A 115,343-nucleotide genomic window follows, 5' to 3' on the forward strand; every position below is an offset into this window, starting at 1 on the left:
TTAGGCGGGATCATCATTTTAGGTGAGAAGAAAACGAAGCGTCAGTTAGTTGGGATTATTATTGGAATTATACTGATCATCATAGCAGGAGTCATGTTAGGGCTCGCCAAAAGCTAACTAGGAGGGTATTAACAATGTATAAAGATTTAGAAGGAAAAGTAGTTGTCATAACAGGTTCATCTACAGGTTTAGGAAAAGCAATGGCGATTCGTTTTGCGACAGAAAAAGCCAAGGTAGTTGTGAACTATCGTTCGAAAGAAGAGGAAGCTAACAGCGTTTTAGAAGAAATTAAAAAAGTTGGCGGAGAGGCAATTGCTGTCAAAGGTGATGTAACAGTTGAGTCTGACGTTATCAATTTAGTTCAATCTGCTATTAAAGAGTTTGGAAAGCTAGACGTTATGATTAACAACGCAGGGTTAGAAAATCCGGTTTCATCTCATGAAATGTCTTTAAGCGATTGGAATAAAGTCATTGATACGAACTTAACGGGAGCTTTTTTAGGCAGCCGTGAAGCGATTAAATATTTTGTAGAAAATGATATTAAGGGAACAGTTATTAACATGTCGAGTGTTCACGAGAAAATTCCTTGGCCGTTATTTGTTCATTACGCAGCAAGCAAAGGCGGAATGAAGCTCATGACCGAAACACTTGCATTAGAATACGCTCCAAAAGGTATTCGTGTAAATAACATTGGGCCGGGAGCGATTAATACACCGATTAACGCTGAGAAATTTGCTGATCCTGAGCAGCGTGCAGATGTAGAAAGCATGATTCCAATGGGATACATCGGAGAGCCCGAAGAAATTGCAGCGGTTGCTGCATGGTTAGCTTCTTCAGAGGCAAGTTATGTAACAGGGATTACGCTCTTTGCTGACGGCGGTATGACACAGTACCCATCATTCCAAGCAGGACGCGGATAAGAAAAAACGCACTCTATCATAGAGTGCGTTTTTTAGTTTTCCTGAGCTTTTTTTTGGTTCTTAGGAGCTGACTGGTGTTGAATTCGTAAAAAAAGCAAAATCAAAACGATGCAGCCAGTGATGCTGTACATCCCGAGAATAAGCGGCTGCTGTGTATCTGTTCCAGAAGTAATGCCGTGATACAGTGCAAGCAAATAGCCTGGAAAAGCAAGAAAATGAATGGCTTTCCATGTTTTTCTCCCCAGCTGTTTTATAAAATCGGATGTGAGGATCAGTACGAATAAAATGTAGAGTGAAATAGTACCAAGACCTGTGCTAATTGGTTTGTAATCGGAAGTGAACGGAATTAAAATGTCAGAAAGTGAAAAATGAATAGATTGATCAAATGATAAAACAAGTCCGTGAATCATACCAAATAATAACCCGAACCACCCTGATGATTGATGAACCAGCAAAAGCTGTTTTTTTCGTTTTGGTTTAAAAAATGAAAAGCTGTGAGAAATGCCAGCAGCAACCGATACAAACATTAATAAATAAGAAGTTAAGCCGGCTGCCCGAATGGTATTCCAAACGGGAAAGTGGGCACTAAATTGCGCGAGGAGAGTAGCCATAATGGTATACCTGACCTTTCACATTTTTTTCGATTAACACCTTGCCTTCTTTTGTAACCGCAATGACCTCTAAAGAAGGGTGATGCGTTTTAGCTAACCTTAATCCGGCGTCCCATCCGAGAATAAGTATGCATTTTGCATAGACTTCAGAAACGGTCAAGTCTTCTGAAACGACCGTTGCTTGCAGAAGCTCTGATGAACTAGGCTTGCTGATTCTGCCGTCAATAATATGATGGTGAGTGTGTCCGTTTACTTTCCACAATCGCTTGCCCACACTGCTTGTGGCAATGCCACTGTTGCTCTTTACTTTAATACTCCTAAGATTTTTTGATAAATCAAATGGATGAGAGAGCGCAATAGACCAGTGCTTACTAGCAGGCCCCCATGTTACAATATCACCGCCTCCATCGATTGCCCCAAGTGAAGTTCCTTTTTTCTTTAATTGATTCGCCATTTGCTGAATGCTCCAACCTTTTGCGATTCCGCCTAAATCCAGACCGACATTAGAAGCAACCTGAATACTTCTCATTCCTTTGTGAATCATAATAGGGTTAATAGTATCAAAAGCTGCTACTTCTTGAGGAAGCTGATTGCTAGGCAGTTGTTCAAAACTTTGGTCATATCCTAGAGTTTGAATAGAATGATACAGAAATGGGTTGAAAATTCCGTTTGTCTCATTGTAATAGTAAGAGGCTGTTTTTACAGCTTCATACAACATTTTTGACGGTAAAAATAATCTTCCGTTCAGCGAATTAAGCTGTGAAAGTTCGCTTGTTGGAAGAAAGCGGCTTAGGGTTTCTTCTACAAGATAACACCAGCTTTCCACTTTTTGGCTGACATGTGTTTCAAGCTGGTATACATTAAATTCGGTATTCATTGCTTTAAATGAGTAGCTCATTACATCACATCCTTAAGAAGGTCTTGATTGCATAGAAGAATCATCGCTATTGCCCCAATTATCCTGACTATTTCCGGAATCATCATTAGACCACTGATCTTGCTGGCTACTTGAGTCATCGTCTGACCATTGATCACTTTGTTCACTAGAACTGTCATTTGACCATTGATCTTGTCCGTTAGTTCCATTGTCCGTATTGGAGTCAGATCCTGAATCTGGAAATAGGTCCGTCTCATCTTCCGTTTGAGTTTGAGATGAATTATCGGCTGATGTATCGTTATTTAGTGCTGTAGTTGTTGAATTTGTTTGATCATATTTTTGAGAAAGTCCTATAAAAGTGGTAAATGCAGCAACGCTCGATAAACCAACCATCCATTTTGTTCATTTATTAGCTGCCATTGATATGCTCCTTTTATCTTTCATATTTTGCAACTGAACACTGAAGAAAAACTGCAGTGGAAGGTAACATACATCGTTCAATTGTTATAGTTCAATATAGACAGAGAAAATGAAAAAATAGTGAAATAGATGTAGGTCGGATTATTTTTGTGGGGGAATTAAGTGAATTATTAGATTAAAAAAGGGTTGTTCTAAAAAGAACAACCCTTTTTTAATCACCGATAAATCTTACTAATTGATACGTAATAAACCGTTAACTGTACAAGAGAAAGAAGCAAAAGAACGGCAATGGGATAGAAGCTAAAAGAATTAGGTAACAGCGGATAAAAAGCTATTAATATAGCACCTATAGGAATAGAAAATAGGAGGAAAACAAAGGCTTTTTTACAAGCTTCTGCTGTTATCATCTTTTCACGTTCATCTTCTTCTGCAAATTCAAAAGGAAATAATAAAGGCGAAACGTTCTTTGTCTTTTTACGCGCGCGGTAGTAAAAAAATGAGACGATTAAAAGAACAATTAAAGAAGCAAAAGAGCCTATAGACATAGTAATTTCCCAAGGGGGTTCAGGGTGGGTCATAACTTCACTAAATTGAATATTTAGGCTTAAAAAATCGTATAAAAACCAACCTACGCATAACAGAGACACTACATTCAATAAATAAGATTTAATAACATTACTCAATATCTTTCTCCTCCTTTTGAAGTCTAAAAACATCTTCCATTTTTAATTGAAAGACATCACAAATTGTTAAACCAAGTAGTAGGGAAGGAACGTAATTTCCCTTTTCAATAGCTGCAATGGTTTGGCGAGTGGCTCCAACTTTTTCAGCTAAATCTCCTTGCGTATATCCATGTTTAGCTCTAAGCTCTTTTACGTGATTAATAAGAGTCAATATGATCACCCGCTGCCTTTTTAATAAATTTGTTAAGTTGATTTAACATTATGTAAAGTTAATTTAACATCAATTGGATGATTTTTCAATAATCAATGGATAAAAAATACAAAAAAGATCCTAGAAGAATTCTTCAGGATCTTTTTTGTTAATAAATTTCTTTAATGCCAGACAAACGAATGGAAAAAATATTTTGTTTTTCATCTCGTAGGGAGAGGGTTTGGTCGGTTAGGTTTAAATTTTGGATTTTTCCTTTGAAGGTTTGAAGCAGGCCATTTTCGTAATAATTCACGGTTACATGTTTGTTTTTCTTTAACGCTTTTAAAATCATTTATTCATCTCCTTTCATGTGTGCATCTGTTATGAAAAGAAAGCTGTGGCTTAAACATAAGAATTTGGAGAATGCTCAAGGCAGAATTATTATTATACAGCAAGATGAGAATAGTTTGTAGATAAATTGTGAAAAAATGCACAAGTTTGCAGTACGGGTGTTGCAACAGAATACAGTATATGAGGGGATAAGAGGTTTTATGATAAAAAAGGTGATTTTAGTTTATTTATTTATGGGTATTAGGTAAACTAGTAGATGAATTTAAAGAATCTATCTATAGTTGTGAAGGCTAGGATTTCATTTAATTTTCATTTTCTATGAGTATAATGATAAAGGTTTTCTATATGTTCTTTGTGAATCTACTCATAAACTAATCGAGAAAGGAAAATCAAAATGAAGCGAATCGTTTCTAAGCCGCTGCACTATTTCATATTAGCCGCTGTTTTAATGTGGATAAAGTCGTACGTGGCTTATAAAACTGAATTTAACTTAGGCGTAAGCGGCGTAATGCAGCAAATGCTGCTGTTCATAAACCCTGTGAGTTCAGTGCTGATTTTTTTAGGAATCGGCTTATTTTTTAAAGGAAAGAAAGCAGGAGCTTGGATTCTTGCAGGCAGTTTCATTATGACGCTGCTGTTATACAGCAACATTCTCTATTATCGTTTTTTTAACGATTTTGTAACGCTTCCTACACTATTGCAAACAAGTAATGCAGGAAGTATGGGCGGAAGCATTATGGATTTATTAAAAGCGCATGATGTTTTTTATTTTGTTGATTTTATTATTTATTTTTTCTTCTTTTTTAGTAAAAAAATTGACTGGCATAATGAAAAAGTATCGGTTAAGAATGCTGTAACCATTCTTTCTTTAGGATTCATGGTCTTTTCTGTCAACTTAACATTAGCAGAAATTGATCGCCCGCAGCTTCTATCTCGAACTTTTGACCGCAATTATTTAGTAAAGTATTTAGGGGCATATAATTATACGATGTATGACGGTGTTCAAACTGCTCAAAACTCTAAACAGCGAGCTTTTGCAAGCAGCAATGATTTAACAAACGTCGTTAATTTTAAAAACAGTCACTATGCGGAGCCTAATTCCGTTTATTTTGGAAAAGCTAAAGGGAAAAATATTATTAAAATTCATTTGGAATCATTTCAGTCTTTTTTAATTGATTACAAATTAAATGGCCAGGAAGTGACACCTTTCTTAAATTCATTGGCCCATGGAAATGACTTTACGTATTTTGATAACTTCTTTCATCAAACAGGACAAGGAAAAACATCAGATGCTGAGCTGATGATGGACAACTCTCTATACGGCCTTCCTCAAGGTTCTGCCTTTGTACTGAAAGGAAGCAATACGTATCAGGCAGCACCAGCTATTTTAGATCAAAAAGCTGGCTATACGAGCGCTGTGCTTCACGGAGACTATAAGACGTTTTGGAACCGTAACGAAATTTACAAGCAGTTCGGTGTGGATAAGTTCTTTGATGCAAGTTATTACAATATGACGGGTGAAAATAAAATTAATTATGGCTTAAAAGACAAACCGTTCTTTAAAGAATCTGTTCCAATGCTGCAGTCTTTACCACAGCCGTTCTATGCGCATTTAATTACGTTAACAAATCATTTTCCATTTTTACTTGGAAACAATGAGGCAAGCATCCAGCCGGCTAACACGGGCGATGCAACAGTTGACCGCTATTTCCAAACGGCTCGTTATTTAGACGAATCATTGCAATCTTTCTTCCAAGAACTGAAAGCTTCTGGGCTTTATGATAATTCTGTGATTATGATTTATGGAGATCACTACGGTATTTCTGAAAATCATAATGCAGCAATGGAAAAAGTAATGGGAAAAGAAATTACGCCTTATGAAAATGCTCAGCTGCAGCGTGTACCTCTATTCATTCACGTTCCTGGAGTAAAAGGCGGAGTTAATCATACGTACGGTGGAGAAATTGACGTTGTGCCAACTCTTCTTCATTTAGTAGGGATTGACAGCAAAGAATTTATCCAATTTGGTACAGATTTATTTTCTGAAAATCATGATGATGTAGTGGCATTCCGTAATGGCAACTACGTATCTCCGAAGTATACATTAGTGGATGGAACGTATTATGATTCTAAGACGGGCCAAGCGCTTAAAGAAAATAATCAAATGAAAGCTTATAAACAGAAGGTAGCGAAAGAACTGGAGCTATCTGATCAAGTGCTTTATGGAGACTTACTTCGTTTCCACAAGCTGAAGGATTTCCAAACAGTCGACCCTTCTAAATATATGTACGGGAAAGAAGAAACAGAAACATCAGCTAAATAAAGCTAAAATCAAAAGAACATGATGACTTCTGCAAAGCAGAATGAGCATCATGTTCTTTTTTACTGTAAACTATTCATTAATAAATTTCTTTAATTCCCGATAAGCGAATAGAGAAAGTATTTTGCTGTTCATCTTTTAATGAAAGCGTTTGGTCTGTTAAATCTAGGCGCTGTACTTTTCCTTTAAACGTTTGAAGCAAACCGTTTTTATAATAGTTAATTGTAACGGCCCCGTTTTTTCTTAATGCTTTTAAAATCATTTTCAAAACTCCTTCCATATTTAAAATGTGTATGATTAACGAGCTGTAACATTCATTTTCATTTGCATATTTTTATTATACACAAAAATAGAAAGCGTTTTCACTTAAAGTTTGAACACTTTGTGAAAACTTTAACAGAGAATGTGACAAATACATACAGAAACTGATTTATTTGTCGTATTCATCATAAAACACATTTATGAAAGGAGTGTTAAGAACGTGTTAAAACTTTATGGATGGAAGAATATTATAAAATATCGTTTGAAATGTCGTAGTGAATCCATTCATCGTTCGTTACATTTCCGCCCATTTTTCTGTACAGCGTTTGGGCTCTTGTATTATCATAAGCCGTTTCCCAAGACATAGCTGCATACTGATGTTCTTTCGTATACTGGTGACTAATCGAAAATAACTTTTCCCCAATTTTTTGTCCTCTTGCTTTTTCTATAACGTACAAGTCATTTAAAATCGCTACAGGCTTCACACGCGTGGTGCTAAATGTAAAATAAAGCGTTGAAAAACCTACTGCCTCGTCATTTTGAGTCGCGATAAACTGAACGCCAGCATCCGGATGGTGAAACAAGTGATTAATCAAATTTCTCAGCTGCTTTTTGGTAGGCTGAGGGCGCTTGTAAAAATCAACAATGTATTCGTTCATTAATGAAATAAGTGCTTCCATGTCATCAGCATTAGCTTGACGAATTGTAATAGTAGTCATTAAATCTTCTCCTTTTTAATCAGATGACCTACACTTATAGTAAAAGAAATGTATCTCCTCTAAAAGAGCCAGATTTGAAAAATAAAATAGGGACAGATGAAAGGAGCTAGCGTGAAGTTCACACCTTTATTAAACCGCAAGGATGATATACCTTTGTATCACCAGCTATATGAATATATAAAAAAAGAAATTGTATCCAGCAGGGTAGAAGTGAATGACAAACTGCCTTCTATCCGGTCTCTTGCTGATTACTTAAACGTAAGTCGAAATACTGTAGATATGGCCTATCAGCAGCTTTTAGCTGAAGGGTATGTAGAAAGCAGGCCCAAAAGTGGACTGTACGTAACGAATACACGGTTTGATTTACTGCAAACAGATAAAAAGCCGACTGTATTTTCACACCCTCACTCAGAAACAAAGTCGTGTACCTATGATTTTCGGTATGGAAAAGTTGATAGCCGTTTGTTTCCCTTGAATGAGTGGAAAAAACGATACAATGAAAGTCTTCAAACTTATAGAGAAGCGCTGTTCACGTACCAAGAAAGTCAAGGAGAAGAATCACTGCGTGAAGAAATTGCGACTTACCTTTATCAGTCAAGAGGAGTGGTTTGTTCAAAACATCAAATTATTATTGGAGCAGGTACGCAGCAATCACTCAGTTTATTAGCGCAGATGTTAAAGAAAAGCATCAGAGATATTGCCTTTGAAAATCCTTGCTATGACGGGGCTAGCTTTGTATTTAAACAGCATGGACTCTCATTAAAGTCCGTGTCGCTTAACAGCAAAGGCATAAACATTCAAGAGCTTTATGATAGCCAAGCACGAGCTGTTTATGTCACACCGTCTCATCAGTTTCCATACGGAATGATCATGCCTGTTTCAAGAAGAATAGAGCTTCTTGAATGGGCGAATGACTGCAATGGGTTTATTATCGAGGACGATTATGACGGAGAGTTTCGTTATAAAGGAAGTCCCATTCCTTCATTGCAAAGCTTGGATTCGAATGGTCGCGTCATTTATACAGGTACATTTTCAAAATCTTTTATGCCTTCTTTAAGGATCAGTTACCTTGTGTTACCTGAAGTTCTTCTAAAAACATATCATGAACGTTTCTCTTTATACGAGCAAGCTGTTCCAACTCTCCATCAACAGACGCTCGGACTGATAATGAAAAATGGAGAGTGGAATAAGCATTTAAGAAGAGTGAGAACTGCTTATCAACTGAAACACAGTACTCTTTTAGCAACTTTACAGAAAGAGTTTAACGAAAACATTACGATATCAGGTGAATTGGCAGGTTTGCATATACTTGTACGCGTGCACAACGATATGAACGAACAGCAATTAATTAACGCAGCTCGAAAGCAAGATGTCTCCGTCTACGGTACCTCTCGTTATTGGCTTACGGAAGTACCTAAACAAAAGCCTCATATTTTGTTAGGCTTCGGAAGTTTGAGGAGAGAAGAAATAGAAGAAGGAATAAGGCGGTTAAAAAAAGCTTGGTTATAAATCCATGCTTGTTTTTTCGGTTTCTTGACAAAAGTTGCCTAGTCCTTTAGACTTTTTTGCATATATTTTAAATTATCTGAAAGGAGGATAGGGTAATCGAAGCTAACTGCTAGTGGACAACCCTAGATTAAACAATGAATCCTATCCAACAAATTTTACATACATTCCCTGTGATTGTACTAGATGGTGCAATGGCAACTGAACTTGAAAGATATGGCTGTGATTTAAATGACAGCTTATGGTCTGCAAAAGTGTTAATGGAGCAGCCGGAACTGATTAAGAGAGTGCACCAAGACTACTTTGCAGCCGGAGCTGACTGTGCAATTACAGCAAGTTATCAAAGCACATTTGAAGGTTTTGCTGAACGTGGTTTGAGTGAAGCAGAGGCTCGCGAGTTAATTCAAGCATCTGTAAAAATTGCGGCTGAAGCAAGAGATGAATTTTGGCAGCAAGAAGAGAATCGTCTTAATCGTCCCAAACCAATTGTCGCCGCTTCGGTAGGGCCTTACGGAGCATTTTTAGCAAACGGATCGGAATATACTGGACAGTATGACGTAACAGAAGAAGAGTTAATGGAATTTCATCGTCCTCGTATGAAAGCATTAGTTGAAGCAGGAGCGGACGTATTAGCTTGTGAAACTATTCCTAATGTAATGGAAGCAAGAGCCATTGCGAGGCTGCTACAAGAGTTTGAAGGAGCGTACGCATGGATTACGTTCAGCGCAAAAGATGACCTGCACATTAGCAGCGGAACATTAATCTCGGAGTGTGCACGCTATCTGGATTCTTATGAGCAAGTAGCGGCTCTTGGAGTTAACTGTACGCCGCCTCAATATATTTCTTCACTTATTAAAGAAATTAAATCTCAAACGGATAAGCCAGTCATTGTGTATCCAAATTCAGGGGAGCATTATGATGCTGAATCTAAAACATGGAACGGGACATCTGCTGGCGAAACGTATGGCTGCAGCGCTCACAGCTGGTATGAAGCAGGTGCTCAGTTAATCGGAGGGTGCTGTCGTACAACTCCAGATGATATCAAAGGCATTACAAAATGGGCTAGAAAATAACGGATTGAAAGAAAGAGAATGTGAGAAAAGTTGTTTCGCTAACGTTAAACACGAACGATCTATCAAAAATAGATCGTTTGTGTTTTTTTATGGTCATGGTGAACGTAGGCTTCGTGTGGGCAGGTCCTTCTAGCTGTTGCACGGAAATCAACAGAGGTGTCACAAGCAGTTCAGCTCATTTATCCCCATGTTCCGTCTTTAGATTAGATTCATTTTATTATGTCCCACTCTTTTTTTCTTGTAAAATAAAAGAATACAAGTTAAAAAATCTTTATTTGAACGAAAGAAGGGATGATGAAAGTGAAAGATATTAAAAATATTTATTGTGTAGGCCGAAACTACGCGCTGCATGCAAAAGAATTACATAATGATATTCCAACATCACCTTTTTTATTTTCCAAACCTACTCACGCTCTCGTTGAAGCAGATGGACAATCACTCACTCTTCCTAGCGACCAAGGAGAGGTGCACTTTGAAACTGAACTGATTCTTCATATTGGACAATCTTACAAAGAGGGCATAACAGTGGATGAACTCGTTGACGAGATGACGATTGGATTAGACTTGACCCTTCGAGACGTGCAGAGTGAATTAAAACAAAAAAAGCACCCTTGGCTGCTTGCAAAAGGATTCAAACGTTCAGCGGTCGTGGGAAACTTTATTCCATTTGAAGGAGTAGAAGCATCTAAGAAGAAAGACTTTTCGTTAGTGAAAAACAATGAACGCGTGCAGCTGGGGAATATTAAAGATTTGATTTTTGACTTACAAACGATTATTGATTTTACAGGAAAACATTTTGGTCTTGATAAAGGAGATCTTATTTTTACAGGGACACCTGAGGGAGTAGGTCCGCTTACTCATCATGATGAGCTTTCACTTAAATGGGGACAGCAAGAGCTTGGTTCTTGCATCATTTCCTTTCGTTAACAAAAAGAAGCTGAAACAAAAGTAGTTCAGTTGAAGAAAGATCCGAACGATGAATCGAGATTCTTGATAGAGAATCCAACTCGTTCGGATTTTTTATTGTGATGGTGAACGTAGATTATATATTTGCTTCTAGCTGTTGATTAGAGGGCAAGGCGAAGACTCCGGCGGGGAAAGTGGAGTGGCTGAGACCCCGCAGAAGGGTAAGTGAAGTTTTGAACGGAAATCAACAGCGGCGTACCAAGGAGTCCAAATCATTTATCTCAGTTCGTATTTAGATTGGCTTGATTTCGTTATGCCTCAATCTCTTTTTTTACGAAGTCTTAATTTTTTAGCCTTCAGAATGAATTTAATATCCAATGGGAAAGCTGTTTCTATCTCCTATAGAAAACGAGGTCCTCAGCATGGTGCTCTTAATTCTTACAACGGTGATTTCTATTTTGAGTGTACTAGTCATGCCAAAACGTATCAGCTGGATAGAAATGTACACAACCTCTTTGTTTGTTATGTTTTTAGGATCGGTAGCAGATATATATCTTGATGTTAAATATGATCTTTATGGCTTCTTTACAAAAGGAGTAGATTTTGAATATCTTTTAGTCTTTATTTTTATTTATCCTGCGACGAATAGTGTATTTTTAAATTTTTATCCCGGGAGTAAGAGTTTGGCTAAAAAAGCTTTATATATTACAGTGTGGGTAATTCTTACAACACTGTTTGAATACATTTCTGCCCAAACAGAAGTGTTTTATTATAACGAATGGAAGACGCTATACTCGTTTTTTTGTTATCCTTTTCTTTATATAGCAATGGTTTTAAATTTAAAAATGATACGCAGGCTTCAGATTATCGATAAACAAAAATAGAAATAAAAAAAAGTAATGATAAATCATAAAAAAATGATATTTTATTAATGGCTATATATGTAATATAGTAAAAATAGAAAATAAACGAAGCAGCATATAAGCAGGGTTAAAAAACATTAAAACGGGAATCTTGACATTAACTTCATGTTTTTAACCAAGTATTGTGAATGAATATACTTATTAATAAATAATATGTTGTAGAAGGAATTTAGCAAAGGAGGCAAGAAGATGTTTAAGCGTAGTGAAAAAATCCAAATTTATGGCGTAACGTTTCACGGAGTCATGAGTGCGAAGCAAAAAGCCGCCCTGCAGGAAATTGCTAATGTAACAGACGAAAAAGACTGGGAGGGGCTAAAAGGCGTGTATTGCTTAGGCAGTGTAAAGGTGCAAGGAAAAGATGTGCTAGGCGTGTACTATGGCCAGTTTAATGATAATCTTCCAAAAGAGAAGCGCAAACTTCAGTTTGAAATTGACTATATTAAATATACAGTAACGGAATGTCCTATTGTCTTTATCGATACAACAAAAAATAAAAAGCCTCATCAATTTGCTTTTATCATTCTGCATGAATTAGGCCATCATGTGGATCGTATGACAAATGGAACGCTTTTAAAGGAAGGAAATAGAACGCAGGAAATGTTTGCTAATACGTATGCTTTAGAGAAATATTCAAAAATAGAAAAGTTCCAAACAAAGAAGTTGAAAAACATTCCATTTTTAGAGGAATCTCTTACTCAATGGAATAAAACTCCTCATCCTGGAGCTTATTCTCTTAGAGTTCAAATTGAATAATTCAAGGGAATAGTTCCTCTCTCTCCGTTTTTCATTTTCCTATCTTTTTCCTCTTCCTTTCTTTTATCCTTCCAATGAACAAAAAGGATTTAATTACCCATAAAGTTTTAAAAGTTTTTATAGTACGAATTATTTACACTATACCCTCCTGTAAATTATGATTATTTTAAGAAAAAACAGAAAATTTTAAAGTTTTAAGGTACAACTTAATAGTGAACAAGCGATGTTGTAATCGTATAGACGAACTGGCATACATATGCGGGTCATACATACAAACGAATCGCTTCCACTGTTATGAAAGCGGATTCAAAAATAGGAGGGGTAATAATGTTAGCTATTCTTGGGTTTTTGATGGTTTGTACATTTATGTTTTTGATTATGACAAAACGATTAACGCCGCTTATTGCTTTAATGGTTATTCCAGTATTGTTTGCAATCATAGGGGGATTCACAAGTGATATTGGAGAAATGGCTTTAAATGGTGTAAAAGAATTAGCACCTACAGGCGTTATGTTAATGTTTGCTATTTTATATTTTGGGATTATGATTGATGCTGGTTTGTTTGATCCAGTTGTAGGAAGAATTTTAAAAATCGTAAAAGGTGATCCACTAAAAATCACAATTGGTACAGCTATTTTAGTTCTTATTATCTCATTAGACGGAGACGGAACAACAACATATATGATTACGCTCTCAGCGATGCTTCCGCTTTATAAAAAGCTAAACATGAAGCCGATGATTTTAGCCTGTATCGCTATTATGGGCAGTGGAGTTATGAACTTAACACCTTGGGGAGGACCTACTGCTCGTGTGATGAGCGCACTGAAGTTAGATGCTTCACAGGTGTTTACACCAATGATTCCAGCCATGATTGGTGGAGCTGTTTGGTTATTATTCACAGCTTACTATTTCGGAAAAAAAGAGCGCCAGCGCTTAGGTGTTATTGATATTCAGGACGTCACAAATGCTCAAGTAGCTTTTGCGGAAGCAGCCGCTGCTGAAGGAATCGAGTACAAGCGTCCGAAGCTTTTATGGGTAAACTTTGCTTTAACAGCTCTATTATTAGTAGGACTTATCACAGCAGTTATGCCACTTCAAATTCTATTTATGATTGGATTTGCAATCGCTATCATGATTAACTATCCAAATTTAGAAGTTCAAAAAGAGCGTATCACAGCACATGCTGGTAATGTACTTGCTGTTGTATCTCTTGTATTCGCAGCAGGCGTATTCACAGGCATTTTATCAGGTACAAAAATGGTAGATGCAATGGGTAATAGTTTAGTAGGATTAATTCCAGATGCTTTAGGGCCTTACATGTCTGTGATTACAGCCATCACAAGTATGCCATTTACGTTCTTTATGTCAAATGATGCTTACTACTATGGGATTTTACCAATTATTGCTCAAGCAGCTTCAGCATACGGTATTGATGCTGCAGAAATTGGCCGCGCTTCATTGATTGGTCAACCTGTTCACTTACTAAGTCCTTTAGTTGCTTCTACGTATCTATTGGTCGGTATGGCAAAAGTCGAACTTGGTGAATTCCAGCGCTTTACTTTAAAGTGGACGATTGGAACAGCGATGGTGATGCTTTTAGTAGCTATTATTACAGGAGTTATTACGCTGTAAAGATCATGAACCTAAAAACTTATCAATTCCGATTTTGGGATTGATAAGTTTTTTTGTCTAAAAAGCTTTTGGAATAAGGAGCGGATATACAAAAAATTTTGATAAAATAGAAGAAGAATAGAACTATAAGGTAAAGGCTAAAGGTGCGATGAAATGAAAAAAAGGTTTCAAGTATCGCTGCAAACAAAAATCGTAGGTTTATCCGCAGCATTAATCATAACTGTTATTGTTCTTTTAGCGAGTATTTTCTCTTACATGCAGTTTGTAGAATCTAAAAGGCAAGCTGAGCAGCTGGCTCTTCAAGCAGCCAAATCAATATCATTTATGCCGGAAGTCAAAGCTGCTTTTCAAAAAAAACAGCCGAGTCGCTATATTCAGCCGCTTGCCGAGCAAGTGAGGGAACAAATCGGAGCAGCAAGTATTGTGGTTCAAAACCGTGAGCAAATCATCTATTCTCATTCTAATCAAAAATGGATAGGAAAGAAAAACAAAGAGGCGGTTAACGATAGAGCACTATTATTCGGCGGATATTATACGCTTGACGGAGAGGGAACCACAGGTCCTGCAATTATGGGGAAAGCGCCTATTGTCATCAGTCACGGAAAGTATACGGAGGTCGTGGGAGTGGTGACGGTTGAGTTTTTAAAGTCTCATGTTCATGCTCAGCTCATTACGCGTATTCAGCAAATTATCCTATTTTCACTAGCGGTTTTATTGCTTGGTATGATCGGGGGTATTTTTTTAGCTAAAAGTATTAAAAAAGATACTCTCGGTCTTGAGCCCCATGAAATCGCTTCTTTATACCGTGAACGAAATGCGATTTTACTGTCGATAAAAGAAGGAATTATTGCTATTGATCATCAAGGCTTTATTACGATGATGAATACATCAGCTAAAAATATGCTCGGACTACAGATGGAATATTTACATCATCATATCATTGAAGTATTTCCTTATACGAATATGATTGAAGTGCTAGATACAGGAATAGCCCGAAGCGACCAAGAGATTTTTTTGAATGAAAAAACGTTTATCTTAAACTTAACACCCATTATTGAACATCAGCGAATTGTAGGAGTGGTCGCTAGTTTTCGTGATAAGACAGAATTAAAAAGCTTAATCAATACGATTTCAGAAGTACGAAAGTATTCAGAGGATTTACGAGCTCAAACGCATGAGTTTACGAATAAGCTGTATGTTTTGTCGGGTTTGCTGCAGTTAGGGCAGTACAAAGATGCATTTGAGTTTATTCAAAAAGAATCAGCCGTACACCAAACACAAAATCGTATTCTATTTGATCAGATATTAGATTCTAAAGTTCAAGCAATATTGCTTGGGAAGATTGGAAAAGCATCTGAAAAGAAAATTCACTTTTCGGTTGATTCGGAGAGTACACTCGATACGCTCCCAAAACATATTGAAATTTCTCATCTCATTATCATTATTGGGAACTTAATTGATAATGCATTTGAAGCGGTGAGTCAGCAGTCTGAAAAAGAAGTGTCGTTTTTTATTACCGATATTGGTCATGATTTAATTATTGAAGTGATGGATAACGGACCTGGTATATCAGAAGAAGTACTAAATCAAATTTTCACAAAAGGTTTTTCAACCAAAGGTACAGACAGAGGATACGGACTGGCAAATATAAAGAAAATGGTAGATGAACTTGGAGGATCTATTGAAGTGTATAATCAGCCAGAAGGAGGAGCCATTTTTTCAGTTTACCTTCCAAAAAACTGAATCATGAGAAGTAAGGGGAGAGTCGAAATGTTACGAGTGGCAATTGCAGAAGACGATTTTCGAATTGCTCAAGTTCAAGAGCGATTTTTATTAGAAGTAGATGGTGTAGAAGTTGTAGGTAAAGCGTTGAATGCAAAAGAGACGCTTGAAATGCTAAAGGAGAAGAAAGTTGATTTACTTCTTTTAGACATCTATATGCCAGATGAAATGGGAACAGATTTACTGCCGAAAATCAGAGCGCAGTTTCCACAAGTTGACGTTATCGTGGTAACGGCTGCAACAGAAAAAAACATTGTAGAAATCTGCTTGAGAAACGGCGTCGTTAATTATTTGATTAAGCCGGTTATGATGGAATCCTTCATTAATGCTATTAAACAGTATCAAGAGAAAAAGGAACTGTTTAGTACGCATGAAGAAGTTGATCAATCATTTATTGATGCGTACTTTGGACATGTCAGAACAAAGCCAAAAGCGGATAAATCTCTTCCTTCAGGTATTGATGGTATCACATTACAAAAGTCAAAAGACATTTTAAAAAGCATCAAAGGAATTACGATCGAAGAGATGGGACAACACATGGGAGTATCTAGAACGACAGCTAGACGATATTTAGAGTATCTAGTATCAACTGGTGAATGTCACGTTGAATATGATTATGGGATTATTGGACGGCCGGAACGTAAGTACTATTTAGCGTAGCATTAGCCTTGAAGGATGGTATATATGATCAAAAAGCTCATGATAGTGTTTATAAGTGTATTGCTTGTTAGCTGTTCTTCTCCCTCTAAAAAAGACCGTATTGATATGGGGGAAATTGAAATTGTGGCAGCCGGTGCAAAAGGCGGAGGAGCAGATGCAACAGTAAGAGCCATTCAACAAGTGCTAACGGAAAAGAAAATTGTGAAGGTACCCGTTTCTGTTAGTAATAAAATAGGTGGGCAAGGTGAAGAAGGATGGAAATATATTAAACAGAGAAAAGAAGGGAATATTGTTTCCGGAAATTCCAGCTTGCTGATTACAAATAATTTGCTAGGGCAAAGTCAATTAACCTATAAAGACTTTACTCCGCTCGCTATTTTAACATCTGAATGGGAGGTCATCGTAGTTCCTGCTAACTCTCCTATATATAATTTAAAACAGCTCATACGCACGTTAAATCAAAGTGAATCCAGCATGAAAGTAGGAATATCACCTCGCTTAGGAAACGACGATCATTTATCGTTCATGCAGCTGAATAAAAAAGCAGGCGTAGACTCTTCCAAGCTTGAGTTCTTCGTTTACAACAGCAGTCATAAAGTGATCGATGCGCTCGTTCATCATCAGCTAGATGTAGCACCTATGTCATTATCAGAAGTAAAAAAGCAGTATGAACAAGGGCAGGTAAGAATACTCGCCGTTTCTTCTCCCAGCAGGCTAGAAGAGTTAAAAGAGATCCCAACGTGGAAAGAAGCGGGAATTGACGTAACATTTAGCCATTGGAGAGGCCTAATGGGACCGCCTAATATGACCAAAGAGCAGGTAGCATATTGGAATAAGACAGTGTATGAAATGGTTCATACAAAAGAATGGGAACAGCTGCTTAAAGATAACGATTTAACCTCTTTTTATAAAAACAGCAGCGGTGCTAAAGTCTTTCTTGAACAGCAAAGCAAGCTGTATTCTGACTTAATGGGCGGAACAAATGACGAGTAGACATGATAAAGAAAAGGTTGAGACATGACGAAATGAATCTAATCTAAAGATGAACAAATGGGATATATGAGCTGAACTGCTTTAGACACCGCAGTTGATTTCCGTGCAAGACTTCGCTTTCCGCGGGCGGGCGATGAGCCTCCTCGTCGCTTACGCTCCTGCGGGGTCTCACCTGTCCCGCTTTTCCCGCAGGAGTCTTCGTCTTGCCCTACAATCAACTGCTAGAAGGAACGAAACAGATGAAACCTATGTTTACTACAACAAAAAATGAACCACTAATCAAACATTTTGATTAATGGTTCATTTTTTCATTTCGGCTAAACTACGTTTGTTTCAACCTCTTTCTATCAGTGTACATCTTTTAAATCCAAGTTTTGAATGAACTCAATAAAAGCTTTTACGATGTTAATTTTTAATGAATCCTCATGATAAAACATCCATGTACTGCGCGTTAAAGGCTGCTGGTCTTTTGTTTTTAACGTGTATCTGTAAATCTCTGCTGCGTCATCAAGCAGCATACTCGGCAAAATCGCATAACCGAGTCCGTTTACAACCATCTTTTTGCATGTTTCTGCTTTATCCACTTCAATACTGACAAGGGGAGGCTGAGAGTAATTTTCAGCCCACCAGTTATCAACAGATGTTTTTAAAAAACGATCTTGGTGATAGTCAATTCGAGGTATATTGGGAAGGTTGTTTATGTCAACAGGCTGTGCAGACGCAATGCAAATCGTTTCTTTAAAAAGCAGCTCTTTCTGATCTTGCCAGTTATAATCACCTTTTACAAACGCAATATGAACATCGTGCTTATAAAGTAAGTGGGCCATGTCGCTGCTCCATCCGGTCGTGACTTTGAATTCAACGTCAGGAAATCGCTCTTTGAATAAGCGTAATAGTCCAGGGAGCTTGTAGTCAGTGAAAAAATTAGACACTCCTAGACGTAAAGTACCGGTTAATTGATCATCCATGTTTAACACATTTTCTTTTATTTTTTGAAGCGTGAGCAGCATTTCTTCTGCGCACTTCACTAAATATTCCCCCTGCGGTGTAAATTGAACGCCGCGGCGTCCTCTGTTCACGATCTGAACATGAAATTCCTTCTCCATCTGCTGCAGTCTATGCGTAAGCGCAGGCTGAGAGATAAACAGCTCCTTGGCTGCTTTTGTAATGTTTTTTTCTCGATACAACACTTGTAGAATAAGCCAATCTCGATCGTCCATACTACCCCTCCAGGAATAAAAAAAATGAATGGTTTATAATAAAATTTCGATATTTTAATTATCTCTAAAATTATACTATAGTTAAGAAGAAGAATGTTCGGTGTAAGAAAGAAAAGCCTTGTAGAAGGAAGGAAGTAGATATGAACGCAAGAATTATTTTTTTACAATCTATATTTTTTATTTTATTAACAAGCGTCGGAGGATTTCTTTTATCGTTAACAGGTTTATCCATTGGCTGGATGATTGGGACCCTCATTTTAGCTGCTATTCTAGCTTTCCGAAAGCCGCGTTTTTTATCTCAAACAAGCAAAAAAGGTATTCCAAAATATTGGCTGTACGCAGGACAGTGTATTTTAGGGATTGAATTAGGTCAAAAGATTAACTTGTCTGTATTAACTACGTTTCAATCTCACTGGTCCACCATTACGATCATGCTTTTGCTGTCCGTTGTTTTTTCTCTTTTATCCGGTTATTTGCTATGGAAGTTCAGTTCCATAGACTTATTAACAAGCTTTTTCGGCACGACTCCTGGAGGAATGAGCGCAATGCCAGGCATGGCTGAAGAGGTAGGGGCCAATACGGCAGTTGTAAGCATCATTCAAACAATGCGCGTGTTTTTAGTTGTGCTTGCTGTTCCTTTATTTGTGGTCTATTGGGGAAGTAATACAGGTCGGCATGCAGTGGCAGCTACTCCAAGTATTTTTGGGTGGGAATCACTGCTATGGACAGGCGTTTTAATTGTTACAGCAGTAGTAGGCTATTATATAGGAAAAAAACTAAAATTTCCTGCTCCTTGGTTAGTAGGGGGAATGCTTACTGTTGCGGTTGTTCAAACAGCTGCTTCATCGTACGCGGGCTATAATCTGCAAGCATACTGGCCTCATTCTGTGATGATTTTATCGCAAATTTTTATCGCGTCAAGCATTGGTTCCCGCTTTCATAAAGAAATGTTTATCGGCGTAAAAAAAATTATAGTTGTTGCGCTTATTAATACAATCGGCTTAATTGCTGCTATGTTTGTTTGTGCATTATTCGTCTCCAAAATAACTGGAATCGGGCTTATTACGTCTATTTTAGCGTTTGCTCCTGGAGGCATTGCAGAAATGGCGACTACATCAATTGTATTGCAAGCCGATTCGACGTTGGTAGTAGCCGTCCAAGTGCTTCGAATTTTAACCATTTGGCTGCTTCTTCCTCCGCTGTTTCGCATGTTTCATCAATGGGGAGAAAGAAAAAGAATACATTCACACGTTTCATAATAAATATGTGAATGCACTAGGCAAAGTAATAGAGAGTTTTAAAGAGGAAAATGGGGGGAGAATAGATGAGTAATAAAGAAATGGTGGTCAGTCAGTTCGGGGGGAATGCTGGAAAGTACGTCAAAAGTAAAGGTCATGCGAAAGGCAAAGATTTAGCTGTTTTAGCGGAAATTGCTGAAGAAAATAGAGGAGGAAAGCTACTTGATGTAGCAACAGGAGGAGGACACGTGGCAAATAAGCTAGCACCTGTCTTTCAAGAAGTAACGGCTTTTGACTTAACTCCTCAAATGCTGCAAAGTGCTGAAGGCTTTATTAAAGAAAATGGTCATGAAAATGTATCGTTTGTTCAAGGAGATGCTGAAGAAATGCCATTTCAAGATGACCAGTTTGATACGGTAACGTGCAGAATTGCACCGCACCATTTTCCTAATATTAAACAGTTCATCAAAGAGGTATACCGAGTGTTAAAGTCAGGCGGACAGTTCTTGCTCATTGATAATGTAGCACCGGAAGTGAATGCTTATGACGAGTTTTATAATCGAGTTGAAAAGACAAGAGATCCAAGCCATTATCGTGCTTATAAAAAAACAGAGTGGCTTTCTATGCTGGAAATGCAAGGGTTCCGTACAGAAGTGCTGACAACTTTTCCAAAGCGTTTTTTATTTGATGACTGGTGCGGGATGATGAATGTTCCGGAAGAGACAAAGCGTGAGCTTACCCAATATATGCTGAATATACCAAGCGGATTTAAGCAGTTTTTTGACATCAAAACGAATCAACAAAGAATTGAATCGTTTCAAGGGGAAGCAATCTTTGTAGCGTGTTACAAAAATAAATAAAAAGAAGCCAACTCACCGGAGTTGGCTTCTTTTTTTACTTATGCTCGTTGGTTTGAACGATTTCCAAAATATTGCGTAATACGATCTAAAATAATCGCTAAAATAACGATTGAAATTCCAGCTTCAAAGCCCGTGCCGACTTCAAGTCGAGAAACTGCACGGTATACTTCCGCACCAAGTCCCGGAGCACCTACAAGAGAGGCAATAACAACCATTGAAAGAGATAGCATGATGCTTTGGTTAATTCCTGCCATAATGGTTTTTGTAGCTAATGGAAGCTGTACTTTAAATAATTTTTGTTTTGTTGTTGAACCGTAGGCATTTGCTGCTTCTACTAAGTCAGCGGGTACCTCGCGAATACCTAGGTTCGTTAAGCGAATCGTCGGAGGCATTGCAAAGATAACAGACGAGATAACACCTGGCACCACACCGATCCCAAAAAAGAAAAGTGCTGGAATCAAATAAACAAATGCGGGCATTGTTTGCATAAAGTCTAAGATTGGCGTAATAATTCGAGCCGTCTTTTCGCTTTGAGATGCCCAAATGCCAAGCGGAATTCCTACTATAATCGAAATCAGTACGCTTGTTAAAACGAGGGCTAGTGTGTCCATGGTTTCTTGCCAGTAGCCAAGATTAAGAATAAATAACAGGCCAATCATCGATAAAATAGTAAATGACCATTTTTCACTTGAAAACCAAGCAATGATTCCGACAATTAAGATTAAAATTAATGCTGGTGGAAAAGTTAACACTAGTACAATAAAACTTACAATACCATCGACAATAGCTGAAATAACATCAAAAAAACCTTTGATATTATCATTTAAAAACGTGACAAAATGGTCAATCCAATTGCCAACGGGAATTTTAGGAATACTATTCATTTACGTTCACCTCATTACTATCAGTACCGGCGAGTGCTTCAATCACTCGTTCTTTTTTAATGATGCCGCGCAGACGATGGTTTTCATCTACAACCGGTAGCGGAAAGCGGCTGATAACCATTTTGTCGTACAAGTTTTCTAGTAGCGTATCTGTTGTAACAGTTGGAATATCCGTATCTAATACGTCTGCTGTCAGTTTATCTTGTTTAATGGCACGGCTAATATCATCTGCAGTTACAACTCCTAAAAGAGTTTTTTTCTTGTCTACGACGTAGATGCTTGAATAACCAGCTTCTTGCATGATTTTAAGAGCCACGCGCGGACCTCGGTCTACGGTAATAGATTCGGCACGGTTCATCACGCTTTCAGCTGTGTATACTTTAGCTACATTAACGTCTTCCACAAAGCGCTCAACATAATCATTGGCAGGGTTTGTCATAATTTCTTCAGGTGTTCCTACCTGAACAACACTGCCGTCTTTCATTAAAACGATGCGATCTCCGATTCGAAGAGCTTCATCAAGATCATGGGTAATAAAAATGATTGTTCGCTCCATTTTTTCTTGAAGCTCCAGTAAGAAATCTTGCATGTCTTTACGAATAAGCGGATCTAGTGCACTGAATGCTTCATCCATTAATAAAATATCAGGATCATTGGCAAGTGCTCGGGCCAGTCCGACGCGCTGCTGCATACCGCCGCTCAGTTCACCAGGGTATTGATTTTCGTACCCTTTCAAACCTACTAATTCAAGCGCTTCTTTTGCTTTCTTTTCACGCTCGGCTTTTGGTGTACCTTGAACTTCTAATCCGTATTCTGTGTTATCAAGAACCGTACGGTGAGGGAATAGGGCAAAGTTTTGAAAAACCATGCTCATTTTTTTTCGGCGCATGTCGCGAAGTTCCTCTTTGTTCATTTTTACTACATCGTCACCGTCTAAAATAAGAGATCCAGATGTTGGTTCAACAAGGCGATTAAACATACGAACTAAAGTGGATTTACCACTTCCAGACAGGCCCATAATAACGAAGATTTCACCGGATTTAATTTCGAAGTTTGCTTGATTAACCCCGATTGTCATTCCTGTTTCTTCTAGAATTTCTTTTTTTGTTTTTCCTTTTTGAAGTAAATCAATCGCTTTTGACGGATTCTTACCAAACACTTTGGTTATATTTTGTACTTTTAATTTTACGTGTTCCATATGTCCACCTCAATTGTTGTTTTCATTTACGTTCATTACTCTTTTGTCCAACTGTCGATTAGCTTTTTATGCTTGTTTACCCATTCTTGCGCTGCTTCTTCAGGATTCGAAGATTTTTCAACTTGTGACAGAAGAGGACTGATTAATTTATCATTCATCTGTGCATTATTCATCCATTTTATGACTTGAGGATTTGTCTTTTTAAATTCCTTGCTTGTCATTGTGTAAATGTTGTCAGGGTCTCCAAACGAATTTTTAGGATCTTTTAAGTATTTGATATCAAAGTCTGCAAAAGCCCAGTGAGGATTCCACATAGTAACAACAATTGGTTTTTTGGCATCATAGGCTTTGCGCAGTTCACTGAGCATAGCTGCCTCAGACGATTTTACAAGCGTATAGCTTTTAAGGTTATAATCTTTTAACGCCTGTTCGGCTAATCCGTTAATACTGGAGCCTGGGTCAATTCCAATTACTTTGTTATCGACATCAGAAGCAACCTTAGCAAGGTCTTCCGTTGTGTTCACATCTTTCATATAGGCGGGAACTGCGAATCCTAAGCGCGCGTTTTTAAGCCAAGGGTCTTCGATGTTCACTTGATCTTTATATTTTTTGTAAAAAGGCGCATCTGTTGTAGGTAGCCATGGTGCAAATGAAATATCAATATCGTCATTAGCTGTTCCTACCCAAACACCGGCTTTCTCTAAGAAAACAGTTCTAACCTTGTAGCCTCGATCTTCTAAAATGTGTTTCCACACGTACGTGTAGGCGATGTTTTCGGTATAGTTATTCATGCCGATGGTAATGGTTTTTTTATCTTTAAATGTCCCGTTACCGTTGCCGCAAGCTGAAGTAATAACTAGAAGAAAACAAATCATGCTGATTAACAATGGTTTCTTCATGCAGTGTAACTCCTTTATAAAGTTTTAAATCAATCTGACTGATATGTAGAACGGATGCTAAACACAACGAAGTGTATACCCGGTTTTTTTAGGTGGTAAACATAGAAAATATAAAATGTGAAATAGAGTGGGTGATTTTTCGGCGTTATAAAGTTATTTTTAGCTAAAAATGTACATCGTAGTTAAGAGAAAATATGGGAAATAAATGGATGAAATAAGTGACTGTAGAATCAGTTTTACATGTTACCACTCTTTTTTTTACTCCGTCAACTTCAAGTGAAGAGTAATTGGACAATCAAGCTGTATAAATGAACGAGGAAAAATATCTTTCTAATAAAGTTATTTTTAAGAAGAATAGGTGCTTAAAGATCGTTACATCAGCTTTTACCTTGAATTTTAAAAGGAGTGGAAATAACAGCAAGACACATAAGAAGCGTAGGAGAAAATTGATAAAATAAAAAATATTTTTAAAGCTGGAAAACGACCGATTTTTTGATTAAATTTAAAGATTCAGAAAATTTTCTCTTGCATAATTTTCATTGCATATAGTAAAATGAATGAAAGTCATTCATTTTATAGGTGGAGGGAAAGATTTGGTTACAAGCACAAGTGAAAAATACGATAAGATTTTACAGGCAGCGATTGAAGTTATATCTGAAAAGGGGCTTGATAAAACGTCAATTTCAGACATTGTGAAGCGTGCAGGTGTAGCTCAAGGAACTTTTTATCTTTATTTCAGATCTAAAAATGCCCTTGTTCCTGCTATTGCAGAGAACTTACTTTCTTTATCGCTTGACAAAATCAAAGAAAGAGCTAAAACAGCAACAAATTTTTTAAGTACATTAGAGGTAATGATTGACGAAACGTATAAAACAACGGATGAATATAGAGATGTTCTTGTTTTATGCTATTCGGGGCTCGCTTTTGACTATTCATTAGAAACATGGGAAGCTATTTATTTACCTTATTACAACTGGTTTGAAGAGGTATTAAATGAGGCTGTGAAAAAAGAAGAACTCATCAAACAGCTTAACGTTAAATGGACAGCTAAAACGATGATCAACTTGATTGAAAACGCTGCTGAACTTTTTTATATCGGGCGAGAGCAAGATGTCACACTTGAACAATCAAAGGAAGAACTTTTTCAATTCTTAAAGCGTTCTCTTGTGCCTTTCGTGTAATATTAGCACTGCTGATATTACACCTATCAAAATGACTGACATTCATTCAAAATATACAATAAATTATCAGAAATATAAGTTTTTTCTATTAAAATGACTGACAATCAGTCGTTATTTAACAAGGAGGTATCTTATGGATCGTACAGCCGTTAAAACGTTAACTTTAAATATGTATATAAACGGAGAGTGGAGAAAAGCAGAGAAGCAGCGTCCTACTGTTAACCCAGCAACAGGTGAAGTAATTGGATATGCTGCAGAAGGCAGCGCGGAAGATATGAAAACAGCGATTACAGCTGCACGGGAAGCCTTTGACAGCGGAATTTGGTCTGAGATTTCTGCATCTGAAAGAGCAGCTATCTTATTTAAAATTGCCGATAAGCTTGAGGAAGCGAAAGAGGAATTAGCAGCGCTCGAAACAATGGACAACGGAAAGCCCTATCGCGAAGCTGAGGCTGATGTGGAAGACGCAGCTGCTTGTTTTAGATATTACGCTGGATTAATTACAAAGCCAGACGGTCAAACGTACAGTGTTCCTGCACCTATGCAAGCAATGGTTATAAAAGAACCAATTGGGGTGTGCGGGCTGATTGTACCTTGGAATTATCCGCTGTTGATGAGCGTGTGGAAAATTGCACCTGCTTTAGCTGCAGGAAATACGATTGTATTTAAACCTTCTGAAGTGACACCGGTTACTCCTACAAAACTTTTTGAGATTTTAGAAAGCGTAGGATTGCCAAAAGGAGTAGCAAACCTTGTTATGGGAGCCGGAGATACTGTAGGAAATACGCTTATTCAAGATAAGCGTGTTGATAAGATTTCCTTTACAGGCGGAACGGTAACAGGAAAACACATTATGCGTCAAGCAGCAGAGAATGTAACGAAAGTCTCTTTAGAACTTGGAGGAAAGTCACCGAACATTATATTTGCTGACGCTGATTTTGAAACAGCTGTAGATTATGCCTTATTTGGAATTTTTGCAGGTAGCGGCCAAATTTGCGCTGCAGGTTCTCGTATTTTAGTAGAAGAAAGCATCGCTGAGAAATTTATTGAACGTTTTGCAGAGCGTGCTCAAAAAATTAAAGTAGGAAATGGAATGAAACAAGAGATTGAAATGGGCCCTCTTGTAAGTGAAGAACATATGAAAAAAGTATTAAAGTACATCGAAATTGGAAAGCAAGAAGGCGCTCACCTTGTATGCGGAGGCAATCGAATCACCAGCAGTGGATTGGAAAAAGGATTCTTTGTAGAACCTACGGTTTTTAGCAACGTTACGTCAAATATGAAAATTGTGCAAGATGAAATCTTTGGACCCGTTGTTGTTATTCAAACGTTTAAAGACGAAAAAGAAGCTATTAAGCTTGCAAATGATACGGAATATGGTTTGGCAGGCAGTGTGTTTACAACCGACGGCGCAAAAGCTCTTCGAGTGATTAAAAAGCTGCGTGCGGGCATCACTTGGGTAAACACGTATCATTTTACATTTAACGAAGCGCCTTGGGGCGGATATAAGCAGAGCGGGATTGGTCGAGGGCTGGGCACGTTTGGATTGGAAGAATTTCAAGAAGTAAAACAAATTAATATTAATTTACAAGTAGAGCCAATCGGCTGGTTTAAAAATTAAAAAGTAGAGAAGGAGCGATATTAAAATGAATACAGTGACGAAAAATCAAGAGGTAAACAAAGCATATGGTGAAGTAAACGAATATATCAACAAAGTATTGGGACTTATTGAAAAAAGCGAAGTGTCAGCTGAAGAAGCGCAGTGGATTACGAAAGAAACAGTAGACGGATTTCGTGAGCATGTCAACCCGGGCTTTTTAGAATATCGCAAAACAGTAACGGTAGATACGCAGTTCGCAGCTGTTGAATGGTCAGATGAAGGCTCTTGTTTTACGGATGTAAACGGCAAGAAATACATTGATTGTTTGGGCGGATTTGGAATTTATAATGTGGGGCACCGTCATCCTAAAGTAGTCAAGGCTGTTCAAGATCAGCTTCAGCGTCAAGCGCTCCATAGCCAAGACTTATTAGATCCACTTCGTGCGATGCTTGCGAAAATTTTAGCAGATATTACACCGGGGGATTTGAAGTATTCCTTTTTCACAAACAGCGGAACAGAAAGTGTAGAAGCCGCTTTAAAATTAGCGAAAATGTATAGTGATCGAACAACGTTTATTTCCACAACACGTTCTTTTCATGGAAAAAGTCTAGGTTCTTTATCAGGTACGGCAAAAGGAATGTTCCGTAAACCATTTCTGCCGTTAATTCCAGGTTTCCGTCACGTGCCGTTTGGTGATATTGACATGATGCGCAAAACATTTGAAACGTGCGCGCTTGTAGGGGAAGATGTGGCAGCTGTTTTATTAGAACCAATTCAAGGAGAAGGCGGCATTATTCTTCCTCCTGAAAATTATTTAAAAGAAGTGCGTGCACTATGTGATGAGTACGACGCTATCTTAATTTTTGATGAAGTTCAAACAGGCATGGGACGTACCGGTGAAATGTTTGCATCAGAACTATACGGTGTTGTACCTGATATTTTATGTCTTGCTAAAGCGTTTGGAGGAGGAGTTATGCCTGCTGGCGCGGTTGTAGCAAAAGAAAAAGTGTTTTCAAGCTTCTTTGATAATCCGTTTATGCACACAACAACGTTTGGAGGCAACCCGCTTGCCTGCGCAGCGGCTATTGCAACTATTAACGTGTTGATTGAAGAACAGCTGCCAAACCGCGCGAAAGAGCTAGGGGAATACTTCCTTGCTGGTTTAAAGAAAGCTGCTGAAAAACATGGAGATAAAGTACTTGAAATCAGAGGGCAAGGTTTAATGATTGGAATTGAATTTCACCAAGATGAAATTGGCTACGCGCTTTCTAAAGGTATGTTTGATGAAGGAATTCTAGTAGCTGGGACGCTTGTAAACTCTAAAACAATTCGTATTGAGCCACCGTTGACTATTTCAGCGGAAGAAGTAGATCAAGTCATTTCTACATTTGAAAAAGTATTAAATGAGCTAAGTAACCAATAAATGTAACAAGGAGCAATGAATATGAATCGTCAAACGTTTCTTATTCCCGTATTGCTTTCGATGATTTTAGTAGTACAAATGCCTAGCGACTAACTGAAATTATCGAAACGGAGGAGTAAATCATGAAATATCCATTGTCCCCAGATGTCAAACCAGAATTTTGTACAACAGGCTCATTTATGAGGCTTCCAGCGGAAAGAGGAAATGCAAAAGTAGGGCTAGTAGGGATGCCGTTTGATACGGCAGCATCTTTCAGAGTAGGTGCGCGCTTTGCACCTCAGGCAATTCGCCAAGCTTCCATGACGCTGTTTCCTTATCACCCGGTACACAATGTATATCCATTCGATGATACAAATGCTATCGATATTGGTGATGTGCCCGTTATTCCGCATAATATTCACAGAAGCTATGAATTAATGGAAGAAGCGGTAGGCACTCTTATGGATAGAGGAATTGTTCCAATTGGAATTGGAGGAGATCATTCGATTACCTTAGCAAGCCTTCGTGCTGCTGCTAAAAGATATGGTCCAGTGGCTATGATTCATTTTGATTCTCATACAGACACGTGGGATACGTATTACGATGAAAAATATTGGCACGGATCTCCTTTTATACGCGCATATGAAGAAGGGCTAGTAGATTCAAAGAAGGTCTTTCAAATTGGTATCCGTGGAACATTAAATCATCCGGGAGATGTTCAAGAAAGCAAAGACCTCGGTTATCATGTAGTAACGGCAGGGGAGCTTGAACATCAAAGATTTTCAGTGGTTTTAGAGCAAATGAAGACAGCGATTGGAGATACGCCGTGCTTTTTAACGTTTGATATTGATTTTGTTGATCCTTCTTGTGCACCAGGAACAGGAACGCTTGAAGTAGGCGGATTCAGCAGCAGAGAAACGCTGCAAATGATTCGTTCTCTGACAGAATTTAACTATGTTGGATTTGACCTGGTGGAAGTGCTGCCTTCTTATGATCCAACTCAGATAACCTCGTTGCTTGCAGCTACAATCATTCATGATTTTGCTAGTTTAGTTGCAGTGAAAACGAAAAGAGAGTCATTGGATACGATGATTGAATAACGGCTTGTAAGCAGAAATCCCTCTTATTCAGAGGGTATTTCTGCGTTGATATAGCAGGAGATTAGGAACATATAGCTATTTAAAATAAAACGCTTTCATAATATGATAAAAGAAAAAGATAGTTTGTTAGCAACCCTTACCAACTTAAAGAAATAAATCATATATTTGCTATAGTAAACGTAACAACCCTTTATATAAAAATGAATGAAAGTCATTCATTTTTATATAAAGAAATTAAATCATATGCATTTATGGATTAAATTGTCAGAATGTTCTTAATAAAGTGAAGGGGGAAGATAAATGAAACATGAAACAGTAACATTAAAAAGGTCGTTGAAATTATGGCAGATTGTATTAATGGGGATCGGATATATGACTCCGATGGTAGTGTTTGATACGTTTGGGATTGCGTCTGATATGACGAATGGACACGTTCCCACGTCTTATATCATAGCCCTTGTCGGGATGCTTCTCACGGCAGTAAGCTACAAAAAGATGATTCAAGTGTTTCCAAATGCAGGGTCAGCTTATACATATACGCAAAAGACAATCAATCCACATTTAGGATTCTTAGTTGGCTGGTCTGCACTAATGGATTATCTCTTTTTACCGATGGTTAACGCACTTATTTTTCAAATTTATTTATCATCTATTTTTCCTTCGGTACCATCGTGGATTTGGGTTGTCAGCTTCGTCATTATCGTTACGCTGCTAAATCTACGAAGCGTTAATTTCACCGCCAATTTCAATACATTTCTTGTTGTATTTCAAATGACGATTTTAGTATTGTTTGTTGCTGTTTCAATCAAAGCCTTGCTAGGAGGAATGGGAGAAGGGACTCTTTTTTCTATGAAGCCTTTCTTTAATCAGAACATGACCTCATCAGGACTAATAGCAGGAGCTACACTTATGTGTTTTTCCTATTTAGGATTTGATGCAGTGGCTATGTTATCAGAAGAAACGCCTAATCCTAAAAAAACGATTCCGCAAGCTATTTTTTTAGTGGCGTTAATTGGAGGAGTCATGTTTACTGTGACATCTTATTTTATTCAAGCGGTTTTCCCGACGTTAGAAGGATTCAAGCATCCAGACGCTGCGGCTCCTGAAATTGCTATGTATGTGAGCGGTACGCTGTTTCAAATTGTCTTTTTAGCTGGAGGAATTGCAGGAACATTATCATCAGGCATGTCATCGCATGCAAGCGTTTCGCGTTTATTATACGTAATGGGACGCGATCGAATTTTACCTCAGTCATTTTTTGGTTATGTTCATCCTAAGCTGCGCACCCCTTCGCGAAATATTGTATTAGTCGGAGTTGTATCAGCAAGTGCCATTTTCTTCAGCCTGGCAACAGCTACATCATTTATTAATTTTGGAGCACTCATTGCGTTTTCTTTTGTTAATATTTCGGTTATTGCGCACTATGCTGTTCATCAAAAGCAGCACCGGTCGGCTAAGGGATTTTGGTCATACATTGTTATGCCACTGTTAGGAGCAGCAGCGATTGGCGTTTTATGGCTTAACTTGGAGCGCAACTCCTTTTTACTTGGTATTGGCTGGGCGATTGCTGGTTTAGTTTATTTAGTGTATGCAACGAAAGGTTTTAGAAGGCAGCTGTCTTCCATTGAGTTTAAGGAAACAGAAGAAATGTCACCTTTGATGAAAGTCGGAGAAAAGTAAGGATAGAAACTACCTGTTTAAGCCTATCTTATTAAGGAAGCCACATTTATGGATTACGTATTTTGAACGTGTTACTATGTAAGGACGATAAGATAGAAAAAGGTAGGTAAATTATGATTAAAGCAGTTGTGTTTGATTTTGACGGATTAATTATTGATACAGAATCAGTGTGGTATGAAGTATACCGCGAAATGTTAGAAGACAGGGGAGTAGATCTACCGATTGCAACGTTTGCTTCTTATGTGGGAACGGATGCTACGGCACTTTACGATTACTTGCTTCAGCAGTTTAACAATGAGTTCACAAAAGAGGAACTAGCTCAAGAATCGTTAAGACGTCATCAAGAAAAAATGAAATCATTAGTAGCCCGAGAAGGTGTAGCGGAGTACTTGGCAGAAGCAAAAGAACTTGGATTAAAAATTGGTTTAGCAAGCAGCTCATATCGAGACTGGGTAACAGCATTTTTAAAAGAGCTAGATTTGCTGCACTATTTTGAAGTCATTCAAACGCGCGATGATGTAGAAAAAGTGAAGCCAGATCCGGCTCTTTACCGAAATGCAATTGAAAAGCTAGGAGTAGAGCCCTCTGAAGCTTTAGCATTTGAAGATTCTTCTAATGGAGCGAAAGCTGCTATGGCAGCAGGCTTGCGCTGTGTGATTGTACCAAATCCGTTAACTAAACATCTGTCATTCGAAAGATATCACTTACACATCGAATCGATGAAAGAGAAAAGTTTAAAAGAAGTGATTCAGTATCTTTGTATTGAAGATTAAAAAGAAAGGACGCTCCTGCTGCGTCCTTTCTTTTTTTATAGAATAGATCTAATTTTTTTAAGTAAAAAATAACGAATCAGCTTGTTTAAATAGATAAAACTGATATAATGATAACGATTATCAGTTTCAAGAGTCGATTATCTACATAAAGATACAAGCAGGAGGAATGACATTTGAATAAGAAAAAAATAGGACTGCTGGCTTTTATTACAATGCTGGCAATCGGAATGCTTATCGGCTGCAGCAGCACGAATAAGGAAAATTCAGCTGATGAAAAAAGTGAAAAAACAAGAGTGGTCAAGCATGAGCTTGGAGAGACAAAGGTAAAAGAGAATCCAAAGCGAGTAGTCGTATTAGAGTTAGGCTTTATTGATGCATTGTTAGATGCTGGTATCAAACCTGTAGGAGTAGCTGATGATGATAAAGCAGAACAGCTTATTGATAAAGATGTACTAAAAGAAATCAAAGGATACAAATCAGTTGGCACGCGAGCGCAGCCAAGCTTGGAATCGATTAAACTGCTGAAGCCCGATTTGATTATCGCCGATTCAGAACGTCATAAAAATGTATACAAAGAATTATCGAAAATTGCGCCAACGATTGAGTTGAAAAACTTAAATGCTAATTACGATGATTTACTAAATACAGAGTTAAAAGTAGGAGAAGCGGTTGGCAAGAAAGCAAAAGTTGAAAAAGTGGTAGAAGAGCATAAGCAAAAAATGAAGGATTTAAAAGAAAAAGCACCAAAAAATCCGGGCAATGTACTTGTTATCGCTGATGCAAATGGTAATATTAATGCTAGAACTTCAAATTTCTTTACAACGGGTGTTCTTGAGCAATTAGGCTTCAAAAATGCATTAACAGATCCTACAAAAGAGTACAGTGTAAAAATGACAATGGAACAGCTTGTAAAAGCAGATCCGGACAAACTCATTGTTATGCGAAATGAAAAAGGTCATACGCCTTTAGCAAAACAGCCATTATGGAAAGAGCTAAAAGCGGTTAAAAATAATCAAGTGTATGAAGTTGATGTATTTAAATGGTCTCTTCGCCGAAGTGTACAAGGTGCAAATGGTATTGCAGATGAAGCAGAAAAGTTATTATTTGAAGGCAAATAATAACGAAGAAAAGAACAATCCAGCGGGATTGTTTTTTTCTTTTTAATGAACTTTCAAATGAAAGGAGGCGCAGTCTACTATGAAAGCTGTTCACGGCTTATCCAAAAGAACCAAATCTCCGCTTCGTATAATAGCTATTTTTCTTGCGGTTATTATTCTTTTACTGATTTCAATGTTTTTATCTATTTCCATCGGTTCTATACATATTTCTTTTGGAACGATTAAGCAAGCTATACTAAATTTTGACGGATCAAAAGAACAGTCTATTATTCAAACTGTCCGTCTGCCTCGCTTACTGGTAACGGCATTTGTTGGCGCTAATTTGGCTGTCGCTGGAGCGTTGATGCAAGCATTAACTAGAAATCCATTAGCTTCTCCTGGTATTTTTGGTATTAATGCAGGCGCATCAGCGGCAATGGTATTTTTAACGGTTTTAGTGCCTGGTGTAAGCATGATTGGCGGGGTATTTGGTGCATTTTTAGGAGGCGCATTTGCCGCTGTTATTGTTTATGTCATGAGTTCGTTGATTAAAGGAGGCGACAGTGATGTAAAGCTTGCTTTAACAGGTGTTGCTATACAAGGTATGCTTATGTCTCTCACGCAAACGCTGCTGATTTTTAATGAAAGCAAAACAGAAGGCGTTATGTTCTGGCTCACCGGTTCAGTTATTGGGCGAGATTGGGGACATGTTCATGTATTGGTTCCTTTTAGCATCGCGGGCCTGCTTATTGCGTTTGGTCTGGGAAGAGCGTCTTCTTTATTGTCTTTAGGAGATGACGTAGCTAGAGGACTTGGGCAGCGCGTCTTTGCTATTAGAGCGTTCACGGCAGTTGTTGTGATTGTATTAGCAGGTGTTTCGGTGGCAATTGCCGGTCCCATTGGCTTTGTAGGGCTTGTTGTTCCTCATATGGTACGCTATTTAATAGGTGTAGATTACCGGGGCGTTTTGCCAATGAGCGCGCTGCTTGGTGCATCTTTATTGCTGTTAGCAGACGTATTATCACGATTTATTACATACCCGTATGAGACTCCTGTAGGTGCAGTAACAGCGTTGCTCGGAACGCCGTACTTTATTTACTTAGCGAGACGTAAAAAAACAGAAAGGAAGGCATGAGTTATATGCAGACGGTCAATAAAACAAAAAAGCAGCCATCTCGATTCAAGTCTGTCGGCCTGTTTATCATTCTTTCTGTCTTAATTATAGCGCTGAGTGTGATAAGCCTTAGCTTAGGAGACATTAACATACCTCCTCTAGACATTATTACGTCTTTTATTGGTATTGGCGATCCTGACTTGACGTCCATTTTAGTAGAATTTCGTCTGCCTCGTATTTTGCTGGCTATTTTAACGGGAGTCGGCCTAGCTGTGTCCGGAGTCGTCGTACAGTCCATTATGAGAAATCCACTCGCTAGCCCAGATACATTAGGTCTATCAAGTGGATCAGGATTAGCAGCTGTTGCAGTCACTATTTTACTGCCTTTAGCAAGCCCATCTGTTTTATCCGTCGCTGCGTTTGCAGGAGGCTCGCTTGTCTTTGTAATCGTCTATTTGCTTGCTTATAAAAAAGGAGTAGAACCTATTCGATTTGCATTAATAGGTGTAGCAGTGAGCGCTTTTTGTTCATCCGGTATTCACTTGTTAATTTCAAAAGCAAATCCAAACGTAAATGCGGCACTGATTTGGCTGAGCGGCAGCTTATGGGGAAGAACATGGGATCAATTAATTGGTTTACTTCCCTGGGTCGTTATATTAGTACCGCTGATTTGGCTGTTAGCTGCCCGGTTAGATTTAATTCATTTAGGTGATGAAGTGGCTCGAGGACTAGGAGCTAGAGTAGAGTTAATTCGTCTAGTATTGCTGGCAAGCGCAGTGGCAATGACGGCTGCGGTTGTATCGGTAGTTGGCACAATTGGCTTTGTAGGACTTATTATTCCTCATGTGGCCAAACGGTTAGTGGGACCGAGACACAAAAAATTGATTCCTACAGCCGCTTTGCTTGGAGCTTTGTTTGTACTAGCAGCAGATTTAATCGGGAGAGGAATTGCTCCTCCGATTGAAATTCCGGCTGGATTAATCATTGGCATTATCGGCGCTCCGTATTTTCTTTATTTACTGTGGAGAGAATCCAAAAAATGAGGCTGTGACAAAAGTAGTGTAGTTAAAGTTAAACACGAACTATCCATCAAAAATGGATGAATAGTTCGTGTTTTTTTGTAATCATAATGAACGTAGGTTTCATATATGCAGGTGCTTCTAGCTGTTGTTTGTAGAGCAAGGCGAAGACTCCTGCGGGAAAAGCGCAACAGGTGAGAAGCAAGGAGGAGGCTCAGCGGGCGCCCGCTGAAAGCCAAGCCTTGCACGGAAATCAACAGCGGTGTCACAAGCAGTCCAACTCATTGCTCGTCTTTAGATTGGGTTCATTTCGTTATGCCCCAATCTCATTTTTATTCCAAATGAATTTTTGGGAATGGAATATGCGGAGGCTCTTCTAGCCATCCTTGTTCAATGCTTATTCTTGATACTTCTTTGGCGCATTCCAAAATTTCAGTCGTGAAGTTTGTATAGTTTAAAGCGAGATCTAAACGCGGGCTCGTTGACATCGCAAGCCCATATCCACGTACATTTTCAGTAATCATCGCAGCTAGGTGAAACATCATGAGTTTTTCTGAAAATGGAGGAACGGAAGACTTTTCTACTCCGTAATCCCACTTCATTGTGACAGGTATGTTTTCTACCATTAGCGGTTGTGACAGAGATTCAATATGCTGCTGCACAAGTTCTCTACCCTTTAATAAAAAAGCTTGAATGTCCTGAGAAGGAGCTATTTGAGCAAACCCTAAAATTAAATCCTTTGCAATTAAGTTTGTCTGTATGCTTGACACGATATGAGAAATTTCAATGACGGTTAACGGCCGCTTTTCATCAAAATAGCTCCCTAAGAAAAGCTCTTTGTCGTTCATATCAGACGCATCTGCAATAGGAATAGGAGGAAGCTCTATAAAGATTTGTTTTTCTAACAACAAATCTGTAATCGTTTGGTTAAGCTTTTCCGCTTTTAACAGCAAGCTTCGAAAGAAAGACCGTACATCACTTCTTGCGGCAACATCGACACCCGTAGTTGCTGACAGCAGAAGGACATTTGAAATATGCTTCAAATAAAGCAAATAAAAAGAATCCGAAAATAATTTTGGTGCTTCAGCATCAACGTCTTCGTCTCCAAAGCCAAGCGGAATTGGCATATTTTCTTTTAAAAAGATAGCAGTGAGCGCATCACTGTTTTTTGTTGTGATGTGCAGTGTACCTTGAATCGCTTTTTGAATATCTAAATCGTCTACATGACACAGAAAATGTTTGAGCATACAAGAAATTGCTTTATCGTTCATATATTGCTTCCAAATAACAGCCATCTCGGCGGCTGATAGTGGAGAAAATGATTGATTGTTCATAATAAACTCCTCATATATAGATAATTAACAAGTTTCTAAAAGGTTATCAACTAGTATAAGTCAAAGGAAGTAAGATAAACACTATAGAAAGTAAAAAAAGGTATCAACATTTTACTATAAGAGTAACCGTCATGCATAATTTAAAGGTTCTTTTAGGAAAAGAAGAGCCCAACCGCTTCTTTCTTGCAAAGCAGAAATAAAACGGAAATAATAAATGAAGAAAGTCAGGCAAGAAAGGAGTTTCATTATATGCCAGAAGGTCCAGAAATTAGACGAGCAGCTGATGAAGTGGAAAAAGCGATTATCGGTCTTCCCGTCAGCGAGATATGGTTTGCTTTTCCATCTTTGCAGCACTATGAAGAAGTATTAACAGGAGCTCGCATTAAAAGAGTAGATACAAAAGGAAAGGCTATGCTTATTCGTTTTGACAACGGCTATACCATCTACTCACATAATCAGCTTTATGGAAAATGGTATGTTCGTTCATCTTACAATTATCCATCTACAAACAGACAGCTACGCCTTGCGATTCATAATGAAAAAAAATCAGCGCTACTTTATAGCGCTTCTGATATTGAAGTATTGCGTGATGAAGAAGTTCCAGCTCATCCTTTTGTATCAAGAGTTGGTCCTGATATCTTAAGTGAAGAAGTAACGGCAGGTGAGCTTTTAAATCGTTTTTATTCTAAACCATTTTACCGTAGAAAATGGGCGTCGCTGCTGTTAGACCAAAGCTTTATAGCTGGGATTGGAAATTACTTGCGCAGTGAAATCCTATTTGTAGCAGGAATTAACCCTGCAGCTCGTCCCGTAGACTGCACGGAAGAACAACTTAAAAAGGCAGCTGACGCAACCATTTCTCTTGTCAAACAGTCCTATGAAACAGGTGGCATTACAAATAATGTAAAGCTTGCTGAAACGTTAAAAAAGAAAGGGCAAAAGCGCTCTGCATACCGCCACTGGGTTTTTAACCGTGAAGGAGAAACTTGCCGAATTGACGGCACGCCTATCTTAAAAGTGCAGGCTGCTTCTAGAAGGCTTTATTACTGTCCTACTTGTCAAAAATAGCAGGATATATTTATTCTGCTATTTTTTTGATACATAAAATGAATGACTGTTCATTTTTGTGATATAGTTAAAAAGTAAATTCATAATCTTAAGGGGATGGATAAGATGGAATGTAAAGCAGGAGATACATTTACGTGGCAAAGAACGTTTCAAGAGGAAGAAATCATGCAGTTTGCGGAGATGACTGGAGACCGGGGCAAACATCATATAGAACGTGACGAAAAAGGGCGGCTAATGGTACATGGACTTATGACTGCTAGTATTGGAACAAAAATAGGAGGAGACTTAAACTACATTGCAAGAGAAATGGTGAGTGAATTTCTTCGTCCAGTTTTTGCAGGAGATACAGTTACCTGTGAATGCATATTAACTGAAGTAGAAAAAGCAGATGGTTTTCAAAAAGTGAAAATTAAATCAGTATATCGAAATCAACAAGGTAAAGAAGTACTGATAGGGACAAGTAATGGAATTATTAGAGATTAAAATGAAAACGTTAACAAAAATAAGTTATGAAGGTTGTTAAAAAAGTCACGGATTCGTGACTTTTTTATTGTGCAATTTCCTTCTTTTGTTAGTTACCATTTAAATGTAAATATGGTAATTTAGTAAAGTTGGGTTTTATAAATGGTAAAATTGTGTATTTACTAAGTACATAGATTCTTATTTTTGGAAAAATATTTAAAAAGGAGTTTCTTATATGAAAAAAATAATGAATACCAGCTTAGCACTATCATTCGCTCTATTGCTTTCGGCATGTGGGATGCCGTCTTCAGAGGAATTAACGGGTGACGTGAAAGAAGCGCAAGAAAAGGTGAAAAATGTTCAAGTGAAGGTCACTGGAAAAGAAGAAGGAGCCTCTGATTACCAAGTAAATGGAGTACAAGAGTTTGATTTTAAAAGTAAAGCAGGTTACATTAACACAAAAATGAACGGCGAAGAATTGAAGATGTATCATGATGGTGATGAAACGTTAGCTGTGGCTGGAGAAGAAAGCACAAAAGTACAGGGAGAAGAAAAAAAGTACGTTGCGGCTTTAATTAATAACGCTATGGAGCTTCAACAAAATCCAATACGCTACTATCAAAAATATGATAAAAACCTTCCAAATGAATTTGACGTCACCGAAAAAGACAAAGAGTATGTATTAACATTTAACGGAGGCAAGGACAAAAAGCAAAAAATTATAGCAGGTGATGCTAAAGCTTATTATAAAATAACAAATCAAGGCAGCGATACTGCTGTAGACCTTGACCAAATTAAAGGAAAAGATTTTTCGCTTGTTGTGACAATTGATAAAGAAACGAAGCAAATAAAGAAAGTAGTAAAAAATCAGTCGTATTCAGTTAAAGTAGACGGAAAAACAGAAAACTCAAAGTCTAAGCAAACGTATACGTATACATATAACCAATTAGACAATGTAACAAAACCAAAAGTGGAAGCGAAAGCCGCTGCTGCTTCTAAAGATAGCGGCACTGAAACGCCAAGTAAAGAAAAGCAAGCTGCCTATGCCAAGGAAGCGGGACAATACGTGGACGCTTTAATTCAAGCAACTGTTTATCAAAATACAGATCAATTTGTTGCTAAACATCCGAATCAGCAAGATAAGAAACAGGTAGAAGAAAAAGGGGAGTTCCAAAAGAGTTCGTTTGTAGAGTTTTTTGAAACGAATTTTAAAGGTGCTTTATCATCATTGAGCTCAAACATAACCGATGAGCAGTTAAACGAAGTAAGCAGCGCTTTTCTACAAGCTCTTTCATCTACAAAATATAAAATTAAAGATGCAGCGTATAGTGATGAAGATGATGCGTACGTCGTACAAGTCGAAATTCAAGGATTTAACGATGCAAGTGTATTAGCGGAAGTCATGACACCACTTGCGGAAAAATACCAGGCGGGTGAGCTGAGTAACGAGCAGTTAGTCAACGAACTTATTAACGGAGTAGCAAAACGCTATCGTGAGCCAGTTGAATTACTTCCAGCAAAAACAGTCCCTGTACACGTCGTAAGAAATGGTGAAAAAGATTACGAAGTTTTAATGCAAGATGAGTATCTGTTAACATTTGCTCAGCAATCATAGATAGACAAAAAAAGATTTCGGATATATGCCTGAAATCTTTTTTTATGTCTCATTTAAAATATAATTTCAAACATAAAAATAAATAATTGAAATTATATTTCAATCGAACTATAATAACCATAAAGTCACTACAAGATGAAAAAGGAGCCAAAAAAGATGAATGAACAGCTTACGTTATTAACAACGGAGTCTCAAAATGAGCAGACAACAAAGATCGATACAGCTAGTACAAAAGAAATTCTAAACATAATGAATAAAGAAGATCAAAAAGTGGCGCTGGCTGTACAAAAAGTACTTCCAGACGTAGCGGTGGCAGTTGAATTTGTAAGTGAATCGTTTCAAAAGGAAGGCCGGCTTATTTATGTCGGAGCGGGAACAAGCGGAAGGCTGGGAGTATTGGATGCTGTTGAATGCCCGCCTACTTTCAGTACCAATCCCGATCAGGTACAGGGATTGATGGCTGGAGGAGAAAAAGCATTTGTTAAAGCAGTTGAAGGTGCTGAAGATAAAGAAGAATTGGGAGCAGCAGATTTACAAAAAATTCATTTGAATGAACGAGACACAGTCATTGGAATTGCTGCAAGCGGACGCACTCCTTATGTGATTGGTGCATTAAGATATGCAAAATCTGTAAAAGCTAAAACGGTGGCGCTGTCTTGCAATGGTCATTCTCTTATTGGAAAAGAAGCGGACCATAGTATTGAGGTGGTAGTAGGTCCGGAAGTGCTAACAGGTTCTACAAGGTTAAAAGCAGCAAGCGCTCATAAAATGATTCTCAACATGATTTCTACCGCGGCTATGATCAAAGTAGGAAAAGCGTATGAAAACTTAATGATAGATGTTCATGTGAGTAATGAAAAGCTTAAAGAACGGGCGATAGGTATTATTTGTAAAATTACAGGTGTTTCTTATGAGCAAGCAAGTCAAACGCTTGAAGAAGCAAATAATGAGGTAAAAACAGCAGTGGTTATGATCAAAACAAATGAAAATTATGACACCGCGAAGATGTTGCTGAATAATGCGGGTGGTTATGTGAGAAAAGCGATTGAACATTACGTATAAAGGAGAGAAACGATGTCAACAGGCGGATTAACAATGATTAAAAACACGGTGGCTAAGCTTCCTGATTCGGAGAGGAAAATTGCTGAATATATTTTAAACAACCCGCATACTGTGGTAAACAGTACGGCTGGAGAATTAGGTAGACTAGCGAATGCTAGCAGTGCTGCTGTTATTCGTTTGTGTAAATCTATCGGGGTTAGCGGGTTTCAAGAATTAAAGGTAAGAGTAGCCGGTGATTTAGCTAGAGATACGGAGCAAGGATACCGCGATATTGAAACAAATGAAACGATTCAATCTATTGTCAAAAAAACGGCAAGCAACAGCATTCAAAGTCTAAGTGATACGGCCGAGCTTGTGAATTATAAAGAAGCAGAGCGGGCTGTTTTAGCGCTGATTGAAGCCAAAAATATTCATTTTTTTGGAATCGGTGCTTCACATATTATTGCGATGGATGCGCAGCAAAAATTTCTTCGAATTAATAAAAATGCCACGGCTTTTGCAGATAGCCATTTAGCAGCTACACTCATCGCAAATGCAAGTAAAGACGATGTAGTTGTGGGCATCTCTTTTTCAGGAGAGACTCCTGAAGTAAGCAACGTCTTATCTTTAGCTAAAAATCGCGGAGTAAAGACGATTAGCTTAACCAAATACGGACAGTCTACCGTTTCGTCTTTAGCAGATATTTGTTTGTATACGTCTTATTCTCAAGAAGCGCCGTTTCGAAGCGCAGCTACATCGTCTCGTTTAGCCCAGCTTTATGTGATTGATGTACTATTTTTAAGTATTGCAGCGCAGCAGTATGACCAAACGATTGAGTATATTGATAAAACAAGGGATGCCATTCAGTTTTTGAAAACTAAGAAATAAAAAAAGAAAGCGATTACAAAAAAGGGGATTTTGTGGTCTGTTTCCTCAGTACCGTATCCATCTAAGAGGAAAATACAAAGGGGGATTAACATGTCTTTAGATAATCATCAATTAGCAAAGGTTATTTTGGAGATGCTTGGGGGAGCATCAAATATTGAAGCGTATACGCATTGTATGACGCGGCTGCGCGTGACTGTAAAAGATGATTCAATTGTAAAAAAGGCAGATATACGAAAGCTTGAAGGCGTACTCGGATTAGTGGAAGAAGAAACGCTGCAAATCATTATTGGTCCTGGAAAAGTAAACAAAGTAACAGAGGAGTTTGAAAAGTTAATTGATGAATCTGGCGGTATTAATTTAGAAAACCGTGCGACTCAGCGGAAATCGGAGCTGAAAGAAAAAAATGCAACTCCGTTTAAGCTCTTGCTTCGCCGAATTGCAAGTATTTTTATTCCGTTAATACCTGCTCTTGTAGCATCTGGACTTATCACCGGAGTGACAAAAGCAGCAGTTCAAGCGAAGTGGCTTCCTGCAGATTCACAGATTGCTATTCTTTTAACCGTTATCGGAAGCGGCTTATTTGCTTATCTTGGTATTTTAGTAGGTATTAATGCGGCAAAAGAATTTGGCGGTTCGCCGGCTTTAGGGGGCTTAGCAGGTATTTTAGTCATTAATCCTGCCGTAGCTGATATTAAACTTTTTGGTGAAGCACTTTTGCCGGGTCGGGGTGGCTTAATAGGAGTCTTGCTTGCAGCAATCTTTATGGCCGTAGTGGAAAAACGAGTGCGTAAATTTGTCCCTCAGTCACTGGATATTATTATTACACCAACCGTTACGGTGTTAATTACAGGCATTATTACGTATGTAGTATTCATGCCAATCGGCGGCTTGATTTCAGACGGAATCACAAAAGGCCTTTTAGGAGTTTTAGAGGTTGGAGGAGTTGTAGCAGGCTTTGTTTTAGGGGCAACATTTTTGCCGCTCGTCATTACAGGACTTCATCAAGGTCTTACTCCTGTTCATTTAGAGCTTATCAATTCAATTGGAGATGATCCGCTTCTTCCTATACTAGCAATGGGCGGAGCCGGTCAGGTCGGTGCAGCTTTTGCTATCTATATCAAAACAAAGAAAAAGCGTTTAAAGCGAGCAATTGGAGGCGCTCTTCCTTCAGGGCTGCTTGGAATTGGAGAGCCGCTTATTTTTGGAGTCACACTTCCTTTAGGACGCCCCTTTTTAACCGCTTGTCTTGGAGCTGGGATCGGCGGAGCGTTTCAGGCGCACTTTCATATTGCGACTGTAGCAGTGGGAGTCTCAGGTTTGCCGCTTACGTTTTTAGTTCATGCGCATCAAATTCTTCTTTATTTACTCGGGTTAGTTGTTGCTTACGCAGCCGGCTTTGTTTGTACGTATTTCTTTGGATTCAACGATGAAATGGCGAGAGAGTTTGAATGATTGGCATTTCGTTTTATTTAAATGATAGTGATGCTAAAAAAAGATTAATAGAAGCAAGTGAGTGCGGCGTCACACGTGCATTCACTTCGCTTCACATTCCAGAGGAAAAAGGAGATTTGGCTGAACGGGCAAAAGAACTGCTTCATGTGGCTAGAGATTGTGGAATAAGCGTGTATGCAGACGTATCCAAGCATACGCCGGTTCATTTAGGTATTGAAAGCCTTATGTCGCTATCTTCACTTGGCGTATCTGGTATTAGACTAGACGATGGGTTTAGCACAGCAGAAACTCTTTCGCTTGCGAATGAATTTTATATTGCTGTTAATGCAAGTACGTTATCCAAACAAGAAATTGAAGCACTCTTATGTGCAGGTCTTCATCACCATCAGCTGCTTGCATGGCATAATTTTTATCCTCGACCTGAAACAGGGCTTGAAGAAACATTTTTTCAACAGCAGACAGATTTATTTAATGAACTTCGTATCCCAGTCTGCGCTTATATTCCCGGGGAAGGAGAAAAGAGAGGCCCTATTTATCAAGGTCTTCCTACTAGAGAAAAAGACCGTAATAGATGCCCTTTTACCTCTGCAGTGGATTTATACGGCTGCGGAGTAGCGGAGGTTTATATTGGAGATTCATGCGTCGGTTCAAGTTTATTAAAGCGTTTAGTTCAATATCAAGAAAGCAGCATTATTCCGCTGCGCATTCGTTCACCTCATATAGAGGGAACGTACAGCGTGCGTCCAGATGTATCAAGAGACGCTCTGCGTTTAGTTGATACTCGATCTGTAAAACCAGTGCCGCCATTTCATACAGTCGAGCGCAGAATCGGAGCAATTACAATGGACAATGATGGCTACGGACGTTACAGAGGAGAGGTTCAAATAGCTAAAACGAATTTGCCTGCAAATGCGAATGTGAACGTGATTGGGTATGTGATAGAAGAAGATCATGAGCTGCTTTCGTTAGTGAAACCGAGGCAAAAACTTGAGCTTATTCCTGTCTGAATGGAAAAACGGTGTATTTTTAAAGAAGCCGATAGCTAACTAGTAAGCTTATAAAAGTAAAGAGCACATACTACTGAAAAAAGGTGTGTGCTTTTTATTTTACTAAAAAGGAAACTATTTTCATTGCTAAATCATGAACCTTTCTATTGAATAAAACGCTTTACTATGATAAAACTATTACAGGTAAACATATGATAATCGTTTAATTTTATAGAGATACAACGCCACTAGGGGTGCTTTCTAAGCTGAGAGAGACGAGAAGTCTTAACCCTTATGACCTGAACTAGGTAATACTAGCGTAGGAAAGAGGTATTGTAATGGATGTTTTGTATGGTATTTCCTTACGAACTCGTTATAATAATTTTTTGTATATAAACAAAAACACTTCTTTCCTGCGAAAGAAGTGTTTTTTTATGCGTAAAGGAAGGTGTCATACATGGAAGAAACAATTGATTTGCTTGTCAAACAGGTAGAGGATCGCAAAGGGGAGCTAATCCAGTTAGTAAAAACGCTTGTTTCATATAAAACGCCAGCGCCTCCTGCACGAAATTCTCATGAAGCGCAGCGCTACGTAGCGGATTTTCTTAAAAACTGCGGTTTTTCCATCGATATGTGGGATTTATATTGCAACGATCCTATTGTAGCGGGCACGTTAAAAGGAAAAAAATCAGCTGACTATCAAAGTTTAATTATTAACGGGCATATGGATGTAGCTGAGGTACAAGAAAATGAAAAGTGGGAGACAAATCCATTTGAAGCTGTGGTAAAAGACAACATGATAATCGGACGCGGAGTTGCTGATATGAAAGGCGGCTTGGCAGGAGCATTATTTGCAGTTCAGCTTTTAACAGAAGCAGAAATCGAACTGCCGGGAGACTTGATTTTTGAATCCGTTGTAGGAGAAGAAGTGGGAGAGGCAGGTACGCTGCAATGCTGTCAGAAAGGATATACAGCTGACTTTGCGCTTGTTGCCGATACGAGTGATTTACATATTCAAGGTCAAGGCGGAGTGATCACGGGCTGGATTACGATAAAAAGCAGTAAAACCTATCATGACGGTACACGCCGAAGTATGATTCATGCTGGAGGAGGGCTGTTAGCTGCGAGTGCTATTGAGAAGATGGCAAAAGTGATCGGAGTGCTGCAAGAATTGGAGCGCCACTGGGCTGTTACAAAGAGCTATCCAGGGTTTTTGCCAGGGACAAACACGATTAATCCAGCAGTGATCGAAGGTGGAAGACATGCTGCTTTTATTGCAGATGAATGCAGGCTGTGGGTCACCGTTCACTATTATCCTAATGAATCATACGATCAAGTATCAAAAGAAGTGGAAGAATACATTTTAGCTATTGCAAAAGCAGATCCATGGTTAAAAGATAATCTGCCAACCTTTGAATGGGGAGGCACGTCAATGATTGAAGACAGAGGAGAAATCTTCCCCTCATTAGAAATTGATGAAAATCATGCTGGAGTACAGCTGCTTGCAAATACTCATGAACAAATAGAAGGGAAAAAACCTCCAATTGATGTGTCAACTAGCGTAACAGATGGGGGATGGCTAGCTGATGCGGGGATTCCGGCCGCTATTTACGGTCCGGGAAATTTAGCAAATGCACATGCTGTGAACGAACAATTAGATATAAATCAGCTTGTTCAATATACAAAAGTGATGGTGCAGTTCATTTATACGTGGCTGCATACGCATAAGGAGTGATCATCATGAAATTTAGTGAACGATTATACGAAAAGCTGCAGCCTATTTGGCGTCAAAATCATAATCATCCCTTTGTACAAGGAATGGGAGACGGAACGCTTGAAAAGGAGAAGTTTCGCTTTTACATGATTCAAGATTACCTTTACCTAATTGATTATGCCAAATTATTTGCGATTGGAGCCATGAAAGCTACCGATCTTCAAACGATGGGGAAATTTGCTGCACTTTTGGATTCTACATTAAACGAAGAAATGAGCCTGCACCGTGAGTATGCCAAGAAATTTGAAATCAGCGAAAAAGAATTAGAAAAAGCGCAGCCATCTCCTACAACGCTTGCATACACACACTATATGCTGCACGTTGGTCAAAGCGGAACATTAGCTGAATTAGTGGCGGCTCTTTTGCCTTGTATGTGGAGCTATTGGGAAATAGGAAAAGAACTCAGTGAAAAGCCTGGAGCTGAAAATGAGTTTTATCGAGAGTGGATTGAAATGTACAGCTCAGAAGAATTTGGAGAACTAGCAACATGGTGCATTAATTTATTCGACTCACTTACTGAAGACAAATCAGAAGCGGAGTTAGAAAAGCTCGAAGAAATTTTCTTAAATACAACGCGTTTTGAGTATATGTTCTGGGATATGGCTTATAACGAAGCGATGTGGCCAATTCATGAATAAGTCTGTGTTATCTTTTCAAAACGTCAGTTTTACGTACAAAAACGGTGATCAACCGATTTTAACATCATTAAACTTAGACGTGAAAGAAGGCGAGTTTGTCAGTATCGTTGGAGCGAGCGGTTCTGGGAAAAGTACGTTGTTTCGTCTCATTACAGGTCTTGAACAGCAGAGTGAAGGCGATATCGTGATTAATGGACAGTCTTATGAAAAGCGGCTTGGAAAAGTGGGCTACATGCCGCAGCAAGATTTGCTTCTTCCGTGGCGCACGATTTTAGACAATGCAGCGCTGCCGCTTGAGCTTCACAATGTGTCAAAAGCAAGTGCTCATAAGCAAGTATCTCAGCTGCTCGAAGAGTTTGGTTTAAAAGGGTATGAAGATCGTTTTCCAAGTGATTTATCTGGAGGGATGAAGCAGCGTGTTTCTTTTCTGCGAACGGTATTAAGCGGTTCTAACGTGCTGCTTTTAGATGAGCCTTTTAGTGCGCTTGATGCCATTACGCGTTTATCGATGCAGGAATGGCTGCTTGAACAATGGCAAAAGCGTAAGCACACCATCTTATTTATCACTCATGACGTAAACGAAGCGCTTTTTTTATCAGATCGTATTTTTATCTTTTCAGACAAGCCGGTAAGTCATCTTGAAGAGATTCAAGTGCCGCTTAGCAGACCTCGAACGCAAAAAGATTTGAATCAACAGCGTGTGCTTGACGTGAAAGATTATTTAATTGAACAGCTTAGATCGAAGGTGAACACATGAAAAAATACGGGGCTTCAGTTATTTTAGTCGTCATTTTGCTGGCTGCTTGGGAAATTGGAGCACGCGTTGTAAACTATCCATTTATTTTACCAACGCCCACCGGTATTTTAACGAAGCTTTGGGAGCTGCGAATGGATTTATTGTTTAAGCATTTACCAGCTACGCTATCTATTGTCGTAATTGGGCTGATTATATCCGTGGTGCTGGGAGTTATGCTGGCCGTGTGGATGAATTGGAGCCCGCTTATTGAGCGTGCTTTCTATCCGCTTATTATTGCGTCACAAATGATCCCGACCATTGCCATTGCTCCTGTATTTGTGCTGTGGTTTGGCTACTCCATTTGGAGCAAAGTGATTGTGACCGTATTAATTACGTTTTTTCCCATTACCGTTAGCACGTTTGACGGGCTTCGTTCCACAAACAAAGAGTTAAAAGAACTCATGTTAACGATGGGAGCAACAAAAAAAGATATATTTTTTAAGCTGAACATTCCTTCTGCACTGCCTCATTTTTATTCAGGGCTCAAAGTAGCGGTTACCTTTAGTATAATAGGTGCGGCTATTGGGGAATGGTTAGGTGCACAAGCAGGCTTAGGATATTTCAGTCGTCGCATGATGACGCAGTTTGATGCAGCTGGTGTATTTGCACCAATTGTGATTTTATCCGCGCTTGGTATTTTATTCTTTATTATTGTAGTAGGTTTCGAAAAACGTTCATTAAAGTGGAGGAAAACAGAATGAAAAAATGGTTTGTAATTGGCTTAAGCCTGATGCTTGTTTTGATGCTCGCTGCTTGCGGCCAGGACAAGGAAAATAAAGCTGGTGACAGTAAAAAATTAAAAGACGTTACAATTATGCTTGATTGGTACCCAAATGCAGTGCACAGCTTCATTTACGCTGCACAAGAAAAAGGATATTTCAAAAAAGAAGGGCTGAATGTAAAAGTACAGTTTCCTGCTAATCCAACAGACTCGCTTAATTTAGCAGCTGCGGGGAAAGTTACGCTCGGCCTTTATTATCAGCCTGATGTAGCAATGGCACGAGCAAATGAAGATGTGCCGGTAAAGTCGGTAGGAGCAATCGTAAGGTCTCCGTTGAACCGAGTTGTGGCGCTGAAAGATAGCGGTATTAAGCGTCCTAAAGATTTAGAAGGAAAAGTAGTAGGCTACAGCGGAACACCATTAAGTGAATCTGTTCTAAAGAAAATGGTGAAAAGCGATGGAGGAGATCCGAATAAAGTAAAACTAGTAGACGTAGGATTTGAGTTAAATTCATCGCTGATTAGCAAAAAAGTAGATGCCGTAATAGGTGCATATATTAACCATGAAGTACCATTGCTTCAGAAAAAAGGATATAAAACTGTTGACATTGATCCTTCGGATTACGGCGTACCATCTTACTATGAGCTAGTGGCAGTTACTGGGGATCAAACGTGGGCAAAAGATTCTGATACGATTAAAGCGTTTTGGCGTGCTGCGACAAAAGGATATGAGTACACAGAGAAGCATCCAAAAGAATCACTTCAAATTCTATTAGATAACCAAGATAAATCAAACTTTCCTCTTGAAAAAGACGTGGAAACAAAAAGTTTAAATATTTTACTTCCGAAAATGAAGTCTGAACATGGATTTGGCAGTCAAACGAAAGAATCATGGCAGTCAAATGTGGACTGGTTAAAAGAGTCAGGATTAATTAAGAAAAAGCCAAATGTAGATGAAATGTTTGAGAATATCAGAGAATCCAAGTAAATAATTTAAGACGAATTTTAAAAAACCTTCTTATACTGAACGTAACTTTCTGAAAGAGAAAGTGAAAAGGTAAAGGAGGTTTTTTTATGGCTTTTACAATAGTAGATAAGGAAACATGTATTGCTTGCGGAGCATGTGGAGAGAGCGCACTAGGTCTTTATGATTATGATTCAGAAGGTCTTGCTTATGCAGTGCTAGATAACAATGAAGGAACAAAAGAAGTTCCTGAAGATCGGCAAGATGAGATGATGGAAGCGTAGGAAGGATGCCCAACAGACTCGATTAAAGTTGCAAAGCAGCCCTTTTATAGAGATGCAACAAAATTCGAATAAGGCTTTTAAAAAAAGTTAATGATAAAGTACATTTAGTTATGCGATAAATAAATATTCGGTGAAATAAAAAGTTTCAAAACAAAAAAGGTCTTGCCTAGAGCAAGACCTTTTTTTATTCTAAATTTGCGTGCTTTCCGTACATTGTATGGGTATCAAGTTCTTTCTTCTCCATGAAGCGAAGAATCAGCGCATCGTAAAAGAGAAGAAGCGTTTGTTCAAACAGTGACGCCATAGGCTGCACTGTTTGATAACTGCTTTGTTCTTGATCCTTCGGAGCACCAGGCAGCTTCACGATAAAGTCAGCCAGCTTGCCAAGCGTGGAATCGGGAGAAATTGTGACTACTCCAACTTTTCCTCCAAGTTCTTTTGCTTTTTGAGCGATAGGAATCAAGCTCTTTGTCTCGCCAGAACCTGATCCGATGATTAATAAATCATCCTTTGTGAAAGTAGAAGTCACGGTTTCTCCAATGACATAAGAATCAATGCCCATATGCATCATACGCATAGCAAAAGACTTGCCCATAAGACCTGAACGGCCTGCTCCTGTAACAAACACTTTTTTAGATGAGATGATGCCATTTACAAGCTGCTCAGCTTCATCATCAGCGATTAGAGCTGTTGTTTGTAAAAGCTCATTCATAACTGTTTTTAAATGTTCGCTCGTCTGCATAGAAAGCTCCTTAATTTGTAATAAGCTCTTTCATTTGAGAAGCAACTGATTTTTTATCATCTTGGCTCGTGATTCCTCCACCAACAATAACAAGATCAGGCTGTGCTTTTACTACTTCAGGTAAAGATTCTAATTTAATGCCGCCAGCAACGGCTGTTTTTGCATTTTTTACAACGCTTTTGATTGTTACTAAATCTTCAAAAGAGTTTTGACCAACTGCTTGAAGATCGTATCCTGTGTGTACACAGATATAGTCAACGCCAAATTCGTCTAGCTCTTTTGCGCGTCCTTTAATATCTTTTACCCCAATCATATCGACTAGAATTTTTTTACCTTGTTTTTTGGCTTCTTCAACTGCACCTTTAATTGACATATCTTCAGCAACACCTAAGATGGTAATGATGTCTGCTCCAGCTTGAGAAGCTTGCTGTACTTCATAGCCAGCTGCATCCATAATTTTTAGGTCAGCTAATACTTTTAAGTTAGGAAATGCTTCTTTAATTTCTTTAACGGCGCGAAGCCCTTCATTGATTACAACGGGCGTACCGATTTCTACGATATCAATATGTTCTTCAACTTCTTTTACTACCTCTTTTGCTTGAGCGATATTAACAAGATCTAATGCTAATTGTAATTCCATTCTACTCCACTCCTTAGAGAAATCTATAGATACCTTTTGTGCTTTTTTACGTAAAAAGCAGCTGGTGTAGTTATTGTACCCGCAGTTTGAGGTTCTTAAAAGTACGCACTTTTCCCGCAAATAGTGTGGAAAATGATAGTATACAGCAGTATACTAATGGACATATCAGTCTTGTAACCGCTTAATTTTCATTAAAAATGCGGATGATGTTGAGTAACATCATCCGCATAAAAAATAAAAACTATGGAACAGAAGGAGTAGTTTCAATCATTTAATTAACGTTTCTGCCTTTTGTTCTTGATTAGCGAGCACTGTATCACGGTAATTTTTACCCCAATCGTACATAGCTGTCAAAATAGGCATTAAACTTTCTCCTTCTTTCGTAAGTGAGTATTCGACTTTAGGTGGTACGACAGGATAGACTTTACGATTAACAATCAGATCTTCTTCCAGTTCCCGCAGCTGATTAACCAGCATGCGCGGCGTAATATCAGGAATAAGCGATTTTAATTCCCCGAACCGTTTTGTTCCTTCACGTCCTAAGTGCCATAGTATCAGCATCTTCCATTTTCCACCGATAATAGCAAGCGTCAATTCTTTTTCACAGTTAAATTCCTTATTAAGCTGGCTCAATTGCTTCACCCCTATGACCAATAGTATAAGATTTCTTTTAAAGTACTTCTTATTATACCGGTGCTGACAATCCTTTTACAAAAATCCGGCTTGCGCTTTTCCGTAAAAAAAGGGGAGCTTTTTTATTACATAGTTATTCTTGACTAGTAGGAGCTAAAAGGTGGCCTTTAGTCATGTTTTTTGTGTTCAATTGTTTAAAGATAAAAAAAGATGGGAAATCACTCAATAACAATGCTAAAGGAGGCAGTAAAAATGGAAAGAAGTCGATCTGAATTACAAAACCCTGCTGTAAGCAACAGCGCAGGCATTAACAACGATATAGGAATCAATAACAATCCACAGACAGCTAATAGCCCTACTGCTGTTGGCAACGGAAAAAGTCGCAGCAGCAAGCTGGTAAAAGGTGTTGTTGTCGGAGCAGTTGTGGGTGGATGTATAACATTACTCGATAGCAAAACTCGTTCGTCTGTTAAAAGAAGAGCTGTTACGTTAAAGGACTCTTCTACAAACATGATTAATCAAGTAAAAGAAAACCCTCAAGAAACAAAAGAAAAAATGGTGCAGCAAATGAAAAACGCATCGAATCTTTTAAAAGATGCAATCAATGATGCCAAACATTTGTACGAGCGTGTAAATGAAGATTTCTTTAAGCAAGCAGAAGATGTGAAAAGCGTTACGCATGATGCAAAATCCACGGTAGAAGATGCTAAAAGTGATTTACAGCAAATTGGTGAAAAAGTGAAAGATGCAACTTCTGAAATAAGTAAGGAAAAGATGACGCCAGACGAAAAACCAGAAGCTGAGCGTGAAAGAACATACCAGTCTATTCACTAAAAGGGAGATGTTAACTGTGAGTCAAATGAATGAAGGAACTACAAAAGACATGAATAAAATTGAAGAAACGGCAGATAATTTAGGGACGGAGAAAAAAGAAGCAATTTTGCAGAACTTTGATACGTTTACTGATTATTTAAGTCAAAAAGTTCATGTCGGTAAAAAGCTCGGGTTAAGTGAGGAACAATTAACGGCCGCCACAAAAAAAGTGGCTAGCTATTTAGCCAAAAATGAGGAACCTCGAAACCGAGAAGAAAAAGTCCTTCATGAGTTATGGAAAGTCAGCAGTGAAGAGGAAAAGGAAGTCCTTTCTCATCTCATTTTAAAACTAGTTGCGTAACATTAAAAAAGCATCCCATCTATCAGGATGCTTTTTTAATGTATTAAGATGATTGATTTTGAGCCTCTTGAATCGTTTTATCCCACTCAATACCGCAATCATCCGTTGCACAAGAAGATTGCTGTGCGCAGCTTGCACATTTTCCCTGAGTACTTTTGCGGAAGAATTTTGTCATATGATAAAGGGCATATCCAAATATCAAAACCCCAATTAAAATGTTAATAATCAATATTATTCACTCCTTTTAAGAAAAACCAAGTACTTTTCCAATAGTGTGTACAAGCAAAGCTACGAGATAAGCGACAACCAAAGGATAGGCTACAGCAAATGCTGTCCATTTTAATGAGCCGGTTTCTCGTCGAATAACAGCGACAGTTGCTAGGCACGGAACATAAAGAAGAACAAACACCATAAACGTATAGGCTGTTAGCGGTGTAAAGAATGTCTTCATTGTGTCGCCAAGCTGTCCTTCTTGTACTTTATAAATGATGCTCATAGTCGAAACAACCACTTCTTTCGCTAGGAAGCCTGTAATCAGTGATGCTACAGCTTGCCATGTCGCAAAACCTAAAGGGATGAATAGAGGAGCGATAGCACCTCCAATAATAGCCATAAAGCTATTTTCCATATCTACTCCAAAACCGCCAGGGCCAGCGTAAGATGATAGCCAGATAAATACAGAGCCAGCTAAAATAACCGTACCAGCTTTTCGGACGAAATTTCGGCCTTTTTCCCACGTGCTTCTCCAAAGAGTCTTGGCTTGAGGTACGCGGTAAGGAGGAAGTTCAACAATAAAAGTTGATTGTTCGTCTTTAAGAAGCGTTACTGATAAAATTTTCGTTACAACAAGTGCTAAAATAATGCCAAGCAAGTACATAGAAAACACCACAGCTGCTCCGTTTTGCACAAAAAACGCACCTACAAACAAAGCGTATACAGGAAGACGTGCTGAGCAGCTCATAAATGGATTTACTAAAATGGTCATAAGGCGCTCTTTTCGCTGTTCAATTGTACGCGCGGCCATGATCCCCGGTACGTTACATCCAAAGCTAATAATCATCGGAATAAATGCTTTTCCGTTCAAACCGAAAAATTCCATGATACGATCCATTACTACAGCAATTCGAGCCATGTATCCTGAATCTTCAAGCAGTGAAATGAAAAAGAACAGGACAAAAATTTGTGGTACAAATACTAGTACGCCGCCTACGCCTGCGATGATGCCATCCACAATTAAGTCATGAATAAATGGAGCGGCACCAGCTGCATTTAGAAGAGAATCAGCGCCTTTACTGAGCGTTCCGCCAAAAAAACCGTCGAGTTTATCAGAGAGAGGAACGCCAATCCAAGTAAACGTAATATTAAAAATCAAATACATTAAGCCAAGAAAAATAGGGAGACCGAGCCACTTATGCGTCACAATTCGATCGATTCGATCTGTGAAGGTTAGAGGTGTTTCGCTGCCCTTTACGATACACTCGCTGGAAATGCGCTCAATAAATGCTGTACGCACGTCGAAGAAATGCTCGCTAAGCGGCTTGGTTAATTTTTGTGCAGCCGCTTTTCGAAGCTCAAGCAGCTCTAAGTAACTCGTTTTTTCTTTTAACGTTGATTCAATTACGCTATTTTCTGCTAAAAATTGAATGGCAATCCATCTGCTGACATCTGCTTTTGTTTGAATCATATGAATTGCGTGTTCAGCGGTTTCCCCGTAATTTAATTGAAATGAAGGAGCTTTTAAATCTTGCTTCAAAGTGGAGAGAAGCTCATTAATTCCTTTTCCATTGCGGGCAATAATTGCAGAAATCGGAATATGTAATGATGTGCTAAGCTTCTCCAAATGAAAAGTCAATCCGCGTTTTTCCGCTACATCAATCATATTTAAGCCGATTACTAATGGTTTTCCATATTCCAATGCTTGAATAGTGAGATGCATGCTTCTTTCAAACTGAGAAGCGTCTACAATATTCAGCATACTGTTAAATTCTCCGGTTAACAAAAAGTTAGTTACCACTGCTTCATCTGAAGAAAGAGGAGTAAAATCATACACACCAGGCAAATCAACCAGCTGGCTGTTTTGCTTTTTAATAGACCCAACTTTCTTTTCAACGGTTACACCGCTCCAGTTTCCTACGTATTCATAGGAATCTGTTAATATATTGAATAAAGAAGTTTTTCCTGTGTTTGGATTTCCTAAAAGTGCAATTGTACTCATGCTGTCTCAACCTCAATTTTAGCCGCATCTCGTTTTCGGATGCTAATCATTTGACCTTGACATTCAATAATACAAGGTCCTCCTAAGATGGTTTTTTGCTTCATGCATAGTTCGCAGCCTTTTTTTACTCCAAAAGAAAGAAGGCGGCGTTCTAATGATCTATCTGAAAATTCAATGTTTTTAACTTTTACTTTGTCGCCAATACTCACGGTAGTTAAATTCATCATTCAGCACTCCTGTTAATGATAATCATTTTCAATTTGCATCTATCTCGATTATACATAAGGTTCTAAAATCAATCAATGCTTCTAGAGCGTTACAATTAAAAATATATATTTATAACTATATTTTTCAGGTGAAATTATGTACGATTTTAGCAGCAAATTGTCAGGAGGGATGTGAGTGGAGGTAATCATTCGCAAAATGAGAAAAGAAGATATTACGTCTGTTCAATACGTCGCAAAGATGAGCTGGTATGATACATATGAAGGAATTATTCCTAGAAGCGTTCAGAATCGGTTTCTTTCAGAAGCATACTCCAATAAAAGGCTGCTGTGGCGCCTGCGTAATTCGTTCATTTATGTAGCAACTATTGATGAGAAAATCGTAGGATACGCTAACTTTTATGCTTTGAAAAACAAAGGGGAAATAGAACTAGGATCTATCTATATACTGCCTGCCTATCAAGGGAAAGGAATCGGTTCAAAATTGCTGAAAAAAGGAATGAAGCGCTCGAAGGAATTAAAAATCGTTTACATTAATGTAGAAAGGGAAAACGGAATAGGCCGTGCATTTTATCACTCCAAAGGTTTTCAGCTGGTAGATGAATTTGACGATGAATTTAATGGACATTTGTTAAAAACGATGCGGATGAAGTTAATGATTTAACTGTAGTGTTTAGTATGAAAGCTATCTTAAAAAAGCTGATTTTAAACTTTCTGTTAAGATCAGCTTTTAATTATAGAATAACGATTGACCTTGTTCTTGTGAATATGGTAACATTAATCAGAACTTAATGACCGAAAATGTTTTTCGGTCAAACAGTCAGGCGGAAGTAAGGATTATTGGAGGCTGAAAAACATGAATATGATTAAAGGAGAATGGAAAAAAATCTTTTCCAAACCAATGACTATTGTTGTGATTTGCGGATTGTTATTTGTTCCATTACTTTATAATGTCATCTTTTTATCTGCTTACTGGGATCCATATGGAAAAACAGATCAAATTCCAGTTGCAGTGGTAAATGAAGATAAAGGTGCTACGTTAGATGGAAAGAAATTGAATGTCGGTCGTGATTTTGTTGATGATTTAAAGAAAAATGATAAATTTGACTGGAAATTTACGAACAAGGAAAAAGCGTTAGAAGGCTTAAAAAATGAGGACTATTATTTAGTGTTAGAAATTCCAAAGAATTTCTCCAAAAATGCAACAACATTAATGGATAAAGATCCTAAAAAAATGAAATTTATCTATCATACAAATGCTGGAAAGAACTATTCAGGCGCTCAAATTAGCTCAAATGCAGTGGCTAAAATCAATGATCAGATTAAAGAAGCAGTCACAAAGCAGTATGCTGAAACGGTATTTGACAGCTTTAAGCAAGTAGCGGACGGTCTTCAAAAAGCAAGTGACGGTGCAGGAGAGCTCGAAAACGGCTCGAAAACGCTGCGAGATAACATGAAGAAACTAGCAGACAGCACGGTTACATTCGAAGACGGTACAGCTAAATTGGCAAACGGATTAACGGATGCACGAAAAGGAGCAACAGATTTAAATGCAGGTGCTGCTAAGCTCCTAAACGGTGCGGACACAATTAATGAAAACTTAGGCAACCTAAACAGCGGTTTAGGGAAGCTAGAGAGTGGAAGCAGTCAATTATATAGCGCTTCTAGTCAATTAGAAACTGGAGCTGTTGGTGTTCGAGATGGATTGTCAAAGTTACAAAGTGCAACCAAACAGCTTAATGATGGAACGCAGACACTTCAAGGAAAGCTTCCGCAGTTCACAAGCGGCTTAAATCAAGTGGACGCTGAAGTGAGCAGCGTTACGCAGCAAATTAATCAAGCGGAACAGGAAATTACCCAGATTAAACAGCAGGTCGATTCAAAAAAAGCAGAGCTTGAACAGCAGCAGCAAGCTCTCATTGACAGCATTAACAGCAATGAGTCCATTCCTGATGAGCAAAAACAAACGCTGATTGCAGGAATTAAAAAGCTGACGTCTCAGCAGTTTATGGATGAACAGCAGCAAAAAGCAGAGCAGCTAAAAGCAAAAGTAGATAAAGTGCAAGAATTATCAGCAGCGCTTCAAAAGCTTTCTAAAGGTGGAGAAGATATTCAAAGCGCTATTAATAAAATTGCTGATGGACAAAGTCAGCTGTACGATGGACAAACGAAAGTATATAATGGTGCTGTTAAACTAGCAGACGGAGAAAAGCAGTTCAACAGCAAATTTGCAGAGCTAAACAGCGGTATAGCTGATGCTCATACAGGAGCAGGAAAGCTTGCTGACGGTCAGCAGCAACTTGTGAATGGACTTAAAAAGTCTGAACAAGGAAGCGCAGCGCTAGCAAATGGTTTAACACAGCTAGAAAACGGGGCAACCAAATTAGCAAATGGTTCTAAAGAGTTAACAAATGGTTCGTCCAAACTATATGATGGTTCATCTAAATTATCAGATGGAACAAGCGAGCTTCATTCATCTTTAGCAGATGGTGCAAAAGATGCAAAAGATGTTAAAGCAGATGATAAAACATATAGCATGTTTTCAAATCCAACGGATTTAAAATCAGATAAACAAAACAACGTAGAGAAGTACGGTGTCGGATTAGCTCCATACATCTTATGTATTGGCTTGTTTGCGGGAACGTTAATGTTTTCAGCGGTATATCCAATGAAAGAGCCATCAATTCGACCGACATCAGGCATTTCGTGGTTCTTAAGTAAGTTTAGTGTCATCACTATTGTAGGTATGCTGCAGGCAGCGATTGCTGTTACAGCTCTTCTATGGGGCTTGCATTTAAACGTAACAAGCATTTGGCACTTCTATATCTTTACCATGATTACAGGTGTGACGTTCTTTACACTTATCTTGTTCTTAACAACAGGGTTAGGAAAAGTAGGACAGTATTTAGCCTTTATTATTCTGCTGCTTCAAATTGGCGGCAGTGCAGGTACATTCCCTAAAGCACTTGTACCGGAATTCTTCCAGGCAATTAATCCGTACCTGCCTATGACCTATGCAATTCGCGGTTTCCGTGAAATCATTTCCATTGGTGATGATTTCGGCTATGTATGGCATCAGGCTGGCGTACTTGGAATCTTTGCAGCAATCTTCATCACTCTTTCATTGATAATGTTTTATATCAATGCCAGAAAAGAGAAGCATCACACAGAGGAAGAGGCAGCAGCATAATTTAACTAATATAAAAAGAGAGTTCCAGTTTAAAAAGGAACTCTCTTTTTCTTTATGATAGTATAGGTTTACGTATAAAAGAGGGGAACGTGAATGCATGCAGCTTACAAAATTTTCGATATATGAAAGTGATCGTGTAAAAAAGTGGCAGGAAGGGCTGAAAGAGTGGGACGGTTCAATATCGGAACGGATGATAAACGACCGAGCTGAAGATGAATTTTGGCAGCAGTATTTAGAGAAAATGTCTTTTAATTCAGTAAATGACCCTGTAGTAAAACAGCTTCAACAAGAGCTTCTTGCTTTTTTGAATCCAACTGACTCTGTTATAGAAATTGGCCCTGGCTGGGGAAATTATACGTTTTCTATTGCTGATTATGTAAAAGAACTTACGTGTATGGATTGTTCGCCAAGCATTATTCGCTACTTACAAACGCAATCAGATGCCCGCTCTAATCTAAAGTTCATAGAAGGTAAATGGGAGTATGAGCGTCTAACAGATAACTATGATGCCGTAGTAGGAATAAACTGTTTTTACCGTATGCATAATATTGTCGATGGTCTCTTAAATATGAATGATTCGGCTAATCGATTGGCGGTTATCGGCATGTCAACGGGGCCAGAAAAGCCTCATTACGTAGAGTTACATAGAAAGCTTGGGTACGAAATTAAATGGCGCCGTAAGGAATATATTGACTTACTAAATATTTTATATGAACTGGGTATTTACGCAGATTGTAAGCTGGTTCCTATAACCAAAACGGTAACCTATGAGACATACGAAGATCTCATCAAGAAGAACTCGACAAAGGTGCTTTCTAAAGATATTGACAAGTTAGAAACTGAGAAGATTATTTTACAGCATGTAAAGAAAATAAATGACACATATGAATATACGTATCAATATCATATGGCTTTTATTTATTGGAAACCGATAAAAAGAACCTGTTGAGTAAAATCAACGGGTTCTTTTTAGTAGGGATAAAGCTGTAATTTAGAATAAGCAATATTAAAATCGTCGCCGTTTAGAAGAACTTTCAATTCCTGCTTCTTCACGGTATTTAGCTACTGTTCTTCTTGAAATTTGAATTCCTTCGCTGGAAAGAAGAGACATGAGTTTTTGATCTGAAAGAGGCTTTAACTTATTTTCTTCGGCAATTAATGTTTTGATTTTTTCTTTTATAAAGGCAGTAGAATTGCTTTGTTCGCCATCAGTTCGCTCTAAAGAATTGGTAAAAAAGTATTTTAGCTCAAACAGCCCGCGTGGCGTTTGAATATACTTTCCGTTAGTTGCACGGCTTACCGTTGATTCGTGACAGTCTACTTTTTGAGCAATATCTTTTAAGGTAAGCGGCTTTAGCCCCGAAATACCCATTTCAAAAAAATCTTGCTGATGTTCCACAATGGCTTTGGACACGTTGTAAATCGTCGCATTACGCTGCTCAATACTATTGATTAGCCAAGTAGCTTCATGAATTTTTTCCTGTACGTATCGATCGGTTGTTACGCATGCAGAGCGATGAACCAGCTTTTGGTAGGTACTGTTAATTTCGATGGACGGAAGCAGCTCGCTATGAAGAATAACATGATAGCGGCCGTCAATTTTTTGTGCCGTTACATCAGGCGAGATGTACTTCGTAAGCGGGACGTGGAAATCTCCTGCTGGCCGAGGATTTAATGTCCGCAAGCAGTCAACAATTTCTTGTACTTCACGCATCGAAATAGAGTATTTTTTTGAAATGTTCCGATATTTTTTGTTAGCAATATCTTCAATATCGTGTTTTACCACGTCGTATAAAAGAGGAGGCTTTGACTTTTTGGCCTTAATTTGAATAAGCAGTGAATCGACAAAATTTTGAGCGCCCACGCCAATCGGATCAAAGCTTTGTAAAACGTGAATCATATCGTTGACTTCGTTAAATGAAACATTCAGCAGTTCGGCTGCCAATTTTGGCTCAATTGCTAAAAAGCCGTTTTTATTTAAGTTTCCAATTAGAAATTGAACGATGTGTTTTTGGTGTGTGTGTAAATGATTTAGCATAGACAGCTGCTCTAATAAATGACTCTCTAATGTCACAGTTTGATCAGATATATAATTAAACGGATTATACTCGTCATCGGTATAACCTTTTGAATATGAACGCTGTTCTCGAGTATCAAATGAATCTTTTTGCTGAGAGTCGCTAGCAGACAGTTTAATTACAGGATTTTCATTGACTTGCTGATGAAGATAATGAACTAAATCGGCCGTAGAATAATTTAAAATGTTGATAGACTGACGTAATTCAGGTGTCATGGCCAATTTCAATAGTTGTTTTTGGGATAAATCTAAACCTAATTGCATCATTGAATCACCTATCATTCTTGAGTTTTATTTCGACAATTCTGGCTGCATCGTTCGACATCATCATAGCTGAAAATGCGAAAGAATTCTATAGTGTTGTCAGATGTTCTTACACAGGGGTTGATCGCAAGAAAGAGTAGGAGAATAGATAAAACAAAAACGAATAGCTCCTGGCAATAGCTATTCGTTTGTTTTAACAGAGCCGCTAGGAGAACTTAGCTGCAATTTGGGGTGTTTCCCATTCTTCTATCTCCCCATGCGCACATCATATTTAAAATTTCTCGTAATGTTTCGCCTTCTTCACTGAGTGAGTACTCTACTTTAGGAGGAACTTCATTGTATACTTTTCTATTAACCACACCGTCTTTTTCTAATTCTTTTAGCTGTTGAGACAGCATTTTTTTGGTAATAGCAGGCATAGCTCGCTGAAGTTCACTAAAACGTTTTTCGCCTTCTTTTAATAGGCATAAAATAACGACTTTCCATTTCCCGCCGATTACTTCAAGCGTTGCTTCAACAGGTACATTATAGTGGGGTGCTTTCACCGTTAATCCTCCATTCATAAACAGATATGAAATATGCATATAATAATTTAATATCCATAGACCTAGGTTACCGGGAAGGTACCTGGTTACATGAAAGTGCCGTCTTTTGTAAACAACATGTATTTATTATACTGAAAAAGAACTTTTAATTGAAGGAAGAAATGTAAAAGGGGAGATCTTGATGAAAGCTTTACTGCTAGAAGGCAAAGGGAAAGTAAGTGAGATGAAAGTCGGAAATATCCAAAAGCCGCGTCCGTCTAAAGGTGAAATTTCAGTTAAAATTAAAGCTACTGCCCTGAACCCTGTAGATTATAAAACAGGAAACGGCGGTAATCCTAGTTGGACATATCCTCACGTATTAGGACTTGATTCAGCTGGTGTTGTCGAGGAAGTGGGAGAAGAAGTCACAACTGTCAAAGTCGGAGACCGCGTTGTGTATCATAGCGATTTATCAAAAAAAGGCGGGTTTGCACAATACGGAGTGACAACAGCTCACACAGTTTCTCTTATTCCGCAAGGAGTTTCATTCGAAGACGCTGCAGCTATTCCATGTGCGGGATATACAGCATATCAAGCATTGTTTCACAAAATGAACGCTTCAAAAGGCCAAACGATTTTAATTCATGCAGGTGCTGGAGGGGTTGGAGGGTTTGCCATTCAGCTTGCGAAAAATGCAGGCCTTACAGTGCTCACAACCGCATCTTCAGCCAATCAGGAGTTTGTAAACAGTTTAGGTGCTGATTATGTAATCGACTACCGTAAAGAAGACTTTGTGAAAAAAGTGATCGAGCTTACTGATGGAATTGGTGTAGATTTAGTCTTGGATACCGTTGGACGGGACAATGCAGACGAGTCAGTGAAGGCTCTTGCTTTTAATGGGCAAATTGCATTCATCGCAGGACCGCCTAATGTAAACGATGCGATTTCGTTTGCGCACCCACTATCGTTTCATCAAGTTGCATTAGGAAGTGTACATCAGTCTAATAACGTAAAAGAACAGCGAAAACTTGCGGAGATGGGAAATAGAATGCTTTTGCTTTTACAAGAAAATAAGCTAAATGCACTCGTGGAAAAAGTCATTTCACTAGACGAAGTGCCAGCAGCATTAGATGAACTGGCGACTCGTCGAGTAAAAGGGAAAATTGTAGCTGTAATAGATAAATGATAGAACGAAAAAGAGATTGAGACATAACTATATCAATTCAATCTAAAAATAAACAAATGGAAGAAAGGAGCTCGTATCGATCATTTATTACACCGCTGTGGATTTCGGTGCAAGGCTTCGCTTTCTGCGGGCAGTCGATGAGCCTCCTCGTTGCTTGCGCTCCTGCGAGGTCTCATCCCTTCCGCTGTTCCCGCAGGAGTCTTCGCCTTGCTCTCCAATCAACAGCTAGAAGCAACTAACTGGATGAACGCTACGTTTACCAACACAATGAAAAGGTCCGAACGATTACTCGTTCGGACCTTCCTTAAACTACCATACTTTTTATTTTAGCCTCTTTTAAATCGTAAACTGTTGCGTATAGAGCTTGTGATAAAACCCTTGTTTATCTAGCAGCTCGCGATGATTTCCTTCTTCAATAATTTGTCCGTCTTTTAAGACAAGAATTTGATCTGCATTTTCAATCGTTTTAAGGCGGTGGGCAATGACAAAGCTTGTTTTTCCTTTTAATAGATTACTCATTCCTCGTTGAATATCAATTTCTGTTTTTGTATCAATATTGGAAGTAGCTTCGTCTAAAATTAAAATATCACAGTCAGAAAGCATGGCTCGAGCAATCGATAAAAGCTGCTTTTGACCTTCACTTAAATTTCCTCCGCCAGCTGAAATCACGGTATTGTATTGCTGAGGCAAATGTTTGATAAACGAATGAGCATTGGCCATCTTTGCGGCGCTTTTCACTTCTTCATCGCTGGCATCTAACCGGCCAAATCGAATGTTATCCGCAATCGTACCGGAAAATAAATAGGTATCTTGAAGAACGATGCCGATTCGGTTTCGTAAATCATGGATGTTATAGTCACTGATGGAACGTCCGTCAATTTTAATGTCTCCGTTTGAGATGTCATAAAATCGTGTGAGCAAGTTAATGATGGTTGTTTTACCAGAACCTGTCGGGCCGACCAAAGCAACCATTTCACCTTTTTTTGCTGTCAGTGTAACATTTTTTAAAATCATTTTTTCATCGTTATAGCCAAATGATACGTTCTCAAAAGCAACGTCCCCTGCAAATTTTGTAACAGAAAGAGCGTTTGGCTTGTTTGTGACGTCCGGCTGCTCATCCATAATCGCAAATACGCGCTCTGCGCCGGCAATAGCTGAAAGAATGGTGTTTACTAAGTTTGCCATTTGACTGATTGGGCGAGAGAACTGACGTGAGTAGTTAACAAATGAAGCGATCATACCAACTGTAACGCTACCTTGAACCGCCATAAATGCTCCTGCTCCGATCACTAGTGCTAAGCCTAAGTTGTTAATAAAGTTTGTGACAGGACCTAAAAAGCCTGAAAATGTTTCCGCTTTTGTGGCTGAACTTCTCAGCTGTTCATTTCGTTCATTAAAAACAGTTAAAAATTCTTTTTCTTTACTAAAAAGCGTAACAACTTCTCCTCCAGAGATAGCTTCTTCTACAAAGCCGTTTAGCTCACCTAAGTCTTTTTGGCGTTTGACAAAATTTTCACTGCTGCGTTTTAATATTTGTCGAACGATTATAACCATCAATGGAATAACAATCAGCGTGATAATGGCAAGAATCCAGTTGAGCGAGAACATCGCAATGGTAATGCCCACTAAAGACAAAATAGAGGACAGAGCCTGAATAACGCTTTGACTCAGAGCGTTGTTTAGATTATCAATATCATTTGTGACTCTGCTCATTAACTCTCCGTGAGCTCGTTTGTCAAAAAAGCGAAGGGAGAGAGTCTGAAGCTTTGCAAATAAATCTTGGCGGAGCATTCCAATAGTTGTAAACGAAACGTTCACCATTAAATAGGTTTGCAGCCATGTTAATAAAGATGTCGTGATATAAATTCCTGCAAGAATAAGGGACATTCGTATCGTCCCGCTGATATCTTTAGGGATAATATGCTCATCAATAATAATCCCAATTAAATAAGGGCCTAATAAATTAAGCAGGGAAGTCACAATAACTAAGATTATCGCAGCCGCAAGCGGAGGTTTTCGTTTCCCCATATATGACCAGATTCTGTACAGTGTTTTTTTCGCATTCTTTGGCTTAACTACAGGGCCTTTCATCATTCCTCTAGGGCCGCGAATAGAGCTCATTTGATTTTTACCTTGATTATTCACTAGGCAACACCTCTTTTCCGCCTTGTGCAAGGTAAATGTCGTAATAAAGAGAGCGATAACGAAGCAATTCTTCATGAGTCCCTTGTTCAGCAATTTTGCCTTCATCCATGACGATAATATGATCAGCGTGGAGAAGAGACGAAATTTTAGAAGCAATGATGATAACGGTCGCATCAGCAAACTCTTCTTTTAAATGTGTTAGTACCTGTGCTTCTGAAACGGCGTCTAATGCCGAAGTTGCATCATCGATGACCAGGATAGCGGGCTTTCTAACAAATGCACGCGCGATTGAAAGACGCTGCTTTTGCCCTCCTGATAAATTGGTCGCCCCTCGCGTTAAAGGATACTCATATCTTTCTGGAAGTTTTTCAATAAACTCCGTTGCGCATGCAAAATCCGCAGCATCTTCAATTTCTAAGGAAGAAGCATGGTCTTTTCCCATTCGAATATTCATATCAATCGTGCCGGTAAACAGCGTAGCTTTTTGAGGAATAAACCCAATGGATGAGCGAAGCGCTTTTACGTCATAGTCCGTAAGGTTTTTTCCATCTACGAAGATTTCGCCGTCATCAGGATCATATAAGCGGGAAATAAGTTTTGCAAGCGTCGACTTTCCGCTTCCAGTAGAGCCGATAATGCCAATGGTTTCCCCGTGTTTAGCAGTAAACGAAATATCTTTTAATACGTTTTCGCCATTTTTACTATAGCTGTATGTAACGTTTTGAAACGATAGATCACCTTTAAGTCTGTTGATTTGAGCAGCAGAGTTTGCTGGAGGGATGTCTATTTTTGTTTTTAAAACAGAATCGATTCGTTCAGCTGAAGGGAATGCGCGTGTAATTTGCATAAGCACCATGCTGCTTGACATAAGTCCGTTTAAAATAATCGTTAAGTAATTAATAAAAGCTAAAATCACACCTGCTTCAATTTTTCCTGTTTCGACTTGAAGTCCTCCCAGCCATAGAGTAGCTACCATTCCGATATTTACGACAAATAAAATAACGGGCATTAAAAGCGAAATAAGCTGAACAGCACTCATATTAGCTCGCGTCAAGGAGCTGTTTGCTTCTTTAAATTGATTGATTTCATATGATTCTCTTACATACGCTTTTACTACACGCATCCCTGATAAATTTTCTTGGACTTTTGTGTTTACACGATCAACGCTTTGCTGAACTTTTTTAAAAAGTTTTCCAGCTTTCGTGATCACAAACCAAATGCATAAAAATAAAATAGGGACGACCACGACGATAATAGGAAACAAAGAACGAGCAGTTAATAACACGATCACAATACTTCCTGCAAAAAGTAAAGGACCTCTAACTAATACTTTTAGCGTCATATTTAATGCGTTTTGAACACTCGTTACATCATTTGTCATGACGGTAATTAAGTGACCAGTCCCTAGTTTGTCTCTGTTGCTGTTTGAGAGGTTTTCAATTTTTTCAAAAAGCGATTTCCGAATATCGGTAGAAAAATTTACTGCCGCTTTTGTGCTAAGGATGGCGCAGACGATACCGGCAGCTAAGCCAATGACTGCTAACATGAGCATAAGGATACTCCGCGTGATAACATATGTTTGATCGTTGTTTGCAATGCCATAATCAATGATATGCTGCATAATAGTAGGCTGAAGAAGGTCAGCTAACACTTCAATTACCATCAATAGCGGGGCAAACAGCGCGAGCCATTTGTAAGGTTTTAAGTAAGGGTACAAAGATTTAATTGTATTCACACATTGTGGCACTCCTTTCTGTAAAAAATATGGTAACATAGAATAAGTTTAGAAGTTTGTTTCAAGCACCATTTATTATACGCCAATGTAAGCAGAAATCCACTTTTTGAGAGGGTCAGGTATGCAATGAATCAAACATTACGAGTACATCATCCGCTTTTTGGATCTTTGTTATATGACTCGGCCTGGGTTGGAGAAAAACAGGTCACTTTCTTTGGACAAAAACAACACGTGTTGCTGACAATTGATGGAGATAAAGAGAAGCCATTTCAAAAACGACAAGAAGAGGCCTTTCAAGCATTTTGGCTTCAAGGTGAATTATTGTTAAAGAGGACGGAAAAAGCTCTTTTTGATTATTATCAACAGGTGCGAGATGAATACAGAACTCAAGTTGAAAAAGACGTGGTAGACTTATTAGTTCCGAATGTGAAAAAGCGAAAAGACATCGGTTTTTTAGTTGAGTGTATTCAAATCTTTGTTCCTGAAGCACGGCATGATACAAGAGAACTTGGTTTGTTTTTTGAATGTACGTGGGAAGAAGAGCATATGTTAGCTGTAAAGTTTAGAAATGAACAAATTGCCGCTATTGGTTTACAAGAAGATTTATTCTAGTAAAAAGCCTTGAAGCAACCTGCTTCAAGGCTTTTGGGCATTAATGTTTGACAGGCTCTTCGATTCCCATACCTGTATTTGCTTTTACTAAAATTTCATCAAATTTCTTTTCGTCTGCTTTTTTAGACGAAAGAAGTGTTCCTATAAAAGCAGCTAAGAAGCCTAGAGGAATAGAGATAATACCAGGGTTTGTTAGCGTGATGAGCGGTTCACCTACAAAGATAGCAGCTCCCGGCTCAGGTGCCCACACGTTTGGACTAATAGCAACTAAAAACAGTGAGCTGAATAGTCCAACCAGCATGCCAGTGACTGCTCCTGCTGTATTGAAACGTTTCCAAAAAATAGTGAGAAGAATAATTGGCAAGTTAGCGCTCGCTGCTACGGCAAAGGCAAGTGCCACTAAAAATGCCACGTTCATGGTTTGAGCAAATAATGCAAGAATAATAGATAAAATGGATACCCCAATAGAAGCCCACCGTGCAGCTACTACCTGTTCTTTTTCAGTAGCAGCTCCTTTACGCAGAATATGACTATAGAAGTCATGCGCGAATGCTGAAGCTGCTGAGAGCACCAGTCCAGCTACAACAGCTAAAATTGTAGCAAATGCTACAGCTGAAACGAACGCAAAAAGAAAGTCTCCGCCAAGAACTTGAGCGAGCAGGGGAGCGGCCATATTTCCTGCTGCATTTGCTTTGATAATATCATCATATCCTACAAAAGCAGCAGCACCGAATCCTAAAAAGATTGTCATAATGTAAAAAACGCCAATGATCCACGTTGCATAAATAACAGACTTTCTTGCGGTGATGGCATCTTTTACTGTGAAGAAACGAATAAGGATATGAGGCAGGCCTGCTGTGCCAAGAACAAGAGCTAAATTCAACGAGATCATGTCCAGCGGATTTTTGAATTTATTTCCTGGATTTAAAAAGCCGTCGCCAAGAGGAGTTGCAGTTTTCATCTCGGAAAACATTTTAGCTAAGCTAAAATCAAATTTTGAAAATACGATAATGGAAATAATGAACGTACCAATCATCAGAAGCAAGGCTTTGACAATCTGCACCCAGCTAGTCGCTGTCATTCCTCCAAATACAACGTAAACCGTCATCAAGACGCCGACAATCAAGACAGAGTACACGTAATCTAACCCAAGTAATAAATGAATTAATGCTCCTGCTCCAACAAGCTGCGCAATCATATAAAAAATGGAAATGGTGATCGTGTTTAACGCAGCAACTCCCCGCACTTTCTTTTCGTTAAAACGAGCTGCGATCATATCTGCCATCGTGTACTTTCCTAAGTTGCGAAGTGGTTCAGCTACAACGTATAACACAACGAGGTAGGCAACTAAAAAGCCGATGCTGTAAAAAAAACCGTCAAATCCAGAAAGCGCTACCATTCCAGCTATGCCTAAAAATGATGCAGCAGACATATAATCTCCGGCAATCGCCATACCGTTTTGCCAGCCGGTTAAACTTCCATCTGCTGTATAAAAGTCACTGGTCGTTTTTGTCCGCTTGGATGCCGCATACGTAATGATTAGCGTAAGACCTACAATGGCTAAAAAAAGTGAAAAAGCTAGTACGTTCATTCATTTAACCCCCTGTTTAATTTGCAGCTTCTTTTTTAATCGTGTCAACAAGTTCATCAAATTTCGAGGCTCTTTTTGTGTATAGAATGCATAGGGTCCAGGTCATCACGAACTGTGCAAAAGCGAATACCCACGCCCAGGTCATAGAAGCAAAAGCTGGTTTGTTTAGGACGGTTGTGTAAGCCGTTAAGATAGGCAAGGTAAAATAAAAAGCAAGAAAAAACAGAGAGAGCGGTAAAATAAAATTGCGTTTTTGTTTTAAAAGCTTTTGAAATGAAGCAGACTGTACAATTTCTGTGTAATCAGGAGAGGAAGAAGCATTGTTTACCTTCTTTAAAGAATTTTCATTCATCGCCAAGCAGAATTCCCCCTTTAATAATAAATAGATGAAGCGAAAAGCTTCATATCACTTGAATTATATTATTTTCGGAATAAAAAGTAAATTCTGTCTTTTTGTGAGAATGGTAACAGTGTAAGGTTTTTAATATACTGAAGGTTCAAACTAAATGCATACTGCCATAATAAAAAAAGAACAACATTCAATACAAAGGAAAAATCATTCGCAAAAGAAATGTTGAAATTAATCTTTAGTTTCTTTTATATATAAGGCTTTTCTTTATTATTTAAACGTTATTTGTTTGTTTGATCTTTTGAAAAATAAGAGAAGATGATGATAAAATCATAAGCATACAATAATGCTTAGATAGGAAACAGGTTGAGAAAGTACGCTATTATTTAGAGATGGTTATAAATAGACAAGATATTATGAAAGATTTCTATATGAATGATATTTTTTCTTTATAGTAAACAAATCATGTAACTACTTATATAAAAGAGAAAAGGTGAAAGAATGGCATTTGGAATTAAACGCCCGGAACTAAACGCATGGAAAGCAGCTGTTAAGCGAGGAGAGATCGCATTTTTAACTCATTATTGGCTTGATGAGCGTTTTCCACATGCAACTACCGTAACAAAAGTAGGTTGCAGTGACTTAAATAAGCTGATTAAGTGGGGAAAAAAGTATGGTATTCCCGCTAAGTATATTGATAATCGATCCGGCTATCCTCATTTCGATTTACTAGGCGAGCGTCAGAAAGAAATTATGAAAAAGGAAAATCAGCTGGAGCAGCTGAAGCGATTTGAAGAAGTTAACGAGTGAACAGCAAAACTAATTTTAAAAACTGTAAAAAAATTCTATTGTTAAGGCTTTTTTTTATGTTTAAATAGAAAAAACAGTGGAATAGATTAAGAAGAACAATTATGTCATGTATTCTCTCATATAGGGAAAAAACATTAGTTTAGTTTCCTTATTTGATACGATAAAGAGCTTTGTTTTATAATAAAATTGTTGTTCGGATAAAAGGAGGAAGAAGGGCATGTCCGAGGTTGGAACTTTAAAAAAAGGATTAGATATCTTCTCTTTGCTTTTAAACCGTCCGAATATGACTATTCCAGAAATGATGGAAGCGCTCGGTTTTAATAAGAGTACGATGTATCGTCTTGTGAGCACGCTTGAGCAAAATGGATTTATTGTAAGAAACCCGTCTAACCGCTATACGGTTTCACCACAACTGGTGCTGGCACTCGTGCAAAATACGATGCATACGAACTATGAAATGAATTGGCTCTCTGTTCCTGCTATGCAGAAGCTGAGTGAAGAGACCAAAGAGACCATTTACGCGGGAATTCTCCATCATAAACAAATGGTTACAACTCAGGTGGTCAACGGGCAATATAGCACTCGTACGCATTCCGAAGTAGGAAATAAAAAGCCGCTTCATGCAAATGCTATTGGAAAGTGTATTCTTGCTTATCAAGAGGACAGCGTACAAAAATCTATTCTTCATGAACTTTCGCTTGAAGCTTATACAGATCGAACGATTACCGAGCTGGACGAGCTTGAAGCTGATTTGGCTTTAAGTAAGGAAAGAGGATATGCTGTCGATGATGAAGAACGGGAGCCTGGCGTTCGCTGTATTGCAGCCCCTATTTTCAGAAAAGGAAAAATAATGGCGGCTATTGCTTTATCAGGTCCATCTCTTCGTATTTCACAAGAGAAAGACGAAGAACATGCTGCACTTGTTAAACAGTGCGCAGAACAAATTTCACAAGCAATTACTCTTTACGAATAATTCAATAGTAAAAAAGGGGATGAACAGCAACATGGAAAACTTACAATCAACGACGACCTTAGCAAACGGCATTAAAATGCCTTGGTTAGGTTTAGGTGTTTATAAAGTAGAAGATGGTCAAGAAGTGGTAGATTCAGTTAAATATGCAATCAAAGCTGGATATAAAAGCATTGATACGGCTAAAATTTATGAAAATGAAGAAGGTGTGGGACAAGCAATCAAAGAATCAGGAGTTTCTCGCGAAGAACTATTTGTTACATCAAAAGTGTGGAATGCAGATCAAGGATATGACACAACTCTTCAAGCGTTTGAAACAAGCTTAAACAAGCTAGGTCTTGAATATTTAGATTTATACTTAATTCACTGGCCAGTTGAAGGTAAGTATAAAGATACGTGGAAAGCACTTGAAAAGCTTTATAAAGACGGGAAAATTCGTGCAATCGGCGTATCAAATTTCCAAGTTCATCATTTAGAAGACTTAATTGCAGATGCAGAAGTTAAGCCGATGGTAAACCAAATCGAATTTCATCCACTTTTAACGCAAACAGAAGTGCGTGAATACTGCAAACAACAAGGAATCCAAGTGGAAGCATGGTCACCGCTTGCACAAGGTGAGCTGCTTGATAACGAAGTGTTAACTCAAATTGCTGAAAAGCACGGAAAATCAACTGCTCAAGTTATCTTACGTTGGGACTTGCAAAACGAAGTAGTAACTATTCCTAAGTCAACAAAAGAACATCGTATTATCCAAAATGCAGACGTATTTGATTTTGAATTAAATGCAGAAGAAGTTGAAAAAATTAACGCATTAAATCAAAATCATCGCGTAGGTCCAGATCCAGATAACTTTGACTTTTAAAGCAAGACTAAAACGTCTTGTAAGATAAATAATAAACAAAGCGCTATTGTCATTCATGCAGTAGCGCTTTGTTTATTAAAAAGTAAATGGGATGGTTGAACAAGGAGGAAAAGTAATGAAGATGTCAGAAAACACTATTTTAATTACGGGCGGAGCATCAGGAATTGGATTGGCGCTTGCAGAACGGTTTTTAAATGAAGGAAATGAAGTTATTATTTGTGGAAGAAGAGAGTCAAAGCTGCAAGAAGCAAAAGAAAAATTCCCTTCATTACATACAAAAGTGTGCGATGTATCAATAGAAGAAAGCAGAGTAGAGCTAGTAAAATGGGCGACTGAAAGTTTCCCGAAATTAAATGTTATTGTGAATAATGCAGGCATTCAGCAGCGCGTAAATCTTTTACACACGCACGAAGAGTGGCCGTATTACGAAAAAGAACTAATGAGTAATGTAAGTGCTCCTATTCATTTAACGTCGTTATTGATTCCTCATTTCGTTCAACAAGAACGTGCTGCGGTTATTAACGTAACGTCTGGGCTGTCTTTAACACCTGGAGCATGGGTGCCAATCTATAGCGCAACAAAAGCGGCGTTAAGGTCGTTTACGATTAGTCTAAGACATCAATTAGAAGAAACGAATACCGAAGTGATAGAAATTCTTCCTCCAGCCGTGAACACGGATTTAGGAGGACCGGGACTTCATACATTTGGAGCACCGCTTGATGACTTTGCTGATTCGATATTTGAAGAATTGAAAAAAGGTAAAATCGAAATTGGCTATGGAGATAGCGCTAAGAGGCTTCATGCTTCCAAAGAAGAAATTGAGAAAGCTACAGCACAGGCTTGGAATGGATTTTTGAAAAATAATCCTGAATTTTAAAGGCAGCAAACAAAAAGCTTCCTAAGCTCGTCAATAGTAGCGGGTCCTAAAAAGCGTGTGTCCATAAAATAAATGGACACACGCTTTTTAGTATTAACGATCCACAGTTTGTCTAATGCGTTTTTCCATTTTTTCAAGCATGCGGAGGTACTCATCCTGTTCTTCAGGAGTTAGAGCAAAAAGCATGTCTTGCCAAAATAAATTTCGCTGCTCAATTACATAGTTCACTAATGTTTCGCCAGCCTCTGTTAAGGATATCCATACAATTCGGCGGTCTTTTTGGTCACGTACGCGCTTAATGAGTGCATCATCTTCTAATTGATTTAATAAGATGGTAGTAGCGCCGGAGGTTAGCTTTAGATTTGAAGAAATTTCGGCTACCATACGTTTAGAGCTGACTCCAATGAATTTTAGAATTAAAAATTTCGTAATGGTCAAATTATAGGGCTGCTCACTGATTTTATCTTCCAAGAGCTTTCGCTTGAGTTCAAATAATGAGGTTTTAACTTGGTCAAGTTTTTCTAGTTTATCTATTAACTGCTGATCCATTATAATCACCTTTTCTTTATCATTATAGGTGTTAAACAATTGCTGCTAGTTACCTATTGTGGTTTATGTATATAGGGAGTTTGTTCCGAAAAAAGAAGCTGTTTTTGTGTATAACCCTATGCTTATATATCTAACTTTAAAGTAAAGTAAAGTACTTGTAAAGAAACCAAAACTTTTAAGTTGTATTTCAGTTAAAGATGTAGTAAAGTATTCAGTCGGGAAAACTTTATGAAACATAAATGTTTAGTTTTAAAAATAAATTAAAATCAAAGTTATTTACAACTAAATATCTTTGTGATAAAGTTATCTAGCGTAATACTTAACTGAATGAAATATTAAGGAGGTAAAATAAATGTCAAGAGGGCGTTTAATTTTAATGAACTTTATCGGAATTATTGTAGTATTAGCTTTAATTATTGGTGGGGGATACTATTATATTCAAAAATCTAATTATGTATCCACAGACAATGCAAAAGTGTCCGGCGACCTTTATACAGTAGTAGCGCCAGCGGCAGGTAAAGTAGCAAGCTGGAACATTGAAGAAGGTAAAGATGTTTCAAAAGATGATGAGGTAGCTAAAATCCAATCAGAAGATGGAGAAAAAACAGTTACAGTACCAGAAGACGGTAAAATCATCAAAACACAGGTAAAAGAAAATCAAATGGTTCAAGCTGGTCAACAAATTGCTAGCGAAGTAGATATGAATAACTTATTCATCATTGCAAACATTAAAGAAGACAAATTGAAAGATATTGAAGCTGGCGATGACGTTGATGTAACAGTTGACGGAGATACTAAAACAACAATCGATGGAAAAGTAGAAGAAATCGGTTATGCAACAAACTCAATTTTCTCATTAATGCCAAGTTCTAATTCAGACGGAAACTATACGAAAGTATCACAAACAGTTCCTGTTAAAATCTCTATTTCTAACTACTCTGAAAACGTACTACCAGGTATGAACGCAGAAGTTAAAATCTCTAAAAACTAAGAACGTACATGATTAAGAAGAGAAGAAAGGAGGAAGGAACTGATGTCAGCAAACACGATACAACCAGAGGAAAGCTCAGTTAAAAAGCATATTCCGCTGCTAGTCGTACTTATGCTTGGATTGTTCTTAGCAATTTTAAACCAAACGCTGCTAAACGTTGCGATCCCGCATCTGATTACAGAGTTTGGCGTTACGGCTAATACGGCACAGTGGTTGCTTACAGGATATATGCTTGTAAATGGTGCACTTATTCCATTATCAGCCTATTTAATTGAACGTTTTGGCGTTCGTCGCTTATTCTTATTTGCAATGGCCTGCTTTACAATAGGGGCACTTGTCTGCGGAATTGCGCCGACTTTCTCGATTATGCTAATTGGACGTCTTGTTCAAGCAGTCGGAGGCGGAGTACTAGCACCTCTAGTTATGACCATTATCGTATTTATTTTCCCTCCTCATATGCGCGGAAAAGGAATGGGTATCTTTGGTTTAGCCATGATGTTCGCTCCGGCAATTGGACCGACGCTTTCCGGATGGGTTATTCAAAACTATGACTGGCACATTTTATTTACGGGAATGGTGCCACTAGGTGCGCTCGTACTTATTATTGCAGCTTTTAAATTAAAAGATATTAAACCGCCTCAAAATGTAAAAGTAGATCTAATTTCTGTGTTTACATCTCTTGCAGGTATGGCTTTACTTCTATACGGATTCAGTGAAGCTGGAAACGATGGCTGGACGGATTCAGTTGTATTGTCAACGATGATTGGCGGTATTGTCTTATTAATCATCTTTGTCGTGCAGCAGCTTCGACTTAAGAGTCCATTACTTGATGTGAGAGTATTTAAATACAGTATTTTCTCATTATCTAATATCATTAGTATTGCCATTACAATTAGCATGTATGCTGGTATGTTCTTATTGCCAATTTACTTGCAAAACATTCGTGGCTATTCAGCATTTGATTCAGGTTTATTAATCTTGCCTGGTGCACTTGTCATGTTAGTTATGTCACCGATTTCTGGTACGCTGTTTGATAAATTAGGACCGCGTCCACTAGGGATTGTCGGGATGTTGATTACGGTTGTGACAACATTTGAATTTACAAAATTAACGCTTGAAACACCGTTTAGTCATATTGTTATTATTTATATGATCCGTGCATTCGGTATGTCATTATTGATGATGCCAATTATGACGGCTGGTTTAAATCAGCTGCCGGCAAAATTAAGCAGCCATGGTACATCAATGGCGAACACGCTTCGTCAGGTGAGTGGTTCAATCGGTATCAGTTTAATGACTACAATCTTTACAAATCGCACAACATATCATGTGAATGAAATGAGCAGTTCCATGACTACATCCGATCCATTCTTTATGAATAACTTCCAGGTATTTGTTCAAAAGATTGCTCAAACGCTTCACCTTTCTCAAACTGAGGCCCAAAAACAAGCTTTAACAACATTAGCTGGAAAAGTTCAAGCGCAAGCAACTGTACAAGGAATTAACGACGCGTTTTATTGGACAGTTATTATTGCCATTATTGGATTGATTTTAAGTTTCTTCCTACGTGATGTTCGTAAAGATGCAGTAGTAGAAGTGGAAGAGACAGAAAAAGAAACAACAGACGATATTCGTATGTTACCGGCACCAAAAGATATGAACTCATAAGTAACGGAGGGATAAAGGATGAAAATTTGTATCGTATATGATAGTGAAGGCGGACATACAGAGGCATTAGCAAAAGCAATTGCTTCTGGCGCGGAGCTGTCTGGAGAAGCAACTGTATATGTAAAGCATGTCGAAGATGCAGATGTACGTGAACTGCCTGAAATGGATGCTATTATTTGGGGTTGCCCAGGGCATTTTGGAACAATCAGTTCAGGGTTAAAAACGTGGATTGATAAATTAGGTTATTTATGGGCAGAAGGTAAATTAATTGATAAAGTAGGTGCGGTGTTCTGTACAACAGCTACAACGCACGGTGGCTTAGAAGCAACGCTTTTAAATTTAATTACACCGATGCTTCATCAAGGAATGGTTATCGCTGGCTTACCAGGTAACATTCCAGAAAATGCGCTGTACGGTACTTATTACGGTGTGGGAATTACTTGTCCAATCGAAGGTGACGAATTATTAACAGAGAACGACCAAGCGCTAGGTAAAGCATTAGGAGAACGTGTTGTTCAAGTGACTAAACGAATGACACAAGGACAGTAGGTGACAGTATGTTAGGTATTTTACTGATCGTTGTAGCTGTGATTCTGGTTGTACTAATTATTACAATGAATGCTAAAGCATCATCTTCTAAGCGCCAGCGTACAGTTCCACCTAAAAAAGAAGCGGCTTCTTCAAATGCTCCTAAAGAGCCAAAAGTAGAAGAGAAAAAAGTAGCAGAAGAAAAACCTGCAGCACCAAAAGAAACACCAAAAGAAGAGCCAAAAGAGCCGCAGGCTAAGACGGAAACAAGAACATCTAGACATAAGAAAGAAAAAGATGTCATGAACGATGATATGTATCGTCAAGTGCTGCAAAAGTTTAGAGAAGGCGAAAAAGACGACACGGTTTTTACAAAAGAAGAACGTGACGTTATGAATGATGACGCTTTTCGTAAGGCTTTAAGATCGTTTAAGAAAAACGATAGTGAATGAGTTTCTTCTATTATAATAGTACGGAATAAAATAGATAGAAAATAGGTTATAAGCATTCCGCGAAACCAGCCGCTCTCCCCAGGTTCGGTTTCGCTTGGAGTGCAGCAGGGGGCTGACATGTTAACATCGACTCCCTGATTATAAGAAAGGGGACGTCAAAACATGGAGCAGCTCACATTTATTGAAGAGGTCCAGAGAATTTCGATATCCCTTAACAAAAAGGTAATGACAGAGATAAAAGAAAGGTTACTTTCACAAGGGATTACACCTTTTCAATATCATATCTTATTAATTATCGGTAAGTGCAGTCACATTGGGGTAACCAAGCTGGCAGAAGAGATGCGCGTAAAGCCTAGTGCAATTACTCCTGTTATTAATCGTTTAATAGACTTAGAGTTAGTTTCACGCTATCACTCTAAAGAAGATCGCCGTAAAGTAAACATTGAGTTAACAGCTAAAGGTGAACAAGTGATTGAAGAAGCAAATGAAATTGTGCAAAAGATGATTGCTCATTTCTTTTCTTGCTATGAACCGAAAGATCAAGAGCAATTTTTGAAATTATTTAAGAAACTAGACGCTAATATCTAATGAAAGAAAAATCACTTCTTAATGAAGTGATTTTTTTTAATAAAAAGATTGTCAACTTCACTTTTCCATGTTATTATTTGTGTAAACGGTTACATATATGAAGGGAGGGAAATAAAGTGGTAACAATTCGCGATGTAGCAAAAGAAGCAGGCGTGTCCGTTGCGACCGTTTCGCGCGTTTTAAACAGTACAGGATATGTAAAAGAAGACACGCGTGTGCGAGTAATGAATACAATTCAAAAATTAAACTACAGCCCTAACGAGGTAGCCCGTTCGCTTTATACACGTGAATCGCGTTTGATTGGGCTCTTGCTTCCAGACATTACAAACCCTTTTTTCCCTCAGCTTGCACGAGGAATAGAAGATGAAGTACATAGCCATGGATTTCGTTTAATTCTTGGCAATAGTGATGAGCAGTTAGAGAAAGAATTAACCTATCTCCAAACGTTTACGCAAAACCATGTAGTAGGAATGATCACGGCAACAACAAGTCTAGCTCAGAAACTATATGAAGGTCTTACATTTCCCGTCGTGTTTTTAGATAGAAGTTCTGATCAGTATCCGTCCGTTTATGCTGATGGTTTTGAAGGTGGAAAACTTGCTGCAGAAGAAATAATCAAAAGAGGAAGTAAAAGAATTACACTTATCAAAGGTCCAGTAAATGTAAAGCCTGCCCAGGAACGTTTTCAAGGCTCTCTGTCTGTTTTGAGTCAGTCTGATGCAGACTTTTACGTATTAAATACAAATTCTCTAGCGTTTGACGATGCGCAGAAATGGGCAAAGGAAATCTTTCAAAAGTACCCGGAAACGGACGGGATTATTGCAAGTAATGATATTGTAGCCACAGCCGTTTTACACGAGGCATTTCGATTAGAAAAAAGCGTGCCCGATGATCTGCAAGTAATTGGTTTTGATGATATTCCGCAAAGCCGCTTTTCGTTTCCAGCGCTGTCTACAATTCGTCAGCCTGCTTATGAAATGGGCAAGCAAGCAGCAGGTCTGTTAATGAAATGTATTAAGAAAGAACCTTTAATTCAAAAGCAAGTACAACTACCCGTTACGTTTATTGAACGAAATACGACACGAAAGGTTGAGGAACATGGCTAAAGTAACTGTGATTGGAAGTTCATCAATGGATTTAGTAGTAACATCAAATATTCGTCCTGGAGCTGGAGAAACAGTGTTAGGAGAATCATTCAAAACCGTTCCTGGAGGAAAAGGAGCGAACCAAGCTGTTGCAGCAGCCCGTCTTGGAGCTGATGTGAGTATGATTGGGTGTGTGGGCGAAGATCATTACGGAAAAGCAATTCTGGAGAATTTCAAATCAAACGGTGTATTCGTGAAAAATGTGAAACCGGTTACAGATTCAGATAGCGGAACAGCTCACATTATACTCGCTGAAGGAGATAACAGCATTGTAGTTGTCAAAGGAGCAAACGATTATATTACTCCAGACTACGTAGAAAAAGCAAAAGAAAAAATTAAAGAAGCAGATATCGTACTTATTCAGCAAGAGATTCCAGAAGAAACGGTTGAATATGTTGCTCAGCTTTGTCAGGAACTTAAAGTACCGCTTTTGTTAAATCCAGCGCCTGCAAGACCATTAAAAGCAGAAGTGATTGAACAAGTTTCTTACATCACTCCAAATGAACATGAAGCAGAGCTTTTATTTGAAGGAAAAGAAAAAGAAGAAGTATTAAAACAGTATCCAAATAAATTGTTTATTACAGAAGGAAAAGAAGGTGTACGCTATTTTAACGGCGAGAAAGAAGTATTGGTTCCTTCTTATCAAGTAGAAACGATTGATACAACAGGAGCAGGAGATACATTTAACGCAGCGCTTGCCGTGGCACTTGCCGAAGGAATGGGTTTTGAAAAAGGAATTCAGTTTGCTAATCGCGCAGCTTCGCTATCTGTCACTAAATTTGGTGCACAAGGCGGTATGCCGACTCGAAAAGAAGTGGAGGAGAGTCTGTAAATGAAACGTCACGGAATGATTAACAGTCATATTACGAAAATACTAACAGATCTAGGTCATACAGACACTATTGTCATTGCAGATGCAGGATTACCTGTTCCGAGTGACGTGCCTAAAATTGATTTATCTTTAAAGCTAGGAGTGCCTAGCTTTGAAGATGTAGTAGTAGCTGTGTTAGAAGATATGGCTACAGAAAAAATAGTGATTGCTTCTGAGATGAAAGAAAGAAATCAAAAGGCTTACGAGTTGATGGAAAAGCAAAACATCTTAGTAGAAGAAGTATCGCATGAACAATTAAAAATGCTGACAAGCAAAGCGAAAGTTGTGATTCGTACAGGAGAAGCAACTCCTTATGCAAACTGCATTTTACAAGCGGGAGTTATTTTTTAAAAGAGGTGAACAGCATGCATATTGCAATGAGAGGGATTCATAAAGCCTTTGGAGCAAACCGTGTACTAAGAGGCGTGGATTTTGAATTACATGAAGGTGAAGTTCACGCACTAATGGGGGAAAATGGAGCGGGGAAATCTACGCTGATGAATATTTTAACTGGCCTTCATAAAAAAGATGAAGGGCAGATTCTGATTGATGGCAAAGAGACGTATTTTCAAAATCCAAAAGAAGCGGAACAAAACGGAATTACCTTTATTCATCAAGAGCTGAACGTTTGGCCTGAAATGACGGTGCTTGAGAACTTATTTATCGGCAAAGAATTAAAAACGCCTTTAGGTTTTTTAAAAACAAAAGAAATGAAAGCGTTAGCAAAGAAGCAGTTTGAAAAATTAGCTGTGACCATTCCTCTTGATCAAGAAGCGGGACTTTGTTCTGTCGGACAGCAGCAAATGATTGAAATAGCCAAAGCGCTGATGACGAATGCAAAAGTCATTATCATGGATGAGCCAACCGCAGCGCTTACTGAAAGAGAAATTCAAAAGTTATTTGACGTAATTAATGCGCTGCGAAAACAAGGTGTATCGATTGTGTATATTTCACATCGTATGGAAGAGATTTTTGCTATTTGTGATTCCATTACGGTCATGCGTGACGGACAGACGGTAGACAAAAAGCCGATTCCAGAAACCAGCTTCGATGACGTGGTTCGCAAAATGGTGGGAAGAGAGCTAACGGATCGATTTCCTGCTAGGACATCTCCTAAGGGAGACGTTGTATTTGAAGCAAAAGGCTTGGAGAGAAAAGGTGTATTTCATGACGTTCATTTTTCGGTGCGATCAGGAGAAATTGTCGGTGTTGCGGGGCTAATGGGAGCTGGCAGAACCGAAATTATGCGCGCTATCTTCGGGCTTGATCCATTAGAAAAAGGCGAAATTATCTTAAATGGCAAACGGGTCAGTATCACAAAGCCCGACCAAGCCATTAAATTAGGTCTCGGGTTCATTACAGAAGATCGTAAAACAGAAGGACTCGTCCTGGATTTTTCTATTCGAGAAAATATTGCGCTTCCAAGTCTATTCAGCTTTTCGCCAAAAGGCTTTATTGAACAAAAAAGCGAGCAGCAATTTGTAGATTTACTTATTAAACGTTTAACGATCAAAACCGAGTCGTCTGAGACGAGTGCGGGTAACTTATCGGGAGGCAATCAGCAAAAAGTAGTGATTGCCAAATGGATTGGCATTGGACCAAAAGTGCTGATTTTAGATGAACCAACTCGAGGAGTTGACGTGGGAGCAAAGCGTGAAATTTATCAGCTTATGAATGAACTGACAGACAGAGGCGTGGCTATTATCATGGTGTCTTCAGAGCTTCCGGAAGTACTCGGTATGAGCGATCGCATTTTGGTTGTGCATGAAGGAAAAATAACGGGTGAACTGACAAGTGAAGAAGCAACTCAAGAAAAAATTATGACATTTGCAACAGGAGGTCAGTAAAATGAAAGCAAACACAGCGATAAAAGAAAATCGCGTTGATAACGTGATGCAAAAGCTAGGTCCGTTACTAGGTCTATTTATTCTTATTGTCATTGTATCGATTTTAAATCCAAGCTTTTTAGAACCTTTAAATATTTTAAACTTGCTGCGTCAAGTAGCCATTAATGCCTTAATTGCATTCGGTATGACATTTGTCATTTTAACAGGCGGAATTGATTTATCGGTTGGCTCTATACTTGCTTTATCAAGTGCGTTAATGGCAGGTATGATTGTGTCAGGTGTAGATCCTATTTTAGCTATTTTAATAGGATGTGTGTTAGGAGCTGTAATGGGTATGATTAACGGCTTGCTTATTACAAAAGGAAAAATGGCGCCGTTTATTGCAACGCTAGCAACGATGACAATTTTCAGAGGGTTAACGCTTGTTTATACAGATGGAAATCCGATTACGGGCTTAGGCGAAAACTATTACTTCCAGTTATTTGGCCGCGGCTATTTTCTAGGTATTCCTGTTCCGGCAATTACGATGGTACTAGCGTTTGCTGTCCTATGGGTGATTTTGCATAAAACGCCGTTTGGCCGCAGAACATATGCAATCGGGGGAAATGAAAAAGCAGCATTTATTTCAGGAATTAAAGTACCAAAAGTTAAGGTTATGATCTACTCACTAGCAGGATTATTGGCAGCGCTATCAGGAGCGATTTTGACTTCTCGTTTGAACTCTGCTCAGCCAACGGCAGGTACGTCTTACGAGTTAGATGCTATCGCTGCAGTAGTACTGGGTGGAACAAGCCTTTCTGGAGGACGTGGACGCATTGTTGGAACGTTAATTGGTGCGCTGATTATCGGAACGTTAAACAACGGTTTAAACTTACTCGGCGTTTCGTCATTTTACCAAATGGTCGTAAAAGGAATTGTTATTTTAATCGCGGTATTAATTGATCGCAAAAAGTCATCTTAGGAGGGAAAAACATGAAGAAAATTTGGCTCGTGCTATTATCATTTTCATTATTACTGTTAGGGGCTTGTTCACTTCAGCCTCCTGAGTGGGCGAAACCATCTGAAAGTAAAAATTTAAAAGATATTAAAATTGGTTTATCCGTTTCTACATTAAACAATCCGTTCTTTGTTTCGCTAAAAGAAGGGGTACAAAAAGAAGCAAAAAAACTGGGCATGGAAGTAGTTGTAGTAGATGCTCAAAATGATTCAGCCAAACAAATTAACGATGTAGAAGATTTAATGCAGCAAGGTGTTAACATTTTGCTTATTAACCCAACGGATTCAGCTGCTATTTCAACAGCTGTACAATCGGCTAATAATGTAGGCATTCCAGTTATTACGCTAGATCGTTCAGCAGAAAAAGGAAAAGTAGAAACACTGGTAGCTTCAGATAATGTAAAAGGTGGTCAAATGGCTGCTGATTACATTGTGAAAAAAGTAGGGGAAAAAGCTCAAGTAGCAGAACTTGAAGGCGTGCCCGGAGCTTCAGCAACTCGTGAACGAGGAAAAGGGTTCCACAACGTTGCAGATCAAAAGCTAGATATTACGGCTAAACAGTCGGCTGATTTTGACCGTACAAAAGGCTTAAACGTTATGGAGAATGTTCTTCAAGGAAATCCTGGGATCAAAGCCGTATTTGCTCATAATGATGAAATGGCATTAGGAGCTATTCAAGCGATTAACAGCTCAGGAAAAGATGTGCTAGTAGTAGGGTTTGATGGAAACGACGATGCAATTAAAGCGGTAAAAGAAGGGAAGCTAGGAGCAACTGTAGCCCAGCAGCCTGTTTTAATCGGTAAACTTGCCGTAAAGTCTGCTAAAAATGTTCTTCAAGGCAAAAAGGTAGATAAGCAAATTCCAGTGCCTTTAAAACTAGTAATCTCTGACAAATAATGGTTTTATACATGTGTAGAAAAAAGACGCTCATTTGATTTATGGGCGTCTTTTTATGTATATAAAGTGTAAAAAAGAAGTGAAAAAGTCACAACTTTATAAATAGTGTAGGAATTATGTAGGTGGAATTTATGTAATAAAAAGTAAAAAACACCGAAAAAAGACGGTAAAACACATAATTTTCTGTGAAAAATTTGTAATATACCTGTAATAATAAGCGTTTATTTCTATTTTTAAAGAGCAATTTTGCCCTGTTTATGACAAAAATATATCTTTTTTAATAAACAGTAAACCTCTCTATCAAGGCATTTTGGTGATGAATTCCCAGAAAGAGATTCTTGGTTATACAAATTATGGGAAACTTTTAACTGTATTGTAACATAAACAGATAGTTTTTTATGGTATAACTATGTCTATGAGGAAAGGGGACTATTACTTTATGAAAATTTTTAAGCGTATGACTCTTGCAGCAGTCACAGGAATTTTCTTCATGACCGGCATCACAGAGACTCACGCCCAATCGAATGAAGAAGCGCTCCAGAGTACTGAAAATAAAATTAAAGAAACAGAAAAGGCTGTTCAACAAAAAGAGAAAGAGAAACAGTCTATCAATTCAGATGTTCAAAACATTCAATCACAATTAAATTCATTACATACAGTAATCTCTAGCAATAAAAAAGAGCTAGCATCGACTGAAAAGCAGATTTCAGAAGCGAACAAAATGATTGAGAAAAAGAAAAAAGAAATCGTTTTGCTTCAGGAAAAAGTGTTAAGTCGTAAAGATATTATTGAAAATCGATTAGTTGCTTTGCAGCAAGACGATAAAACAAGCGTTGTTATTGATACATTAATGAATGCTGATAACTTTGGAGATTTTGTTGCACGTATGGGTGCTGTCACAACGTTATTGTCAGCGGATAATGATATTTTAAAGCAGCATCAAAATGATTTAGATCAAATTGAAAAAGATAAAAAAGAAATTGATAAGCAAGAAAAAGTATTAGAAGCAGCAAAAGGTAGCTTAGCGGCTAAACAAGCTGAATTAGATAAAAACGTTGCCAAACAAACAGCAACGTTAACAACTATGCAAGAAAAGTACAGCACGGTTGTAAATGAAATCGATGCAGCTTCTTCAGAAAAAGCAAACCTTCAGTCTGAATTAACAGGCATTCAAGATAAGATTGCAAAAGAAAAAGAAGCAGCTCAAAAGCAAGCTGAGCAAGTGGCAAAACAGCAGGCAGCTGAAAAGGCTGAGGCTGATGCAGAAGCAAAACGTCAAGCTGAACTGGCAACGGCTAAAAAAGAAGTAAAAACAGAGCCAAAACAAGAAGTAAAAACAGCTGCGGCTACAGAGAAGAAAGCAGCCGTTTCTTCAGAAGCAAAAGAAACGAAAAAAGAAGAAAGCACACAAAAGCATTCTGGAAAAGAAATGTATGTAGAAGCAACAGCTTATACAGCTAATTGTGCAGGGTGTAGCGGCGTAACAGCCACTGGACAAAATGTAAGTTCAGGCACTCATAAAATTATTGCGGTAGATCCATCCGTTATTCCATTAGGTTCAAAAGTATATGTAGAAGGATACGGAGTGGCAACAGCAGGTGATACGGGCGGTGCGATTAAAGGATATCGAATTGACGTATTAGTACCTTCTGAGTCAGCTGCAAAAGCATTCGGACGTCGTACAGTGAAAATTACGGTGTTAAATTAAAGAAATAGGCTGAAACTATTTTAGTTGCAGAAAAATCCGAACGATGAATCGTTCGGATTTTTTCATTGTTGTAGTGAACGTAGGTTTCATCTAGTTAGTTGCTTCTAGCTGTTGATTGAAGGGCAAGGCGAAGACTCCTGCGGGAAAAGCAGAAGTGATGAGGACCTGAAGGCCCGTAATCCACGAGGAAGCTCATCGGTCGCCCGCGGAAAGCGAAGCATTGCAGGGAAACCAACAGTGGTGTCACAAGTGATCGATACCAGCTCATTACTCCCATTTGTTCGTCTTCGAATTAGGTGGATGGAGGTATGTCTCAATCTCTTTTTTGCATATTTGGTGAGCAAGTTGCTAGCTAATCTATACTCTTTTCGTTACCATACAATAAAGTAAATGGAAGAAAAGGAGTGGGTAAAATGAAGATAGTCGATCCAGCGGTACAAAGTGCAAAAGACAATTATCATTTGTTAACAGGGGTCGTCATTCCCCGGCCGATTGCGTTTGTTACAAGTCAAAATGATGACGGTGTAGTGAATGCTGCACCGTTTAGTTTCTTTAATGTAGTTGCGGCAGAGCCTCCGCTGATTGCCGTTTCGGTTTCGAGAAGTGAAGGTCAAATGACGAAAGATACGGCAAAAAATATTAGTGCATCTAAAGAATTTGTAGTTCATCTTGTAGACGAAAACTTAGTGGAACAAGTGAATCAAGCGGCATCTTCTTATCCTTCTTCCGTGAGTGAAGTCGAAGAAACAGGGTTAACACTAGCACCGAGCAAAAAAGTGCAGGTTCCCGGAATTCAAGAAGCCAGCATTCGGATGGAGTGTAAGCTTCACCAAATTGTTCCATTAGGAACGGATGAGGCATACAGCTCAGATTTGTTTATCGGTGAAGTTGTGATGTTTCATATTAGTGAAAAAGTGATAGAAAACGATCGCGTTTCTGCAGAACGTGTGAAGCCAGTCAGCCGACTTGCGGGTTCTAACTATAGTAAATTGGGGCAATTATTTTCCTTAGAACGTCCCAAATAAGCAAGAAAGTGTTACTTATGTAGCAAAAAAATAGTATACATTGGATTTTTTTAAATAAGCGATTGTGTTCTGTTTCAACAACGACAGTACATTCGCTTTTTTTTATGAACGAAAAAGTTAATAGAAACCATAATAACAAAACTAATTTAGAAAAAGGCAAAAATGTAAGGTTTTTGCCTTTTATATTTACCATTGAGGAAAAGGGTATTCATTCATATAATTTAGATTAAGTAAATTGTATACGCTTTCAATATACAGAATTATTTTTCAATAATTCTCTCGAGAAAGAGTCATGAGCGTTTACAAAAAAACTTGCCACACTAGGAGACGAGATTATAGGAGGGGTATTCATTGAAACGTTGGTTTAGTTTAATCAGTTTTGCACTCATTTTAACCCTAGTACTTGCAGGATGCGGAGGAAAGTCCGCTAATGAAACAAGTGGTAGCGGTGGAAAAGAAGTTGTTGCATGGGCTTGGAATATTAACGTACCGGTATTAAAGAAAGCAGTAGCAGAATACCAAAAAGAGAATCCAGGATTTAAATTAAAAGTAGTGGATATGGGACGTGAAGACGTTTATTCAAAATTAACAACAGGATTGCAAGCTGGCGGAAAAGGCCTTCCTGATATCGTATTAGTAGAAGACGATCGTTTCCAAGGATACTTGGATGCATTTCCAAAAGCATTCTTAAACCTATCTAAAAAAGGATTTGATAAGCAAGAAGATAAGTTTCCAGAATTTAAGAAAGCTCTTTTATCAAAGGATGGAGATATGTACGGCTTCCCGTTTGATGCAGGCCCAACAGGCGTTTTCTATCGCACAGATTACTTTGAAAAAGCAGGCGTAGATCCAAACAGTATCAAAACATGGGATGATTACATTGCGGCTGGTAAGAAAATTAAAGAAAAAGTTGGCGTTGATTTATTAGGATTAGATTTTAATAATGACGATGGCCTATTCCGAATGACGCTGACGCAGCAAGGGACATTCTATTTTAATGACAAAGGAAAATTGAATTTAACTTCTAAAGAAGCGAAAAAAGCAATGGAATTAAATAAGAAGTTAAAAGAAGCAGGCATTGTTAAAAATACAGTGGGCTGGGATGCTTCAATCAGTGCTTTAGCAGAAGGTAAAGTAGCAAGTTCACCATCTGGTGCTTGGCTATCCGGTTCTATTACGCAGCAGGCTCCAGATTTAAAAGGAAAATGGGGAGTGTTTTTATTACCTTCGTTTGAAGAAGGAGGCAACCGTGCTTCTAACTTAGGCGGAAGCAACTATGTGATTTCAGCAACTAGTCAAAAAGCAGATGAAGCGTACAAATTTATGGAGTATTTCTCAACAACGGATAAAGTTCAAGAAGAAGCGATGAAGGGCGGATTATTCCCATCATTAAATACCGTATATTCTTCAAAATTATTCACTGCACAAGATGAGTACTTTAACAATCAAACGATTTGGAAAACATTCGCAGATGAAATGAAAGATATTAAGCCGGTTAACTTTACGGGCAATTACTCAGTTGCAAACAGTGAAGCAGTCAAAGCTGTGTCAGAAGTAACAAATGGTAAGGGCGTTAAAGACTCGCTTGAAGCAGCTCAAAAACGCTTAGAAAACCGAATTCAAAAATAATCAAGAAGCATAGAAGGTGATTTTTAGAAAATTGCCTTCTATCTCTTCTTCTTGCGGTACTAGGAGGTCATCATGAAGACAAATAAATCATTGCCTTACTTATTTATTGCTCCAGCACTTTTGCTGTTTGCGCTGTTTACCATCTACCCTATTTTTTCATCTTTTATTCTAAGCTTTCAGAGCATGGAAGGTGGAAAGTATGTATTTACCGGGTTATCAAACTATACACGATTGCTTGGAGATGATATTTTCTGGAAAGCGCTTGGAAATACCGGCATTATTTTAATCGTTCAAGTGCCCGTAATGATTTTATTAGCACTTGTACTAGCTAACGCGTTAAACAGTCAGCTTTTAAGGCTAAAAGGTTTTTTCCGAGTTTCATTTTTCTTGCCGGCAGTAACGTCACTAGTTGCCTATTCTATTTTGTTTTCAATCATTCTTCAAGATGAAGGAATAATGAATACTATTTTAGGATTTTTCGGTATTGATGCCATTCAGTGGCTGGGAGATCCATTCTGGGCTAAAGTCTCAATCATCGTTGCGATGACTTGGAGATGGACAGGTTATAACATGGTTATTTTTCTAGCAGCTCTTCAAAGCTTGTCTCATGAAGTTTACGAAGCAGCTGACTTAGACGGAGCAAACCGAATTCAAAAGTTTTTCCACGTAACGGTTCCACAATTAAAACCCGTTATCTTATTTGCTACTATTTTATCAACAATTGGCACGCTTCAATTGTTTGACGAACCTTTTAACTTAACAAAAGGCGGCCCTGCTGATTCCACGATGACGCTAGGCTTATATATTTATCAAAATGGCTTTAAATACTTTGATTTTGGATATGCTTCAGCCATTGCGTACGTTGTTGTATTATTAGTTGGTATTTTAACGTTCTTCCAATTTAAATTTACGGGTGATAAATCATGAGTGTATTAGAGAGAGTAGAAGCAACCGCAGTAGCTACCGTGCCTAAAGTTAAAAAGAAAAGTAACATCATGCGCAAAATAGGATTATACAGCATGCTTGGGCTGTTCACGATTATTTCTATTTTTCCTTTTTACTGGATGATTATCGGCGCTACGAATGAATCAGGAAAAATGTTTACAAACCCTCCAACGCTGAAGCCTGGCGATCAATTTATGACAAATCTACAAAATTTAAATGCTTCAATTGATTTAGGACGCGTCTTTTTTAACTCAGTATTTGTTTCAGTCGTGTATGTGATTGTAGCGTTAATGGTCTGCTCCACAGCAGCATATGCGCTATCTAAATTTGAATTCAAAGGCCGAAACGCAATTTTCACTACGCTTTTATTGTCTATGATGATTCCATATCAAGCAACGCTCATTCCGCTTTTTCAGCTGATGTCGAATTTTAATTTGCTTGATACGTATTTTGCTCTTATTGTTCCGCAGCTGTGCTTTCCGTTTGCTATCTTTTTATTACGTCAGAACTTTTTAGCTTTTCCGACGGAACTTATTGAAGCGGCTCGTTTAGACGGAGCTGGAGAGATGAGAATCTTTTTAACTATTGTGCTTCCTTCTATGAAGCCTGCTATGGCTGCAGCAGCTATTTTCTTATTTATGACACAGTGGAATAACTTTATGTGGCCTCTAGTTGCGACTACATCTAACGAAATGGCTACATTGCCAGTTGCTCTTTCAAGCTTAATTGGCTTATCGATTATTGATTACGGTCAAGTAATGATGGGAGTAACGATTGCAACCATTCCAATCATTGTTTTCTTCCTGGCACTTCAGCGTCATTTTATTTCAGGAATGCTTGGAAGTGCAGTAAAATAAAAGCAGAAGCTCCTATTATAGGAGCTTTCTCAATGAACAGGGGGAGAGAAGATGGGAGAAATACCTGTAGGAGTTCAGCTTTATACGTTGCGTGAAGAAACGAAAAAAGATTTTAAAGGAACTCTTCAAAAAGTAGCTGCTTTAGGATATCAAGGAGTAGAATTTGCAGGGTATGAAGGATATACAGCGCAAGAAGTAAAAGTATGGTTAACGGATTTGCAGCTGAAGCCAGCTTCTAGTCATGTGCCTCTTGAACAATTAGAATCAAATTTAGAGCAAGTGATTCACTTTGAGCAGCAAGTTGGAAATTCACATATTGTTTGTCCTTATTTAATGCCTGAACGTCAAACGGAAAAAGGGTATTACGAACTTATTGATTCTTTAAATTCTATTTACGCGTATTGTAAAAAAGAAGGCATGTCGTTTAGCTATCATCATCATGATTTTGAGCTGAAGAAATTGTCAACTGGAAAGTCAGCTCTCCACACGATCTTAGAAGAAACTGAGGTAAACGTAGAGCTGGACATTTATTGGCTGACTAAAGCAGGCGAAGATCCAGTGGAGTGGATGAAGCATTATCAAAATCGGACGCCTTTTATCCATTTAAAAGATATGACAACAGACGGAGAGCAATTTTTTGCTCCTCTTGGTACCGGAGGAGTAGATGTAAAGGCTGTAATGCAAGAAGGACATAGAGCAGGCGTAAAATGGTGGATCGTTGAACAAGATCAGTGCATAGAAAGTCCTCTTAGCAGTATTAAAAAAAGCTTAGCATATATCAAATAAAAAACGAACAGACGCTGTCTGTTCGTTTTTTTTATTGATAAGCTGGAGTCCACTCAATTTCTCCGCACTTATTCGTATAATCAATATTTACTTCAAAGTTATGTTTTTCATAAAAATGAATTAATCTTTCGAGATGATCCCAGTCACGCTCAGCGATATCGCCTTTAATGACATGAACATTTTGATCAACCGCTACTTCTTTTAAATAATTCATACATACAGAGCCATATCCTTTATTAGCAGGCCCTTTAATGTCACCGATAAAAATCGTGTGATTATCTTCATATACGCCGTCGATAGCAAAATCCCAAGACCCTCTATAAGCTTTTGTGCATTCGTTTAGCATAATTTTACATGCACTTCCGTCATTTTGTGCCGATACAATAACTAACTGATTATCTTCAGGCTGATCGACGCCAATAACTTCATACTTTTTGGCTATTTCTTTTAAATTATCCTGCATGCGAAACAGCTGAAACTCTAAATCATCAAGTGTTTCTTTTAGTTCGTCTGCATTTTGTTTTTTTTCTGTAAGCTGAGTAAACATTTTATACTCCTTTCCGTCTGTTTTCGGTCTAAACGCGCCTATGACAAAGAGAACACGGTGTATAAAGCGAAACTTTATAAAGTATCTACCTTAGTAAAAATATAAAAAGGAAAGAACCTGATTTGATTGATCGTTCATCAAAACGGCTGCTTTCCTTAACATTCACTTTTAAATTTTTCACAACGTGTATAAGGGTAACAAAGACTCATTAATTTTGTCAATAAGGTTGAAGGTCTATTTATAAAGAAAGTAACAGGTCATTTTGCTTATTGGGAAGAAAAAATAATGAGTGAAAAAAGAATCATTTTAAAGTAAAATCATTGGAGGAAAAGTATGGTTAAAAAGGAATTGCTTTTCATTTGAAAAAAATATACTTAAAATAAAAGTAAGAAAATATTTTATTTACTTACAAAATATTATAGGAAAATGGATGGAGTACTATGGGGTAAGTGTTAACTATATCGAACAAAGGGTGTATAAGATGGATAAATATCAAATTGCATTATTAGCTAATGTCCGCAAGCAGCTGCAAGAGTGGACTGATCAAAATAAAGAAATACCTCATGAAGAGGTGTACCGCTTTTTGCATTCAATTTCTGGAACGGCTGCGACCATTGGACTGCATTATTTAGGAGACCGCTCCCGTGAGTTAATGGAAGCGGTGGAAAAAAATCAGAAAAAAACCTGGGATTACGCGGAGTTAAATGCTTTTTTATTAGATATTATTAAAATTTGTTATCAAGATGAAATTCAATCGGTAGAAGATATAAATAAACCGCTAGAAATCAGTGAAAAAACAGCTAATATTTTACTTGTTGACGACGATCTTTCAATGTTGACGTATTTAAAAGAACAGTTTGAAAAACAAGGCTGGTACGTATTAGCAACTGCCTCTAAAGAAAAAGCTATTACGGCTTTTTACGAATTAAAGCCGGATTGTTTTGTTGTAGATGTACATATGAAAGACGGTACAGGCTTTGACATTCTTTCATTTTTGCGTGATAAAACAAAGCAACTGTTCGTCCCAATTGTCATGATGAGTGTTGATAATCAAAGAGAGACGCGTTTGAAGGCTTTTAAATTAGGAGCCGATGATTTTTTGGTTAAACCTCTTAATATGGAAGAAAGTCTGCTTAGAATTGGTCACCATATTGAACGAAAGCAGATGTTTAACTCCTATTTAATGTTTGATGAATTAACAGGAGCCTATAACCGAACGTATTTAAAAGAAATCTACAGTCAGCAGCTATCCAGCTACGACCGCTTAAAAGATCCTTTTTGTTTAGCGATTTTGGATTTAGATTTCTTTAAAAGAATAAATGATCAATATGGACATCTGATGGGAGATAAGGTTCTGCAAGCATTTGTAGAGTATATGAAGCATGAAATTCGTCCAACAGATCACATTTTTAGATATGGAGGCGAAGAATTTATTCTTTTATTGCCCAAAACCAATATAAAAGAGGCAGAAGCAGTATTAAATAGACTGTTGGATTTCTTTGTGAAAAAAGTGTTCACACATCAAAGCAATTCGTTTTATTGCAGCTTTTCCGGTGGAGTTGTAGAAGTTCATAACACTGAATGGCCGTTAGAAAAAGCGCTTCATCAAGCTGATGAAGCATTATATATAGCGAAGGAATCAGGACGTCAAAAAATTGTAGCTTCTTCTCAAAGCAAGCTGGTTAAAAAGCGAACGCTTCGTATGGCTATTATTGATGATGATTCTATCATTCGAACGATGCTGAAAGAGCTTTTAAGCAAGATTGATGTAGGAGATCGCTATGAAGTGAAAATAGAAGTGTTTAAAGACGGCATCGAATTTTTTGAGTCCCAATGGATTCATTCTAGCGATCAGTACTTTGTTATTTTAGACGGAATGATGCCTAAAATGGATGGTTTAGAAGTGCTGCAAAAATTAAGACAGAATAAACGTCACGATCAGTATACGGTTATTATGCTTACCTCACGAAACAGCGAACAAGATATTCAAAGAGCATTAGAACTTGGGGCAGACGATTACATGACAAAGCCATTTAAGTTAATGGAGCTTGAAGCGCGCGTACGTCATTTAATGAAGAAGGTGAAATAAATGGCGATGTCCCTTCAAGTGGTATATGTCTTATTTAGCGGATTGCTATTGCTTTTAGTCTGTTTTCTAAGTTATTTACTTATTCAAAAAGCGCGTTTAAACGCTTTTCGAGCAAAAGTAGAATTCTATAAAGATAGTATAAAAGAATCTCTTTTTATTTATTTATTCAGAAAAGATGAAGAGCATCGGGTAGAGCCTAAAAATAAAATAGAGCTGGCGGGTGTAGAGGAACTATTAAGCGGTTTTTCGGCAGCTGTGCAAGGCGATGAAATTCTAAATAACATTACGCTCTATGCGGAGAAGGTTTTTACTCCCAAATATAAAAAAGAGCTCCATCATTCTAGGTGGAGTGTCAGAATGAATGCCCTTTATGCTATTGAAGACTTTGGTCTAACTACGCTAACAGACCAATTAGTAGAAATGTATGAGAAAAAAAATAGTACAGCGGCTGAAAAAAATCAAATTTTAAAGATTTTGGTTAAGCTGAACCGCCCTGAGTTTGTTGTGTACATGACGAACGCTTCTAGACCGCTGTCTGAATTTATGTACCGCTCTTTGTTTGGAACTATGAACAGTGAACAGTTTCAGCAATTTATTAATAAATTTGAAGACCTGCAAGAAGAAATTCAGCTGCCTCTTATCGATATGATTGGTATCAATCATAAGTTAGAGTATATAGATTTCTTAAAAATGCACATGAAAAGTTCATCAGAAGAACTGCGAATTCGTTCGTTGAAATCACTTAATGCTTTATCTTTTCCATTAAGAATAGAGGAGCTCACGAACCATCTTCAGTCAGGTATTTGGCAAGAAAGAATGATGGCTACAAAACTAATAGGTAAAACGAGAGATGAGAAGGGGTTATCAATTCTCGAGCAGTCGCTAAAAGATTCTCATTTTCTTGTGCGTTCGAATGCTGCTCAGTCAATGATGAAAATCCCAACAGGTAAAGAATACTTAGTTCATGTATACAAAACGACTGATGACAGGTTTTCGAAAGATATGGCAGCAGAATGGCTTGAAAAAGGAGGAATTACGGTTGTGGAATAATGTTTGGCATCTTTTATTGTCCATTTGCGGATGGGCTGTATTTGCTTATATGATTTTTGTGCTTTGTTTTTATTTTATGATGTTTATCATTTCTGCTTTTCAACTGCGAAAGCAATATCAATTAAACGATGAAGAACCTTATGAAGATTTGCTTGCGGTTAGCTATACAACGCCGTTATCTATATTAGTTCCCGCTTATAACGAATCTGTCGGGATTATTGGGAGCGTACGTTCGCTGCTTGGAATTGAATATCCGGAATATGAAGTAATCGTAGTAAATGACGGATCTTCAGATGATACGTTAGAAAAGCTCATCGAAGAGTTTTCTCTTGTGAAAATGAACCGAGTTGTGAGAAAGCAAGTGGAAACGAAAGAAGTAAAAGCTGTATATCGTTCTAAATTATACGATTATTTATATGTAGTCGATAAACAAAATGGAGGAAAGTCAGATGCATTAAATGCAGGAATTAATTTATCCAACTATCCTTATTTTTGTTCGATCGATGGCGATTCAGTGTTAGAAAGAGATGCTTTTTTAAAAGTTATGAAGCCAATTATTGATTCAGACGGAGAAGTAATTGCTTCAGGGGGAAGTATTCGAATTGCAAACGGATGTAAAATCGAAAACGGTGCGGTCGTATCGATTGGACTTGATACGCAGCCGCTTGTTGTGATGCAGATTATTGAATATTTACGTGCCTTTCTTATGGGGCGCATTGGTCTCAGTCGCCATAATTTATTACTTATTGTGTCAGGAGCATTTGGTGTATTTTCTAAACGCTGGGTGATTGAAGCTGGCGGGTATTCTCATACAGTCGGCGAAGACATGGAGCTTGTCGTTCGCCTGCACCGGCTGATTAAACAGAAAAAAACCAACAATCAAATTGTTTATATTCCAGATCCCGTATGCTGGACAGAAGCACCGGATGAAATCAAATATTTGCGAAGACAGCGAAACCGCTGGCACCGCGGTTTATTTGATAGTCTTTGGAAGCATAAAGAGATGCTTTTTAATCCGAAATACGGAAGTATCGGACTGATTTCTATGCCTTATTTTGTGTTTATTGAACTAATCGGGCCGGTCATGGAAATGTTAGGCTATTTGTTTATTGTTATTTCCCTAGTTGTAGGCGGGATTTATGTGGAATTTGCTTATTTGCTTTTTCTTTTAATGGTTGTATATGGTTCTCTTTATTCGATGGCGGCCGTTTTGCTAGAAGAGTGGAGCCTTCGTAAATATCCAAAAGTATCTGATATCGCTAAGCTGTTTGTTTTTTCGCTGACGGAATCCTTTTGGTATCGACCTCTAACTGTTATATGGCGCTGTCATGGATTGTGGGATGTTATTCGCAATAAAAAAGGCTGGGGAGACATGCAGCGAAAAGGAGTTTCACAATGAAAAAATGGTTATTAATCGGCGGCATTATTTTGGTTATGGCAATAACGGCTTCTCCATTTCTTATTTGGCAGCTAAAGAAACCAACTGATTTGAATATGCTTGTCATTGATAAAACAGTGCCAGATCAAACGTTTCGAGAGCATCAAGGCTTAATGTGGATGCTGAATCAAGCGAAAGTACGCAAAGACGGGAAGCCTTATGAAATCTCAAAAGATTATGCAGGGTTTTACCCGAAAGGAGATAAAACATACAGCATTAAATCTCTGCCAAAAACAAACTCTGCAGATATGATTTATATCACGGACACGTATGGTGTATACAAAGAAGATTTAGGCGTAAAAGCTAAAAGAGGAGATCGCTCTCAATTGGTGTATGGCGGCATGACTTCTGAAGACGTGAGCTACGTTAAGAAAGCGTTGAATGGACGTACAAAAACGCTGATTGGAGAGTTTAATACATTTGGAAGCCCTACTTCCTTAGACGTTCGCAAAGAACTGTATGAATTATACAATGTTACGTGGTCCGGCTGGATTGGTCGCTACTTTGAGGAATTCGGCAGTGAAGAAGTTCCTGCTTGGGTGAAAAGTGCTTACAAAAAGCAGTACAACAAAGAGTGGAGCCTTACAGGAAGAGGCTTATTATTCGTTAATGAATCCAATAAGCTCGTTATTATAACGGAAAAAGAATTAAAAGAAAATCCAGTATGGTTTCAATATACAAAACAAGGAAAGAAAACATTGAATTTACAGGATGAATCTGCTTATCAATATTGGTTTGACGTAATTACACCCCAGCAAAAAAGTGATGTGCAGGCTCAGTTTGCCTTTCACTTGGATTCGGAAGGAAAAAACAAGCTAAAGGAAAATGGTATCCCTTTGTCCATACCAGCAGTCGTTCATCATAACAAAGAGCGATATGATACTTATTACTTTGCAGGAGATTTTGCAGATCAAGGAGAAGTACCTTCCATTTATCAAACCTCTTTTTACCCGGTGTGGAAGAAATGGACAGAGAAAATCGGAAAAGAAGATGAGTCTTCTTTTTACTGGACTGTTTATCTTCCTCTTATGAATAAGATCATCGATCAACAGCAAAATGAATCGCAGCCTGCTTCTGTTACTTTTAATAAAAATATGGAAATCTATGAAGATGCTGACCTTAAAGTAGCAGGGAAAGTAGGAAAAGATTATTTGCAAATTTATCAAAATGGAAAATGGAAAGATTTGCTTATTAAAGGAGTAAATATGGGCATTAGTAAGCCAGGCCATTTCCCTGGTGAGACTGCTATTTTAAAAGAAGAATATTTGCGCTGGTTTGAAGAAATTGGAAAGATGAATGCAAACTCAATCCGCGTATACACCATTCATCCTCCCGCCTTTTATGAAGCGCTTGCTGAGTATAACCAAAAAGCCGAAGAACCTATTTATCTTTTTCATGGGGTATGGGTGAATGAAGAAGTTTTCTATGATTCACAAGATGCTTTTGCAAAGGAAAATACAAAAGAATTTGAAGCTGAAATGAAAAGGATTGTAAACGTTATTCACGGAAAGGCAACACTGCCAAAACGAACAGGACATGCAAGCGGAACGTATACAGCAGACGTGTCTCCTTATGTTTTAGGATGGATTATAGGAGTTGAATGGGATCCCACGGTAGCCCTTTCGACAAATGAAAAACATAAAGGAATGAAAGATTTTAAAGGGCAGTACATCTATACCAAAAAAGGCAACCCCTTTGAAATTTGGCTTGCTGAGCTTATGGAAAAAACAATTTCCTATGAGCAGGATAAATATGATTGGCAGCGGCCTATGAGCTTTACGAACTGGGTGACGACGGATTTGCTTACTCATCCATATGAGCCTTCTGAAGACGAAGATAAAGTGTCTGTTAATCCTAATTTAATTCACATAACTAAAAAATTTGAGCCGGGCTTATTTGCCTCTTATCATATTTATCCGTACTATCCTGACTTTTTAAACTATGAACCTCGTTACCTCGCTTATCGAGATCATCGAGGAGAGAAAAATAACTACGCAGGCTATTTGCAAAATATGAAAGAAGTTCATCATATGCCCGTTCTTGTTGCTGAATTTGGCATTCCGGCTTCGCGAGGACTCACCCATAGAAACGTATACGGGTGGGATCAAGGCTTTCATACGGAACAAGAACAAGGAAAGATTCTGTCACTCTTATACGAAGACATTGTTGAAGAAAAAATGGCTGGCGGTATGGTCTTTACATGGCAAGATGAATGGTTTAAGCGAACGTGGAATACGATGGAGTACGACAATCCGAACCGCAGGCCATTTTGGACGAATTTGCAAACGGGAGAGCAGCATTTTGGACTGCTGAGTTTTGATCCAGGAACGAACCTGAAAGTCAAAGTAGACGGTAAATCAGATGATTGGAAAAAGCTGAACAGCAAGTCGGTATATAAGCCGTCTAAGAAGTTAAAAGCATTGAACATTACAAGTGATGAAGGTTATCTATATCTACACGTGAGTGCAAAAGAACTGGAAAATCAAAAGCTTTATTTCTTGTTTAACACGATTAACAATCAGGGACAGTCAAAGATCCCTCAAATCCCTTCCTTAAAAACAAAAGGAATTGATTTTGTAGCAGAATTAAACGGGAAAGCAGACAGTCATTTATGGATAGACAGCTATTACGATACGTATTATTTTTCATATGCTCATCAGCTTCAAATGATTCCGGCGGTAAAAGGAACCGATACAAAAGACAACGGCATGTTTAACCCAATCAGGCTCGCCCTTAACAAAGAGTTAGCGATTGGAGAAGGGGAAAACAAGAGAACCGTTCCTTTTGACGCCTATGAAACTGGGAAGCTCCAAGAAGGAAACAGCGATCCTAACTCTTCTTCATTTGATTCGCTAGCAGATTTTAAAGTGAATGAATCAAATGGAATTGCTGAACTTCGCATTCCTTGGTCGCTTTTAAATGTAAAAGACCCGAGTCAAAAAGAAATAATGGGAGATATTTGGTCTAAAAAAGGATTGGAATCCAGCGAGAAAATAAAAGGAATTCAAGTGGGAGTCGTAGCTGTTAATAAGAAGAGCAATGACGTGGAAGATACGTTTCCGACTCAGAAAAAAGGAGAACTTTTATTAAAAGATTTTTACTTATACAAGTGGAAAAATTGGGAGTATCCAACTTTTCACGAACGAATAAAGCCGTCCTACTTCATATTGCAAAAAACGTATGGACGACTACAAGCGGAGGAATAACAATGGCAAAAATTTTATTAGCGGAAGATGAAGAAGTGCTTCGTATGTTAGTGGTAGATACGCTTGAAGATGAAGGACATGAGGTGACGGAAGCAGAAAATGGCGAAGAAGCTTTGGAATTTATCAAAGAACGTGATTTTGACTTAATTATTTTGGATTATATGATGCCCGTGTTCACCGGGCTTGAAGTCATTCAGCAGCTGAAAGAAATGAAAGATAAGCGCCATACAAAAGTATTGATGCTTTCAGCTAAGAATCAAGCTGCTGATCAAAGCCGAGTGTTAGAAGCAGGGGCTGCGTATTTTATGTCTAAACCGTTTAGTCCACTATTGCTAGCCGAACGTGTCGAGGAAATTTTAGATGAACAATAAACTAAAACGAAAAAGTATCTCAACCCAGTTCATCCTCTTAGCAAGTATCCTTTTACTTGCTTTTGCGGCGGGTTCAACTGTACTTGTTGTACGACAAAAAGAAATTACAGCTGATTATGCCCAGTACAGGGCACAAGTACGGGAAAAGGCACAGCTGCTATCTACAATTGATAAATCAATGAACAAGGCTTTTTTGCAGGCTCGTGGGTTTATTGCGTTTGATTCAGAGGATATGTATAACGAGGCTGCAAGTCAGCAAAAAATTATCGAAGAAAATCTCGATCGACTTTCAGGTCTAGCCGCAGATAGACGTGAGCGTACGTTTGTAAATGAAGCGACGGTGATGCTAAACACGTATTTTAATCAAACGCTTCCTTATTTTAAAGATATTTACGACAAAAAAGGTATTGAAGGAGTCCGCTCTAGTCCTGAACGGAAGGCTGCTTCTAAATCAATAGAACAAATGCAAAAAGAACTTGATGACTACCAAAATGAATTAACTAAAGACTTAAATACACAGTACGATGACACGTCGAGTGACATGCAGAAAAGTCAAACGTTCTTTATTTTATTTTTAGCGTTTACAGTGGTCATTTTATTATTGCTTACACGGGTATTGCTAAATAAGTTTGTAAAGCCACTGAGTCAGCTCGCATATACGGCAAGCGAAATTGCTGCCGGAAAAGAAATGCCTATAACATTTGATGAACATAGAAGAGATGAAATCGGTATGCTATCTCAAGCCTTTTACAAAATGGTATCGACTTTGCAAAATAATGAACAGGAGTTAACGGCTCAAAATGAGGAGCTGATTGCACAGCAAGATGAGTTGCACAGTCAGCAAGATGAACTTCAGCACGCATTAGAATTAACAAAGGAACGAGAAGGAGAGTTAGAATTGCGCAATTTATTTGTGCATGGACTAACAAATTCTCTTCACAAGCAAGAAGTTCTCACGAGTGCTGTCACAAACATGAGCCGGGTGATGAAAGCTGATCACGGTTTTATTATGCTAACCGATGAAAAGACACATGCTTCATTTGGTCTATCTTCAGCAAGTGTTCAACAGATGGTGGCAAATCTTCATAATAATTACGTTGATCATGTGCAAAAGACGAAAAAATGTATGTTAGTAAAAAGAGAGTGTATAGAACATGAGCGCCTATATCATCAGCAAACGTTTTATTTGTATGATGTGATCGTACCGGTACTGTCTTCACAGGGAGATATGCTAGCCTATATGTTTTACAGCCGCTACGCGGATGAATACACAGAACATGAATTACAGACATTTGAAATACTGGCCAAACAAATCACGATTGCTCTTGAAAAAATTTATATTTACGAAGAGTCCGAGCATGACCGATTGCTATCTCAAGATATTTTAAATTCGATTCAAGAAGGAATGCAGCTTGTAGATACAAGCGGTACGATTCTACAAGTGAATACGAAGATTAGCGAATTGTTTCAATATGAGCATCAAAGCGGCCTTCTTCAGCTTTCTCTCGATCAATGGATAGATGCTCTCTCTCAAAAAGTCGAAAATATACAGCAGCTGAGACAATACGTTGAAGCCATTTGTAAGGGAGAGCAAGTAGAAAAGTCTTTTGTTTATTACCTGCACACGGATGGTAAGCGAAAAGTTATAAAAGTTTATAGCGAATACGTGTATCGAAACCGTCAGATGTTTGGCGTATTGTTCGTTCATCGTGATATTACGAAAGAATTTGAAGTTGATCAGATGAAGTCGGAATTTGTAAGCACTGTGAGTCACGAGCTGCGTACACCTTTAGCAAGCGTATTAGGGTTCACTGAGCTTATGCTAAATAAAACATTAAAAGAAGAACGACAGAAGAAGTATTTAACTACTATTTATCAGGAAGCACAGCGGTTAACGTCTTTAATCAACGATTTTCTGGACGTCCAAAGAATGGAAGCGGGGAAACAAACCTACGATAAAAAGTATCAAGACATTCTGCCGCTTATTAAGCAGGTGATTGAGGTCCAGAAAATACAAACAAATAAGCATGAATTTGATATGATTTCTGATCAAGAGCATTTTACAGTAATGGGAGATAAAGATAAGCTGCTGCAGTTGTTTAATAATGTAATTAGCAATGCAGTGAAATATTCGCCCGATGGAGGGAATGTTACAGTTAAAGTATATCAAAAGGAACACGCTGTTTATATTGATATTCAAGATGAAGGAATTGGTATACCAAGTGAAGCGCTAGGTCAATTGTTTACCAAATTCTACAGAGTAGATAACTCCGATATGCGCAAAATTGGCGGCACGGGTCTAGGGTTAGCAATTGTAAAAGAAATTGTAAAAGCTCATGGCGGAGACATTACTGTACAATCGGAATGGAAAAAAGGAACAACATTCACGGTTGTTCTGCCTCTTCTATATGAAGTTCAGTACGACGAAGAGATGATAAGCACAAATGATAACCGTAAAAGCGTAGTGATTGTAGAAGATGATAAAAGTTTAGCGACGCTTTTACAGGTAGAATTAAAAGAAAGCGGTTTTCATGTTCGGTATTTTAACAACGGAGAAGACGCATTAAACTCTATTCATCAGCAAAAGCCTGAAGTGGTTGTTCTAGATATTATGCTAGGAGAAAATAAGTTAGACGGCTGGGATGTTTTAAGACAGCTCAAAGAAAATACAGAGACAGAAAAAATTCCTATCTTAATCTCATCTGCTTTAGACGAAAGAAGCAAAGGGTTAGAGCTTGGAGTGTGTGAGTTTCTGATTAAACCTTATCAGCCTAGTAAATTATCCAAAACGATTCTCCAGCTGCTTTTGAAAAAACAAGAGCATGAAGGAGAAATTATGATTCCATCAGATAAAGAAGAGTAGAAATTTGGTGAGGCTTCGCTATATTTACGGAGTCTCATTAAACGAAAAGAAAATTAGTAAAGTAATAAAAAATGTTGAAAACGCTATCAAATTGTGGTTTTATAGTAAGTAGGCATAACATGATGACCTTAGAATTACCTTTTTCCACCTCCTTACATGCGTAAGGAGGCTTTTTTGTATAAATATAGTAAGATAAGATAACAAAACCTGATGCAGAATCGTTTATTGAAGTTCAGCTAGTTAAGAAACTGCTCAAGAAAGTTTGATAATGAAAGGAATGAAGCTCTGGAAATCATTTCGCAAAGGGAGGATAGTCTATCCCAGAAGTGAAGGTAGTTCAATTTTTATAATCATAGTATAATAAAAAATACGGTTATAAAAGCTGTGTTTTTTATACATCTTTTATATAGAAGGTAAGATTGAATTTTATATTTGCTTAAAGGAGGTCTTTCCTTGGATATTGCGTATATAATTGCTGAAGAAAGAATTAGACAAGCAATAAAAGACGGTGACTTTGATAAGCTGCCTGGGGAAGGAAAACCATTAAAGTTAGAAGATTTGTCACACATACCTGAAGAACTGCGCCAAGCGTATAGGATATTAAAAAATGCAAACATGATAACGGATGAACAAGAGCTGAAACGAGATATGGCTACAATAGAAGAATTGATTTCTATATGCACGGATGCTAATGAAGAACAAAGGCTAACAGAGATGCTTACGGAAAAGCGCTTGCGCTTTGAGCAGCTCGTTGACAAGAAAAAGATGACAAGTTCTGCAGCTTACAGGACGTATCAGAATAAAATTTACTCCAAATTTTTTTATTAATGAGTGTAATGGTCAAGACGATCGGAGGGTGAGAACTTGCGGCTGTTAATTTTATTGATTAGTATCATACTATTTATTTCGCTTTGTTTTTATATTTTTGCCCCACAAATAAAACGAGGTGCCCAATCGAAAAATGTGCCGGTTTTATTTATTCATGGCTATTTAGGTAGTCAAAAAAGCTTAGGGAAAATGATTAAACGATTTGAACAAAACGGATGGGGAACTAAAGTAGCTTACTGCGTTGTTCAAAAAGATGGAGCTATTCAGTGGAAGCATATTATGAAAGCAAAAGAGGGAAAACTTCCGCTTATTCATATCGTCTTTAAACAGCCAGATGCCAGTATTGCACAGCAGCAAAAATGGATTGAAGCTATTATGCAAGATGTACGTGATACATATAAAGCATCTTCTGTTGATTTAGTTGGACATAGTATGGGAGGAGTAACAGCAGCAGCTGTTAGTTTGTCTAACCCTCGATATATTCAAAAGTTAGTTACGTTAGGATCGCCAATTCAAGGATTAGATTATCAGGAATTAATGGAGATGTATCCTCATGCACGCAATCATATTGAATCTATGGGTGCTCGTGATTTAGCTTTTCACTCTATGGCATTAAACAAGCTGTACGAAAGTCGTCAAGATTTCTCAAAAGAAATCGACGTTTTTTCAGGAGCAGGAGATGTGGGAGATAAGACAGATGGAGTGGTAACAGTAGAAAGTGCGTATGGACTGCAAGAGTTCACCGAACACATTCATCTCCAAACGTTTCATGAAGCACATTCGGATTTACATGAAAGCTCAGAGGTTGATAAAGCTGTCTATCAATTTTTAAAACGGGATTAAAGGGGGATTACGATGCTTTACTTAATTAGACACGGCCAAACAGATTGGAATAAAAACAAACTTATTCAAGGGCATGCTGATATTCCGCTCAACGAAGCGGGAAAGCAACAAGCTAAACGCGTAGCGGAACGTTTTCGAGATATCCATATTGATGTAATCTATACAAGCGATTTGCTTCGTGCGCAGGAGACGGCTAGGGAAATTGCAGCAGCTGCTAAAGTAGAGAAAATCGAGGTTTGTGAGCAGCTGCGTGAGCGCTCTTTTGGAGAACTAGAATCAAAGAAGGTAGAAGTTCTGCATGAGCTTGTGCCAAACTATGCGACAAATTGGGGAGAAGAGCCTTTATATAATATCGAAACACTCGAAGCGGCTCAAGAACGGATGGTTCGGCGGTTAACGGAAATTATGAAGAAGTCTATCGGAAAGAAAGTAGCAGTTGTTAGTCACGGAGCGGCAATTAATACATTCATTCATCATGTAACAAGCGGAGAACAAGGAACAGGGACTACTATTTTACAAAATACATCGATTACAACTTTTGCTTATGAAAGTGGAAAATGGCGTCTTGAAACGATCAATGATGCCAAACATCTTGAATAAATATACTTAAAGAGACTCTGGCAGTAGTATTTTAGTTGAGGGAAAATCCGAACGATTAATCGTTCGGATTTTTTTATGGTAATGGTGAACGTAGGTTTCATATATGTGAGTACTTCTAGCTGTTGATTGAAGGACAAGATGAAGACTCCTTCGGAAAAAGCGGAAGGAATGAGACCTCGCATATTAATTTTATATATAAATATTTATACAATTGATTTTAATAAAAATGCATAGTAAAATAAGTTTTATTACTATTCTATTAAAGCGTTTAGTATAACTGAATTTCCTAATATTGTTTAATAAGTAACTATATTTCGGAATAAGATTAATTGATTTGTATAATTTCAAGGAGGATGTAGTATGTCAAAAGATTGGAGTCACTTATTTGAAAGAATGCCTGAATTGCTAGCACCGACGATGGCTAAAGACCATCCGAATTTGCCCGTTGTGAAAGAAGAAGGATGCTATTATTATGGATTGGATGATAAAGAATATCTCGATTTTACTTCCGGAATCGCTACGACAAATGTAGGACACAGACATCCGAAAGTAGTAAAAGCAATCAAAGACGGAGCAGATCAATTATTGCACGGTCCTTCAGGTGTTATTATGTACGAATCGATATTAAAGTTAGCCGATGAGTTAGGAAAAGTAACGCCGGGTAATTTAGACTGCTTTTTCTTTGGAAATAGTGGCACCGAAGCAATTGAAGGAGCCTTGAAATTAGCGAGACATGTCACAAAGCGTCCGTATGTTATTTCTTTTTTAGGGTGTTTTCATGGCCGCTCGATGGGAGCTTTGAGTGTTACAACCTCGAAAAGCAAATATAGACAATTTCAGCAGCCTTCGGGACTGACGTATCAGATTCCATATGCCAATCCAAAAGAGTGCCCTGCGGAGCTAGACAGCGATGTGTACTTTACTGAAAAGCTTGAAAAAGATTTTGAAATACTCTTTAAGCATCAAGTCACGCCTGAAGAAGTGGCTGCCGTTATTTTGGAACCAGTATTAGGAGAAGGCGGCTATATTATTCCTCCGAAAAGTTGGATGAAGAAGTTAAGAGAGATTTGTGATCGTCACGGAATATTACTTATTTTCGATGAAGTGCAAACAGGGTTTGGCCGTACCGGCGAATGGTTTGCTGGACAAACGTTTGATGTCGTGCCAGATATTATGGCTATAGCAAAAGGAATTGCTTCTGGAATTCCGCTTAGTGCAACGGTAGCTTCTCAAGAATTAATGAAGCAGTGGCCCCTTGGCACACATAGTACAACATTTGGAGGGAATCCTATTGGATGTTCAGCAGCCCTTGCAACTCTTGAAGTGATGAAAGAAGAACAACTGCTGGATAACACGAAAAAAATGGGCGCTTATGCGTTAGAAAAGCTGCATCTTTTAAAGGACAAACATTCAATTATTGGGGATATCCGTGGTTTAGGACTTATGATTGGAATTGAAATTGTTAATCCGCATACGGGAGAAGGCGATGGAGATGCCTTATTCGAGATTTTAGACTTAGCTTTAGAAAAAGGCGTGTTATTTTATTTTTGCGGAAATGCAAGTGAAGTTATTCGCATGGTACCTCCGCTTACTGTAACAAAAGAACAGATAGATGCCGGCATTCGTATGCTAGATGAGGCTATCACTTCTTTTGAGAAAAAGTCAGCTGTAAAAGCGTGATAAAAAAATATAAAAAAATTATATATTTGTAACCTAGTTGTCATAGTAATGGTAGCGATATCATAGTTTTAGAGGGAAAACAATTTTCTGAAAAGTAGTTGACATCTGTTTGTGCAGCATGTAACATAATATTTATCTTATCAACAATTATCAACAAAATTCGACAAACTTCTTATCAAGAGAGGCGGAGGGATAGGCCCTGTGAAACCTCGGCAACGGACTTTATAGAACCGTGCCAACTCCCACAAGCAGTGCTTGAAAGATGAGAAGAGACCAGGCTTACTAACAATTGTGATCCCAACCTCTTCTTACAGGCACTTAGACACTGTAAGTGGAGGTTTTAATTTTATGACAAGAATATAACGTTTAGATAAAAAACAGCAGGTAATTCCGCCTGCTGTTTTTATATGCTGTAAAATGATAAATAACCTACCAGAATTCCTAGTAAAAGTACTCCGGCCGTAATGCCAACAATCCACCACATCATTTTTTTCATCGTTTATTCCTCATTATCAATTGACTGTAGCTGTAGACCCGCCAGAAGCGCCAGAAGCCGTACCATAAGCGGTTTGTCTTTTGATTCCAGCATTTTTAGCTGCAACTTTCCACTGCCAGTCAATTCGCCCGTAGGCTCGATTATTTTGCACCCAAGATTTTGAGCTCTTTTTTGAAATAGACACAAGAGGGTTTACATTTTTTGTGACCACACCTCGTACACTTTTGACTGAAGTTACCGAGGAGCTTTTCGTGTAATAATCTACATACACCGTTAGCTTTGTTGTTGTAAATCCAGCCGCTTTATAAGAAGCCGTATAAGCTGCTGTTTTGAATAAAGGTGAAGCCGTTCTTGCTCCGTATGCTGCTGTACTTGCAGCTTCGACCGTGCCGCTAGTCTCTTCAATATCCATTTTTAACAGAGATGGATCCTTTAGTGATTGTACAACTTTTTGTTTTTGTTGACGCGACAGTTTTGAAAACTCATACAGTGAACTTTTATCACTTTGCGCTTTCAAGAACTGTGTGTAAGAAGCAATCGTTAAATGTGCAGGTTTTTCACTAGCCATAACAGAGTTTGGTACGATTAATAGACATAATAACGCACCTATCAGGAAAAAAGAAAAAAACGTTCTTTTTGTAGCCATATTTATATAAATCCTTTCTAGTATTCTATCTTTATAAATAGATAAGAAGTAATTTATCGTTTTGAAGAAGGACTGTGTGCTGACATATTAACTGTCATCACGACACGAGCTTGCTGTACAGATTTCATAAAACATTCGTATAGAGAAGCGAATACTTTGTCCACATCTCCTTCTAAAGCTGTTGCAAAAGGCACGGTTTCGGCAAATACTCCCTGTTGTTTAACTGCGCCAATTCCGCTTTTGATGATGTCTACATAATGCGGCGTATCTAATGGATACAAAGAGAATTGAGTGGATACAGGGAACGAAGCACAAAGCTGTTGGTTTGAAGACATGTTTTCTTTTTGTTTTATTTTTCTTTCTTCGAAATATTCTTCGTGCTGCCCTGTTGAAAACGTGGCATTCAGCACAATATGCTTTCCTGATTTTCCAGCACTTTTATAAACGGCTTGCACAACTTCAAATACGTCTTTTGCAGTTCCTTCAATAAACGTACTAACACGGTCCGTTTTTCGCTGAACTTTAGACATATCCACTTCGTTTAGTGCGCCTAAAATAATATCGATAAAGTTATCACTCATAACAGAAAGCGTAAAACGACAGCCAACATTTATTTTTTCCAAGTTAATCACCCCTAAAATATAGATTTGTAGTTTTTTAATCATACAAATCATAAAATAACTTTTCTGTTTTGTATAGAAACAGAAGATAGATTCTTTATTTTTAGGAAATATTACATAGAAGAAACGAAAATAAATTGCATAACATGAAAAATAAGGGTGTTAAGAAAAGTCACATAACGAAAAAGAATAAAAAAACAATGTTAGAACTTCTGACAAAAAGCTGGTATATAGACTGAAAACACCATATTATAAATACAAGATCACATTATTCTCCTGCGATTTCGTATAACCTCTTGAAAAAGGGACTTGGGATTTTATCATAAATCCAACCTCCTAGCTGTATAATCAGCTAGGAATTTTTTTTACCCAAACTCTCTATCGCGCATGAGGTTACCTACACTTATTCAACTCAGAGCATACATCATATATATATAAGATCAGTGTAAGAAAGATTGCTTGAAGATGTTAGTGTTCGGCTTGAGCTAGAAATAGATAGATGTTACGAAAGAGGGGAAAGAAGGTATGACGCACACATTAATTAAAAATGCAGAGATTATTACGATGAATGAGAAGAATGATATTATTTACGGTGACCTTTATATTGTTGGAAATCGTATTGCAGCCATCGGGAAAAACCTGCATCCGGAAAAGGTAGATAAAGTCATTGACGCAGCAAATAAAACGATTGTGCCGGGCTTTATACATACTCATATTCATTTATGTCAAACGCTTTTTAGAGGGCAAGCAGATGATTTAGAGCTGTTAGACTGGCTAAAGAAGAAAATATGGCCGCTTGAAGCTTCACATGATGAAGAATCTATCTATTATTCAGCCCTGTTAGGGATCGGCGAACTCATTCAAAGCGGGACTACAACAATTGTAGATATGGAAACTGTTCATCATACGGACTCTGCTTTTCAAGCTATATCTCAAAGTGGAATCCGAGCTCTTGCAGGAAAAGTAATGATGGATAAAAAAGGCGATGATCTGCCAAAAGCTCTGCAGGAGACAACGGCTGACTCGATCAAAGAAAGTGTAGAGCTGCTTGAAAAATGGCATAATTCAAATAACGGCCGTATTCGATACGCATTCTCCCCAAGATTTGTGCTGTCGTGTACGGAAGATTTGCTGCGTGAAGTAAGCCATTTATCAGATGCATATAATGTTCATGTACATACTCATGCTTCTGAGAATCAAGAAGAAATTCGCATCGTAGAAGCTGAAACGGGTATGAGAAATATCATGTACTTAGATCATTTAGGATTAGCCAATGAACGCCTTATTTTAGCGCACTGTGTGTGGCTAAATGATCAAGAAAAGCAAATTATTAAAAATCAAGGAGTAAAAGTTAGTCATTGCCCAGGCTCAAACTTAAAACTTGCATCGGGAATCGCAGATGTGCCCGGTTTATTAGAGCAAGGTGTATTTTTAAGTCTTGGGGCTGACGGTGCTCCTTGTAATAATAATTTGGATATGTTCAACGAAATGAGGCTGGCCGCTACGATTCATAAACCCTCGCACGGACCAACGGCCATGAATGCAAAGCACGTGCTAGAAATGGCTACAATCGGCGGAGCGAAAGCAGTCGGGCTTGAAAAAGAAATTGGAAGTTTAGAGGTCGGGAAAAAAGCAGATCTTGCTATTTTAAATTTAAATCAGCTTCATACCTTTCCGTCTTACGGCGTAGACCCCATTTCCAGAGTGGTGTATTCAGCAACGCGAGGAGATGTAGAACTAACGATGGTTGATGGAGAAATTGTGATGGAAAATCGAGTGTTAAAAACCATTGACCAAGGAATTGTGCTGAAAGAAGCAAATCATTCGATTGATCGTCTTTTAAAAAGAATTCCACTTTTGATTTCATAAGATGTAAAACAAAGAAGAGGCTGGAATAAAAGTATTTTAACAAAAGTAAAACTCGAATTAGTAATCAGAGTATTGATTACTAATTCGAGTTTTTTGTTGTCAAGGTGAACGTAGGTTTCATCTGGTTAGTTGCTTCTAGCTGTTGATTGGAGGACAAGGCGTAGACTCCTGCGGGAAAAGCGGAAGGGATGAGACCCCGCCTGCAGGAGCGCAAGCAACGAGGAGGCTCATCCCCCGCCCTCGAAAGCGAAGCCTTGCACGGATATCAACAGCGGTGTCACAAGCAGTCCAGATCATTTATCCAATTTGTTCGTCTTTAGATGGGATTGATTTAGTTATGTCTCAATCGCTTTTTTGTATAAATGAGTAAAAAGAGCACTCTTGCAACAGACTAAAAAGATAAGAGAAATAAATTTTCAAAATTCCAAACTAACGGAAGATAAAAATTTTTATAATGATAGCGTTTTCTACCTTTGCATATCTACAAATTAAGACTATAATAGGACAAAAGATTTTACTTTGCAACGTAAAATCCTCCTAAATCGTGTCTTTTTTAGGACATTTGAATAGGTAGGATTTTTTATTTTTTTTAGAAGTAGGGAGGCGCGCGTGTTGGAGCGTAACGGAATATTAGAGCGCTTGTTTAAACTATCAGAGCGCAACACAACACCAAAACAAGAAATACTAGCAGGACTTACAACTTTTATGACGGTCAGTTATATGGTAATTGTCAATCCCATTATCATGTCTGACGCGGGTATCCCCCGAGAAGCGGCTCTTGCAGCTACCATTTATGCCATTGTATTTAGTACGTTACTGATGGCCCTATGGGCAAATTTCCCGATTGTAACCGGTCCAGGGATGGGTTTAAATGCGTTTTTTACGTATTCAGTAGTATTAGGGCAAGGATTGTCATGGCAAACGGCACTTGGAGCAGTTTTTATATCCGGGGTCTTATTTTTTGTTTTAACGGTAACAGGAATACGCGGAAAGATTATTGATGCCATTCCGAACGTATTAAAGTCTTCCATAGCAGTTGGAATTGGTCTTTTTGTTGCGTTTATCGGTTTGAAAAACGCTGGATTAGTTGTGGCAAACGAGTCTACTTTTGTAGGGCTTGGAAATGTCATGGATAAAGGTCCCTTACTGGCTATTTTTGGGCTGATATTAGCAGCTGTACTGATGGCTAAAAATGTAAAAGGCGCTCTTATTATAAGTATTTTTGCTACGACAATATTAGCGATGATTGTAGGAGTACAAGCCGTTCCTCATTCCCTGAAAGACGTCTTTTCCGCTACGCCGCCAAGCGTTGGAGAAACATTTTTTCAAATGGATTTAAAGGGCGCAGTTGCCTACGGCATTTTTTCAGTTGTATTTTCTTTCACCATCGTAGAATTATTTGATACGCTAGCGACATTGATTGGACTATCTAAAAAAGCAAACTTAGTAGATAAAAACGGTAAAATTCCAGGTTTAAATCGCGCGCTTGCAGCGGATTCAATCGGTACAATGGCGAGTGCTATTTTTGGAAGCACTGCGTTAAATACGTATATTGAAAATGCAACAGGTATTGCAGAAGGAGGGCGTACCGGCTTAAAGGCATTAACGGTTGCCATCTTATTTATATTTACCTTGTTTTTTGCACCGCTCATTCAATTTATCCCAAGCGTTGCTACTGCTCCAGCACTCATTATTATTGGTTCGCTTATGCTAAGTGACATTCGAAACGTTAACTTCGACGACTTTACCGAAGTTGTTCCCGCTTTCTTAACAATTGTCATGATGCCGTTAACCTACAGCATTGCAGAAGGTTTAGCATTCGGCTTCATTTCATACACAGCGATTAAACTGTTTACAGGACGCCGTCGCGAAATTCATTGGATGATGTATGTAATCACCATTGCCTTTTTTATCAATTTTTATATGAGTTCGCATTAGGGATGAAAAAAGACGTAGCATTAAGCTACGTCTTTTTTTGTAAAGGCTTTTTAAGGGAACGAATTTTTATTTCATTAAGGTTGATAAATGTCCCAAGCTGTTTTTAATGAATCAACGATATAGTTAGCTACTTCTTCAATATCTAAATTATCAGTTTCAACTTTCGAATGGTGATTGGAATAGATAGCTTGACGATCGTAAAATAGCTTTTCAATATCTTCTAAGCTTCTTCCTTGTAAAACAGGGCGGCTATCAATAATTAAACTAATGCGTTCTTTCCAAGAATCCCAAGATAAATCTAAAAAGAATACGATGCAGTTAGATAAACAAATCTCTTGAATTTCTTCTTGTAAAAAAGCGCCTCCCCCTAAAGAAATGATTTTTAAACGCTGCTGTGAAAGTCGATTTATTACTTCTTTTTCTTTTTGTCTGAAGAAAGTTTCACCGTGCTCTTTAAAAATCTGAGAAGTAGGCATATTAAATTCTCTTTCGATTTCTTGATCTATATCAACAAAATCTCTATACAATTTTTTGGCAACCATTTCTCCAATAGTTGTTTTTCCTACCCCCATAAAGCCGATAAATACAATACTTTTCTCTCTAAGAGATATGTCGTTATATGCCATTTTTAAGCCTCTTTCTGATTTTTAAATACAAATCGGATGTTATAGTAAATACTGAAATTATAATATAAATCCTTTAGTTTGTAAAAGCTACTATTCTTCTCTGAAATAAATCGGAAATTATTTTTTAGGGTGCATTGAAAGATAAACACGAGTATCTTTTTTGCGCTCATATTTTGGATTAGCGCTTCGCGTATATTCTTTTGACTGATGTTCTATATGGTAGTTCTGTTCAAATTGTTTGATTGCTTCATTAATTTCTTCTTGTGTTCCCATTAATCTTACTTGCAGCATGTAACGTCTCCTTCCATATACTTTGCTTTTTGACTATATCATGAAATGAAAAAGAAGTAATTTTATTTTTGTTGACGAACCTGTATATACAGGTTAGAATAAAAACATAAAACTTGTATATACAGGTTTGCGGTGAGATTTATATGGGGGATAGGAAATACAGGAATAAAATGAAAGCGGAAACAAGGGGGAAAAGACATGAATCGAGAATCTGTTGAGCGCATTGTAGAAGCCGTTGGCGGAAAAGAAAATATCTCTGCTGCAACGCATTGTGTAACGCGTCTTCGACTTGTTTTAAAAGATGAAGGTAAAGTCAATCAACGTATGCTAGATGAGCACGAATTAGTAAAAGGATCTTTTTCTACAAACGGCCAGTTTCAAGTTGTTATTGGTCAAGGCACGGTGGATAAAGTATATAAAGAAATGGTGACGCTTACAGGTATAGGCGAACTATCTAAAGAAGAAGTGAAAAACGAAGCGGCTAAAAACTTAAATCCGCTGCAGCGCGCAATAAAAACATTAGCTGATATTTTCATTCCTATTTTACCGGCCATCGTAACCGCGGGTTTATTGATGGGAATCAATAATGTACTAACAGGAGCCGGAATTTTTTACGATGATAAATCAATCGTAGATGTTCATACACAGTGGAAAGACTTCGCAAGCATGATTAATTTAATTGCGAATACGGCTTTTGCCTTTTTGCCAGCTCTTATTGGGTGGTCAGCTGTTACGCGTTTTGGAGGAAGCCCTTTATTTGGAATTGTCCTTGGGCTCATGCTCGTACACCCTGATTTGCTAAATGCATGGTCTTACGGAGAAGCATTAAAAAAAGGAAGCATCGATACGTGGAATTTATTTGGCCTGCATGTTGAGAAAGTCGGCTATCAAGGACAGGTTTTACCTGTATTAGCTGCTTCATTCGTCTTGGCAAAAATCGAATTGTTTTTACGAAAACGAATACCGGATGGTTTTCAACTTTTGATTGTAGCGCCTGTAGCTCTTTTAGTCACAGGGTTTCTCGCTTTTATTGTGATTGGTCCAATTACATTTGCAATAGGAAATGTTATTACAGGTGCAGTTGTATGGCTGTTTAAAACGGCTCCATTTATTGGAGGGCTTGTGTACGGAGGCTTATATGCTCCTCTTGTTATTACAGGCATGCACCATACATTTTTAGCCGTAGATTTACAGCTGATTGGAAGCGTGGGAAGTACGTTTTTATGGCCAATGGTAGCATTATCGAATATTGCACAAGGCTCTGCGGCTTTTGCGATAATGATTCTTTCAAAAAATGATGAGAAATTAAAAGGATTGTCTTTAACGTCAGGGATTTCAGCGTGGCTTGGTATTACGGAGCCTGCAATGTTTGGTGTAAATCTACGCTTTAGATTTGCTTTTATTTCTGCAGTGATTGGTTCTGCTATTGCTGGTGTCGTCATATCCGTTGCGGGAGTAAAAGCAGCATCGGTGGGAATCGGTGGTATCCCTGCTCCGTTATCAATTGTTCCACAGAGCTGGTCAGCTTTTATTATTGGAATGATAATCGTAATCGTAGTGCCGTTTCTTTTAACGTTAACGCTTGGAAAGCTTCAGAAAAGATCAACTGTTACATCAACTGTCGCGGGTACAGACTCGTTTCAACATAATTCAAAGAATTAAATGGTGGTGTTAAAAATGCAAGAACCTTGGTGGAAAAAATCGGTTGTTTATCAAATTTATCCTAAAAGCTTTTACGATACGACCGGCAACGGCGTGGGTGATATAGCTGGGATTATTGAAAAGCTAGATTATTTGAAAAAGCTTGGCGTAGACGTAGTGTGGCTAACGCCAATTTATAAATCGCCGCAGCGGGATAATGGATATGATATAAGTGATTATTTTGTTATTCAAGAAGAATACGGAACAATGGAGGACTTCGATCGTTTAATAACAGAAGCGCATAAGCGGGATCTTAAAATCATCATGGATATTGTCGTTAATCATACGTCAACTGAACATGAATGGTTTCAAGAAGCTAAAAAATCGAAAGATAACCCGTACAGAGATTTTTATATTTGGAAAGATCAAAAAGAAGATGGAAGTGCTCCGACGAATTGGGTTTCAAAATTTGGAGGTTCGGCGTGGGAGCATGATAAGCTGACAGAACAATCGTATCTGCATTTGTTTGATGTCACGCAAGCGGATTTGAACTGGGAAAATGAGCGTGTGCGCCGCAGCGTATACGATATGATGACGTTTTGGTTTGAAAAAGGAGTAGATGGATTTCGTCTGGACGTTATTAACTTAATTTCAAAAGATCAGCGCTTTTTAGATGATGATGGTTCTATCGCGCCAGGAGATGGACGGAAATTTTATACCGACGGTCCTCGCGTTCACGAATATATGCGAGAAATGAATCAAGAAGTTTTTTCAAAATACGATAGCATGACCGTTGGGGAAATGTCGTCGACAACTGTTGACCACTGTATTCAATATTCTCATCCGGACCGGGGCGAGCTTAGCATGACGTTTAATTTTCATCATTTGAAAGTCGATTACCCAAACGGAGAAAAGTGGGCGCTAGCAGATTTTGATTTTATTAAATTAAAAGAGATTTTATCAACTTGGCAAACCGAAATGAATAAAGGAGGGGGCTGGAATGCACTATTTTGGTGCAACCATGATCAGCCTCGCGTTGTTTCACGCTATGGAAACGATGAACTCTATCATAATAAATCTGCTAAAATGCTCGCTGCAACAATTCATCTGATGCAGGGAACACCTTATATTTATCAAGGGGAAGAAATAGGTATGACAAACCCGAAATTTTCCTCTATTGATGAATATAGAGATGTGGAGTCATTAAATGTGTATGAGATAAAACGTGCACAAGGAATGGACGAAACTGAAATTTTGGAGATTTTAAAACATAAATCAAGAGACAATTCCCGTACACCGGTGCAATGGAGCGATGAGCCAAGTGCAGGTTTTACAAAAGGAAAGCCGTGGATTAATCCGGCTGATAACTACCGTGAAATTAATGTGGAAAAAGCACTAGATGATAAAGATTCGATTTTTTACTTTTATCAAAAGCTTATTGCACTACGCAAGCAGTACGAGATTATCACCTATGGAAACTATGAATTGATTCTTGGAGAAGACGAGCAGATTTTCGCTTATATCCGAAATGGAGCAGACGAAAAGCTGCTCGTGATAAATAATTTCTACGGCAGCGAGACGATTTTTGAACTGCCAGAAGATATAACTTTTGAAGGATATCATAGTGAAATATTGCTGTCTAACTACGAAGATTCATCAAAGGAATTCAAGCGAGTCTTACTTCGGCCGTATGAATCAATCGTGTATCATTTAAAAAAATAGAGAAAAAAGTAAAAAGAACGATGGGTGACAATCTATCGTTCTTTTTATACAATTGGGTATATATAGAAAGTAAAATAGGTGATGGCAATTGAAAGAAAATAAATTTATCAGCATTTACGAACAGTTAGTCGATAAAATTAAACGTGGTGACTGGCGTCCTAATACAAAACTTCCTTCTGAAAATGAGCTTGTTGAACAGTATCAAACGTCTCGTGAAACGATACGGAAAGCGTTAAATTTACTTTCACAAAATGGATACATTCAAAAAATGAAAGGAAAAGGTTCTTTTGTATTAGACGTATCACGCTTTGATTTTCCAGTATCAGGACTTGTTAGCTTCAAAGAAGTGGCGGAAAAGCTAGGACATACATCGACTACTATTGTAGAAGAATTTGAATTAGTCAAGGCCGATCAAGATCTGTGCACACAGCTTGGGGTGACAAAAAAAGATCTCATATGGAAAGTAATTCGAGCACGTGAAATCGATGGAGAAAAAATTATTTTAGATAAAGATTTTTTTCATAAAAAGTATGTTCCTCACCTCACAAAAGACATATGTAAAGGCTCTATTTATGAATACTTAGAAAAAGATCTTGGGCTAAAAATCAGCTTTGCTAAAAAAGAAATTTCCGTTGACGAGCTGACGGACGAAGATAAATGTTACTTAGATTTGAAAGACTATGAACATATTGTGGTAGTAAGAAACTATGTGTATCTAGAAGATGCAAGCCTTTTTCAATATACGGAATCACGTCATCGTCTTGATAAATTCCGTTTTGTAGATTTTGCTCGCAGAGGTGTATAATGTTC

111 protein-coding genes, 1 pseudogene and 2 riboswitches (1 of these 114 running past the window's edge) are annotated in these 115,343 nt (G+C 38.2%); of the genes and pseudogenes, 80 read left to right on the forward strand and 32 right to left on the reverse strand.

The genetic code is table 11. The annotated features are described in order from the left end of the window. Positions 1-117 carry the 3' end of a RhaT/GlcU family sugar-proton symporter gene (locus tag LJC66_RS03975; RefSeq protein ID WP_028407570.1) on the forward strand. 744 nt of this gene lie to the left of the window's left edge, so 117 of the gene's 861 nt are visible here — the last part of the coding sequence; the start codon falls outside the window, past its left edge; the stop codon is at positions 115-117. 17 nt (positions 118-134) lie between these two features. Continuing rightward, positions 135-920 (forward strand): glucose 1-dehydrogenase, encoded by a 786-nt coding sequence (gene gdh / locus LJC66_RS03980; RefSeq protein ID WP_195695286.1) that lies wholly within the window; start codon positions 135-137, stop codon positions 918-920. A gap of 32 nt (positions 921-952) precedes the next feature. Here the strand turns inward: gdh and LJC66_RS03985 are convergent, their stop codons facing one another. The 6 genes from LJC66_RS03985 to LJC66_RS04010 form a co-directional block, all read right to left on the reverse strand. Next, positions 953-1,531: a ferric reductase-like transmembrane domain-containing protein gene (locus LJC66_RS03985; protein WP_230931829.1), complete on the reverse strand. Its 579-nt coding sequence runs from the start codon at positions 1,529-1,531 to the stop codon at positions 953-955. Beyond that, positions 1,506-2,429, reverse strand: coding sequence for an FAD:protein FMN transferase (locus tag LJC66_RS03990; protein WP_230931830.1), 924 nt, complete (start codon positions 2,427-2,429; stop codon positions 1,506-1,508). Before LJC66_RS03990 ends, LJC66_RS03985 begins: the two co-directional genes overlap by 26 nt. A 12-nt stretch (positions 2,430-2,441) precedes the next feature. Then, positions 2,442-2,801 carry a hypothetical protein gene (locus tag LJC66_RS03995; protein ID WP_230931831.1) on the reverse strand — a complete coding sequence of 120 codons (360 nt, stop codon included), beginning with the start codon at positions 2,799-2,801 and terminating at the stop codon, positions 2,442-2,444. Positions 2,802-3,043: 242 nt separating this feature from the next. Continuing rightward, a complete protein-coding gene (locus LJC66_RS04000; RefSeq protein ID WP_230931832.1) occupies positions 3,044-3,511 on the reverse strand; it encodes a DUF2178 domain-containing protein in 468 nt (155 codons plus the stop codon). Continuing rightward, complete coding sequence (locus LJC66_RS04005) at positions 3,504-3,722, reverse strand: helix-turn-helix transcriptional regulator (protein ID WP_050689280.1); 219 nt, start codon at positions 3,720-3,722, stop codon at positions 3,504-3,506. Before LJC66_RS04005 ends, LJC66_RS04000 begins: the two co-directional genes overlap by 8 nt. 148 nt (positions 3,723-3,870) lie before the next feature. Continuing rightward, positions 3,871-4,053: a YolD-like family protein gene (locus LJC66_RS04010; RefSeq protein ID WP_013081871.1), complete on the reverse strand. Its 183-nt coding sequence runs from the start codon at positions 4,051-4,053 to the stop codon at positions 3,871-3,873. A gap of 393 nt (positions 4,054-4,446) precedes the next feature. On the opposite strand from LJC66_RS04010, the gene ltaS reads away from it, so the two are divergent. After that, positions 4,447-6,375 (forward strand): lipoteichoic acid synthase, encoded by a 1,929-nt coding sequence (ltaS, locus tag LJC66_RS04015; RefSeq protein WP_230931833.1) that lies wholly within the window; start codon positions 4,447-4,449, stop codon positions 6,373-6,375. A 76-nt stretch (positions 6,376-6,451) separates the two neighbouring features. On the opposite strand, the gene LJC66_RS04020 is transcribed toward ltaS, so the two are convergent. Both LJC66_RS04020 and LJC66_RS04025 read right to left on the reverse strand, forming a co-directional pair. After that, entirely contained in the window at positions 6,452-6,652 is a 201-nt protein-coding gene (locus tag LJC66_RS04020; RefSeq protein ID WP_074893948.1) for a YolD-like family protein, read from the reverse strand. A gap of 229 nt (positions 6,653-6,881) precedes the next feature. Next, positions 6,882-7,352, reverse strand: a complete 471-nt coding sequence (locus tag LJC66_RS04025) for a GNAT family N-acetyltransferase (RefSeq protein ID WP_230931834.1) — start codon at positions 7,350-7,352, stop codon at positions 6,882-6,884. A 111-nt stretch (positions 7,353-7,463) separates the two neighbouring features. On the opposite strand from LJC66_RS04025, the gene pdxR reads away from it, so the two are divergent. The 9 genes from pdxR to LJC66_RS04070 all read left to right on the forward strand — a co-directional run bounded on the left by pdxR (position 7,464) and on the right by LJC66_RS04070 (position 17,580). Further along, complete coding sequence (gene pdxR / locus LJC66_RS04030; protein WP_308280719.1) at positions 7,464-8,861, forward strand: MocR-like pyridoxine biosynthesis transcription factor PdxR; 1,398 nt, start codon at positions 7,464-7,466, stop codon at positions 8,859-8,861. A gap of 134 nt (positions 8,862-8,995) precedes the next feature. Beyond that, positions 8,996-9,931, forward strand: coding sequence for a homocysteine S-methyltransferase (gene mmuM / locus LJC66_RS04035; RefSeq protein ID WP_230931836.1), 936 nt, complete (start codon positions 8,996-8,998; stop codon positions 9,929-9,931). Between the two features lie 294 nt (positions 9,932-10,225). After that, positions 10,226-10,858 carry a fumarylacetoacetate hydrolase family protein gene (locus LJC66_RS04040; protein WP_230932161.1) on the forward strand — a complete coding sequence of 211 codons (633 nt, stop codon included), beginning with the start codon at positions 10,226-10,228 and terminating at the stop codon, positions 10,856-10,858. A gap of 452 nt (positions 10,859-11,310) precedes the next feature. Further along, positions 11,311-11,721, forward strand: coding sequence for a CBO0543 family protein (locus tag LJC66_RS04045; protein WP_230931837.1), 411 nt, complete (start codon positions 11,311-11,313; stop codon positions 11,719-11,721). Positions 11,722-11,949: 228 nt separating this feature from the next. Then, positions 11,950-12,513, forward strand: coding sequence for an ImmA/IrrE family metallo-endopeptidase (locus LJC66_RS04050; protein ID WP_195695277.1), 564 nt, complete (start codon positions 11,950-11,952; stop codon positions 12,511-12,513). A 327-nt stretch (positions 12,514-12,840) separates the two neighbouring features. After that, entirely contained in the window at positions 12,841-14,145 is a 1,305-nt protein-coding gene (locus tag LJC66_RS04055) for a CitMHS family transporter (protein WP_025749765.1), read from the forward strand. Between the two features lie 153 nt (positions 14,146-14,298). Continuing rightward, positions 14,299-15,888 carry an ATP-binding protein gene (locus LJC66_RS04060; protein WP_230931838.1) on the forward strand — a complete coding sequence of 530 codons (1,590 nt, stop codon included), beginning with the start codon at positions 14,299-14,301 and terminating at the stop codon, positions 15,886-15,888. Positions 15,889-15,915: 27 nt separating this feature from the next. After that, positions 15,916-16,587: a response regulator gene (locus LJC66_RS04065; protein WP_028412126.1), complete on the forward strand. Its 672-nt coding sequence runs from the start codon at positions 15,916-15,918 to the stop codon at positions 16,585-16,587. 24 nt (positions 16,588-16,611) lie between these two features. Further along, entirely contained in the window at positions 16,612-17,580 is a 969-nt protein-coding gene (locus LJC66_RS04070) for a tripartite tricarboxylate transporter substrate binding protein (protein ID WP_025749762.1), read from the forward strand. A 38-nt stretch (positions 17,581-17,618) separates the two neighbouring features. Here LJC66_RS04070 and LJC66_RS04075 read toward each other — a convergent pair whose 3' ends face one another. Beyond that, complete coding sequence (locus tag LJC66_RS04075) at positions 17,619-17,798, reverse strand: hypothetical protein (protein WP_098332453.1); 180 nt, start codon at positions 17,796-17,798, stop codon at positions 17,619-17,621. Between the two features lie 129 nt (positions 17,799-17,927). Next, positions 17,928-18,800: a LysR family transcriptional regulator gene (locus LJC66_RS04080; RefSeq protein WP_013055563.1), complete on the reverse strand. Its 873-nt coding sequence runs from the start codon at positions 18,798-18,800 to the stop codon at positions 17,928-17,930. Positions 18,801-18,940: 140 nt separating this feature from the next. Here LJC66_RS04080 and LJC66_RS04085 point away from each other — a divergent pair, with 140 nt between their 5' ends. Further along, positions 18,941-20,059 carry an AbrB family transcriptional regulator gene (locus tag LJC66_RS04085; RefSeq protein ID WP_230931839.1) on the forward strand — a complete coding sequence of 373 codons (1,119 nt, stop codon included), beginning with the start codon at positions 18,941-18,943 and terminating at the stop codon, positions 20,057-20,059. A 65-nt stretch (positions 20,060-20,124) separates the two neighbouring features. Continuing rightward, positions 20,125-20,898, forward strand: a complete 774-nt coding sequence (locus LJC66_RS04090; RefSeq protein ID WP_230931840.1) for a class I SAM-dependent methyltransferase — start codon at positions 20,125-20,127, stop codon at positions 20,896-20,898. 38 nt (positions 20,899-20,936) lie between these two features. On the opposite strand, the gene LJC66_RS04095 is transcribed toward LJC66_RS04090, so the two are convergent. Genes LJC66_RS04095 through LJC66_RS04105 form a run of 3 tightly spaced genes read right to left on the reverse strand, consistent with a single transcriptional unit; the run spans position 20,937 to position 23,879 of the window. Then, positions 20,937-21,782 (reverse strand): ABC transporter permease, encoded by an 846-nt coding sequence (locus LJC66_RS04095; protein WP_230931841.1) that lies wholly within the window; start codon positions 21,780-21,782, stop codon positions 20,937-20,939. Continuing rightward, a complete protein-coding gene (locus LJC66_RS04100) occupies positions 21,775-22,980 on the reverse strand; it encodes a quaternary amine ABC transporter ATP-binding protein (protein ID WP_013081886.1) in 1,206 nt (401 codons plus the stop codon). Before LJC66_RS04100 ends, LJC66_RS04095 begins: the two co-directional genes overlap by 8 nt. A gap of 35 nt (positions 22,981-23,015) precedes the next feature. Next, positions 23,016-23,879 carry a glycine betaine ABC transporter substrate-binding protein gene (locus LJC66_RS04105; protein ID WP_230931842.1) on the reverse strand — a complete coding sequence of 288 codons (864 nt, stop codon included), beginning with the start codon at positions 23,877-23,879 and terminating at the stop codon, positions 23,016-23,018. 593 nt (positions 23,880-24,472) lie between these two features. On the opposite strand from LJC66_RS04105, the gene LJC66_RS04110 reads away from it, so the two are divergent. From LJC66_RS04110 to LJC66_RS04150, 9 genes are all read left to right on the forward strand, one after another. Then, complete coding sequence (locus LJC66_RS04110) at positions 24,473-25,060, forward strand: TetR/AcrR family transcriptional regulator (RefSeq protein ID WP_230931843.1); 588 nt, start codon at positions 24,473-24,475, stop codon at positions 25,058-25,060. Between the two features lie 133 nt (positions 25,061-25,193). Beyond that, positions 25,194-26,681 carry an aldehyde dehydrogenase family protein gene (locus LJC66_RS04115; RefSeq protein WP_230931844.1) on the forward strand — a complete coding sequence of 496 codons (1,488 nt, stop codon included), beginning with the start codon at positions 25,194-25,196 and terminating at the stop codon, positions 26,679-26,681. A 25-nt stretch (positions 26,682-26,706) separates the two neighbouring features. Further along, complete coding sequence (locus LJC66_RS04120; protein ID WP_230931845.1) at positions 26,707-28,083, forward strand: putrescine aminotransferase; 1,377 nt, start codon at positions 26,707-26,709, stop codon at positions 28,081-28,083. 122 nt (positions 28,084-28,205) lie between these two features. Further along, a complete protein-coding gene (speB, locus tag LJC66_RS04125) occupies positions 28,206-29,162 on the forward strand; it encodes an agmatinase (protein ID WP_230931846.1) in 957 nt (318 codons plus the stop codon). A gap of 300 nt (positions 29,163-29,462) precedes the next feature. After that, positions 29,463-30,842, forward strand: a complete 1,380-nt coding sequence (locus tag LJC66_RS04130; RefSeq protein WP_195695268.1) for an APC family permease — start codon at positions 29,463-29,465, stop codon at positions 30,840-30,842. A gap of 113 nt (positions 30,843-30,955) precedes the next feature. Continuing rightward, complete coding sequence (locus tag LJC66_RS04135) at positions 30,956-31,615, forward strand: HAD family hydrolase (protein WP_014461428.1); 660 nt, start codon at positions 30,956-30,958, stop codon at positions 31,613-31,615. A 173-nt stretch (positions 31,616-31,788) separates the two neighbouring features. Beyond that, a complete protein-coding gene (locus tag LJC66_RS04140) occupies positions 31,789-32,733 on the forward strand; it encodes an ABC transporter substrate-binding protein (protein ID WP_195695267.1) in 945 nt (314 codons plus the stop codon). Between the two features lie 79 nt (positions 32,734-32,812). After that, positions 32,813-33,847 carry a FecCD family ABC transporter permease gene (locus tag LJC66_RS04145; RefSeq protein WP_195695266.1) on the forward strand — a complete coding sequence of 345 codons (1,035 nt, stop codon included), beginning with the start codon at positions 32,813-32,815 and terminating at the stop codon, positions 33,845-33,847. Positions 33,848-33,852: 5 nt separating this feature from the next. Continuing rightward, entirely contained in the window at positions 33,853-34,869 is a 1,017-nt protein-coding gene (locus LJC66_RS04150; protein WP_013081899.1) for a FecCD family ABC transporter permease, read from the forward strand. Positions 34,870-35,177: 308 nt separating this feature from the next. On the opposite strand, the gene LJC66_RS04155 is transcribed toward LJC66_RS04150, so the two are convergent. Then, positions 35,178-36,179, reverse strand: a complete 1,002-nt coding sequence (locus LJC66_RS04155) for a DUF3231 family protein (protein WP_230931848.1) — start codon at positions 36,177-36,179, stop codon at positions 35,178-35,180. Positions 36,180-36,428: 249 nt separating this feature from the next. On the opposite strand from LJC66_RS04155, the gene nei reads away from it, so the two are divergent. The 13 genes and pseudogenes from nei to LJC66_RS04220 all read left to right on the forward strand — a co-directional run bounded on the left by nei (position 36,429) and on the right by LJC66_RS04220 (position 48,939). Beyond that, positions 36,429-37,247, forward strand: a complete 819-nt coding sequence (gene nei, locus LJC66_RS04160; protein ID WP_230931849.1) for an endonuclease VIII — start codon at positions 36,429-36,431, stop codon at positions 37,245-37,247. Positions 37,248-37,352: 105 nt separating this feature from the next. Next, positions 37,353-37,730, forward strand: a complete 378-nt coding sequence (locus tag LJC66_RS04165) for an FAS1-like dehydratase domain-containing protein (RefSeq protein WP_013055587.1) — start codon at positions 37,353-37,355, stop codon at positions 37,728-37,730. Between the two features lie 214 nt (positions 37,731-37,944). Next, positions 37,945-39,324, forward strand: a complete 1,380-nt coding sequence (locus tag LJC66_RS04170; RefSeq protein ID WP_230931850.1) for a DUF6612 family protein — start codon at positions 37,945-37,947, stop codon at positions 39,322-39,324. Between the two features lie 156 nt (positions 39,325-39,480). After that, a complete protein-coding gene (murQ, locus tag LJC66_RS04175) occupies positions 39,481-40,386 on the forward strand; it encodes an N-acetylmuramic acid 6-phosphate etherase (RefSeq protein WP_195695260.1) in 906 nt (301 codons plus the stop codon). 12 nt (positions 40,387-40,398) lie between these two features. Then, positions 40,399-41,253: a MurR/RpiR family transcriptional regulator gene (locus tag LJC66_RS04180; protein ID WP_013081906.1), complete on the forward strand. Its 855-nt coding sequence runs from the start codon at positions 40,399-40,401 to the stop codon at positions 41,251-41,253. Positions 41,254-41,343: 90 nt separating this feature from the next. Further along, positions 41,344-42,705, forward strand: coding sequence for a PTS transporter subunit EIIC (locus LJC66_RS04185; protein ID WP_230931851.1), 1,362 nt, complete (start codon positions 41,344-41,346; stop codon positions 42,703-42,705). Next, complete coding sequence (locus LJC66_RS04190; RefSeq protein ID WP_230931852.1) at positions 42,702-43,712, forward strand: MupG family TIM beta-alpha barrel fold protein; 1,011 nt, start codon at positions 42,702-42,704, stop codon at positions 43,710-43,712. Before LJC66_RS04185 ends, LJC66_RS04190 begins: the two co-directional genes overlap by 4 nt. 219 nt (positions 43,713-43,931) lie before the next feature. Further along, a riboswitch (TPP riboswitch) is annotated at positions 43,932-44,034 on the forward strand. Between the two features lie 114 nt (positions 44,035-44,148). Beyond that, on the forward strand, positions 44,149-45,426 hold the full coding sequence (locus LJC66_RS04195; protein ID WP_230931853.1) for an acetylornithine deacetylase: 1,278 nt from the start codon (positions 44,149-44,151) through the stop codon (positions 45,424-45,426). A 5-nt stretch (positions 45,427-45,431) separates the two neighbouring features. Beyond that, the gene (gene tenA, locus LJC66_RS04200; RefSeq protein WP_230931854.1) at positions 45,432-46,103 is read left to right on the forward strand and encodes a thiaminase II; all 672 of its coding nucleotides are present in this window, start codon (positions 45,432-45,434) and stop codon (positions 46,101-46,103) included. Beyond that, on the forward strand, positions 46,096-46,860 hold the full coding sequence (locus LJC66_RS04205; RefSeq protein ID WP_230931855.1) for an ABC transporter ATP-binding protein: 765 nt from the start codon (positions 46,096-46,098) through the stop codon (positions 46,858-46,860). The genes tenA and LJC66_RS04205 overlap by 8 nt, the downstream gene beginning before the upstream one ends. Further along, positions 46,857-47,600 carry an ABC transporter permease gene (locus LJC66_RS04210; RefSeq protein ID WP_230931856.1) on the forward strand — a complete coding sequence of 248 codons (744 nt, stop codon included), beginning with the start codon at positions 46,857-46,859 and terminating at the stop codon, positions 47,598-47,600. The genes LJC66_RS04205 and LJC66_RS04210 overlap by 4 nt, the downstream gene beginning before the upstream one ends. Next, positions 47,597-48,607, forward strand: a complete 1,011-nt coding sequence (locus LJC66_RS04215) for an ABC transporter substrate-binding protein (RefSeq protein WP_230931857.1) — start codon at positions 47,597-47,599, stop codon at positions 48,605-48,607. Before LJC66_RS04210 ends, LJC66_RS04215 begins: the two co-directional genes overlap by 4 nt. Positions 48,608-48,693: 86 nt before the next feature. After that, positions 48,694-48,939: pseudogene (locus tag LJC66_RS04220) on the forward strand (ferredoxin). Between the two features lie 112 nt (positions 48,940-49,051). Here the strand turns inward: LJC66_RS04220 and hxlB are convergent. From hxlB to hxlR, 3 genes are all read right to left on the reverse strand, one after another. Next, positions 49,052-49,609 carry a 6-phospho-3-hexuloisomerase gene (gene hxlB / locus LJC66_RS04225; protein WP_195695254.1) on the reverse strand — a complete coding sequence of 186 codons (558 nt, stop codon included), beginning with the start codon at positions 49,607-49,609 and terminating at the stop codon, positions 49,052-49,054. Between the two features lie 10 nt (positions 49,610-49,619). Further along, positions 49,620-50,249 carry a 3-hexulose-6-phosphate synthase gene (hxlA, locus tag LJC66_RS04230; protein ID WP_028407617.1) on the reverse strand — a complete coding sequence of 210 codons (630 nt, stop codon included), beginning with the start codon at positions 50,247-50,249 and terminating at the stop codon, positions 49,620-49,622. A 267-nt stretch (positions 50,250-50,516) separates the two neighbouring features. Next, positions 50,517-50,882 carry a transcriptional activator HxlR gene (hxlR, locus tag LJC66_RS04235; protein ID WP_028407618.1) on the reverse strand — a complete coding sequence of 122 codons (366 nt, stop codon included), beginning with the start codon at positions 50,880-50,882 and terminating at the stop codon, positions 50,517-50,519. A gap of 252 nt (positions 50,883-51,134) precedes the next feature. On the opposite strand from hxlR, the gene LJC66_RS04240 reads away from it, so the two are divergent. Both LJC66_RS04240 and LJC66_RS04245 read left to right on the forward strand, forming a co-directional pair. Next, positions 51,135-51,716, forward strand: a complete 582-nt coding sequence (locus LJC66_RS04240) for a hypothetical protein (RefSeq protein WP_230931858.1) — start codon at positions 51,135-51,137, stop codon at positions 51,714-51,716. Positions 51,717-51,732: 16 nt separating this feature from the next. After that, complete coding sequence (locus LJC66_RS04245; RefSeq protein WP_013055602.1) at positions 51,733-52,056, forward strand: DUF3243 domain-containing protein; 324 nt, start codon at positions 51,733-51,735, stop codon at positions 52,054-52,056. Between the two features lie 43 nt (positions 52,057-52,099). Here LJC66_RS04245 and LJC66_RS04250 read toward each other — a convergent pair whose 3' ends face one another. From LJC66_RS04250 to LJC66_RS04260, 3 genes are read right to left on the reverse strand one after another with little or no spacing between them, the layout of a single operon-like run. Then, positions 52,100-52,285: a FeoB-associated Cys-rich membrane protein gene (locus LJC66_RS04250; RefSeq protein ID WP_057239211.1), complete on the reverse strand. Its 186-nt coding sequence runs from the start codon at positions 52,283-52,285 to the stop codon at positions 52,100-52,102. 15 nt (positions 52,286-52,300) lie between these two features. Further along, positions 52,301-54,271, reverse strand: a complete 1,971-nt coding sequence (gene feoB / locus LJC66_RS04255; protein ID WP_230931859.1) for a ferrous iron transport protein B — start codon at positions 54,269-54,271, stop codon at positions 52,301-52,303. Next, a complete protein-coding gene (locus LJC66_RS04260; RefSeq protein ID WP_374199169.1) occupies positions 54,268-54,498 on the reverse strand; it encodes a FeoA family protein in 231 nt (76 codons plus the stop codon). Before LJC66_RS04260 ends, feoB begins: the two co-directional genes overlap by 4 nt. Positions 54,499-54,673: 175 nt before the next feature. On the opposite strand from LJC66_RS04260, the gene LJC66_RS04265 reads away from it, so the two are divergent. The 3 genes from LJC66_RS04265 to LJC66_RS04275 all read left to right on the forward strand — a co-directional run bounded on the left by LJC66_RS04265 (position 54,674) and on the right by LJC66_RS04275 (position 58,634). Next, complete coding sequence (locus tag LJC66_RS04265) at positions 54,674-55,159, forward strand: GNAT family N-acetyltransferase (protein ID WP_230931860.1); 486 nt, start codon at positions 54,674-54,676, stop codon at positions 55,157-55,159. Between the two features lie 192 nt (positions 55,160-55,351). Beyond that, positions 55,352-57,685, forward strand: a complete 2,334-nt coding sequence (locus LJC66_RS04270) for a YhgE/Pip domain-containing protein (protein WP_230931861.1) — start codon at positions 55,352-55,354, stop codon at positions 57,683-57,685. A gap of 97 nt (positions 57,686-57,782) precedes the next feature. Then, positions 57,783-58,634, forward strand: a complete 852-nt coding sequence (locus LJC66_RS04275; protein ID WP_230931862.1) for a class I SAM-dependent methyltransferase — start codon at positions 57,783-57,785, stop codon at positions 58,632-58,634. A gap of 57 nt (positions 58,635-58,691) precedes the next feature. Here LJC66_RS04275 and rpoN read toward each other — a convergent pair whose 3' ends face one another. Continuing rightward, complete coding sequence (rpoN, locus tag LJC66_RS04280; protein ID WP_230931863.1) at positions 58,692-60,029, reverse strand: RNA polymerase factor sigma-54; 1,338 nt, start codon at positions 60,027-60,029, stop codon at positions 58,692-58,694. A gap of 212 nt (positions 60,030-60,241) precedes the next feature. Next, positions 60,242-60,589 carry a winged helix-turn-helix transcriptional regulator gene (locus tag LJC66_RS04285; protein WP_034668472.1) on the reverse strand — a complete coding sequence of 116 codons (348 nt, stop codon included), beginning with the start codon at positions 60,587-60,589 and terminating at the stop codon, positions 60,242-60,244. Positions 60,590-60,752: 163 nt separating this feature from the next. Between LJC66_RS04285 and LJC66_RS04290 the strand changes: the two genes are divergently transcribed. Next, positions 60,753-61,736 carry a zinc-binding dehydrogenase gene (locus LJC66_RS04290; protein ID WP_230931864.1) on the forward strand — a complete coding sequence of 328 codons (984 nt, stop codon included), beginning with the start codon at positions 60,753-60,755 and terminating at the stop codon, positions 61,734-61,736. A 336-nt stretch (positions 61,737-62,072) separates the two neighbouring features. Here the strand turns inward: LJC66_RS04290 and LJC66_RS04295 are convergent, their stop codons facing one another. Both LJC66_RS04295 and LJC66_RS04300 read right to left on the reverse strand, forming a co-directional pair. Then, positions 62,073-63,857, reverse strand: a complete 1,785-nt coding sequence (locus tag LJC66_RS04295) for an ABC transporter ATP-binding protein (protein WP_195697115.1) — start codon at positions 63,855-63,857, stop codon at positions 62,073-62,075. A 16-nt stretch (positions 63,858-63,873) separates the two neighbouring features. Then, entirely contained in the window at positions 63,874-65,616 is a 1,743-nt protein-coding gene (locus LJC66_RS04300; protein WP_308280720.1) for an ABC transporter ATP-binding protein, read from the reverse strand. Between the two features lie 126 nt (positions 65,617-65,742). Between LJC66_RS04300 and LJC66_RS04305 the strand changes: the two genes are divergently transcribed. Continuing rightward, positions 65,743-66,228, forward strand: coding sequence for a DUF6985 domain-containing protein (locus tag LJC66_RS04305; RefSeq protein WP_195695246.1), 486 nt, complete (start codon positions 65,743-65,745; stop codon positions 66,226-66,228). Between the two features lie 40 nt (positions 66,229-66,268). Here LJC66_RS04305 and LJC66_RS04310 read toward each other — a convergent pair whose 3' ends face one another. Continuing rightward, positions 66,269-67,819 carry a solute symporter family protein gene (locus LJC66_RS04310; protein ID WP_195695245.1) on the reverse strand — a complete coding sequence of 517 codons (1,551 nt, stop codon included), beginning with the start codon at positions 67,817-67,819 and terminating at the stop codon, positions 66,269-66,271. A 16-nt stretch (positions 67,820-67,835) separates the two neighbouring features. Next, a complete protein-coding gene (locus LJC66_RS04315; RefSeq protein WP_034275644.1) occupies positions 67,836-68,171 on the reverse strand; it encodes a DUF485 domain-containing protein in 336 nt (111 codons plus the stop codon). Between the two features lie 498 nt (positions 68,172-68,669). Between LJC66_RS04315 and LJC66_RS04320 the strand changes: the two genes are divergently transcribed. The 4 genes from LJC66_RS04320 (at position 68,670) to LJC66_RS04335 (ending at position 71,687) form a co-directional block, all read left to right on the forward strand. Beyond that, on the forward strand, positions 68,670-68,978 hold the full coding sequence (locus tag LJC66_RS04320) for a hypothetical protein (RefSeq protein ID WP_013055618.1): 309 nt from the start codon (positions 68,670-68,672) through the stop codon (positions 68,976-68,978). Between the two features lie 217 nt (positions 68,979-69,195). Further along, complete coding sequence (locus LJC66_RS04325) at positions 69,196-69,951, forward strand: IclR family transcriptional regulator (RefSeq protein WP_014461387.1); 756 nt, start codon at positions 69,196-69,198, stop codon at positions 69,949-69,951. A 31-nt stretch (positions 69,952-69,982) separates the two neighbouring features. Then, the gene (locus LJC66_RS04330; RefSeq protein ID WP_050689241.1) at positions 69,983-70,810 is read left to right on the forward strand and encodes an aldo/keto reductase; all 828 of its coding nucleotides are present in this window, start codon (positions 69,983-69,985) and stop codon (positions 70,808-70,810) included. A gap of 115 nt (positions 70,811-70,925) precedes the next feature. Continuing rightward, a complete protein-coding gene (locus LJC66_RS04335) occupies positions 70,926-71,687 on the forward strand; it encodes an SDR family oxidoreductase (RefSeq protein WP_195695243.1) in 762 nt (253 codons plus the stop codon). Between the two features lie 93 nt (positions 71,688-71,780). Here LJC66_RS04335 and LJC66_RS04340 read toward each other — a convergent pair whose 3' ends face one another. After that, entirely contained in the window at positions 71,781-72,236 is a 456-nt protein-coding gene (locus LJC66_RS04340) for a MarR family winged helix-turn-helix transcriptional regulator (protein WP_016763199.1), read from the reverse strand. A gap of 352 nt (positions 72,237-72,588) precedes the next feature. Here LJC66_RS04340 and LJC66_RS04345 point away from each other — a divergent pair, with 352 nt between their 5' ends. The 17 genes from LJC66_RS04345 to LJC66_RS04425 all read left to right on the forward strand — a co-directional run bounded on the left by LJC66_RS04345 (position 72,589) and on the right by LJC66_RS04425 (position 89,169). Continuing rightward, positions 72,589-73,227, forward strand: a complete 639-nt coding sequence (locus LJC66_RS04345; protein WP_028412179.1) for a biotin/lipoyl-containing protein — start codon at positions 72,589-72,591, stop codon at positions 73,225-73,227. A 42-nt stretch (positions 73,228-73,269) separates the two neighbouring features. Beyond that, positions 73,270-74,895 (forward strand): DHA2 family efflux MFS transporter permease subunit, encoded by a 1,626-nt coding sequence (locus LJC66_RS04350; protein WP_195695242.1) that lies wholly within the window; start codon positions 73,270-73,272, stop codon positions 74,893-74,895. 18 nt (positions 74,896-74,913) lie between these two features. Further along, positions 74,914-75,444 (forward strand): NAD(P)H-dependent oxidoreductase, encoded by a 531-nt coding sequence (locus tag LJC66_RS04355; RefSeq protein ID WP_195695241.1) that lies wholly within the window; start codon positions 74,914-74,916, stop codon positions 75,442-75,444. 8 nt (positions 75,445-75,452) lie between these two features. Next, complete coding sequence (locus tag LJC66_RS04360) at positions 75,453-75,875, forward strand: hypothetical protein (protein ID WP_230931865.1); 423 nt, start codon at positions 75,453-75,455, stop codon at positions 75,873-75,875. A 162-nt stretch (positions 75,876-76,037) separates the two neighbouring features. Then, entirely contained in the window at positions 76,038-76,463 is a 426-nt protein-coding gene (locus LJC66_RS04365; RefSeq protein WP_013055628.1) for a MarR family winged helix-turn-helix transcriptional regulator, read from the forward strand. Between the two features lie 116 nt (positions 76,464-76,579). Continuing rightward, entirely contained in the window at positions 76,580-77,569 is a 990-nt protein-coding gene (locus LJC66_RS04370; protein WP_013081939.1) for a LacI family DNA-binding transcriptional regulator, read from the forward strand. Next, positions 77,562-78,440 (forward strand): ribokinase, encoded by an 879-nt coding sequence (rbsK, locus tag LJC66_RS04375; protein WP_230931866.1) that lies wholly within the window; start codon positions 77,562-77,564, stop codon positions 78,438-78,440. Before LJC66_RS04370 ends, rbsK begins: the two co-directional genes overlap by 8 nt. After that, on the forward strand, positions 78,441-78,830 hold the full coding sequence (gene rbsD / locus LJC66_RS04380) for a D-ribose pyranase (protein WP_013055631.1): 390 nt from the start codon (positions 78,441-78,443) through the stop codon (positions 78,828-78,830). Between the two features lie 14 nt (positions 78,831-78,844). Further along, positions 78,845-80,326: a sugar ABC transporter ATP-binding protein gene (locus tag LJC66_RS04385; protein WP_050689236.1), complete on the forward strand. Its 1,482-nt coding sequence runs from the start codon at positions 78,845-78,847 to the stop codon at positions 80,324-80,326. A 1-nt stretch (position 80,327) separates the two neighbouring features. Continuing rightward, positions 80,328-81,287: an ABC transporter permease subunit gene (rbsC, locus tag LJC66_RS04390; protein WP_230931867.1), complete on the forward strand. Its 960-nt coding sequence runs from the start codon at positions 80,328-80,330 to the stop codon at positions 81,285-81,287. Positions 81,288-81,298: 11 nt separating this feature from the next. Next, on the forward strand, positions 81,299-82,219 hold the full coding sequence (rbsB, locus tag LJC66_RS04395; protein WP_230931868.1) for a ribose ABC transporter substrate-binding protein RbsB: 921 nt from the start codon (positions 81,299-81,301) through the stop codon (positions 82,217-82,219). A 439-nt stretch (positions 82,220-82,658) separates the two neighbouring features. Next, positions 82,659-83,927 (forward strand): 3D domain-containing protein, encoded by a 1,269-nt coding sequence (locus tag LJC66_RS04400; protein WP_025749708.1) that lies wholly within the window; start codon positions 82,659-82,661, stop codon positions 83,925-83,927. Positions 83,928-84,340: 413 nt separating this feature from the next. Further along, positions 84,341-84,952, forward strand: coding sequence for a flavin reductase family protein (locus LJC66_RS04405; protein ID WP_025749707.1), 612 nt, complete (start codon positions 84,341-84,343; stop codon positions 84,950-84,952). Between the two features lie 351 nt (positions 84,953-85,303). Next, positions 85,304-86,581, forward strand: coding sequence for an ABC transporter substrate-binding protein (locus LJC66_RS04410; protein ID WP_230931869.1), 1,278 nt, complete (start codon positions 85,304-85,306; stop codon positions 86,579-86,581). 72 nt (positions 86,582-86,653) lie between these two features. Continuing rightward, entirely contained in the window at positions 86,654-87,508 is an 855-nt protein-coding gene (locus tag LJC66_RS04415) for a carbohydrate ABC transporter permease (RefSeq protein ID WP_014461372.1), read from the forward strand. 68 nt (positions 87,509-87,576) lie between these two features. Next, complete coding sequence (locus LJC66_RS04420; protein WP_013055640.1) at positions 87,577-88,383, forward strand: carbohydrate ABC transporter permease; 807 nt, start codon at positions 87,577-87,579, stop codon at positions 88,381-88,383. 51 nt (positions 88,384-88,434) lie between these two features. Beyond that, a complete protein-coding gene (locus LJC66_RS04425) occupies positions 88,435-89,169 on the forward strand; it encodes a sugar phosphate isomerase/epimerase family protein (RefSeq protein ID WP_230931870.1) in 735 nt (244 codons plus the stop codon). Positions 89,170-89,200: 31 nt separating this feature from the next. Here LJC66_RS04425 and LJC66_RS04430 read toward each other — a convergent pair whose 3' ends face one another. Next, a complete protein-coding gene (locus LJC66_RS04430; protein ID WP_116742230.1) occupies positions 89,201-89,716 on the reverse strand; it encodes a GNAT family protein in 516 nt (171 codons plus the stop codon). 481 nt (positions 89,717-90,197) lie between these two features. Between LJC66_RS04430 and LJC66_RS04435 the strand changes: the two genes are divergently transcribed. The 10 genes from LJC66_RS04435 to LJC66_RS04480 all read left to right on the forward strand — a co-directional run bounded on the left by LJC66_RS04435 (position 90,198) and on the right by LJC66_RS04480 (position 104,684). Continuing rightward, a complete protein-coding gene (locus tag LJC66_RS04435) occupies positions 90,198-91,805 on the forward strand; it encodes a GGDEF domain-containing response regulator (protein ID WP_230931871.1) in 1,608 nt (535 codons plus the stop codon). Then, positions 91,806-92,855: a HEAT repeat domain-containing protein gene (locus tag LJC66_RS04440; protein ID WP_230931872.1), complete on the forward strand. Its 1,050-nt coding sequence runs from the start codon at positions 91,806-91,808 to the stop codon at positions 92,853-92,855. It abuts the gene before it with no gap. Beyond that, positions 92,845-94,254 carry a glycosyltransferase family 2 protein gene (locus tag LJC66_RS04445; RefSeq protein ID WP_230931873.1) on the forward strand — a complete coding sequence of 470 codons (1,410 nt, stop codon included), beginning with the start codon at positions 92,845-92,847 and terminating at the stop codon, positions 94,252-94,254. Before LJC66_RS04440 ends, LJC66_RS04445 begins: the two co-directional genes overlap by 11 nt. Then, a complete protein-coding gene (locus LJC66_RS04450) occupies positions 94,251-97,499 on the forward strand; it encodes a hypothetical protein (protein WP_230931874.1) in 3,249 nt (1,082 codons plus the stop codon). The genes LJC66_RS04445 and LJC66_RS04450 overlap by 4 nt, the downstream gene beginning before the upstream one ends. A 2-nt stretch (positions 97,500-97,501) precedes the next feature. Next, positions 97,502-97,870, forward strand: a complete 369-nt coding sequence (locus LJC66_RS04455) for a response regulator transcription factor (RefSeq protein WP_028412195.1) — start codon at positions 97,502-97,504, stop codon at positions 97,868-97,870. Continuing rightward, positions 97,860-100,733, forward strand: coding sequence for an ATP-binding protein (locus LJC66_RS04460; protein ID WP_230931875.1), 2,874 nt, complete (start codon positions 97,860-97,862; stop codon positions 100,731-100,733). The genes LJC66_RS04455 and LJC66_RS04460 overlap by 11 nt, the downstream gene beginning before the upstream one ends. A 453-nt stretch (positions 100,734-101,186) precedes the next feature. After that, positions 101,187-101,561 (forward strand): DnaJ family domain-containing protein, encoded by a 375-nt coding sequence (locus LJC66_RS04465; RefSeq protein ID WP_043980127.1) that lies wholly within the window; start codon positions 101,187-101,189, stop codon positions 101,559-101,561. 36 nt (positions 101,562-101,597) lie between these two features. Next, positions 101,598-102,404 carry an alpha/beta fold hydrolase gene (locus tag LJC66_RS04470; protein ID WP_230931876.1) on the forward strand — a complete coding sequence of 269 codons (807 nt, stop codon included), beginning with the start codon at positions 101,598-101,600 and terminating at the stop codon, positions 102,402-102,404. A 12-nt stretch (positions 102,405-102,416) separates the two neighbouring features. Continuing rightward, complete coding sequence (locus LJC66_RS04475; protein WP_230931877.1) at positions 102,417-103,004, forward strand: histidine phosphatase family protein; 588 nt, start codon at positions 102,417-102,419, stop codon at positions 103,002-103,004. 360 nt (positions 103,005-103,364) lie between these two features. Beyond that, entirely contained in the window at positions 103,365-104,684 is a 1,320-nt protein-coding gene (locus LJC66_RS04480; RefSeq protein WP_230931878.1) for an aspartate aminotransferase family protein, read from the forward strand. A 169-nt stretch (positions 104,685-104,853) separates the two neighbouring features. Further along, positions 104,854-104,953: riboswitch (SAM riboswitch) on the forward strand. Positions 104,954-105,196: 243 nt separating this feature from the next. On the opposite strand, the gene LJC66_RS04485 is transcribed toward LJC66_RS04480, so the two are convergent. Both LJC66_RS04485 and LJC66_RS04490 read right to left on the reverse strand, forming a co-directional pair. After that, the gene (locus tag LJC66_RS04485; protein WP_230931879.1) at positions 105,197-105,826 is read right to left on the reverse strand and encodes a hypothetical protein; all 630 of its coding nucleotides are present in this window, start codon (positions 105,824-105,826) and stop codon (positions 105,197-105,199) included. A gap of 53 nt (positions 105,827-105,879) precedes the next feature. Next, the gene (locus tag LJC66_RS04490) at positions 105,880-106,449 is read right to left on the reverse strand and encodes a YkoF family thiamine/hydroxymethylpyrimidine-binding protein (RefSeq protein WP_230931880.1); all 570 of its coding nucleotides are present in this window, start codon (positions 106,447-106,449) and stop codon (positions 105,880-105,882) included. Positions 106,450-106,971: 522 nt separating this feature from the next. Between LJC66_RS04490 and LJC66_RS04495 the strand changes: the two genes are divergently transcribed. The 3 genes from LJC66_RS04495 to LJC66_RS04505 all read left to right on the forward strand — a co-directional run bounded on the left by LJC66_RS04495 (position 106,972) and on the right by LJC66_RS04505 (position 110,253). Then, the gene (locus LJC66_RS04495) at positions 106,972-108,315 is read left to right on the forward strand and encodes a 5'-deoxyadenosine deaminase (protein WP_230931881.1); all 1,344 of its coding nucleotides are present in this window, start codon (positions 106,972-106,974) and stop codon (positions 108,313-108,315) included. A gap of 142 nt (positions 108,316-108,457) precedes the next feature. Beyond that, on the forward strand, positions 108,458-108,685 hold the full coding sequence (locus LJC66_RS04500) for a hypothetical protein (RefSeq protein ID WP_195695229.1): 228 nt from the start codon (positions 108,458-108,460) through the stop codon (positions 108,683-108,685). A gap of 242 nt (positions 108,686-108,927) precedes the next feature. Next, positions 108,928-110,253 carry an NCS2 family permease gene (locus tag LJC66_RS04505; RefSeq protein WP_028407655.1) on the forward strand — a complete coding sequence of 442 codons (1,326 nt, stop codon included), beginning with the start codon at positions 108,928-108,930 and terminating at the stop codon, positions 110,251-110,253. Between the two features lie 74 nt (positions 110,254-110,327). Here LJC66_RS04505 and LJC66_RS04510 read toward each other — a convergent pair whose 3' ends face one another. Together LJC66_RS04510 and LJC66_RS04515 are read right to left on the reverse strand one after the other, a co-directional pair. Then, complete coding sequence (locus LJC66_RS04510; protein WP_025749688.1) at positions 110,328-110,879, reverse strand: shikimate kinase; 552 nt, start codon at positions 110,877-110,879, stop codon at positions 110,328-110,330. Positions 110,880-110,996: 117 nt separating this feature from the next. Next, positions 110,997-111,170, reverse strand: a complete 174-nt coding sequence (locus LJC66_RS04515) for a YvzF family protein (protein WP_116742250.1) — start codon at positions 111,168-111,170, stop codon at positions 110,997-110,999. A 198-nt stretch (positions 111,171-111,368) separates the two neighbouring features. Between LJC66_RS04515 and treP the strand changes: the two genes are divergently transcribed. The 3 genes from treP to treR all read left to right on the forward strand — a co-directional run bounded on the left by treP (position 111,369) and on the right by treR (position 115,338). Then, a complete protein-coding gene (treP, locus tag LJC66_RS04520) occupies positions 111,369-112,832 on the forward strand; it encodes a PTS system trehalose-specific EIIBC component (RefSeq protein WP_230931882.1) in 1,464 nt (487 codons plus the stop codon). A gap of 15 nt (positions 112,833-112,847) precedes the next feature. Next, a complete protein-coding gene (gene treC, locus LJC66_RS04525) occupies positions 112,848-114,533 on the forward strand; it encodes an alpha,alpha-phosphotrehalase (protein ID WP_230931883.1) in 1,686 nt (561 codons plus the stop codon). An 88-nt stretch (positions 114,534-114,621) separates the two neighbouring features. Next, positions 114,622-115,338, forward strand: coding sequence for a trehalose operon repressor (treR, locus tag LJC66_RS04530; protein ID WP_042992290.1), 717 nt, complete (start codon positions 114,622-114,624; stop codon positions 115,336-115,338). Positions 115,339-115,343 lie beyond the last annotated feature (5 nt).

Origin of the sequence: Priestia sp. TSO9 (assembly GCF_021029645.1) — a bacterium.
Lineage (GTDB): Bacteria > Bacillota > Bacilli > Bacillales > Bacillaceae_H > Priestia > Priestia megaterium_E.

Bases quoted from the DNA above. Each gene is read 5' to 3' on its own strand.
- LJC66_RS04155 (WP_230931848.1), bottom strand. From the start codon at position 36,179: ATGAACAATCAATCATTTTCTCCACTATCAGCCGCCGAGATGGCTGTT.
- LJC66_RS04315 (WP_034275644.1), bottom strand. From the start codon at position 68,171: ATGAATGAAAATTCTTTAAAGAAGGTAAACAATGCTTCTTCCTCTCCT.
- LJC66_RS04510 (WP_025749688.1), bottom strand. From the start codon at position 110,879: ATGGCATATAACGACATATCTCTTAGAGAGAAAAGTATTGTATTTATC.
- LJC66_RS04165 (WP_013055587.1), top strand. From the start codon at position 37,353: ATGGAATGTAAAGCAGGAGATACATTTACGTGGCAAAGAACGTTTCAA.
- LJC66_RS04185 (WP_230931851.1), top strand. From the start codon at position 41,344: ATGTCTTTAGATAATCATCAATTAGCAAAGGTTATTTTGGAGATGCTT.
- LJC66_RS04295 (WP_195697115.1), bottom strand. From the start codon at position 63,857: ATGAGCTCTATTCGCGGCCCTAGAGGAATGATGAAAGGCCCTGTAGTT.
- LJC66_RS04305 (WP_195695246.1), top strand. From the start codon at position 65,743: ATGAATCAAACATTACGAGTACATCATCCGCTTTTTGGATCTTTGTTA.
- LJC66_RS04240 (WP_230931858.1), top strand. From the start codon at position 51,135: ATGGAAAGAAGTCGATCTGAATTACAAAACCCTGCTGTAAGCAACAGC.
- LJC66_RS04450 (WP_230931874.1), top strand. From the start codon at position 94,251: ATGAAAAAATGGTTATTAATCGGCGGCATTATTTTGGTTATGGCAATA.
- LJC66_RS04400 (WP_025749708.1), top strand. From the start codon at position 82,659: ATGAAAATTTTTAAGCGTATGACTCTTGCAGCAGTCACAGGAATTTTC.
- LJC66_RS04430 (WP_116742230.1), bottom strand. From the start codon at position 89,716: ATGTTTACTCAGCTTACAGAAAAAAAACAAAATGCAGACGAACTAAAA.
- rbsC (WP_230931867.1), top strand. From the start codon at position 80,328: ATGAAAGCAAACACAGCGATAAAAGAAAATCGCGTTGATAACGTGATG.
- LJC66_RS04065 (WP_028412126.1), top strand. From the start codon at position 15,916: ATGTTACGAGTGGCAATTGCAGAAGACGATTTTCGAATTGCTCAAGTT.
- LJC66_RS04320 (WP_013055618.1), top strand. From the start codon at position 68,670: ATGGCATTTGGAATTAAACGCCCGGAACTAAACGCATGGAAAGCAGCT.
- LJC66_RS04150 (WP_013081899.1), top strand. From the start codon at position 33,853: ATGCAGACGGTCAATAAAACAAAAAAGCAGCCATCTCGATTCAAGTCT.
- LJC66_RS04360 (WP_230931865.1), top strand. From the start codon at position 75,453: ATGTTAGGTATTTTACTGATCGTTGTAGCTGTGATTCTGGTTGTACTA.
- LJC66_RS04425 (WP_230931870.1), top strand. From the start codon at position 88,435: ATGGGAGAAATACCTGTAGGAGTTCAGCTTTATACGTTGCGTGAAGAA.
- LJC66_RS04095 (WP_230931841.1), bottom strand. From the start codon at position 21,782: ATGAATAGTATTCCTAAAATTCCCGTTGGCAATTGGATTGACCATTTT.
- LJC66_RS04415 (WP_014461372.1), top strand. From the start codon at position 86,654: ATGAAGACAAATAAATCATTGCCTTACTTATTTATTGCTCCAGCACTT.
- LJC66_RS04480 (WP_230931878.1), top strand. From the start codon at position 103,365: ATGTCAAAAGATTGGAGTCACTTATTTGAAAGAATGCCTGAATTGCTA.
- LJC66_RS03985 (WP_230931829.1), bottom strand. From the start codon at position 1,531: ATGGCTACTCTCCTCGCGCAATTTAGTGCCCACTTTCCCGTTTGGAAT.
- LJC66_RS04365 (WP_013055628.1), top strand. From the start codon at position 76,038: ATGGAGCAGCTCACATTTATTGAAGAGGTCCAGAGAATTTCGATATCC.
- LJC66_RS04275 (WP_230931862.1), top strand. From the start codon at position 57,783: ATGCAGCTTACAAAATTTTCGATATATGAAAGTGATCGTGTAAAAAAG.
- LJC66_RS04145 (WP_195695266.1), top strand. From the start codon at position 32,813: ATGAAAGCTGTTCACGGCTTATCCAAAAGAACCAAATCTCCGCTTCGT.
- LJC66_RS04135 (WP_014461428.1), top strand. From the start codon at position 30,956: ATGATTAAAGCAGTTGTGTTTGATTTTGACGGATTAATTATTGATACA.
- LJC66_RS04120 (WP_230931845.1), top strand. From the start codon at position 26,707: ATGAATACAGTGACGAAAAATCAAGAGGTAAACAAAGCATATGGTGAA.
- LJC66_RS04405 (WP_025749707.1), top strand. From the start codon at position 84,341: ATGAAGATAGTCGATCCAGCGGTACAAAGTGCAAAAGACAATTATCAT.
- LJC66_RS04285 (WP_034668472.1), bottom strand. From the start codon at position 60,589: ATGAATGGAGGATTAACGGTGAAAGCACCCCACTATAATGTACCTGTT.
- LJC66_RS04180 (WP_013081906.1), top strand. From the start codon at position 40,399: ATGTCAACAGGCGGATTAACAATGATTAAAAACACGGTGGCTAAGCTT.
- LJC66_RS04340 (WP_016763199.1), bottom strand. From the start codon at position 72,236: ATGGATCAGCAGTTAATAGATAAACTAGAAAAACTTGACCAAGTTAAA.
- rbsD (WP_013055631.1), top strand. From the start codon at position 78,441: ATGAAACGTCACGGAATGATTAACAGTCATATTACGAAAATACTAACA.
- LJC66_RS04420 (WP_013055640.1), top strand. From the start codon at position 87,577: ATGCGCAAAATAGGATTATACAGCATGCTTGGGCTGTTCACGATTATT.
- LJC66_RS04025 (WP_230931834.1), bottom strand. From the start codon at position 7,352: ATGACTACTATTACAATTCGTCAAGCTAATGCTGATGACATGGAAGCA.
- LJC66_RS04270 (WP_230931861.1), top strand. From the start codon at position 55,352: ATGAATATGATTAAAGGAGAATGGAAAAAAATCTTTTCCAAACCAATG.
- LJC66_RS04210 (WP_230931856.1), top strand. From the start codon at position 46,857: ATGAAAAAATACGGGGCTTCAGTTATTTTAGTCGTCATTTTGCTGGCT.
- LJC66_RS04260 (WP_374199169.1), bottom strand. From the start codon at position 54,498: ATGATGAATTTAACTACCGTGAGTATTGGCGACAAAGTAAAAGTTAAA.
- LJC66_RS04100 (WP_013081886.1), bottom strand. From the start codon at position 22,980: ATGGAACACGTAAAATTAAAAGTACAAAATATAACCAAAGTGTTTGGT.
- LJC66_RS04440 (WP_230931872.1), top strand. From the start codon at position 91,806: ATGGCGATGTCCCTTCAAGTGGTATATGTCTTATTTAGCGGATTGCTA.
- LJC66_RS04355 (WP_195695241.1), top strand. From the start codon at position 74,914: ATGAAAATTTGTATCGTATATGATAGTGAAGGCGGACATACAGAGGCA.
- LJC66_RS03995 (WP_230931831.1), bottom strand. From the start codon at position 2,801: ATGGTTGGTTTATCGAGCGTTGCTGCATTTACCACTTTTATAGGACTT.
- ltaS (WP_230931833.1), top strand. From the start codon at position 4,447: ATGAAGCGAATCGTTTCTAAGCCGCTGCACTATTTCATATTAGCCGCT.
- LJC66_RS04335 (WP_195695243.1), top strand. From the start codon at position 70,926: ATGAAGATGTCAGAAAACACTATTTTAATTACGGGCGGAGCATCAGGA.
- LJC66_RS04310 (WP_195695245.1), bottom strand. From the start codon at position 67,819: ATGAACGTACTAGCTTTTTCACTTTTTTTAGCCATTGTAGGTCTTACG.
- treP (WP_230931882.1), top strand. From the start codon at position 111,369: ATGAATCGAGAATCTGTTGAGCGCATTGTAGAAGCCGTTGGCGGAAAA.
- mmuM (WP_230931836.1), top strand. From the start codon at position 8,996: ATGAATCCTATCCAACAAATTTTACATACATTCCCTGTGATTGTACTA.
- LJC66_RS04485 (WP_230931879.1), bottom strand. From the start codon at position 105,826: ATGGCTACAAAAAGAACGTTTTTTTCTTTTTTCCTGATAGGTGCGTTA.
- tenA (WP_230931854.1), top strand. From the start codon at position 45,432: ATGAAATTTAGTGAACGATTATACGAAAAGCTGCAGCCTATTTGGCGT.
- LJC66_RS04090 (WP_230931840.1), top strand. From the start codon at position 20,125: ATGAGTAATAAAGAAATGGTGGTCAGTCAGTTCGGGGGGAATGCTGGA.
- murQ (WP_195695260.1), top strand. From the start codon at position 39,481: ATGAATGAACAGCTTACGTTATTAACAACGGAGTCTCAAAATGAGCAG.
- speB (WP_230931846.1), top strand. From the start codon at position 28,206: ATGAAATATCCATTGTCCCCAGATGTCAAACCAGAATTTTGTACAACA.
- LJC66_RS04195 (WP_230931853.1), top strand. From the start codon at position 44,149: ATGGAAGAAACAATTGATTTGCTTGTCAAACAGGTAGAGGATCGCAAA.
- LJC66_RS04290 (WP_230931864.1), top strand. From the start codon at position 60,753: ATGAAAGCTTTACTGCTAGAAGGCAAAGGGAAAGTAAGTGAGATGAAA.
- LJC66_RS04215 (WP_230931857.1), top strand. From the start codon at position 47,597: ATGAAAAAATGGTTTGTAATTGGCTTAAGCCTGATGCTTGTTTTGATG.
- LJC66_RS04190 (WP_230931852.1), top strand. From the start codon at position 42,702: ATGATTGGCATTTCGTTTTATTTAAATGATAGTGATGCTAAAAAAAGA.
- LJC66_RS04205 (WP_230931855.1), top strand. From the start codon at position 46,096: ATGAATAAGTCTGTGTTATCTTTTCAAAACGTCAGTTTTACGTACAAA.
- LJC66_RS04350 (WP_195695242.1), top strand. From the start codon at position 73,270: ATGTCAGCAAACACGATACAACCAGAGGAAAGCTCAGTTAAAAAGCAT.
- LJC66_RS04170 (WP_230931850.1), top strand. From the start codon at position 37,945: ATGAAAAAAATAATGAATACCAGCTTAGCACTATCATTCGCTCTATTG.
- hxlB (WP_195695254.1), bottom strand. From the start codon at position 49,609: ATGCAGACGAGCGAACATTTAAAAACAGTTATGAATGAGCTTTTACAA.
- LJC66_RS04010 (WP_013081871.1), bottom strand. From the start codon at position 4,053: ATGATTTTAAAAGCGTTAAAGAAAAACAAACATGTAACCGTGAATTAT.
- LJC66_RS04020 (WP_074893948.1), bottom strand. From the start codon at position 6,652: ATGGAAGGAGTTTTGAAAATGATTTTAAAAGCATTAAGAAAAAACGGG.
- LJC66_RS04455 (WP_028412195.1), top strand. From the start codon at position 97,502: ATGGCAAAAATTTTATTAGCGGAAGATGAAGAAGTGCTTCGTATGTTA.
- LJC66_RS04060 (WP_230931838.1), top strand. From the start codon at position 14,299: ATGAAAAAAAGGTTTCAAGTATCGCTGCAAACAAAAATCGTAGGTTTA.
- LJC66_RS04070 (WP_025749762.1), top strand. From the start codon at position 16,612: ATGATCAAAAAGCTCATGATAGTGTTTATAAGTGTATTGCTTGTTAGC.
- LJC66_RS04515 (WP_116742250.1), bottom strand. From the start codon at position 111,170: ATGCTGCAAGTAAGATTAATGGGAACACAAGAAGAAATTAATGAAGCA.
- LJC66_RS04130 (WP_195695268.1), top strand. From the start codon at position 29,463: ATGAAACATGAAACAGTAACATTAAAAAGGTCGTTGAAATTATGGCAG.
- LJC66_RS04330 (WP_050689241.1), top strand. From the start codon at position 69,983: ATGGAAAACTTACAATCAACGACGACCTTAGCAAACGGCATTAAAATG.
- LJC66_RS04460 (WP_230931875.1), top strand. From the start codon at position 97,860: ATGAACAATAAACTAAAACGAAAAAGTATCTCAACCCAGTTCATCCTC.
- LJC66_RS03990 (WP_230931830.1), bottom strand. From the start codon at position 2,429: ATGAGCTACTCATTTAAAGCAATGAATACCGAATTTAATGTATACCAG.
- LJC66_RS04085 (WP_230931839.1), top strand. From the start codon at position 18,941: ATGAACGCAAGAATTATTTTTTTACAATCTATATTTTTTATTTTATTA.
- LJC66_RS04080 (WP_013055563.1), bottom strand. From the start codon at position 18,800: ATGGACGATCGAGATTGGCTTATTCTACAAGTGTTGTATCGAGAAAAA.
- rbsK (WP_230931866.1), top strand. From the start codon at position 77,562: ATGGCTAAAGTAACTGTGATTGGAAGTTCATCAATGGATTTAGTAGTA.
- LJC66_RS04385 (WP_050689236.1), top strand. From the start codon at position 78,845: ATGCATATTGCAATGAGAGGGATTCATAAAGCCTTTGGAGCAAACCGT.
- gdh (WP_195695286.1), top strand. From the start codon at position 135: ATGTATAAAGATTTAGAAGGAAAAGTAGTTGTCATAACAGGTTCATCT.
- LJC66_RS04325 (WP_014461387.1), top strand. From the start codon at position 69,196: ATGTCCGAGGTTGGAACTTTAAAAAAAGGATTAGATATCTTCTCTTTG.
- feoB (WP_230931859.1), bottom strand. From the start codon at position 54,271: ATGAGTACAATTGCACTTTTAGGAAATCCAAACACAGGAAAAACTTCT.
- rpoN (WP_230931863.1), bottom strand. From the start codon at position 60,029: ATGATGCAATTAGGTTTAGATTTATCCCAAAAACAACTATTGAAATTG.
- LJC66_RS04115 (WP_230931844.1), top strand. From the start codon at position 25,194: ATGGATCGTACAGCCGTTAAAACGTTAACTTTAAATATGTATATAAAC.
- LJC66_RS04045 (WP_230931837.1), top strand. From the start codon at position 11,311: ATGCCAAAACGTATCAGCTGGATAGAAATGTACACAACCTCTTTGTTT.
- nei (WP_230931849.1), top strand. From the start codon at position 36,429: ATGCCAGAAGGTCCAGAAATTAGACGAGCAGCTGATGAAGTGGAAAAA.
- LJC66_RS04475 (WP_230931877.1), top strand. From the start codon at position 102,417: ATGCTTTACTTAATTAGACACGGCCAAACAGATTGGAATAAAAACAAA.
- LJC66_RS04040 (WP_230932161.1), top strand. From the start codon at position 10,226: ATGAAAGTGAAAGATATTAAAAATATTTATTGTGTAGGCCGAAACTAC.
- LJC66_RS04055 (WP_025749765.1), top strand. From the start codon at position 12,841: ATGTTAGCTATTCTTGGGTTTTTGATGGTTTGTACATTTATGTTTTTG.
- LJC66_RS04050 (WP_195695277.1), top strand. From the start codon at position 11,950: ATGTTTAAGCGTAGTGAAAAAATCCAAATTTATGGCGTAACGTTTCAC.
- LJC66_RS04435 (WP_230931871.1), top strand. From the start codon at position 90,198: ATGGATAAATATCAAATTGCATTATTAGCTAATGTCCGCAAGCAGCTG.
- treC (WP_230931883.1), top strand. From the start codon at position 112,848: ATGCAAGAACCTTGGTGGAAAAAATCGGTTGTTTATCAAATTTATCCT.
- rbsB (WP_230931868.1), top strand. From the start codon at position 81,299: ATGAAGAAAATTTGGCTCGTGCTATTATCATTTTCATTATTACTGTTA.
- LJC66_RS04495 (WP_230931881.1), top strand. From the start codon at position 106,972: ATGACGCACACATTAATTAAAAATGCAGAGATTATTACGATGAATGAG.
- LJC66_RS04345 (WP_028412179.1), top strand. From the start codon at position 72,589: ATGTCAAGAGGGCGTTTAATTTTAATGAACTTTATCGGAATTATTGTA.
- LJC66_RS04105 (WP_230931842.1), bottom strand. From the start codon at position 23,879: ATGAAGAAACCATTGTTAATCAGCATGATTTGTTTTCTTCTAGTTATT.
- hxlA (WP_028407617.1), bottom strand. From the start codon at position 50,249: ATGGAATTACAATTAGCATTAGATCTTGTTAATATCGCTCAAGCAAAA.